The sequence below is a fragment of the Streptomyces sp. NPDC048257 genome (assembly GCF_043201855.1).
Lineage (GTDB): Bacteria > Actinomycetota > Actinomycetes > Streptomycetales > Streptomycetaceae > Streptomyces.
Genome location: NZ_JBICZI010000007.1, coordinates 1 through 111,389, shown reverse-complemented (window position 1 = coordinate 111,389; position 111,389 = coordinate 1). Strand labels below are relative to the sequence as shown.

Here is a 111,389-nt window from a genome sequence, read left to right as displayed (position 1 = left end):
CGCTGACGATGGCCAACGCGTACGCGACCTTCGCCAACCGCGGCGTCTTCTGCACCCCGGTCGCCATCGAGTCGATCACCGACGCGCACGGCAAGGCGCTCGCCGTCCCGAAGTCCAAGTGCGAGCGGGCGATGTCCACCGAGACGGCCGACACCATCAACACCCTGCTGCGCGGAGTGGTCGACTCCGGTACCGGTGAGCGGGCCGGTCTGAGCGATCGCGACAGCGCCGGCAAGACCGGTACGACGGACGAGCGCTACAACGCCTGGTTCGTCGGCTACACGCCGAACATCTCCGGCGCGGTGTGGGTCGGCTCGGGCGGCGCGAAGAAGATCACGATGGAGAACATCGTGATCGGCGGCAAGCCCTTCGACAAGGTCTTCGGTGGCGGTCTGCCCGGCCCGATCTGGAAGGACGCGATCAGCGGCGCGCTCTCCGGCCGCGAGTCGGCGAACTTCACCACGATCAGCATCCCGGAACCGAACGTCCCCGCGGGCGGCCCGCGTGGGAACAAGCCGCCCGCGAACAACCCGAGCCGGCCCGGCAAGCCGGGCGGCGACGGCAAGCCCGGCGGGCGTCCCGGCGGTCAGACCGCCGGAGCCACCGCCGGAGCCACCGGGGGTGCCACGGGCGGCGCCACGGGCGGCGTCGAACCGCAGCCCCCGTTCCCCGGGCTCACCGAAGGCGTGATCGGCGGCCCCGAGGACCACTAGCGGTCGCCGCACGGCACGACGTACGAGGGAGGGCCCCAGCCGAAACCGGCCGGGGCCCTCCCTCTGTCCGTACTCCTGCTCGCCCTGCGGTCCTACGCGAGCTGCTGCCTGACGACGGCGGCGACACGCCCGCCCTCCGCCAGCCCGGCGACCTTCGGGTTCACGATCTTCATGACGGCGCCCATGGCCCGCGGCCCCTCGGCACCCGCCGCCTTGGCCTCCGCGACGGCCTGCGCCACGATCGCGACGAGCTCGTCGTCGCTGAGCTGCTTGGGCAGGTACGTGTCGAGGAACTCGCCCTCCGCGGTCTCCCGCGCGGCCTGCTCGGGACGGCCGCCCTGGGCGAAGGCCTCCGCCGCCTCACGGCGCTTCTTCGCCTCCTTGGCGATCACCTTGAGGACTTCCTCGTCGGAGAGCACACGTGCCTCCTTGCCCGCGACCTCCTCCTTGGTGATGGCGGAAAGGGTCAGGCGCAGCGTGGACGAGTGCAGCTCGTCGCGCGCCCTGATGGCGGTCGTGAGGTCTTCCTGGAGCTTGGCCTTGAGCGTGGTCATGGATGTGAGTCTGCCAGGTGCGGGGCGAGTGGCGCTCACCTGTTTTCCCGGTCTGCGACGATGGGTCCATGCGTGCGCGTTACGGAGTACCCCTGAAGGCGGCTGCGGGAATCGCTGCGGTGGGGGCCGCGGGTGTGGCCTATGCCGCCGGTTTCGAGGCGCGGTCCTTCCGCCTGCGCCGGGTCACGGTGCCTGTCCTTCCCCGGGGGATGCGCCCGCTGCGCGTGCTCCAGGTGTCCGACATCCACATGGTCGGCGGGCAGCGCAAGAAACGCGCCTGGCTGCAGTCCCTGGCCGGCCTGCGCCCCGACTTCGTCGTGAACACCGGCGACAACCTCTCGGACACCGAGGGCATCCCCGAGCTGCTCGACTCCCTGGGCCCCCTGATGAACTTCCCGGGCGTGTACGTCTTCGGGTCGAACGACTACTACGGGCCGCGGCTGCGCAACCCCGGGCGCTACCTGATCGAGAAGACCCAGGGCCGGCACGGGCTGAACGGCAACAAGCCGGTCGTCGGCGCCGTCCACAACCCGTGGGAGGAGATGCGGGACGCCTTCGACGCGGCCGGCTGGCTGAACCTCACCAACACCCGGGCTCGGCTGAAGCTGGACGGCCTGGAGCTGGCCTTCACCGGGCTCGACGACCCGCACATCAAGCGGGACCGCTACGCGAAGGTCGCCGGCGGCCCGGAGGCGGACGCCGACTTCTCGATGGCCGTGGTGCACGCCCCGTACCTGCGCGTCCTGGAGTCCTTCACCGCCGACCGGTACCCGCTGATCCTCGCGGGCCACACCCACGGCGGGCAGCTGTGCATCCCCTTCTACGGGGCGCTCGTCACCAACTGCGACCTGGACACGAAGCGGGTGAAGGGGCTCTCCACGCACGAGGCGGGCGGCAACCGCGCGTACCTGCACGTCTCGGCCGGCTGCGGCACGAACCGGTTCACCCCGGTCCGCTTCGCCTGCCCGCCGGAGGCGACGCTCCTGACGCTGACCCCCAAGGCGTAAGGCACTGCCGGGATGACCCCACCGGCGCGCCTCGTCCCGGTGGTCTTCCGCGCCCTGATCTCGGCCGCGGCCGTGGTGGGGCTGGTCATCGACTGCGGGTACGGGAGCGTGCCCGTCGTCCTGAGCTACTTCACGATCTGGACGAACATCCTGGTCGCGGTCGTCCTCGGGCTGTCCGCGGCGCGCGCCCGGCAGCGCCGGCCGGACCTCGCTCCCCTCTACCGGGGCGGGGTGCTGCTCTTCATCCTGATCACCGGGCTCGTGTTCCACCTGGTCCTCGCCAACCCGTCGAGCCCCTTCAACGTGGTCCCGGAGCTGGACCGGCTGACCGGTGCCAGGGCCGTGGCCAACCAGCTCCTCCACACGGTCACCCCGCTCGGCGTCCTCCTGGACTTCCTCCTCCTGACGCCCCCGCGCACCCTGCGCCCGCGCCACGCCGCGCAGTGGCTCGCGTACCCGCTGGCGTACGTGACCTTCGCGCTGATCCGCGGCGCCCTGCTCGCCCCGGGCACCGCCCGGCGCTACCCGTACCCCTTCGTCGACGTGGCCCAGTACGGCTACGCCCGCGTTGCCGTGAACGCCCTGGTCCTGGGCCTCGCCTTCTTCGCCCTCGGCCTCGCCCTGGTCGCGGCGGACCGCTACCGCCCGCGGTCCCCCCTGGCCCCGCGACCACCCCGCGGAAACCGGATTTCGTCTCCGGCGAGAGGTCCGCTAAAGTAATCGATGTCGCCAGGGCAGCAAGCGCTGCAAGGCGGCGATCGGGGTGTAGCGCAGCTTGGCAGCGCGCTTCGTTCGGGACGAAGAGGTCGTGGGTTCAAATCCCGCCACCCCGACGCTGTAGTACCAGGTCAGAGCCGGTGTCTTGCAAAAGACACCGGCTCTACTTGTTTCTCCCCACCGTCTCGGGAGAATCCTGGGAGAAATCTCCGCCGAAACGGCTCCCCACTCGCTCCTACGGGCGGCCCCTCAGCAGCGCATCGAGGACGGCCACGGGCGACCCGGGGAGCCATCCGCCGGCGCGCGTCGAGCGACTCCTCCCACATGCCGGTCAGGCCGGCCAGGAGTTCGCGGCGCATCTCCGGCGTGATGTGGGAGTACCGCGCCTGAACCGAACCGTCCTCGTGCCCCATCCGCTCGTCCTTCAGCTTCGGCGGCGTCCGCAGCTCGTCCATCATCGTCTTGTGGCTGTGCCGCAGCCCGTGCGGCGTGAGCCCGCGCGCGATCGGCACCCACGATGCCTCCGCGCGGGCCGCTGCACCCCGGCCGCGAGCAGGGACACCCGGCCAGGGTTCCGCCCGGAGCGGCACCGGACGGGCCTCCTGCGGTGACTTCTTCGGATACCACCCTGTCGCTGCAGGCTGGAACAACCAGGTGGCGAAGCCATTCCGCCGCCAGTGCGCCGCGTTCTCACTCGACGACCAGGACCGGATGAACCCGAGGTCGGCCATGGCCTTCTCGACTGCGGCCCGCGTTGTCTCGGCGACCGCGGCAGGGCGGTTGAGCACGTTCGAGACCGTGCCGGTGGAGACTCCGGCGACGCGCGCCACGTCGGCCAGCTTGGCGCCGGGGCGGCTGGCCGCCCCGTTGGCGGCAGAATGCCCGCTGAACAGGTCGGGTATTTCGATGAGATCGCCGCGCGGATGCCCACACCGGACGAAGCCAGGCTGTTGGACATCGGGGCCGGCGTTCCGGTGCTTCTCTGGACTCGTACGGGCTACTCCGACGAGAAGCCAATCCGGTGCACGATCACCACGTTCCGCGGCGACCTGAACCGCATGAACTACGAGATCGGCACGCTGGACGGCCGCCAGGAGGATGAACCGCAGTGATCGTGGAGACCGCGACCTCCAAGGATCTCGGCAAACTGCTGGCTTTCAGGGACGAGGCGGCATCGTGGCTGGCTGCTCTTGGTACTGACCAGTGGCGCCGCCCGTACCCAGCAGACAAGCTGTTGGCCACCATTGAGTCGGGTGTCGTCTTCATCGTGCGGGACGGTACTGCGACGGCTGCCACCATCACCCTCACTCCTGAGGCCGAGGATGGACTCTGGTCCGATGGCGAGCCAGCTGAGCCGTCGATGTTCGTAAACAAGCTGACCGTGGCGCGAACGCACGCGGGCCAGGATCTCGGCGGCCGACTGCTCGACTGGGCAGGGGACCGGGCCTATCGCTCGGGTGCCGCATGGCTCCGGCTCGATGCTTGGACAACGAACCACGTCCTGCAGCGGTACTACCTGCGGCACGGCTTCGTCCACGTCCGCACTGTCACCGAGGGCGGGGCAGTGAAGGTGGCCCGCGTGTGTCCGGCTGGCTCGCTCAGCGACCGGCCCAACTCGCCGAAGCCCCCGGCCTGCGGGATTTGACACGGCCTGTCTCGGCGCCTTAGTTCACCGCCAGCCGTTTTAAAGAATCGCCATCAGCGTTGCGGGCACCCACTTCGACACCGCTGTAGTCCGGGATCCGGTTGGTCATACGATCCGCTCCAGAGCTCCCCTGAAAGCCAGCGGCCCCGCGAGTAGCTCAGCTCCAGAGGTAGAGCGGGCCCAGGTTGCGGTTGCCGACCACGTGGCCAGTGTGATCCGGGCAGTGAACTGGCCGGTACGCGGGTCGACTCCGCCTGCCACCGGGCTGGCGAAGTTCCCGGCCTGGGTGAAGAAACTCGGCGAACTCATGATGCGGACTCCCTGTGGAGGGGCCGGCACGCGGGGTACTACAAGGTGGGAGCTGATGGCCAAAACTGGGCTGCCGCGCGCACGCTGGGGCTGAGCGGGCTCAGCCGCCGCTGGCGAGCTCCCGGGCCCTGGCCACGACCTCGGGCGTCGCCGTGGCCAGGGAGCCGCTGTCGTACGGCGGCTGGGGGTCGTACTCGGTGAAAAGCTGAATGGCCCGGGCGGTGAGTTCGTCGCTCAGCAACGCGCACAGCCCCAGGGCCAGGTCGATACCGGCGGAGATCCCGGCCGAGGTGATGATCTTGTCGTGCCGGACGACCCGTTCCGCGGTGTAGGTGGCGCCGAACGTCTCCAGGTCGTCCATCGCCATCCAGTGGGTGGTCGCGGTCTGCCCGTTGAGCAGCCCCGCTGCCCCGAGGATGAGCGCGCCGGTACAGACCGAGGTGGTGAAGCGGGTCGTCTCGTGAATCCGGCGCACCCAGTCGATGAACTCCGTGTTGTTCAGCATCAGTCGCGCCCCCGCACCGCCCGGGACGAGCAGCACGTCACAGGACTCGACCTCCGTGTACCGGGTGGGCACGTCCACCCGCATGGCGCCCAGCACGTCGTCGATCCGCCCCGGTTCGGGCGCGACGAAGCGCACCCGGGCGTCGGGGACGTTCGCCAGGAGCTCGTACGGGCCGATGGCGTCGAGCGGCTCGAAGAGCCTGAAGAGCGGGATCACGATGTCCATGCCGGGGAGCCTATGCAGGCATCTGCGTGGCCTGAGGACGCATCTGCGGACACGCCCAGGCGTGCGCGGCAAGTTCACGAGAACGGGTGCCGGGCCGCCTCAGCCCGGCTCGACCAGCCAGCCGCCGTGCGGCCGTCGCCTGGTGCACGGCATCGGGGCATCCGGGAATGGCTGGACCGGTTTGCGCCGCCGCTGACACGGCGCATCTCCACAGATAAACCTGACTTCCCCTGCTACGGGCTGGGGGATTCGGGCCTTGCGGTCTGAATGAACGGAGAAACGATACTTCCCGGTGACTTTCGAGAGGAATGGCCAGTCGAGTCAATTCGCCTAAACAGAAGCACCTTTCAACAATTGACTTAGGTAACCAACTCCCAGGCGCGCGTACGGCAATTATTTGGGTCTTCCTGTGGGCAGTTCCCCCACTGTGACCAGCCTGTCTGTCGGTTGGCTGGCACATCTCCGACTGGATCGCCCGTGTCGATCATTCAGATACGCCCTGGTGTATCGCATACTTCTCGGCGACTACTACACCCCTTCGTCCATAATGCGTTCGGAGCCCAGCGGAGGAATCATGACCCCGACCGAGAACAGCCCGATGGCTGAACAAGTCATCGCAGCACCGACCTATCTGGCGGATATTCGATTCCTTTTCCGACCCAAAGACGTGGCACACATGGCCGCCAAGGGGATCGAACTCGGCACCTACGACGGACTGAAGAGCAACGCGCTCTCGGTGCACGCACAGACCGCTCCGCCGAACTCACTGATGCCCCCGGACGCGGAGGGGAAGTGGAGCGCCGCACGCTCGCAGACGTTCCGCAACTGGATCGTCAACGGATTCCCCCTCGGTACAGCCACGCCCGCAGAGCCACCGACGAACGGGCAGGCCCCGACCCGGCTGCGCAAAGACGTAACGACGTTGAGCGATGCCGAATTCGACCTCTTGACGACAGCGTTCAGGGGCCTCATGGACCGCGACCCCGAAGCTCCGGACAGCTACTTCGCCCTGGCCGGGCACCACGGCCTACCGAACAGTTGGTGCTTGCACCACCAAGACCGCTACAACCCCTGGCATCGCGAGTACCTGCGCGTGTTCGAAGATGCCCTGCGCTCCGTCCCAGGCTGCGAGGAGGTGACGATTCCCTACTGGGACATCTCGACGGCGCTACCGGAGCGGCTGCAGCAGCCGCCGTTCGATGAATACGTTCTCCCGGCCGACCCCGGCGCCGCCGTGACGCCGCCTGTGACCGGATTCTTCCCGTACACCACCCAACGCTTCCCGGTCGCCGACATTGCACAGAACGTGACGGAATTCGAGGTCCTGGAGGACATCGCCACGTCGTTGGCCCAGTCGCTGTGGGGCGCGTTCAACGTCAACGGCTACCAAGACTTCTCGATCCAGGCCCACGACAGTGGCCACGGATCGATCGGACCGACGATGGGCACACCTGAAGTCGCCTCCTACGACCCGGTGTTCTGGTTCTTCCACTGCAACCTCGACCGCCTCTGGCTGAGCTGGCAGACACGAGCCTCCGCGACCACGCTGACCGGCTTCCGATCCACCCTGGGGGAGAACACCGACTGGCTGACGACGCCGTTCAACGCACTGCCTCCGTACAGCACGACCGCCGACCAAACGATTGAAACCGAAGCCTCCTACGATCGACTGGAACTCCTCAGCCCCGTGGAGGGCCCGTTGGAGAATCTGTCCGGCCACATCGACGCCGCCCGCACCTTTGCGTTCCGGAGCGCCAGCCCCGTCTCGGTGCGGGTGAAGGGGATCCACCGGCTCAACATTCCCGGGTCGTTCGTCGTCAACCTGCTCGCCGACGGCGAGACGGTCGCGAAGCGCTTCTTCTTCCAACCGATTAATCCGCCAGGCTGCGCGAATTGCGTGGAGCACGGCATCGTCAACATCGACTTCAGGATGACGCGGGAGCAGCTTCTCGACCGGACGCTGTCCGTCCGTATCGACGTGCCCGGGCACGCTGAGGAGATCGGAACAGCCTTCCCGCTCGCGCAGGCCGGCAATCCCACGATCAACGTGCGGCTGCTGGTGGAAGAGGCATAGCCATCGTGGCGGGACCCACCACCACAGCCATCGGGCGCGGGGAGGCGTTCCAGCAGATGAGGCTCCAAGCCGCGAGTCGTGTGAACTGGAGGGAGGCGAAGCCGCCCCTGTTCCCGAGCCGAGCCTTGGAACGTCGGCGGGGCCGGTTGGGACGATCCGCCCCTCAGAGGAGCCCCCTACGGCCGTAGGGGTGTGTGGGCACACTCCTACTGGGTGGGAGTCACCCTTGACGCATACGCCAGCCTTTGACGGCAAGTCGTGAACACGATGCGCTGGGAGAAGCTGGGGAGAAAAGCGTGCCAACAACGACTCCAGGAACCTCTCCAAACCGACACCGACCGACGCTCTGACCTGCGCACATGCCTATCACGGTAGGTCGAGACACGGCGCGGACGTTCTTCGGGACGAAGAGGTCGTGGGTTCAAATCCCGCCACCCCGACTTCGTAAGACCAGGTCAAGGGCTTGATCCGCTTCGCGGGTCAGGCCCTTCCTGCGTTTCGGGGGTCCTTCAGTAGGGGCGGGGGGACATGATGTGCGGTTCGATGGCCGGGGCCTCGAAAATGCAGCGGGGGATGCCCGGGCCGGGGGTTGCGCGGACCGAGACGCGGGTCGGGGGGTCCGTCGGCAGCTCGACGTGGACGGTCACCGGGTGATCGTCGTACGTCGTGGCGTGTCCGGTCTCCTTGCCGTCGATCAGTACCTCCACGACGGCGGTGTGCCCGGTCTGGACCGTGGCGCTGACCGAGTGGCCGTGGTGGTCGATGTGGAAGTGATGGCGCCGACCCATGAGATCGCCTCCCGGCAGTACCCCCTCCAGCCAAGGGTAGCCACGCGAGCGCGGGACGGCCCTGTGCTGCGCGGCCGAGCTTCCTCACAGCTCGGCGAGTACGGACCGGGCCAGGGCGAGGTAGGCCGCGGAGGGCCGGGGCTCCACCGCGCGCGACTCGGCCAGGGCGTCGAGGTGTTCCAGGAACGCGCCGACCGTGGTGAAGGGGCCGACGGGGCGCAGCAGCCACAGGCGTCCCCGCGGGCGGGGCGGAAGGCCGAGCTCCGCGAGGGCCTCGTCGGCCTCCCGGTCGAGGTCCCGGAGGTCGGGCTCGGCCAGCGGGGCGCACTCCACGCCGGTGATGTGGCCGTGGCCGTCGAGGGAGGTGTCCACCGCCCAGTGGGTGGAGCGGTCCGGGATCCAGGCCCGGGACGCGGGGGGCCAGACGTACGGGAGGAACACCCATCGCAGGTCCTCGGGCGCCGGCTCCCAGCCGAGCACCTCCAGCTCCCGCATCTCGGGCAGCCGGTCCGGCTCCAGTTCGCTGCGGCCGGTGCGGCGCTGTGCGAGCGGGTGCGGCGTTCCGTCCTCGTCCCACGACATGCGCGCACGCTATCCGACCCGGTGACCGATATGCGTGACCCGCTGCGGCAGCGAAGCCCCCCGTGTGCGCCTACATCCGTTCCAGCGGGTTGGCCGCGATCCGGGTGGCCGCGCCCCCGGCGACGTACGCGGCGGCCGCGCAGTCGGGCTTGCGCCCGGCCTGGTCCTCGACCAGTGCGAGGAACGCGGCGCCGAAGTCGCCCCGCGGGTACGCGGCGAGCAGGTCGGCGGTGAAGGCCGGATCGAAGGCGGTGACGCGCAGGCCCGAGACGTCCGCGCTCGTGCCGACCTGCAGCAGGTGGCTCTCCACGTCCTCGGCCGCGCTCACGTCGTCCCGCATGTGCAGGACGACGATCTCCTCGGCGCGCGCCCGGCGGGCCGCCGGCCAGCCCAGCCCCGCCGTCAGGACGCGCGCGACATGGCCGCCCGCCTCCTCGAAGGGCAGCGTGTGGCTGTCGAAGGGCGCGGTCAGGCCCAGATCGTGCAGCAGGGCGCTGACGTAGAACAGTTCGGCGTCGTACGTCAGCCCGTGCTGCTCCGCGTACTGCGCCCCGAAGGCGTAGGAGCGCACCGAGTGGTTCAGGAGGGTCGTGTCCGCGTACTCCGAGGCGATCTCGTGAGCGGCGCGGGCCGATGCGGTGTCAAGCGTCCACGTCTTCATGGGGCGTCAGCGTAGGCGGCGGCCGAAGTCGACCTCGGAGGGGGGCTCACCCGGCCAGTTCAGCCGGGTGGGGGCGGGCGGGGTCTCGGCGAGGACGGTTCCGCGCGAGACGACGTACCGCGGGCGGACCTGGCGGCGGATCGCCTCTTCGGGCGAGGGGGCCGGGAGCAGCACGAAGGAGGCGGGTGCGCCGGCGGTGATGCCGTACTCGGTCCCCGCGAGGCCGAGCACCCGCGCCGCACGCTCCGTCACCATCTCGAAGGCCAGCGGGATTTCGTCCGCGCCGGTGAGGTGGGCGGCGTACAGCCCCACGAGGGCGGTCTGCAGCGGGTTGGCGGTGCCCAGCGGGTTCCAGGGGTCCATCACGTCGTCGTGGCCGAAGGCGACGTTGACCCCGGCGGCCAGCATCTCCTTGACCTGGGTGAGGCCGCGTCGCTTGGGGTAGGCGTCGAAGCGGCCCTGGAGGCCCAGGTTGGCGAAGGGGTTGGAGACGAGGTTGATGCCGGAGCGGGCGAGCAGCCGCTGGAGTTTGAAGCTGTACGCGCCGTTGTAGGAGCCCATGGCGGTCGTGTGCGAGGCCGTCGCGCGCTCGCGCAGCCCCGAGCGCAGGGCCAGCGCGGCCAGTACCTCCACGAAGCGCGACTGCTCGTCGTCGATCTCGTCGCAGTGCGCGTCCACCCGCAGGCCGTGTTCCTCGGCCAGTTCGAAGGCCGTACGCAGTGAGGCCACGCCGTCCTCGCGGGTGTCCTCGAAGTGCGGGATCGCTCCGACGACGTCGGCCCCGCGGGCGACGGCCTCGCGCAGCAGGCCCTCGCCCCCGGGGAAGGAGACGATGCCCTCCTGCGGGAAGGCCACGATCTGCAGGGTCATGAAGTCCCGCACCCGGTCGCGCACCTCCAGCAGCGCTTCGAGCGCGGTGAGGTCCGGGTCGGTGATGTCGCAGTGGGTCCGCACGTGCAGGACCCCGTGGGCGGCCTGCCAGCGCAGCACCTCGGTGGCGCGCGCGACGACGTCCTCGCGGGTCAGGGTCCGTTTGCGCTCGCTCCAGCAGGCGATGCCCTCCCAGAGGGTGCCGGAGGCGTTGGGGCGCGGCTCGCCGGCGGTCAGCGCCGTGTCCAGGTGGATGTGCGGCTCGACGAAGGGGGCGGTGAGCAGGCCGCCGTGGGCCTCGATGAGGATCCCGGTGGCCGGTGGTTCCTTCTGGTCGTCGTACGGGATCACCCGCGCGATACGGCCGTCCTCCGCGACCTCGACGTCGAACAGGCCGTGGGTGTGCAGCAGCCGGGCGCCCCGGACGATCATCCGCATGACGCCAGCCTAAGGGCTGCTGCCCCGCCGCCCCGGGCGGGCGCGAGATCGGTCTAGCCGCGCTTGGCCTGGGCCTTCTGCTGCATGCCGCGGGTCTTCGCGGCGGAGCTGTGGATGTCCCGGATCGCGGCCTTGGCACGGGCCTCGGCTGCCGTGTTCTTCGCCTGCGCGCGCTCGGAGTCCTGGTGGCTGTGGTGGCCGGTGTGGGCCTTCTTGGCCATGATCGTTCCTCCTCGGACGGGACGGCCGACGCGTTCCACTGTGCGCCCGTTCGGAGCAGTCGGCATCCGGGGGAGCGCTGCGGCCACAATGGAGCGCATGACCAGCGACAGTGAGATCACCCCCGGCATGCCCGACTGGGAGAAGCGGTTCCGGGCGCCGCGCGTCGGGCTCCCCGACTGGGCCGAGGACGCCCCGGACCGTTCGCTCTTCGTCTCCAACGCGACCGGAACCTTCGAGCTCTACGCCTGGGACCGCGCCACCGGCGCGCAGCGGCAGGCCACCGACCGCCCCAACGGCACCACCGACGGCACCCTCTCCCCCGACGGCGAGTGGATCTGGTGGTTCTCCGACACCGACGGCGACGAGTTCGGCACCTGGGTGCGCCAGCCCTTCGCGGGCGGCCCCGACACGCCGGCCACCCCGGGCCTGGACCCCTCGTACCCCGCCGGGCTGGCCATCGGGCGCGACGGGACGGCCGTCGTCGGACGCTCCACCGACGAGGACGGCTCCACCATCCACGTGGTCCGCCCGGACGGCTCCGCACCCACCGTGATCTACCGGCACCGGGAGTCGGCAGGCGTCGGCGACCTGTCCCGCGACGGGAGCCTCGTGGCCGTCGAGCACACCGAGCACGGCGACGCGATGCACTCCGCCCTGCGCGTCCTGACCCTCGACGGGACCACCGTCGCCGAGCTGGACGACTCCCGGGGCGGGGTGGCGGAGCTGGGCCTGGAGGTCCTCGGCTTCGCTCCGGTCGTGGGCGACACCCGGCTGCTCGTCGGCCACCAGCGGCGCGGCCGCTGGGAGCCGATGGTGTGGGACGTGGCCACCGGCGCCGAGCAGGAGCTCGCGATCGACCTGCCGGGCGACGTCAGCGCCGAGTGGTACCCGGACGGCAGCGCGCTGCTGGTCGCGCACAGCTTCGAGGCGCGCAGCGAGCTGTGGCGCTACGACCTGGCCGCGCGGGAGCTCGTACGGGTGGACACGCCGCCGGGGTCGGTGTCGGGGGCCACCGCGCGGCCCGACGGGACGGTGGAGTACCTGTGGTCCTCGGCCGCCGAGCCCTCGGCGGTACGGTCCACCGCGGGCGGGATCGTCCTGGACCCGCCCGGCTTCCGGGCGCCCGGCTCGCTGCCGGTGGAGGACGCGTGGGTCGAGGGGCCGGGCGGACGGATCCACGCGCTCGCGCAGCGGCCGGCGGGCCACGGCGAGGGCCCCTTCCCGACGATCTTCGAGATCCACGGCGGGCCGACCTGGCACGACAGCGACTCCTTCGCATCGGCCCCCGCGGCGTGGCTGGACCACGGCTTCGCCGTCGTGCGGGTCAACTACCGCGGCTCGACGGGCTACGGCCGGGAGTGGACCGACGCCCTCAAGCACCGGGTCGGGCTGATCGAGCTGGAGGACATCGCGGCGGTCCGGGAGTGGGCGGTCTCCTCCGGCCTCGCGGACCCGGCGCGCCTGGTGCTGTCGGGCGGCTCTTGGGGCGGGTACCTGACCCTGCTGGGCCTGGGCACGCAGCCCGGCGCCTGGGCCGTGGGCCTGGCCGCCGTACCGGTCGCGGACTACGTGACGGCTTACCACGACGAGATGGAGGCGCTGAAGTCCCTGGACCGCACCCTCTTCGGCGGTACGCCGGAGGAGGTCCCGGACCGCTTCGAGGCGTCCTCGCCGCTGACGTACGTGGACGCGGTGCAGGCGCCCGTCCACATCGCGGCGGGCGTGAACGACCCGCGCTGCCCGATCCGCCAGATCGACAACTACGTGGACCGGCTCGCCGCGCGCGGGGCGGTGCACGAGGTGTACCGGTACGACGCCGGGCACGGTTCGCTGGTCGTGGAGGAGCGGATCAAGCAGGTCCGGATGGAGCTGGAGTTCGCGCTGAAGCACCTGCCGCGCTGACCCTGCGGGAGGGCGACCGGTGCACCCCCCGTACGGTGGTGGGGTGCACCGGTTTCTCCTGACCCCGCGCTGGTGGGGGATCAACGTCTTCGTCGCGCTCGCCGTGCCCTTCTGCCTGTTCATGGGGTCCTGGCAGCTCGGCCGGTTCGAGGACCGCGTCGACAGCCACCGGGAAGCGAGCGCCGAGCGGCCCGCCGACCAGGTGGCCGCGCCCCTGGACTCGCTGCTTCCGGTCGACCGGACGACGTCCGGACAGCTGGCCGCAACGGCCGGGGAGTACGGCGACCAGCTGCTGGTGCCCGAGCGGCGGCTCGACGGTGAGTCCGGGTTCTACGTGCTGACGCTGCTGAAGACCGACTCCGGCAAGGCCGTCCCGGTCGTCCGGGGCTGGCTGCCGGGGGTGGCGGATCCCGCGAAGGCGCCGGCCCCGCCGACCGGCCGGGTCGAGGTCACCGGGGCCCTGCAGGCTTCGGAGAACTCCGGCACGAAGGGGGTCCACTCCCAGGGCGGGCTGCCGGCCGGGCAGCTCGGGGTGATCGGGGCGGCCTCGCTGGTCAACCTCGTCCCGTACGACCTGTACGACGCCTGGCTGACCGTGCAGAGCGCGTCGGACGGGATGGTTCCGGTGCCCGCGCAGGCGCCGTCCAACACCGGGCTCGACCTGAAGGCCTTCCAGAACCTCGGCTACACCGGCGAGTGGTTCGTCTTCGTCGCCTTCGTGCTCTTCATGTGGTTCCGGCTCTACCGCCGCGAGGTGGAGACCATCCGCGACGCCGAGGCGGGCTTGCTCGAAACCGCCGCCCAGGCCCAGGCCTAGCACTGGGCCTGGGGCTTTGGGCTTGGGCCGTCGGCTACTCGACCAGCGGGATCGCGCCCGTCCGGTACACCGTTCCGCCACAGGCTTCGGCGATCGTCGTCTGCGTGGTCACGGCCCCCGACTGCGGGGTGTGCGAGACGGCCACGCCGGCCGGGGCCACGGGGCCGCCACCCGCCCCGGGGTCGGAGGCCGCGTCGGTCCCCGCACCAGCCGAGGTGCCCGCGGAGTCGGTCTGGGGCGGCTTGCCGCCCCCGTCCGGGTTCGCGGGCGTACAGCTCTCGCCCGACGGCACCCACGCGAAGCGGACCTCGTAGGCCGTGTTCGGCGGGAGCACGAGCGCCTGGGCCGCCGCCGAGGGGTCGGGCAGCAGCCCGCTCGCCGGATCGCCGGCCGTGTGGCCGACCACGGCGACCGCGGAGCCCGAGCCGGTCCCGCTGCCGGACGCCGGGGCCGCCGTCACGGTGTCCTGGCCGCCGACGGAGCAGGCCTGCGCCGAGACGTTGGCGACCCGGAAGCTGCCGTACACCCTGCCGTCGGTCTCCGGGGGCCGGGCCGAGCCCACCACCCCGAGCTGGTCCGCGCCGCACCCGGGCACACCCGGCGCCGCCACCGGCGGCAGCGGTCCCGAGCCCACCGCCGAGCCGCCGGAACCACCGGATCCGGCGGAGGTGCCGGCGCCTGACGGGCCTGCCGTCAGACCGCCCGCCGGCGAACCGCCCGCCGGGGCGTTCGGCTGACCGGTGACCCCGCCCACGCCCGGGACGTCACCGAGGGAGTGCGGCGACCTCGACCGGTCGCCGAATCCGTTCAGATGGGGGTCGGAGGCCAGCCCGCTGGGCTTGTCACCCGCGGCTTCGCCGTGTCCGGCCATGGCCGGGTGGTCCGTGGCCGGGCCCCCGGCACCGGACAGGTGCACGGCGGCCGGGATCGCGGTCCCTGCGAGCAGTACGGCCGCGGCGGCGCCGACGAAGGCGGCCCGGCGGTTGCGGGTCCGGCGCGCGGGGACGGCGTCGCGCAGTCGCGCCAGCGCGCCCGCGGAGGGCTGCAGGCCCTCGACGGCCCCGCGCAGCAGGATCCGCAGCTCGTCCTCACCGCTCGCTCCGCCCGGCGGAGTGTGGTCGTCCATCATGACTGCGCAGCCTCCATCGCCACCCGCAGCGCGGCAATGCCCCGCGATCCGTACGCCTTCACCGAGCCGAGCGATATGCCGAGCGTCTCGGCGACCTGGGCCTCCGTCATGTCCGCGAAGTAGCGCAGTACCAGCACCTCGCGCTGGCGGCGCTGCAGTCCACGCATTGCCTTGATCAGATCGTCCCGCTCCAGCTGGTCGTACGCGCCCTCTTCGGCGCTCGCCATGTCCGGCATGGGCTTCGAGAGCAGCTTGAGGCCGAGGATGCGGCGGCGCAGGGCGGACCGCGAGAGGTTCACGACGGTCTGGCGCAGGTACGCCAGGGTCTTCTCCCGGTCGCGGACCCGGTTGCGGGCCGAGTGGACCCGGATGAAGGCCTCCTGGACCACGTCCTCGCAGGAGGCGATGTCGTCGAGGAGCAGTGCGGCAAGGCCCAGGAGCGAGCGGTAGTGCGCCTGGTAGGTCGCGGTGAGATGGTCGACGGTGGTACCGGCCACCACCTCGGCCGTCTCGCTCTTGGCCGCTCCGTCCGCCTCAGCGCTGTCGCGCGGCGCGGGCACGAGGCTGCCCCGGACCGGTACGGCAGTCCGTACGGGCGCCTCTGCCGGCCCCGTCGGCGGGACGGGCACGATCACGGGGAAACCGCCGCCGGGCACGCGGGAACCCCGGCGCGACGGGATGATCCCGATCTGCGCCGGCCGGACGGCTGGTTCGAGCAGTGCCTCTGCCACGCCTGTTGGACACGCGTCCCCCCGTCAGGGTTGTACGCGCCAGGCAGCCTCATCAGCACAATCCCTATTGCCCTCATGCGTACCCGCTCTTCCCGATTGCCCCGTCTTATCGAGACGGCAGTCGGGCCATCACCTTGATCAAGGGATCAGCACCGATCCTACAAAGCGAATTACGCAAATTCACCTGCGATCAGTTCCGCGATCTGTGTGGCATTCAGCGCCGCACCCTTGCGGAGATTGTCCGCGCACACGAAGAACTCCAGGGCGTAAGGGTCGTCGAGCGAGGCCCGCAGCCGCCCCACCCAGGCAGGATCCGTCCCGGCGGCGTCCACGGGGGTGGGGAACTCCCCGGCCGCGGGGTCGTCCACGAGCACCACGCCGGGCGCGGCTTCCAGGATCTCCCGGGCGTGCACGGCCTCCACCTCGCGCTCGAACCGGGCCCGCACGGTCAGCGAATGCCCGATCAGCACCGGCACCTGGACACAGGTCACCGACACCGGCAGCTGCTCCAGCTGCAGGATCCGGCGCGTCTCCCCCCGTACCGCCAGCTCGTGCGAGGACCAGCCGTCCTCGCGCAGCTCGCCGGACCAGGGCACGACGTTGAGGGCGAGCGGAGCCGCGAAGGGGCCGGTGTCCTCGCCCACGGCACGGCGTACGTCCCCGGGCTGCTCGCCCAGGGAGGTCCCGGCGACCAGCGACTGCTGGCGGCGCAGCGTCTCGGAGCCGGCCCGGCCGGCGGCGCTCGCGGCCTGGTACGAGGAGACGACCAGGTCGCACAGGGAGTACTCGGAGTGCAGCGCGCCCAGCGCCGCGATCATGGTGGCGGTCACGCAGTCCGGGCCGGCGACGATCCCGCGCGGCCGGATCCGTACGGCGTGCGCGTTGACCTCGGGGACCACGAGCGGGACCTCGGGGTCCTCCCGGAACGCGGCGGACAGGTCGATCACGACCGCACCGCGCGCGGTGACGACCGGGGCCCACCGGGCCGAGACGTCGGCCGGGGTGAGGAAGAGGGCGACATCGCCCGGTCCGAGGCCGTCGAAGGCGTCCTCGGTGAGGGCGATCACCTCGCTCTCCTCGGCGCGGACGGCCAGCATGCGGCCGGCCGAGCGCGCGGAGGCGATCAGGCGGATCTCACCCCAGACATCGGCCCGCTGGGACAGCATCTGGAGCAGGATCGAACCGACTGCTCCGGTCGCCCCGACCACGGCGAGTGCCGGGCCGGAGGACCGGGTGCGGGTCATCGTCCGGTGCCCCCGTAGACGACTGCTTCGTCACTGTCGGAGTCGAGGCCGAAGGCCGTGTGCACGGCACGGACGGCCTCGTTGACGTCGTCCTGGCGGGTGACGACCGAGATGCGGATCTCGGAGGTCGAGATCAGCTCGATGTTCACGCCCGCGTCGGACAGCGCCTGGAAGAAGGAGGCGGTGACGCCCGGGTTCGTCTTCATGCCCGCGCCGACCAGGGAGATCTTGCCGATCTGGTCGTCGTAGCGCAGGGAGTCGAAGCCGATCGCGCCCTTCGCCTTCTCCAGGGCGTCGATGGCCTTGTGGCCCTCGGCCTTGGGCAGGGTGAAGGAGATGTCCGTGAGGCCCGTGGAGGCCGCCGAGACGTTCTGCACGATCATGTCGATGTTGATCTCGGCGTCCGCGATGGCACGGAAGATCGCCGCGGCCTCGCCCGGCTTGTCCGGGACACCGACGACCGTGATCTTGGCTTCGGAGACGTCGTGAGCGACTCCGGAGATGATGGCGTGCTCCACCTTCGCGTCCCCTTGCGGATTCTCGTTGCTGACCCAGGTGCCCGGCAGTCCGGAGAAGGACGAACGGACGTGGATCGGGATGTTGTAGCGGCGCGCGTACTCGACGCAGCGGTGCAGCAGCACCTTGGAGCCGGAGGCCGCGAGCTCCAGCATGTCCTCGGAGGAGATCCAGTCGATCTTCCTGGCCTTCTTCACGACGCGGGGGTCCGCGGTGAAGACGCCGTCGACATCGGTGTAGATCTCGCAGACCTCGGCGTCCAGCGCCGCGGCGAGCGCGACGGCGGTGGTGTCCGAGCCGCCCCGGCCGAGGGTGGTGATGTCCTTGGAGTCCGCGGACACGCCCTGGAAGCCGGCGACGATGGCGATGTTGCCCTCGTCCAGCGCGGTGCGGATACGGCCCGGCGTGACATCGATGATGCGCGCCTTGTTGTGGACCGAGTCGGTGATCACGCCTGCCTGGCTACCGGTGAACGACTGGGCCTCGTGGCCCAGGTTTTTGATCGCCATGGCCAGCAGGGCCATGGAGATCCGCTCTCCGGCGGTCAGCAGCATGTCGAATTCGCGTCCGGCCGGCATCGGGGATACCTGCTCGGCGAGATCGATCAGCTCGTCCGTCGTGTCGCCCATCGCGGAAACCACGACGACCACCTGGTGGCCGTTCTTCTTGGCATCCACGATCCGCTTGGCGACGCGCTTGATGCCCTCGGCATCGGCTACGGAGGAGCCTCCGTACTTCTGCACGACAAGGCCCACGTGCGCTCCTCGCTCAGTCCGTCTCATTGCTGGTGCAGTCTAACGAGCGACCGGGATCCGACCGCCTCGTACCACATCATGAGACGAAAAGATCAGAGAATGAGTTCCCTGCCCGGCCGTCGGATCGCTCACGCGCGGCCGAGACCGCCGAGCTCCGCGGCCATCACGCGGCCGGCCTGCTCCGCGAGATCGTCTTCGGTCAGGTCCTCGTCCGTGTCCAGGCCGTCCAGGGCCTCCAGCGGCTGGTCCAGCCGGACGTGGGCCACCAGCGACTGCAGGGCGCGCAGGGTGGCCGAGGCCGTCGGACCCCAGTTGGTGAAGTACGAGAACTGCCACCACCACAGCGCCTCGGTGGTCCGGCCCGCCCGGTAGTGCGCCAGCCCGTGCCGCAGGTCCGCCACGACGTCGGCCAGGTCGTCGGAGATCCGGTGCGCGACGGGGGCCTTGCGCGGCTCGTAGGGGTCGAAGACCTCCGAGTACACGTCGACCGGCTCCAGCATGTACGCGAACCGCTCGCGCAGCTCGTCCACGTCCGGCTCCGGGCCGAGGTCGGGCTCGTAGCGCTCGTCGGGCAGCACGTCCTGGTACGCGCCCAGCCTGCCGCCCGCCAGCAGCAGCTGGGACACCTCCAGGAGGAGGAAGGGCACCGCGCTGTCCGGGTCCTCGCCCTTGGCCACCTCGGTGACCGCGACGATGAACGACTCGATCTGGTCCGCGATCGAGGCCGCGAAGTCGTCCGGGTCCTGTCCCAGGGCGTGCAGCGTTGCGTCAGACATCGAGAAGTCGCCTTCCTTCAAAGGCCCGCCCCAGCGTGACCTCGTCCGCGTACTCCAGATCTCCCCCGACGGGGAGCCCGCTGGCCAGGCGGGTGACCTTGAGGCCCATGGGCTTGATCATGCGGGCGAGGTAGGTGGCGGTCGCCTCGCCCTCCAGGTTCGGGTCGGTCGCCAGGATCAGCTCGGTGACCGTCCCGTCCGCGAGGCGCGCCAGCAGCTCACGGATGCGCAGGTCGTCCGGGCCGACGCCCTCGATCGGGCTGATCGCGCCGCCGAGGACGTGGTACCTGCCCCGGAACTCGCGCGTCCGCTCGATCGCGACGACGTCCTTCGGCTCCTCGACGACGCAGATGACCGTGGTGTCCCGGCGCGGATCGCGGCAGATGCCGCACCGCTCCTCCTGCGCCACGTTCCCGCACACCGCGCAGAACCGGACCTTGTCCTTGACCTCCAGCAGCGCGTGCGCGAGGCGGCGGACGTCGGTGGGCTCGGCCTGCAGGATGTGGAAGGCGATCCGCTGCGCGCTCTTGGGCCCGACGCCGGGCAGCCTGCCCAGTTCGTCGATCAGGTCCTGAACCACGCCTTCGTACAACGGACTGCCTTCTTTCGTCGGGTAGGGGCTAGGGGGCTAGAACGGGAGGCCGGGGATACCGCTGCCGCCGCCCAGGCCCTGGGCCAGCGGGCCCAGCTTCTGCTGCTGGAGCGCCTGCGCGTTCTCGTTGGCCGCCTGCACCGCGGCGACCACCAGGTCGGCGAGCGTCTCCGTGTCCTCGGGATCCACGGCCTTCGGGTCGATCACCAGGGCACACAGCTCACCGGAGCCGGTGACGGTCGCCCTCACCAGACCGCCGCCGGCCTGGCCCTCGACCTCGGTCTGTGCAAGCTCTTCCTGCGCGGCCGCGAGATCCTGCTGCATCTTCTGGGCCTGCTGGAGCAGCTGCTGCATGTTGGGCTGGCCACCACCGGGAATCACAGGGCACTCACTCCATACGTCGTACGTCGAGACCTTCGGAACGCTTGGTCAATCCGAGCCTACGTGCTCCCCGCGCGCTGCGCCCTACGCCGTGAGGACCAACTCTTTCGAGTGAGAGACGGGGCGTGCGCGTACCTGATGGAGACCTCCTTGCGGGCGGAAAACCCGGGAATCGTCGCCCATCGGCCGTCATTCGAAGGTAGGAAGAGCATGCGCATCATTGCGCACACGCGCACCACCACACGTCAGCGCAGGCAGAGGGAGTGCCGGGTGAGCCAGCCGGAGATGCAGCCCGAGGGGCCACCCCGGGATCCCCGGGAGGAAGGCGGCGGACCGATGGCGGCGGGCGATCTGACCGGCCGGCCGTTCCCCCTCGGGGACTGGGGCGAGCCCGCCGAGCGGCTCGACGAGCTCTACCGGCGGGTCGAGGCCGATGCGCTGCGCACCGCCGAGTGGTACCTGTCCGACCGGGCCTGGAAGCGGCGCGGTGCGCGCGTGCTGCGCGCCGGGGCGGCCGTGGGCGCCGTCACGGGTGCCTCGATGCCGCTGCTGGAGCTGACGGGCTCGATCCCGGGCGCCTCCACGTACGGCTACCTCGCCCTGCTGCTGGGCGCCGCCGCGCTGGCCTGCGACCGGTTCTTCGGGCTCACGTCCGGGTGGATGCGGGACGTGGCCACGGCCCAGGCGGTGCAGCGGCGGCTCCAGACCCTCCAGTTCGACTGGGCCTCGGAGAACGTGCGCGAGGTGCTCGGCCCCACCGAGGGCACGGCCAGCGAGGCCGCGGAACGGTGCCTGACCGTGTTGCGCCGCTTCTCGGAGGACATCACCGAGCTGGTGCGCTCGGAGACGGCGGACTGGATGGTGGAGTTCCGGGCCGGGCCCGCGCCGCTGGTGATGCAGTCGCTGGGGGCCTCCGGGGGGCGCGCGGACGTGAACGTCCCGCCGGCCCGCTTCCCGCTGCCGCCGGGCACCCGGCCGAACATGCCCCGGCAGCGGCCGCCGGAGCAGCCGCGCTGAGCCGGTTCAGGGGAACGGGCGGGGCTGCGGCGGGGCGGGGCGTTGGCGTGGCGTTCCCGGCAACGGGCGGGGCCGGAGATCCGCGCAGCGGACCCGTACCCCGCCCACCGGCCGTGGCTCAGCTGAAGATGATCATCGACCCCTGGCCGAGACTGCGCGTCGCGGCCGCGTGCAGTCCCAGCCACACGTGCCGCTCACGGGCGAAGGGGCTGTCGTCGTACGGAATCGGCCCCGCCGGCTCCTCCAGCAGCGTCGGGCGCCCCGGCGGCGCCGGCGCGGCGGGCGGGTTCCCCGGGTCTATCCCGATGGCGGGGGCCACGAACACCAGCTCCCGCAGCAGCCCCTGTACGGACCCCAGCGGCCCGCCCCCGGCCAGCAGCTCCTCGTTCGCCAGCGGAACCGGGAAGTCCACCGGGACGTAGGCCCCGGCGTGGTCGTAGTGCCACACCAGGTGCGACTGCTGCGCCGTGGGCTCGAACATCTCCAGCAGCTGCTCGTAGTCCCCGCCCAGCTCGTCCACCGGGGTCACCGGCAGCCCGCAGAGCTGGAGCAGGTACGCCCGCCTCAGGAAATGCAGGGCGTCGTAGTCGAAGCCGGCGACCGGGGCGACGTCCCCGCTCAGACCCGGCATGTACGCGAACACGGGCACGGACGGCAGTCCGGCCGCACCCAGCGCCTTGTCGTACGAGGCGATCTCTTCCGCGAAGGGGTTGTCGGGGCTGTGGCACAGCACGTCGACAAGGGGGACCAGCCACAGGTCACAGGCCACTCGGCCTCCGATCAGTCGTTGCCGCCGATCGGGCCAGCGTAGTGCGCCGGACACCCTCCGCGAAGGGGTGCGCAGAACCTCGGGCCTCAGAGGCCCGCGGCCCAGGCCAGCGCATGCTCGTTGTAACCCTGCACGATGCCGCGCACCGCGTCGGCGTCGGCCAGCGTCACCGCCTCCACCAGTTCGCTGTGACCGTTCCACAGCGCCGCCCGCAGTTGGGGCTCGCGCTGGAGGTGGGGGACGGCGAAGACCCAGCACTGCACGCGGATGCGGTGCAGAAACTCGGAGATGTAGGTGTTGGCGACCAGCCCGCTCAGCTCCCGCCAGAAGCGCAGGTCGTAGCCGATCAGCACTTCGAGCGAACCGCTCTGGGCGGCCCGCCGCGCCTCCTCGCCCCGGCGGCGCACCGACACCAGCAGCTCGCCGGCGCCGGGGGCGGTGCCGCGCTCGGCGAGGCGGCGGAATATCCCGTCCACGACGAGTGAGCGGGCCTCGATCATGCCGCGGAAGTCGTCGACGGAGAAGATCCGCACGCGGAAGCCGCGGTGCTGGACCAGTTCGAGCAGTCCCTGGGCCGAGAGGTCCACGAGCGCCTCGCGCACCGGGGTCGCGGAGACCTCGTACTGCTCGGCGATCTGCTTGACGGTGAACTCGGTCCCCGGAGGCAGGCGTCCCGCGAGCACCTCGTCACGCAGCGCGTCCGCGATCTGCTGGCGAAGTGTGTTGCGGGTGACAGCGCCGCTGCCTGGCATAGGGGTCCGTCTCCTGTCGTAGAGCTTCGGACACCATAGGCCAGACAGCGAGGCCGAAACCGATCGGTCGGTATCCGGTTTTCGGAATCCGCGCCCGCTGTGCGGATACGCGGCTCCGGACCGGCCCCGATCCCCGATTCCCCCGTCCGGTCCTCCGCCGGGCCGGAGCTAACCGGCGGTGGTGTGGCGGTCGGCGACCGTCAGCGCCTCGTCCAGCAGGGCCAGGCCCTCCTTCGCCTCCGCCTCCGTGACGTTGCACGGGGGGACCACGTGGGTGCGGTTCATGTTGACGAAGGGCCACAGTCCGGACGCCTTGCAGGCCGCTGCGAATTCGGCCATCGGGGCGTTGTCCGCTCCGGCCGCGTTGTACGGGACGAGCGGCTCGCGCGTCTGCTTGTCCCGTACGAGCTCCAGGGCCCAGAAGGCGCCGAGCCCGCGGACCTCCCCGACCGAGGGGTGGCGCTCGGCGATCTCGGCGAGCGCCGGGCCGATCACGTTCTCGCCGAGGTGGGCGGCGTGCTCGACGATGCCCTCCTCCTCCATGGTGGTGATCGTCGCGACGGCCGCGGCGCAGGCCAGGGGGTGGCCGGAGTACGTCAGTCCGCCCGGGTAGGGACGCGTGGCGAAGGTCTCGGCGACGGCGGCCGAGATGGCCACGCCGCCGAGCGGCACGTATCCGCTGTTCACGCCCTTGGCGAAGGTGATCAGGTCGGGGGTGACGCCCCAGTGGTCGGCGGCGAACCACTTGCCCGTGCGGCCGAAGCCCGACATGACCTCGTCCAGGATGAAGACGATGCCGTGGCGGTCGCAGAGCTCGCGCACGCCCGCGAGGTAGCCGGCCGGCGGGGTCATGATCCCGGCGGTGCCGGGCACGCTCTCCAGGATGATCGCGGCGATGGTCTGCGGGCCTTCGAAGGCGATGGTGTCGGCGAGGTGGGCGAGGGCGCGGGCGCACTCCTCGGCCTCGGTGGTGGCGTGGAAGGCGGAACGGTAGAGGTACGGGCCCCAGAAGTGCACGACGCCGGCGGCGGCCGTGTCGGAGGGCCAGCGGCGCGGGTCGCCGGTCAGGTTGATCGCGGCGGCGGTGGCCCCGTGGTACGAGCGGTAGGTGGAGAGCACCTTGGCGCGGCCCGTGTGCAGACGGGCCATGCGGACGGCGTTCTCGACGGCCTCGGCGCCGCCGTTGGTGAAGAAGATCTTGTTCAGGTCGCCCGGGGTCCGCTCGGCGATGAGGCGTGCGGCCTCGGAGCGGACGTCGACGGCGAAGCCGGGCGCGAGGGTGCAGAGCCGGGCGGCCTGCTCCTGGATCGCAGCGACGACCTTGGGGTGCTGGTGGCCGATGTTGGTGTTGACCAACTGGGAGGAGAAGTCGAGGAAACGCCTGCCTTCGTAGTCCCAGAAGTACGACCCCTCGGCCCCGGCGACGGCGAGGGGGTCGATCAGGGCCTGGGCGGACCAGGAGTGGAAGACGTGCTTCCGATCTGCGTCCTTCACGGCGGCAAGGATGTGCGGGGTGACATGAGGGGTCATGGCGTCACGCTAGAAGTGCGCAGGTCGGGCGGGATATCGGCGGACTGTATGGGGGTGGGGGGCCGCTCTCGGCAGTCTGTCTGCGCGGGGGCCCCAGACCCCTCGCGAGATTGACAGCATCCTGTCGTTATGACAGTCTATTGTCATAGAGCAGCAGTCCACGCTGGAGGCGAAGCACCATGAGCGAGACCCCGCGCAAGCCCGTCCACCTCGCGGTCTACGACACGTACGCGGACTGGGAGACCGGCCACACCACCGCGCACCTCACGCAGCGCGGTCACGTCGTGCGCACGGTCGGCCTCAGCGCCGCGCAGCCGGTGACCACCATGGGCGGCGTACGCATCCAGCCCGATCTGGCCCTGGCCGGCCTCCGGCCGGAGGACTCCTCGCTGCTGATCCTCACGGGCGCGTCCCTGTGGGACACGAGCGAGGACCTGGCGCCCTTCGCGGCGAAGGCGAGGGAGTTCCTGGCCGCCGGGGTGCCGGTCGCGGCGATCTGCGGAGCCACCGCCGGACTCGCCCGCGAAGGCCTGCTGGACGGCCGGACCCACACCAGCGGCGCCTCCTTCTACCTGGCCGAGCAGCCGGGCTACGGGGGCGCCGACGGCTACGTCGAGGCCGACGCGGTGACCGACGGCGACCTGATCACGGCGGGGCCGACGGAGCCGGTGGCTTTCGCCCGTGAGGTCTTCGCCCGCCTGGACGTCTACAAGCCGGACGTCCTGGACGCCTGGTACGGGCTCTTCCACGACTCGGACCCGGACGCGTACCCGGTCCTCATGGCGGCATCGGCGGCGGGCGATGCGTGAGGTGACGCAGGAAGCGCTGCCGGTGCAGGAGCCAGGGCCGGCGCCGGTGCACGAGCCGCTGTCGCTCGGCGGCGGCGGCCGCACCCAGCAGGACCTGCTGAGCCGTACCGCGCTCGGGGTGTTCCGGCTGAACGGCCAGTTCCTCGCCATCTCGGAGGAGCTGGCCAAGCCGGCCGGGCTGACCGCAGCCTGGTGGCAGGTACTGGGCGCGGTGCTGCGGGAGCCGCTGTCCGTCGCGGGCATCGCCCGGAGCATGGGCATCACCCGGCAGAGCGTCCAGCGCATCGCCGACCTGCTGGTGGCCAAGGGCCTGGCCGAATACGCCCCGAACCCCGCCCACCGCCGGGCGAAGCTGCTGCGGCCCACCGAGGAGGGGCTCGAGGCGGTGGACCGGATCGGCCCGGGCCACGCGGCCCTGGCGGCCCGCCTCGCGGCGGAACTGGGCGATGTGGCCTTCGCGGAGACGGTCCGCGCCCTGGAACGGCTGGCCTCGGCCATGGAGATGCTGTCCGCGCCTCCGGACGCGGGTGACCCGGGCGCTTCCTGAGCCCCGAACCGGTCCCGAACCGGCACTTGAGTAAGCTCACCCTGGCCACTACAGACCTGGGGGAGGTTCGCACATGGAACGACTGCGTCATGACGACCCTCCCCGAACCGGGCCCTACGTCACCCTGGGCCGCCTCGACGCAGAATCCGAACCGGCGCCCCCCGTACGCCGGTTCCTCGCCCGCGCCGCCGACGGAGACCACACGCTCCTCGTCTGCGTCCCGCGCCCCGGCGCCGATCCGGCCCGCTGGGCAGTCGAGGCGGAGGGCGCCCGCGCGCTCTGCGTCCCGGGGTTCCTGCCGGTCGCGGAGGTCGGCCACACCGCGGACGGCCTCCCCTGGTGCGCGAGCGCGTACGTCCCCGCCCTCCCCCTCCCCGCCGCCCTGCGGGCTCACGGCGGTCCGCTGCCCGAGCCGGTCGTACGGGATCTGGGCGCCGCCCTCGCCCAGGCGTTGGCCACCGCCCACGCCCGAGGCGTGACGCACGCGGGCCTGTCCCCCGCCGCCGTACTGCTCACCGCCGAAGGGCCGCGCCTGAGCTGCTTCGGGGCCGTGCGGGCCGCGGCACCCGACGGCGAGCAGCGCAGCGGCCTGCCCGGTCTGGAGTCCGGCAGCCTGGCCCCGGAGCAGGCGGCCGGCGAACGGCCGGGCCCGGCGGGCGACCTGTACGCCCTGGGGGCGGTACTCGCCTACGCGAGCACCGGCCACACCGTTCCCGAACGCAACGAACTGCCGCCCTCGCTGCGTGAATTCGTGACGGCGTGCCTCTCCCGCGAGCCGGCGCGGCGTCCGCAGGCGCACCAGGCGCTCGCCCAGCTCGTCCCGGCGCAGCCCGCCGCCCGTACGGCGACGCATCGGGCCACCTCGCTGGACGCGGCCGCCGCGATCCCCCTGCCGGCCCGCGTGGTCACGGCACTCGCCCGCCAGTCGGCGCACGTCCTCGCCGCCGAACTCCCGCCCCCCGCTGCCCCGGACCGAGACGGCTGATGTTCTCCCCCCTCACCCACGACGACCCGCACCGGCTCGGCACCTACCGCCTCATCGCCCGCCTGGGCAGCGGCGGCATGGGCACCGTCTACCTCGCCCGCTCGGCCGCCGGCCGCACGGCGGCGCTGAAGACGGTGCACACCCGCATCGCCGGTGACCCCGCCTTCCGTACCCGCTTCCGCCTCGAGGTGGACGCCGCCCGCGTCATCGGCCCCGTGCACGGCGCCCGGGTCTTCGACGCCGACCCGCTCGCCGAAATCCCCTGGCTGGCCACCGAGTACGTGATCGGCCCGCCCCTCGACGACGCCGTCGCCCTTGCGGGACCGCTCCCGGAGCCCGCGGTGCGCGCGCTGGGAACCCTGCTGTGCGCCGCGCTGGCCCAGCTGCACGCCTCGGACGTCGTCCACCGCGACCTGAAGCCCTCCAACATCGTGCTCACGGCGGACGGGCCCAAGGTCATCGACTTCGGCATCGCGCGGGCCCTCGGCGACGACCGCCTCACCCGTACCGGTGCCGCCGCGGGCACGCCCGCCTTCATGTCCCCCGAGCAGGCCACCGGCCAGGAGCACACCCCGGCGGGGGACGTCTTCGCCCTCGCGGGCGTCCTCACGTACGCCGCCACCGGCCACGGCCCCTTCGGCACGGGAGCCCCCGCCGACCTCCTCTACCGCGTCCGCTACGCCGACCCCGACCTCACGGGTGTCCCCGCGGACCTGCTCCCGGTGCTGGCCGGCTGCTTCAGCAAGAACCCGGCGGAGCGTCCCGGCACCGCAGCCCTCCGCGACCGGCTCCAGGGCGGGCACGGGCACTTCGCGGACTTCGCGGACCACCTCCCCGAACTGCTGCTCACCGACATCGTCCGTCGCGCCGGGGGCGTCTGGCGCGCGCAGCCCCATCGCCTCCCGGCCCCGCCGCCGCAGGACGCCCTCGCCGAAACCGCTCCGGGCACTCCCCTGTCCCGTCCTACCCCGCTGTCCCGCCGCAGGCTCCTCGCGTTCGGGGGAGGTTCCGTACTGGGAGTGGCAGCGGCCGGTGCCGGGGCCTGGGCCTGGCTGGGGCGCCCGGACGGTGCCCCCGACCCCAAGCCGCCGGCCGCCTCGCAGGATCCCAAGTGGGACCTGCTCTGGCAGGTGAAGACCAGCTACGCGGACCCCCGCCTTCCGCCCGCGCCGCTGGTCCTGGACGGACTGCTCCTCGTAGGGGAGTACGGCGTCCAGGGCCTGGACCCCGCCACCGGAAAGCCGAAGTGGTCGGACTCCGGCGCCTACTTCATGCGCCGCATGGCCACCGACGGCAAGCAGATCCATGCCGCCGACCACACCCTCGAGGAGAGCGATCCGCTCACCGTTTCGGTGGTCGATCCGGCCGGCGGGAAGCTCAACGCCCCCTTCGCCACGCTGGGGGACCTGAGAGCGATCCTCTACGGAACCCAGCTGCTCTGCTCCACGGCCGATGCCGTCTACCTGACGGGAGGCCGGGGGCCGCACAACCGGGACGGCTTCCACAAGGAGCAGGCGTGGTTCCTGCTGGGCCTCGACGTCCGCTCCGGCAAGAAGCTCTGGGAGGTACCGCTCCCCGCCCGGCCGGACGGATCCGAGCGGCTGCACTTCCTGTCCGCCCGGGCCGTGGGTGATTACCTGGTGCTCGTCCAGCAGTCCGCGGAGGGAGAACCGCGCCTCGTCGTACGCAACGCGCGGACCGGAAAGGCGCTGTGGGAACGGCCGCTCGACGGCAGGCAGCACGCCTTCGGCCGGGCCCATCTGGCCGTCGACGGCCGGCACGTGTACCCGTCGGCGGGCGAACTCCTCGCGCTCTCCCTGGCCGACGGCAAGGAAGCCTGGCGCTTCGGCAAGGGGACTCCGGGAGCGCAGTACAGCCCGCCGGCCGTCAAGGACGGGGTGGTCTACGCGGTGCAGGAGGGCGGCGGCCTCGTCGCGGTCGACGCCGGGACCGGCGCCCTGCGGTGGGCGGAGAAGGGGCGTGCGGCCACGGCCGCGGAGCTCGACACCCCGCCCGTGGTCGGCGTCGGCCACGTCTACGGCAAGGCCGCTGCGTCCGGGCGGCTGGTGGCCGCGGACATCCGTACCGGCGCCGTGTCCCGCACCTTCAAGGCGGCCGGGGCGAGGTACTTCGCCCATGAATCCGCCCGGCGGCTCATCGCCCTGGGCGAGGAGTACACCGCCGCGTACCCCCTCGACTGAACCCGACCGGACCGTCTGAGCCTGCCTGCACCCGACCGCACCCGCCTGAGCCCGCCTGAGCCGCCCGAACTCGCCTGATCCCGCCTGAGCCCGACTGAGAACCGAACTCGCAGAAAGCGTCGTCACTGGCCATGAAGCCCCTGGAAACCGGAGACCCGATCCGACTCGGTCCGTACCGCGTCCTCGCCGTGCTGGGCGAAGGGGGCATGGGCAAGGTCTACGTCGGCCAGGACGGCGCGGGGCAGGCGGCCGCCGTGAAGGTGCTGCACCCGCACCTCGCGCACGACCAGAACCTCGCGCAGCGGTTCGTCCGTGAGGCCCAGATGGCCCGTGCCGTCACCGGCGGGGCCGTGGCCCGCGTACTGGACTCCCGGACCGAGGGCGGACGCCCCTGGATCGCCACCGAGTTCCTCACCGGGCCGACGCTCGACGATGCCGTCCGCGCCCACGGCCCGCTCGACGAGCCGACGGTACGGGCCCTGGCGGCGACGCTGGCGCACGCGCTCCGGGACATCCACGCCGCCGGCCTCGTCCACCGGGACCTGAAGCCCGCCAACATCGTGCTCACCGCGACGGGCCCCCGCGTCATCGACTTCGGCATCGCCCGTCCGGAACACGGCCTCACGCTCACCACCACCGGTCAGGTCCCGGTCACCCCCGGGTACGGCGCGCCCGAGCAGGCCCTCGGCCGGCGCGTCGGTCCGGCCGCCGACGTCTTCTCCCTGGGTGCCGTCCTGGTGTACGCGGCGAGCGGGCAGCCCGCGTACGAGGGCGCGCACGTCGCCGCCGTGCAGTACGAGGTCGTCCACGGCGAGCCGCGGCTGGACCGCGTGCCGCCCGCGCTCCGGCCGCTGATCGGGCCGTGCCTGGCCAAGGATCCGGCGGCACGGCCGCTGCCCGGGCAGATCGCCGAGTTCTTCGCGCCTCCCCGGGACGCCGAACGGCTGTGGCGGGCGGGCCCGCTCGCCCAGGACATCACGACCCGGGAGCACAGCCTCCACCGGCTCACGACCATGGTTTCGGGCGGGGTGCCCGGCGCGGGCGCGCCGGCGTCGGTCTCCCGGCGGCGCCTGCTGACCGGCATGGCGGCGGGCGGGGCCCTGGTCGCCGTCGGCGGGGGCACCGCCGCGTGGTGGAACTGGCGGGGGGACCGCATCCGCCGCGACCCCTTCCACATCCCGGCGGCCGTGCAGACCCCGAAGGCCCGCATCCTGGAGCCGGGGAAGGGTGACTACGTCCTCGGCGAGACCCCCGAACCGCTGTGGAGCATCGCCTCGGCGGCCGGCGAGGACTCGCCCGCGCCCCTGCCCGTACGGGACGTCGTCATCGTCGGGGGCGCGAAGGGCGGCATCGCCGCGCACAGCGTCGTCGACGGCGCCCTGCGGTGGTCGGCGCCGGAGGCCGTGGCGGTGAACCGGTACCTGTCGCTCTCCGACGAGCTGGTCGCGGCCACCGACCGCAACGGCACCCTCGTGACCTTCGTCGCGTCGACGGGCGAACCCAAGTGGACCTCGGCTGCGGACGCCGCGTCCCTCCTCGCGGCGGACGACGATGCGGTGTACGTGATCACCAAGGACGGCCGGGTGCGCAGCATCGGGCGCTCCGATGGCAGGATCCGGTGGACCGTGAAGGTCGGGGCGGACCTCGGCACGAAGGCCGCGTCGCGCGGCCTGGCGGCGCAGGGCCGGCTGGTCGTCACCACGGCGGACGGGCACGTCGTCGCCGTCGACGCGGCCGACGGCCGCACGGTGTGGGAGCAGCGCGACCGGTCCGAGGGCGGCCGGGCCAAGGTCGCCCTGTCGGGGCGCACCCTCGTCGTGACCGGCAAGCGCCTCTCCGCTCTCGACGTCGTCGCCGGAAACGAACTGTGGGCCGCCCAGAACCTCGTTCCGACGAGCGGCGCCCCGGTCTTCTGGGGCCCTCCGACCATCCACGGCACGCATGTGTACGCCTCCATGCTCCAGTCCCCGCGCCGTTTGGGTCTCCAGGACGGAAGGGGGACGGACTGGGCGTACGAAATGCTCTTCGACTGCGATCCGCCCAGCCCGCTGGTCGTCCAGGGAAGCGGGTTCTGGTCGGTCACGGTCAACAAGACCGAAGGGGGGATCAACGTCATCGACCTCTCCTCCGAAGGCCGGCCGCCGTGGGTGTTCCGTGTCATCAAGAACCCCGACCGCTACTGGATCGAGGGCGACGGGAACCGCGTGTTCCTCATGGACGGCACGACACTCGGCGCCCTGCCCGTGTTCTGAACGGCCTCGGCGGGCGATTGTGTCGAAGTCAATAAGCCTGTAGGCAAAGCTTGTTACGTATAACGGGGCTGTCGGACACTGCGGCACATGGAGCCGTTGAAGGTAGTGGCACAACTGTGGGAGCGGATCGAGGCACGCGACTGGGACGGCGTGGCCGGGCTCATCGCCGAGGACGCGGTCATCGAATGGCCGGTGAGCGGTGAGCGCATCGTGGGGCGGGCCAACTTCGTAGCCGTGAACAGCGACGACGGCTACGCGGACGAGAGATCCGTGGAACTGCTGCGGATCCTGGCCGACGGGAACCTCGTCGTCACCGAGGTGGAGATACCTCAGGACCACGTCGTCTACCGGGCCGTCTCCCTGTGGACCGTGCGGGACGGGGAGATCGTGGGGGCGCGGGAGTACTGGACCAGCCCCGGCCAGGACCCGGCTCCCCGCTGGCGGGCGGGCTACGTCGAGCCCCTGGCGGCCGACTGAGCACCCGGGCTGCGGGTCCTGGGCGGTCGGGCTCAGGCCAGGTCGCTGCGGTACCAGTTCCAGGATCCGGTGGTCGCGTCGTCGTTGTGCCGGACCTTGACCGGGGCGTTGAAACCGCTGCCGGTGTCGGTGAAGGTTTACGGAGCCATCGACGATCTTGTTGCAGCGGTACGCCTTGTACCCGCTCGTCGGGTGGCCCGGTGCGCACACGTTCAGGAGGTGGCCGTCGACGGCTGCCCTGCCCTCTGCCCGGCGGCGGTGGAAGGGGCCTCGGCTGATCGGAACGGGCCTGGGCCACAAGCGTCCATTCACCGGGCCGTGCCTCTCAGGTCTCCCCCGTCATACCTGAGAGCTACGTGCGAACACGGCTCCATGGCGTGACGCCGACCACGGGCTCGGATTTCTAACTTCGGTGGTGGAGAAGGGCACTGATGGCTCTTCCGGGAAACCGAGGGAAGAGACCATGGCAACGGGGACGGCGGGGTCGGGGACGGCGATCGGGACGGAGATCGGCCCGGCGATCGGGACGGAGATCGGGCCGGCGGGAAGGGCCGACGGGGCGGACACGGCGCTGGCCACGGGGAGGTCGGGGTCCGGCGGTGGCCGGCTGCGCCGCACCCTGCTGGCCGCTCTGGTCGCCGCGGCCGTGGCGGTCCCCATATCCGCCGCGGCCTCCGCGAACGTCCCGGCCCCCGCGCCCGCCACGTTCGCCGAGGACACCCCGGCCCGCAGCCGGTACGCCGCCAACAGCGCCAATCTCGCGGAGGCGGTCCGCACGGCCGAGGACGCCGATCGTCCCGGGCGGGCGGCCAGGCTGCGCGCGATGGGGGCGGCAGGATCGGCGCAGTTCCTCACCTTCGACGGCCGCGGCAGGGGCCGGGCCGTCGAGGTGTTCGGCGATCTGGAGAGCGCCGACCGGATCGCCGTCCTGGTGCCCGGGTCCGACACCACGCTCGACACCTACGAGAGGTTCCGTGCCGGGGCCGTCTCCCTCCAGCAGCGCCTGCAGGCCGAGCATCCGCGCTCGGCCGTGGTCGCCTGGCTCGGGTACGACACCCCCGGCACGGTGAGCACCACCGTCCTGAGCGCCGGCCGGGCCGACGAGGCCGCTGCCGAACTGGCCCCCTTCCTGGACCGGTTGGGCGACCTGGCGGCGCCCGGCGCCCGACTCTCCCTCCTGTGCCACTCCTACGGTTCCGTGGTCTGCGCCCGGACCGGGACGGGGCCCGCGGTCAGCGACATGGTGCTGTTCGGCAGCCCGGGCACGGGGGCCGGATCCGCCAGGGAGCTGCCGACCGGCGCCCGGGTCTGGGCCGGGCGCGGCAGCGTCGACTGGATAGGCAAGGTGCCGCACGTCCGGATCGGCGGAATCGGCTTCGGCACCGACCCGGTCGACCCCGCCTTCGGGGCGCGGGCCTTCGATGCCGGCTCCGTCGGGCACAGCGACTACCTCAAGCCGGGCACCGCGTCCCTCGACAGCCTGGCCGCCGTCGTCCTCGGCAGCTCTTCTCCTGACCCGGAGGCCACCCATGCGTAAGGTGCGCGCCCGCTGGTCCGCCCTGGCGGCGGGCATCGACGCGGCCACCCCGGCCGGCCGCGACCGGACCGTGGACGCACTGCGGGCCTTCGCGATCCTCGGTGTGGTCCTCGGCCACTGGCTCGTCACCGCCCTGACCGCCCGCGACGGCGGCCTGGCCACCACCAGCCCGTTGCAGCACATGCCGTGGCTGGCCCCGGTGTCCTGGATCTTCCAGACGCTGTCCGTCTTCTTCCTGGTCGGCGGCCACGTCGCCGCCCGTGGGTACGGGTCGGCGCGCGAGCGGGGGGTCTCCTACGGCGCCTGGGTCGGGCAGCGGCTGGGGCGGCTCTTCCGTCCGGTCGCCGCGGTGCTCGTCCTCTGGGCGGTCGTCGCGGGCGGGATGCTCATCGGCGGGGCCGAGTTCGACACCGTCCGGTCGCTGGTCAAGCTGGTGCTGTCGCCGCTGTGGTTCCTGCTGGTGTTCGCCATGCTCACCGCCGCGACCCCGCTCGTGGCCCGGCTCAGCCCGCTGTGGCCGCTGGCCGTGGTGGCGGCCGTCGACGTGTGGCGGTTCGGGCTGGCCGGGCCCGAGTGGATCGGATGGGTCAATGTGGCCGCCGGCTGGCTCGTCCCCTTCACGCTGGGCGCCGCCTGGTCCCGCGGGGCCTTCGCCCGGCGCCGGCCCGCGCTGCTCCTGCTCGGCGCGGGCGTCGTGGCCACCGCCGCGCTGGTCCTGTGGGGCGGATACCCGGCCTCCATGGTGGGTGTCCCCGGCGCCTCGATATCGAACCTGAACCCGCCGACGCTGGCCGCGGCCGCCTTCGGGCTGGCCCAGTGCGCTCTGGCCCTGCTGGTGCGCGAGCCGCTGGCCCGGGCCATGCGACGGCCGGCGGCCTGGGCGAAGGTGGCCCTGGTGAATCTCTCCGCCATGACCGTCTTCCTGTGGCACCAGACCGCCATGATGGCCGTCACCGCCCTCGGGCTGCTGGTCTCGGCCGACCTGCCCGGGCTGCACACCGTGCCCGACTCGATGGGCTGGATAGAAGCACGGCTGTTGTGGCTGCCGGTGTTCGCCGCCGCGCTGACGGTCTGCTGGGCCGCGTTCCGTACGCACGAGCAGAGCGCCCGGCGTCCGAAGCCGCGCCGCCGTACTCCTGCCGTCGCCGTCCCCCGCCCCAGCACGGACCCCGCCAAGGAGATCAGCCATGTCTAGGGCCCCGCTTAGCCTGGACGGCGTGCACCAGCAGACCAAACCACCCGCCGCCGAAGACCGCACCACCCGCCTGCCGCGCGGCCTGGCGCGGGAGCTGTTCACCCTGAAGCGGGACCCGCTCCCTAAGATGTCGCGGCCGCGCTGGCTGGCCTGGCTGCCGCATGTGGTCCTCAGCTACGTGGCCATTCCCTGTGGTGTCCTCACGGGGATGCAGCTGAACGACCACTACGGGGTGTTCGGTTCGGCCGTGCTGGGGTTGTCACTGCTGACCTCCGGGTCCGTCGTGCTCAGCATGTTCCGGCCGATCGCCGCCTGGTGGCTCGGTCTCGTCACCGCGACCCTGATCGCCTGGGCCATCCACGACCACGTCGGCCACGGGCAGTCCTGGCCCCTGACGCCCGCCGGGTCGGTCACCCTCGCGCCCGTGATCCTGATGGTCGCCCTGCGGGTGCCGCCCCGGGTGACCGCCTCGGTCATCGGCATCACGCTCGCCCTCATCGGACTGGCCGAGCTCGCCCTCAGGCCGCCACAGAGCGGGACGACCATCGCTGGAGTGGCCCTCCTCCTCGGGTTCGTGGGGGTCCTGGGGTACGCGCTGCGGGCCACCCGCCTCGCCCGCGGCAAGCTCGTCGAGCAGGAGACCCTCACCGCGGAGGAGCGGGCCCGGCGCACCCTGCTGGAGGAGCGCAGCCGGATCGCCCGCGAACTGCACGACGTCGTCGCCCACCACATGTCGGTGATCTCCATCCAGGCGCAGGTCGCCCCGCACCTCGTGGAGAACCCGTCGGAGGAGCTCAAGGAGAACCTGGCGGGCATCCGGGGGAACGCACTGGAGGCGCTGACGGAGCTGCGGCGGGTCCTGGGCGTGCTGCGGTCCGAGCAGCCCGACGATCCCGCGAACCTGCAGCATCCGCAGCCCACCCTCGCCGAGCTGGACGGCCTCGTGGACAACGTGCGGGGCGCCGGGCTGGACGTCACGACCGAGACCGCGGGGATACGGCGGCCGCTGACCCCGGGCGTTGAGCTCACCGCGTACCGGATCGTGCAGGAGGCTCTCAGCAACTGCCTGCGCCATGCGCCCGGTTCACGGGTGGAGGTGGGCATCGCGTACGGGCCGCGCGATCTGCACCTGTGCATTGCGAACACCGCGCCGACCCGGTCGGCCCCGCCCTCGCCCGGAGCGGGGCACGGGCTGCTGGGGATGCGGGAACGGGCAGGCATGCTGGGGGGCGAACTGGCCGCCGGCCCGCGCCCCGACGGGGGGTACGAGGTGAGCGCCGTACTCCCGATGGATCCGCAGGACCGGCCCACGGTTCCCGAACCCAAGACGAAGAGGGCCTCATGAGCACCCCGATCAAGGTGATGATCGCCGACGACCAGATGATGGTCCGCCAGGGCTTCACCGTGCTTCTCAACGCGCAGCCCGACATAGAGGTCGTGGGGCAGGCGGTGGACGGGGCCGACGCGGTGGCGAAGGTCGCCGAGCTGGCCCCGGACGTGGTGCTGATGGACATCCGGATGCCGGGGATGGGCGGGATCGAGGCCACGTCCGTCATCACCGGCGTTCCGGACGCCGCCGTGAAGGTGCTGGTCCTGACGACCTTCGACCTCGACGAGTACGTGTACGAGGCGCTGCGGGCCGGGGCCTCCGGGTTCCTGCTCAAGGACGCGTCGGCCGACCAGCTCGCCGAGGCGGTGCGGGTGGTGGCGGCCGGCGAGGCGCTGCTCTCGCCGAACATCACCAAGCGGCTGATCACGGAGTTCTCCCGGCTGGGGGCGCCGCGGGCGCCGTCGCGGGCCCGGATCGAGGCGCTGACCGAGCGGGAGACCGAGGTGCTGTCGCTGATCGCCCAGGGCCTGTCGAACGCCGAGATCTCGGAGCACCTGGTCCTGGCCGAGCAGACGGTGAAGACGCACGTGAGCCGGATCCTGGTGAAGCTGGGTCTGCGGGACCGTACGCAGGCGGCGGTGTTCGCGTACGAGACGGGTCTGATCCGTCCGACGGGCTACTGAACGGACCCGCGTAGTACTTGAGGGGGACCCCGGGAAATCCCCTACAGCGGCGACGCGGACGAGGGCGGTACGGACCTACGGTTGTGTGTATGACCGAGACGACCACCGGGCGGACAGCCCGGACGCCTGAATTCCGACTGGCATCGGAGGTGATCGCGACCCTGCGCCAGGACCTCGTCACCGATGCCTTCGCCTACCGGCCGCTGCCGCTGGTGGAGAGCCCCGGGCGCTTCGTGCGGTGGCTTCCCGGGGTGCTGCGCCGGTACGCGCCGTGGCGGCAGTACGCGGCGGTGGCGGCTGTGGCCTTCCTCGTCATGCTGTTCACGGTCAACACGCACCCGGGGTACCTGGGGGATGCGGCCCAGCTCGCCACGGGGCTGATAGCCGCGACCCCGGTGCTCATGACGCTCGTGCGGCCGGTCGCCGCGTGGTGGGCGGCCGTCGCGATGTCGGTGGTGCTGGCCGCTCTCGGCGGCGCGGCCGACTGGCCCTGGCCCCCGGGCAGCTTCGTCTCCTACATCGCGGTCATGGTCCTCGTCACCCTGCGGACCCGGCCCCGGGTCGCGGCCTGGATGTGGACGCTCACCTTCGCGCTGGGTTTCGCGCTCACCGTGGTGTTCGGCAACCGCTGGGGGTCGAACCTGCCCGAGATGGCGGTGACCTCGGCCTTCGCTCTGGTGATCGCCGGCAGTATCCGGCTGCGCCGCGATGCCAGGGCGGAGGTGAGCGCGCAGCAGGAGGTCACGGCCGTCGAGCGGGACAAGCGGACGCTGCTGGAGGAGCGGACCACGATCGCGCGGGAGTTGCACGATGTGGTGGCCCACCACATGTCGGTGGTGGCGATCCAGGCGGAGGCCGCACCGTACCGGGTGAAGAATCCGCCGCCGGAGCTGGAGGCGGCCTTCGTCACCATACGGGAGAACGCGGTGGCGGCCCTGACGGAGCTGCGGCGGGTGCTGGGGGTGGTGCGCTCCGCGGACTACGAGGCCCCGGACGCCCCGCAGCCGACGCTGGCCTCGCTGGACGGGCTGCTGGCCAATGTGCGGGAGGCCGGGCTGAGCGTGGAGAAGACGATCACGGGCGCGGTGCGGGAGCTGCCGCAGGGCGTGGAGCTGTCGGCGTACCGGATCATCCAGGAGGCCCTGAGCAACACGCTGCGGCATGCGCCGGGAGCGGCGGCCGGGGTGGAGGTCTCGTACGTACTGGGCGGGATCGGGATACGGATCGTCAATGACGCGGCGACCGGGGATGTGCGGCCCTCGCCGGGGGCCGGGCACGGGATCACGGGGATGCGGGAGCGGGTGGCCATGCTGGAGGGGGAGATGACGGCCGGCCGGACGGCGGACGGCGGGTACGAGGTCGCGGTGTTCATACCCGTGCCCCACCGTGCGGAGCCGGTGCCGGAGCCGCAGGAGGGGACGGCATGACGATCAGGGTGCTGATCGTCGACGACCAGATGATGGTGCGCGAGGGGTTCTCCGTCCTGCTGAACGCGATGGACGGCATCGAGGTGGTCGGCGAGGCGGTCGACGGCCGGGAGGCCATCGCGCAGGTGGCGGCGCTGCGGCCGGACGTGGTCCTGATGGACATCCGGATGCCGCTGATGAACGGACTGGAGGCCACGCGGGAGATCGTGGCCGCCGACACGGACGCGAAGGTGCTGGTCCTGACGACCTTCGACCTCGACGAGTACGTGTACCAGGCGCTGCGGGCCGGGGCCTCCGGGTTCCTGCTCAAGGACGCGTCGGCCCGTCAGCTGGCGGACGGGGTAAGGGTGGTGGCCGCCGGGGAGGCCCTGCTGGCGCCCTCGGTGACCAAGCGGCTGATCGTGGAGTTCTCGAAGATCTCCGAGGGCCGCAAGTTCGCGGACCCGGCGGGCGTGGGGGAACTGACGGAGCGGGAGACGGAGGTGCTGGTGCTGATCGCGCAGGGGCTGTCCAATGCGGAGATAGCCGACCGGCTGGTCGTCGCGGAGTCCACCATCAAGACCCATGTGAGCCGGATCCTGGTGAAGCTGGGTCTGCGGGACCGGACCCAGGCGGCGGTGTACGCGTACGAGACCCGCTTGGTGACACCCGCCTGATCGGGCGCGCCCCCCGTTAGGGTGCGGGGATGGGCTTTGATCCGTGGGATGCCGCGTTCGTCGCCGATCCGTACCCGGCGTACCGGGAGTTGCGGGAGCAGGGGCGGGCGGTGTGGTGCGAGGCCACCGGCCAGTGGCTGGTGCCGCACTACGCCGATGTGAGTGCGCTGCTGCGGGACCGGCGGCTGGGGCGGACCTACCTCCACCGGTTCTCGCACGAGGAGTTCGGGCGGGAGGCGCCGCCGCCGGAGCACGAGCCCTTCCACGTGCTCAACGGCAACGGCCTGCTGGATCTGGAGGATCCGGCGCACGCGCGGGTGCGCAGGCTGGTGGCGAAGGCCTTCACCCCGCGGACGGTGGAGCGGCTCGTGCCCGCCGTGCAGCGGCTGGCCGGGGAGCTGGTGGGGCGGCTGCGCGCGGACGGGGGCGGGGATCTGCTCACCGTCGTCGCCGAGCCGCTGCCGGTGGCGGTGATCGCCGAGCTGCTGGGTGTGCCCGAGGCGGACCGGGGGCCGCTGCGGCCCTGGTCGGCGGACATCTGCGGGATGTTCGAGCTCCGGCCGGACGAGGAGACGGCGCGGCGTGCGGTGCGGGCGAGCGTCGAGTTCAGCGCGTACCTGCGCGGGCTGATCGCCGAGCGGCGCAGCCGCCCCGGTGAGGATTTGATCTCCGGGCTGATCGCCGCCCACGATGAGGAGGGTCGGCTCAGCGAGCAGGAGATGATCTCCACCTGTGTGCTGCTGCTGAACGCCGGGCACGAGGCCACCGTCAACACGACCGTCAACGGCTGGTGGGCGCTGTTCCGCAATCCCGAGCAGCTCGCCGCGCTCCGTGCGAGCCGCGATCCCGAAAAGTTGTCCACAGCTGTGGATGAACTCATGCGGTACGACACTCCCCTCCAGATGTTCGAGCGCTGGGTGCTCGACGACGTCCGGATCGGGGACACCGTCACCCCCCGCGGAGCCGAGGTCGCACTGTTGTTCGGGTCCGCGAACCGGGATCCTGCGCGCTTCGACGAGCCCGACACCCTGGACCTCGTACGGGCCGACAATCCGCACCTGACGTTCGGGGCGGGGATCCACTACTGCCTCGGGGCGCCGCTGGCGCGGCGGGAGCTGGAGGCCTCGTTCGGGGCGCTGCTGGCGGACGGAGTCCCGCCACTGCGGCTCGTCGAGGAGCCGCAGTGGCAGGACGGGTACGTCATCCGGGGGCTGAAGCAGCTGCTCGTGGAGTTCTAGGGGGTGTCTTGCCGGTCGGGCCTAAGCGATCATGTCGCGGCGGCGCAGGGCGGCCAGGCCCGCCGCCGTCAGCGCCGCCGCGAGGGCGGTCAGGGCCGTCAGCGGGGTCCAGTCCAGGGCCTGCCCGCCCGGCAGCCGGGGCAGGTGGGCGAAGGGCGAGAGGTCCAGGACGGCCTGCGGGAGGTTCAGCGCCGGGCCGATCCAGCCCAGGGCCAGCGCTCCCCCGGCCACCGCCCACGCGGCCGCCGCGTGACGGGGGACCGCGCCGTACAGCAGCGCCGCCAGCGCCCCGATCAGCCACACCGCCGGGAGCTGGGCGAGCGTGGCCCCGATCGCCGCGCCCGTCTCCCGGCCGTGCCCGAGACCGAGGCCGAGCCCCGCCAGCAGCAGGATCAGCGCCGAGCCGCCGAAGGCCACGGCCAGATGGCCGCCGGCCCAGCGCAGCCGGCCGACCGCGTTCGCCAGCAGCGGCTCCGCGCGCTGCCCCGACTCCTCGCCACCCAGGCGCAGTACCGCCGAGACGGCGTACAGGGCGGCGACCATGCCGAACATGCCGGCCATGGTGGAGAGGAAGGCGTCCGTGAGCGCGCCCGACCCGCCCTGCCCGCCCATCCGCTCGATGATCTCCCGGGTCCGGTCGTTGTCGCCGACCAGATCCGCGGCGCCGTCCGCCATCCCGCCGAAGACGACCCCGGCGATCAGAAAGCCCGCGCTCCAGCCCACTACGCTGCCGCGCTGCAGCCGCCAGGCCAGTGCGCCCGCCGTGCCGAGGCGCCCCTCGGCCGGCCCCGGCCGCGACGGCAGGAAGCTCATGCCCAGGTCACGGCGTCCCGCCAGGGCGTATGCGGCGCCCGCCTGCACCACGACGGCGGCGGCGAGCAGCAGGAGCACCCACCAGCGTTCGACTGCGAAGGCCCGCACGTTCTCCACCCAGCCGAGCGGCGAGGCCCAGGTCAGGGCCGACCGCCCGCCCCCCGCACCGGCGTCGCCCGCGGCCTTCAGGACGAAGGCGGCGCCGAGCACGGCGGCCGTCATCCCCTTGGCGGCGCGGGCACTCTCGGTCAGCTGGGCGGCGATGGCGGCCGTACAGGCGAAGAGCATGCCGGTGCCCGCGACGGCCAGGCCGAGCGCGACCGCGCCGGGGCCGCCCTGCCCGGCGAGACCGCCCGCGACGAGCAGGGCCACGCAGGCGTCGGCCACGAAGGCGGCGAGCAGGGCGGCGGTCAGCGGGGCCCGCCGCCCCACCATCGCTGCGCAGAGCAGCTCCTGACGGCCCGTCTCCTCCTCCTCGCGGGTGTGCCGGACGACGATGATCAGGCTCATCACGGCCGCGAGGACGGCGGCGTAGACACCGATCCGCCAGGCGGTCAGGCCGCCGAGGGAGTCGCCGAAGACCGGTCCGTACAGGGCGCGCATCGAGCTGTTGGCGTTCATCGAGGCGGCGGCCCGGGCGCGTTCGGCCGCGGTGGCGTACACACTGCCCAGCGAGCCGGGCATGCTCACCACCAGGAGCGCGGTGACCGCGATCCACACCGGCATCATCACGCGGTCGCGGCGCAGGGCGAGCCGCAGCAGCGCCCCGGTACCCGCCAGCTGGTTCGTCATCGGGACGCCTCTTCGGTGGTGTAGTGGCGCAGGAAGAGCTCTTCGAGGGTGGGCGGGGTGGAGGTCAGCGACCGCACCCCGGAGGCGGTGAGGGAACGCAGTACGGCGTCCAGCTTGTCGGTGTCGGCCTGGAGGCGGACCTTCAGCCCCTGCACCTCCACGTCGTACACGCCCGGCAGGTGGGCGAGGCCGTTCGGCGGGCCGGCGAGCTCGGCGCTGATGGACGTACGGGTGAGGTGGCGGAGTTCGGCGAGGGTGCCGGTCTCCACGGTGCGGCCCTTGCGGATGATGCTGACGCGGTCGCAGAGGGTCTCGACCTCGCTGAGGATGTGCGAGCTGAGCAGGATGGTGCGCCCGGCGGCGCGGGCCTCGGTGACGCAGTCCTGGAAGACCTCCTCCATCAGCGGGTCGAGGCCGGAGGTCGGTTCGTCGAGGACGAGCAGTTCGGCGTCGGAGGCGAAGGCGGCGACGAGGGCGACCTTCTGCCGGTTGCCCTTGGAGTACGTACGCCCCTTCTTGGTGGGGTCCAGCTCGAACCGCTCGACGAGCTCGGCGCGGCGGGTCCGGTCGAGGCCGCCGCGGAGGCGTCCGTAGAGGTCTATGACCTCGCCTCCGGAGAGGTCGCGCCACAGGGTGACGTCCCCGGGTACGTAGGCGATGCGGCGGTGGAGGGGGACCGCGTCGGCCCAGGGGTCGCCGCCGAGGAGTTCGGCGGTGCCGGAGTCGGCGCGCAGCAGGCCCAGCAGGACCCGGATGGTGGTGGACTTGCCGGCGCCGTTGGGGCCGAGGAAGCCGTGGACCTCGCCGGTGGTGACCGAGAGGTCGAGTCCGTCCAGTGCGCAGGTGCGGCCGAACGCCTTGTGAAGGCCGGCCACGCTGATTGCCTTGGTCATGCTTCCGAAGGTACGTTACTTTCACAATCTTGTGAAGATTGGGAATCTCAAGAATCGCGTAAAGTCGGGAGGGTGGCGGATGACATGGTGAACGAGGGCACGGGTACGCAGACCGGCGCACGCGACGGCGAGGCCGTCTCCCGCTTCGTCGAGCGGTTCGCCGCGCAGCTGACCGAGGCCGGCATGCAGCGGATGGCCGCGCGGGTCTTCGCCCAGCTGCTGGCCAGCGACGGGGCCGCGATGACCTCGGCGGAGCTCGGCGAGGCGCTGCGGATCAGCCCGGCCGCGGTGTCGGGCGCCGTGTCCTATCTGACCCAGGTCAACATGGTCAGCCGCGAACGCGAACCGGGCTCACGGCGCGACCGGTACGTCCTGCACAACGAGCTCTGGTACGAGACCTTCACACGCCGCGACCAGGTCCTGACCCTCTGGGAGAAGACCCTGAGCGAGGGCGCGGCCACCCTCGGCACCGACTCGCCCGCCGGGGCGCGCGTCGCGGAGACGGCGGCCTTCTTCGCGTTCATGCAGGGCGAGATGCTGGCGCTGATGGACCGCTGGCGGGCCCACAAGACCACCCTCGGCCTCGGCTGACCCGACCTGGCCGGGCGGGGCCGGGCCGGGCCGAGGCCGGGGCCGGGGCCGGGGCCGGATCCCGCCAAGCCCGCCGATCTCGACGAGCCCGCCGATCCCGCCGATCCCGAAGAGCGGATCCGGAAGCGCCGATACCCGCAGACGCGACAGCGCCCGCATGCCATGCTGGAACGCATGAACCTGGAGGACCTGGTACGGCTGCGCCGCGCCCGGGACATGATGGACCGCGAGTACGCGGAACCGCTGGACGTTCAGGCGCTCGCGAACGTCGCCCTCATGTCGGCCGGACACTTCTCCCGCAGCTTCCGCGCCGCCTTCGGGGAAACCCCGTACAGCTACCTCATGACCCGCCGCGTCGAGCGCGCGAAGGCGCTGCTGCGCCGCGGCGACCTGAGCGTCACGGACGTCTGCTTCGCCGTCGGATGTACCTCGCTGGGGTCCTTCAGCTCGCGCTTCACCGAGCTCGTCGGCGAGACCCCCAGCGCCTACCGGGCCCGCAGCCACGACGACGGCGCGCAGATCCCGGCGTGCGTCGCCAAGGTCTTCACGCGACCGGTCAGGATCGGAGAAGCGAAATCCGCGCCCTCCTCGTAGCGTCGACGTCATGGACATCAACCTCTCTCAGTGCTTCATCGCAGTCGACGACCACGACAAGGCGCTCGCGTTCTACCGCGACGTCCTCGGCCTGGAGGTACGCAACGACGTCGGGTTCGAGGGGATGCGCTGGGTGACCGTCGGCTCGCCCGCGCAGCCGGACGTGGAGATCGTCCTCGAGCCGCCGCTCGCCGACCCCAATGCCTCGCCGGCCGACCGTCAGGCGGTGGCGGAGCTGCTGGCCAAGGGCATGCTGCGCGGCGTGATCTTCTCCACCGACGACGTCGACGCCACCTTCGAGCGCATCCGGGCCGCCGGCGGGGAGGTGCTGCAGGAGCCGGTCGACCAGCCGTACGGCGTCCGCGACTGCGCCTTCCGCGACCCGGCCGGCAACATGCTCCGCTTCAACCAGCCCCGCAAGCACTGAGGACCGACTGCCGCAGGAGTCCGCGCAGGCGGCCCGCCCGAGAGATGGAGACACGATGAGCAGGGCCGCCAAGCCGGACCCCCGGTCGCCCGCACCGAACGCGTCGAGCGCCTCGAACGCGTCGAGCGCCTCGAACGCGTCCGTGCCGCACGCTGCCGACAGCCACGGTCTGATCCGCGTGCACGGCGCACGCGTGAACAACCTCAAGGACGTCAGCATCGAGCTCCCCAAGCGCCGGCTGACGGTGTTCACCGGAGTCTCCGGTTCGGGCAAGAGCTCGCTGGTGTTCGACACGATCGCCGCAGAATCCCAGCGGATGATCAACGAGACCTACAGCACCTTCGTCCAGGGCTTCATGCCGACGCTGGCCCGCCCCGAGGTCGACGTACTGGACGGGCTGACCACCGCGATCACCGTCGACCAGCAGCGTATGGGCGGCGACCCCCGCTCCACCGTCGGCACCGCCACCGACGCCAACGCGATGCTCCGCATCCTCTTCAGCCGCCTCGGCAAGCCCCACATCGGCCCGCCCAGCGCGTACTCCTTCAACGTCGCCTCGGTCCGGGGGAGCGGCGGAATCACGGTCGAGCGCGGCGCCGACAAGACCAGGACGGTCAAGGCGACCTTCTCCCGCACCGGCGGCATGTGCGTGCGCTGCGAAGGCCGGGGCTCGGTCTCCGACATCGACCTCACCCAGCTCTACGACGACTCCAAGTCGCTCGCCGAGGGCGCGTTCACCATCCCCGGCTGGAAGTCCGACAGCTTCTGGACCGTGCGGGTCTACGCCGAGTCGGGCTTCCTCGACCCGGACAAGCCGATCCGCAAGTTCACCAAGAAGGAGATGCAGGACTTCCTCTACCGGGAGCCCACCAAGGTGAAGGTCGAGGGCGTCAACCTCACCTACGAGGGCCTCATCCCCAAGATCCAGAAGTCCTTCCTGTCCAAGGACAAGGAGGCGATGCAGCCCCACATCCGGGCCTTCGTGGAACGGGCGGTCACCTTCACCGTCTGCCCCGAGTGCGAGGGCAGCCGCCTCAGCGAGGGCGCCCGGTCGTCGAAGATCAAGAAGATCAGCATCGCCGACGCCTGCACGATGCAGATCAGCGACCTGGCCGAGTGGGTCCGCGGCCTCACCGAGCCCTCGGTGGCCCCGCTGCTCGCCGCGCTCCGGCTCACCCTCGACTCCTTCGTCGAGATCGGCCTCGGCTACCTCTCCCTCGACCGGGCCTCGGGCACGCTGTCGGGCGGCGAGGCGCAGCGCGTCAAGATGATCCGCCACCTCGGCTCCTCGCTCACCGATGTCACCTACGTCTTCGACGAGCCCACCATCGGCCTGCACCCGCACGACATCCAGCGCATGAACGACCTCCTGCTGCGGCTGCGCGACAAGGGCAACACGGTGCTCGTCGTGGAGCACAAGCCGGAGACCATCGCGATCGCCGACCACGTCGTCGACATCGGCCCCGGCGCGGGCACCGCGGGCGGCACCGTCTGCTACGAGGGCACCGTCGAGGGGCTGCGCTCCGCCGGCACCATCACGGGCCGCCACCTCGACGACCGGGCCAAGCTCAAGGCGTCGGTCCGCGAGTCCACCGGCGCGCTGGAGATCCGCGGGGCGAGTGCGAACAACCTGCGCGACGTCGACGTCGACATCCCGCTCGGCGTGCTCACGGTCGTCACCGGCGTCGCCGGTTCCGGCAAGAGCTCCCTGCTGCACAAGTCGCTCTCCCCCGACGCGGACGTGGTCTCGATCGACCAGGCCGCGATCCGCGGCTCGCGGCGCAGCAACCCGGCGACGTACACCGGACTGCTCGACCCGATCCGCAAGGCGTTCGCCAAGGTCAACGGGGTGAAGCCGGCACTGTTCAGCGCCAACTCCGAGGGTGCCTGCCCCAACTGCAACGGCGCCGGCGTCATCTTCACCGACCTGGCGATGATGGCCGGGGTCACGACCACCTGCGAGGAGTGCGAGGGCAAGCGGTTCGAGGCGTCGGTCCTGGAGTACCACCTCGGCGGCCGCGACATCAGCGAGGTACTCGCGATGTCGGTGACCGAGGCCGAGGAGTTCTTCGGCGCGGGCGAGGCGCACACGCCGGCCGCGCACCGCATCCTCACCCGGCTCGCCGACGTCGGGCTCGGCTACCTCAGCCTCGGCCAGCCGCTCACCACGCTCTCCGGCGGCGAGCGGCAGCGGCTCAAGCTGGCCACGCACATGGCGGAGAAGGGCGGCGTCTACGTGCTCGACGAGCCGACCACCGGCCTGCACCTCGCCGACGTGGAACAGCTCCTCGGCCTGCTCGACCGGCTGGTCGACTCCGGGAAGTCGGTCATCGTCATCGAGCACCACCAGGCCGTCATGGCGCACGCCGACTGGATCATCGACCTCGGTCCCGGCGCCGGTCACGACGGCGGCCGGATCGTCTTCGAGGGCACCCCCGCCGACCTCGTGGCGGACCGTTCCACCCTCACGGGCGAGCACCTCGCGGCGTACGTCGGCGCCTGACCGCCGTCGCCCGGCGCGCGGGCCGCGCGTAGCCCAGCCGGCCGGAGTAGGGGACCCACAGGGCCCCGCCCGCGGCCGGGTCGCCCGCGAGCCGCACCACCTGCGCGTCCGGGGCGGTGGCCGTACGGGGCCACGGCCGCGGCGGCAGTGCCCGCCGGCCCAGCGGGCCCAGGGTCAGTACGTGCCGCCCGCCGGCCAGCACCAGCACCGGCGGGCGCCACCCGGCACGGACCACCACGGCCTCGTACGGGGTCCAGCGCACGGCGGGGTCCCGCAGCACGCGCCGGACCCGCCGGGCGGCGAGCAGTTCCCGCGCTCCGAGCAGCGCCGGGCCCAGCACCGCGCCCAGGGTCGCCACCGGCACCGGCACCGGCGGCCGGCCGGGACCGAGGACGGCCGCGACCACCACCGGCCAGCAGAACACCGGGAGCAGGCACAGCAGCAGCGCGTCGCGCCGCCAGTCGCCCAGCGCGTCCCGCAGCGCCGGGGCCTCCGGCCGCCCCGGGTCACCCGGTGTGGTCACCGGGGCACGGTCAGCGTCCATGCCCCGGGACGGAGGGTCCACGTACGGCGGCGGACCGGTCCGGTCATCGCCGCATCGGCGCGGTAGCGGAAATCCGCGCCCGACACCGTCACCGTCTTCGCCCGGACCGTCACCGTCGCATCGGCGGAACCGCCGCCCGTCCGGACCACGACCTCCGCCGGACCGCCGTCGTCCCGGGTGCGAACCGCAACGTCCTGCACCGGCTGGTCCACGTCCGCCAGCAGCACCCCGTCGGCCTCGACCCGCAGCCGGTGCCGGGCCGTGCCCGCACCGCCGGCCGCCGCCACCGGGCGGACCAGCGTCCGGACCAGCGAGCGGTACGCGCTCCACACCGACGGCCCGGCGGGCCGCGCGACCCCGTGCACCGGCGGGATCCGCAGCGCGCCGAGCACCACCCCGTCGCTGTCGTCGACGAGCAGGTCGCAGCTCCGCACCGCCCCGTCGAGCACCGCCCGGGCCGCCGGAACGGCCGAAAGCGGCACGCCGAGGGACCTGGCCAGGCCCAGCGACCCCACCGGACCCACCGGCACCAGCGCCAGGGGGCCCTCCGCGAGCCCCCGCTCCCGGTGCAGCAGCCCCACGGTGCGCACCAGGGCCCGGTCGTCACCGACGATCACCAGCCGCCGATGACCGCGGCGGGCAAGAGCCCGCGCAAATTCCTCCTGCGAATCCGGGAGGCAGATTTTCGCTGCCGCGCCCGCTGACAACACATCCTTCGCGATCCGCACGGACTCGCCGTCAAGACGGCGGGCGACCGGGTCGACGAGCACGAGCAGGCCGCCTACCGGCGCGCCCGCATGGCTCATGGTGGGCTCTGGAGCCGACACCTCGGTCCTTCCTCGGGTAGCATCTTTGTGCAAGAGGCCCTTGCGCTATTGCGCCAGGGCCTTCGTCTATTCCGGGGTACCGGTCCGACGGCTCAGCCTGCGGTGTACATCGTCGTACGCCCCCTGACCTTGGACATGCCCCATCCGGAAGAGGTGTACGCCTGTGCCCGCTCTTGTGCTGCTCGGAGCTCAGTGGGGTGACGAGGGCAAGGGAAAGGCCACCGACCTGCTCGGTGGATCCGTTGACTATGTAGTGCGCTACCAGGGCGGCAACAATGCCGGCCACACGGTCGTCGTAGGCGACCAGAAGTACGCGCTGCACCTTCTCCCTTCCGGCATCCTCTCCCCCGGATGCACCCCGGTCATCGGTAACGGCGTCGTCGTCGACCCGGCCGTCCTGCTCTCCGAGCTGCGCGGCCTGAACGAGCGCGGCATCGACACCTCCAAGCTGCTCCTCAGCGGCAACGCGCACCTGATCACGCCGTACAACGTGACGCTCGACAAGGTCGGCGAGCGTTTCCTCGGCAAGCGCAAGATCGGTACGACCGGTCGCGGCATCGGCCCGACGTACGCGGACAAGATCAACCGCATCGGCATCCGCGTCCAGGACCTCTACGACGAGTCGATCCTCATCCAGAAGGTGGAGGCGGCGCTGGAGGGCAAGAACCAGCTCCTCGCGAAGCTCTACAACCGCCGCGCGATCGACGCCGCCCAGATCGTCGAGGAGATGCTCCAGTACGCGGAGCAGATCAAGCCGTACGTCGCCGACACCACCCTGATCCTCAACAACGCGCTGGACGAGGACAAGGTCGTGCTGTTCGAGGGCGGACAGGGCACCCTGCTCGACGTCGACCACGGCACCTATCCCTTCGTCACCTCGTCGAACCCGACCGCCGGCGGCGCCTGCACCGGCACCGGCGTGGGCCCGACGAAGATCAGCCGTGTCATCGGCATCCTCAAGGCCTACACGACCCGCGTCGGCGCGGGCCCGTTCCCGACCGAGCTGTTCGACCAGGACGGCGAGGACCTGCGCCGCATCGGCGGCGAGCGCGGCGTGACCACCGGACGTGACCGCCGCTGCGGCTGGTTCGACGCGCCGATCGCACGTTACGCCACCCGTGTGAACGGCCTCACCGACTTCTTCCTGACGAAGCTGGACGTACTGACCGGCTGGGAGCAGATCCCGGTCTGCGTCGCGTACGAGATCGACGGCAAGCGCGTCGAGGAGCTGCCGTACTCGCAGACGGACTTCCACCACGCGAAGCCGATCTACGAATACCTCCCCGGCTGGTCCGAGGACATCACCAAGGCCAAGACCTTCGACGAGCTCCCGGCGAACGCCCGGGCGTACGTCAAGGCCCTGGAGGAGATGTCGGGCGCCCCGATCTCCGCGATCGGCGTCGGCCCCGGCCGTACCGAGACGATCGAGATCAACTCGTTCCTCTAGGCCACGGGCCCGAAGGGGCGGCAGGCGCCACCGCGCCCGCCGCCCCTTCGGCGTTCCCGGCTGAGGGCACCGTCTCGGGGGGCGGGTTCCGGGTGGGCGGAAATATGATGTGCACGGGCTGTGCGCGCAGCGGAAGCAGGGACGGATGGATGCACCTCGGAGCGTTCCGTGAGTCCTCGCCGTGCCCCGCGCGTGGCCAGCGCCGACCTGCTCAGCACACTCGGGCGGCTCGCCGACCAGGCGCGTCGCGGGGTGGAGCTGCAGCAGGCCCGGGTGGACCTGGCCGAGGCGCTGCAGAGCGAGATGCTGCCCGCCTCGCTGCCCGCCCTGCCGGGCCTGCGGACCGCCGCCCGGTACGCGCCCGCCCGGCACGGCCTGGACATCGGCGGCGACTGGTACGACGGCTTCCGGCTGCCCGGGGGCGCGCTCGCCTTCTGCATCGGTGACGTCCAGGGGCACGACGTGGAGGCGGCCGCCTTCATGGGGCAGGTGCGGATCTGTCTGCGCGCCGTGGCCGCCGTCGTCGTCGATCCGGGCGAGGTGCTGAGCCGGGCCAACGAGGTGCTGCTCTCCATGGACCGCGATCTCTTCGCGACCTGCAGTCTGCTCCGCTTCGATCCGCAGACTCGGGAGCTGGAGACGGCCCGGGCCGGCCACGTCCCGGCGATCTGGGCGACCGTCGACGGCGAGTACGGCATAGCCGAGGACGACGGCGGCCTGCCGCTGAACCTGATGCCGGGGGCGGGGTACGCGGTGACCCGGCGCCGGCTGACGAAGGCGGGCTCGATCGTCCTGCTCACCGACGGCGTGGTCGAGGGCCCGAAGTTCCCGATCGAGGTGGGGCTGGAGCGGGTGGCCAAGGTCGTCCGGGAGGCGGCGGGCGCCGATCCGGGCGAGCTGGCCGCCGAGGTGATGAAGGTGGCCGACTCCACCGGCCACGCCGACGACGCCGCCGTGCTCGTCCTGAGTCACGACGCCGCGGGACCCCGGTAGCGCGTGTCACGGCCCGCCCCGGGGCCGGGCTGTTGTCTGATGCTGTGGTGCGCACCGAGGGATGGCGACGTCTGCCCGCAGCTCTTCCACCGATCCTCGCCGTCGCGCTCGCCTACTACGCGGGCGGACGGATCGGCCTCCTCCAGCGCGTGGTCGTCGACGGCGCCGAGGTCACGCCGCTGTGGCTGCCGACCGGCATCGCACTGGCTTCCCTGCTCTGGCTGGGCCTGCGGGTGTGGCCGGGGATCGCGCTCGGTACGTACCTGGCCATCGAGCGGATCAGCGATTTCGAGCTGTCCGGCCTCGGGATCGTCGCGGGGAACACCCTCGCGATGGTGTGCGCGTACCTGCTGCTGCGATGGGCCGGCTTCCGTACCGAGCTGGACCGGCTGCGGGACGCGCTCGCGCTGGTCTTCCTGGGCGGTCTGCTGCCGATGCTGATCAGCGCGACGATCGGGACCTGGACGCTGGTGCTCACCGGGAAGCTGCCGACGGCGCAGTTCTGGCCGGTCTGGGCGGCCTGGTGGGCCGGGGACGCGATGGGCGTGATCGTGGTGACACCGCTGCTGCTCGTCCTGCGCCGGGTCGTGGCGGTCCGGCGGCACCGGGACGGCTACCGGGCGGTGGAGGCGGTGGCCCTGCTGGTCTGCGCCGTCGCCGTCACCCTCGTGGCCACCAGGACCCCGCTCTCGCTGCTGTTCCTGGTCTTCCCGCTGATCATCTGGGCGGCCGTACGCTTCCAGCTCGCCGGGAGCGCTCCGTGCACCCTGCTGGTGTCGGTCCTGACGATCTCGGCGGCGATCGACCGCGAAGGGCCGTTCGCCGACCGCAGCCTGCTCGAGATCATGATCAATCTCCAGGCCCTCAACGGCGCGGCGGCCCTGACCGGGCTGCTGCTGTCGGCCCTGGTCACCGAGCAGAACAACGTCCGCCTGAAGATCGAGCAGGTCTGCGAGGACCTCGCAGACCTGGTGGACCACCTGGCCCCGGGCAAACCGGACCGCCGGACCGAACCGGACGGATAGCCGGACGGACGGCGGACGGCTGACCGGACGGACGGCGGACGCCCCGGAAGCGGATCCCGGGGCGTCCGACGCGCACTAGTTGGTCTCGTAGTAGCCGAAGACGTCGACGACCAGGTCGGTGGTCGCCCACTCCTCCCAGCTCTGGTTGAAGAAGTCGACGATGCCGTTCTCGCCGGAGCTGGCCTGGACCAGGTTCGCGACGGTCCGGCCCTTGCCCAGCCAGTTCAGGGTGGAGGAACCGGGAGCTTCGGCCGGCTCGGCCGTGCCGTTGTTGTAGTCGTCCAGCGAGTTCGGGTCCGGGGCCACCGAGAGGAATCCGGTGTTGCCGGTGTTGGTGACCGTGGCGTTCAGCACGTAGCCCGAGACACCGTCGTCCTCGGGCCGGGGGGAGAACACGACGGGCTTGTAGTAACCGCCGGGGATCACACCGTGGTACGGGTCCTGGGCCTCACGGGTGTCCAGCCGGCGGAAGGGGGCGACCGGGACGAACGCACCCTTGCTGTCCGGGCTGTAGTAGCCGACCACGTCGACGACGACGTCCGCCCCGGCGTAGGCACCGTTGCGGAAGCTGATCTTGCCGTCCTTGCCGACGGGCACGATCACCGAGTTGGCGATGGTCTGACCGGCACCGAAGTTCAGGCTGGAGGTGTCCGGCGCCGTCTGCCCGCTCGGGAAGACGGTCAGGTGACCGTAGCGCCCGGGGTTGGTGACGGTGACGTTCAGCGCGACGGCGGTGGTGCCCTGGGGCACGCCGCGCAGGCCGCTGATCTGCGTGCTGAAGGTCGCCTGGCCGCCCAGCTGGCCCCTGGAGGTGCCGAGGCCCTCGCGGGTGTCGACGAAGCGGGCCGGGGTCATCGGGGTGTAACCGCTGGACGCCTTCGGCGTGAAGTAGCCGCTGACGTCGGCGATCAGGTGGGTGCGCGAGCCCCAGCTGGCGTTGTACAGGTCGACGTAGCCGTTCTTGCCGACCGGCACGATCACCTGGTTCGGGACGGTCTGACCGGCCTCCCAGTTGACGTTCGACGTCTTCGGGCGCTCCCCGCCCTCCGGGAAGGCGGTGACGAACCCGGAGTTGTTGGTTTCGGTGGCGGTCACGTTGAGGACGACCGCGGTGACCCCCTCCGGGATGCCGGCGTTGCCGCCGACCTTCACCCGGGCGGTGCCGGACGGCAGCACGTAGCCCGAGGGTCCACCGATCCCGGACCGGGTGTCCAGCAGACGCGTGGGCGCGACCGGGGTGAACTCCGAACCCGCGGTGCCGTACGGGAGTTCGTTGACGACCTGGACCCCGTTAGCGGCGTCCGTCACCGTGACCTTGACGTCGTACTCGCCGAGCTCGGCGTACGCGTGCCTGTGCGTCAGCTCGCCGGCCCCCGAGGCGGCGACGACGTCCTTCTTCCCGTCGCCCCACTCGACGGTGACGCTCAGCGACGCGGTCTCGCTGATCAGGTCGGTCACCAGCTCCAGCCCGTGGGCGCTGGTGCTCGTGGCCGTCAGGACCATGTTCAGGTCCGGGTTACCCGCAGCGGCGGCAGCCTTCCCCTTGGCTGCCGGCAGGGTCTTGCGGACCGACTTCTCGGCCGGGCTCTTGAAGGTCTTGAAGTTCGACGCTGCGGACTTGCCGAGGTCGAGGTTCGGCGCCGCGGCGGGCGGCGGCGAGACGGGCTCGGCCGCCTGGGCCATACCCGGAACGAGACCGATCGTGGCCGCGATGACGGCAACGGAAATTACGAGACGGCGACTGCGCACCGGCCCCCCCATTTTTGAACGTGCTCAGTATTGAGGCTCCAGAGTACACAGATCCTCATCGAACGATCAGCGAATTTCCGCACGAACACCGGGAGTTGGCGTGATTCTGTCCGACAGTGCGCCCAATGCCCCTTCAGAGCCGGCACCGCAACAGGAGAAAAAGGAGAAAGCGGAGGAGCAGGAGGGGCGGCTCGCTATGGCCTGCCGCCCCGCCGCCCCTCCCCGCTCACTCGACCTTGTTCCTGCCGGTGGGCTGCTCCTTGCGCACCGTACGGTCGGCAGGGCTGCCGACCGTACGGACCGCGGACGCCTCGGCCTTCGCCACGACGGGCGGGCTTGCGGGCTCGGCCGGTCCCTCGGCGGCCGAAGCCGTGCCCGGCATGACACCGAGACCGGCCGCCACGAGGGCAGCGGTCATTACGAGTCGGCGATTGCGCACCGGCCCCCCATTTTTTTCTGTTTTTGAACGCGATCAGAGTGAAACGTGATCAGCGTACACAGGGATCCGGCCACCCCTGACATGCTTTTGGGGCCGCCGTGCCCTACCAGGCCAGCTGCGAGATCTCCTCGGCCACCACCGCGCACGCGTCCGCCGCCGGGTCGATCAGCGGGAAGTGACCGACCGCGTCGAGCAGCGTCAGCCCGACCGTCTCCCCCGCCTTCGCGGCCGCCGCCACATACGCCTCGGCCACCTGCTGCGGGACCACGATGTCGTCCCGGCCCTGGACCACCGCCGTGGCGATCCCCGTCGGCAGCAGCGCCGCCGGATCGGCGTACGGCAGCCGCTCGTCCCAGTGGTCGGCCCCGCCCAGCAGCTGCGCGCTCGCGCCGCCGCACACGCCCAGCTCCTGCGCCACCGCGAAGTCCGCGATCGGGGCCAGCGCCACCACACCACGCAGCATCGGCGGGGACTGCAGCCGCCACGGGGAGCCGGCCGGGAGCACGTGCCGGGCCGCGGCCCACAGCGCGAGGTGGCCGCCCGCGGAGTGCCCGGTGACCACCGTGCGGCGGACGTCCGCCTGCGGGAGCGCGGTCGCGGCGAGGTCCGGGAGGGCGTCCATCGCGGCGGCGACGTCGTCGAAGGTCTCCGGCCAGCGCCCGGCGACCGGTCCCCCGGCGTTCTGGTGCGGCAGGGAACTGCCGCGCCGGTACTCGACGTTGGCGACGGCGAAACCCCGCCGGGCCAGGAAGTCCGCGATCGGCGTGACGTGCTGCCGGTCGTACGGGGCCCGCCAGGCGCCCCCGTGCAGCAGCACCACGAGCGGGGCCGGGCCCCGGGCCTCGCCGCGCGGGGCGTAGAAGTCGACGACGTGGTCGGGGTGTTCCCCGTACGTGGCGGTCGCGTCCGGCGCGACGGACGGGTGGGCGAAGGCCGAGGCGGCCTCGGCGGCGTCCCGTTCCACTGCGGCGGGGTCCGTCATCGGCTCAACCTCTCGGTAACGCGTGGGACAGCGGGGACAGGTGTTCCGGTGTTCCGGGCAGAGCGGGACCGTATCAGTCTGGAACAGGAGGTTCCGTGCGGTGCCCGGAATATGACCGGGCGGACGGAGCCGTAGCCCCGCCCGCCCGGTGATGTGACGTTTCGCTAGTGGGTCACCCGAAAATGTGACCCAGTGTGCGTGCGGCACGCTCGGCGTCGGCGAAACCGACGTAGAGCGGGGTGAAGCCGAAGCGCAGGACGTCGGGCGCCCGGAAGTCGCCGATGACGCCCCGGGAGATGAGCTCCCCCATGACCTCACGGGCGTTCTCGGTGCGCAGCGAGATCTGGCTGCCGCGGTGCTCGTGCCCGGCCGGAGTGACCGACTCGACCCGGCCCTGCGGGACGTACGCCGCCACGCATGCGAGGAAGAAGTCCGTCAGGGCGAGGGACTTGGCCCGTACGGCGTCGACGGACACCCCGTCCCAGGCGTCGAGCGCCGACTCCAGCGCCAGCATGGACAGGATGTCCGGGGTGCCGACGCGCCCGCGGGTCGCGCCCTCGGCCGCCTCGAAGCCCGGGGTCATCGCGAAGGGATCCGCATGGCCGTTCCAGCCCGGGAGCGGGGAGTCGAAGCCGGCCTGGTGGCGGGCCGCGATGTACAGGTACGCGGGCGAGCCGGGGCCGCCGTTGAGGTACTTGTACGTGCAGCCGACCGCCAGGTCGACGGCGTGCGCGTCGAGGCCGACGGGGAGGGCCCCGGCGGAGTGGCAGAGGTCCCAGACCGTGATCGCCCCGGCGGCGCGGGCCGCCGTGGTGAGGGCGGGCAGGTCGTGGAGCCGGCCGCTGCGGTAGTCGACGTGGTTGAGGAGCACCACGGCGGTGTCCGCGTCCATGGCCTCGGCCGCGTGCGAGGGGTCCACCGGAACGACGGTCAGGCCCGTCATCCGGGCCGCCGACTCCGCGATGTAGCCGTCGGTGGGGAAGGTGGCGGCGTCGACCAGCATCCGGGTCCGGCCGGGGGCGGCGAGGCGTGCGGCGCCGACCAGGGCCTTGAAGAGGTTGACGCTGGTGGAGTCACCGACGACCACCTGGCCGGGGGCCGCGCCGATGAGCGGGGCGAGCTTGTCGCCTATTCGCTCGGGCGCGGTCCACCAGCCGCTCTCGTCCCAGGACCGGATGAGGAGCTCGCCCCACTGCCTGGCGACGACGTCGGCGGTGGTGTCCGCGACACCGGCCGGCAGGGCGCCGAGGGAGTTCCCGTCCAGGTAGACGACCCCGTCGGGGAGGACGAAGCGCTCGCGGAGCTTCGCGAGCCCGTCGGCGGCGTCCAGTTCGGCCGCGCGGTTCTTCAGGTCGGTGTCCGCGGTGATGTCAGACATGACTGCGGGCCGTCCAGAGCTCCGGGAAGACGTTCTTCGTCGCGCGCTTCTCCAGCCAGGTCACACCGGCCGAGCCGCCCGTGCCCGTCTTCGCTCCCATCGCGCGGCGGGTGGCGACCAGGTGGTCGTTGCGCCAGCGCCAGACGAGTTCGGCGACATCGGTGAGGACCTCGCCGAGGCGGTGCAGATCCAGGGTCTCGCTGTCGTCCGGGGCGGCGTACAGGCCGGTCCACACGGCCTCGACCTCGGCCGAGGGCTCGTAGCGCAGCGAGAGGTCGCGGTTCAGGACGGCGTCCGGGACCGGGAGCCCGCGGCGGGCGAGCAGGCGCAGCACCTCGTCGTAGAGGCTGGGCTCGTGCAGGGCCTTCTCCAGCTCCGCGTGGACGCGCGGGGCGCCCCGGTGCGGGACCAGCATGGAGGAGGACTTCTCGCCGAGCAGGAACTCCATCCGGCGGTACATCGCCGACTGGAAACCGGAACCTTCGCCGAGGGCGGACCGGTAGGCGTTGAACTGCCCCGGGGTGAGCTGGGCGAGCGGGCGCCAGGAGGCGTTGAGGGCCTCCAGTTCGCGGAGGGAACGTTTCAGCGCATCCATCGCGACCGGGATGCGGTCCTCGCGCAGGGCCTTCGCGGCGGTTTCCCACTCGTGGACGATGACCGTGAACCACAGCTCCATGACCTGGGTCGTGACCAGGAAGACCATCTCGCCCGGGTCGTCCGAGCGCAGGTGCTGGAGATGGGTGAGAACGTCCGCCTGGACGTAGTCCTCGTACGGGGTCGTGCCGTCGAAGTCGAGGTTCGGGGTGTCCGACCCGCCGACTCCGGAGGCATCAAGGGTGTTCGACATCGCTGTCTCCTCGACACGTGCTTCCGGGTAGCGGTCCGCCCCTTCCGTGAGGTGAGTGGAGCCCCGGTCCCCTGCTCGCATCATAGGACCCCGTCGCGCCGGCGCTCCAGCGGGGAGTGACACAGACCACACAATTTCGGTGCGTGTCACTCCCCGCCGTACGGCCTCAGGCGCTCAGCGTGTCCGCCGCCGTCGGGGACGAGTCGCGCAGGAAGGTCGAGCAGCGCTCGTACTCCTCCTTCTCGCCGATCTCCCCGGCCGCGCGGGCCAGGGCGTGCAGGGCGCGCAGGAAGCCGCGGTTCGGCTCGTGCTCCCACGGCACCGGGCCGTGGCCCTTCCATCCGGCGCGGCGCAGGGCGTCGAGGCCGCGGTGGTAGCCCGTACGGGCGTAGGCGTACGACTCGACCGTGCTGCCGGCGGCGAAGGCCTCGTCGGCGAGGATCGCCCAGGCGAGGGACGACGTGGGGTGCGCGGCCGCCACCTCGACGGCGGGGGTGCCGGCGGCGATGGCCTCGCGGCCGGGCTCGTCGGGCAGGTGGGTGGGGGCGGGGCCCCCGAGCAGGTTCTGGTGAATGGACATGCCCCCAGTCTGCCGGGCCGCTGCCGCCGGGCCGAGCGGTGGTGCGTCGCGATCCGGTACGCGGGGGTGGACGGCCCCCTTCGGGGGGAACCGGAGGGGCCCCGGCCGGCCGGGATCAGCCGACGGCGACCGGCTCTGCGGGCGCCGGGGCGGACGGGCCGGAGGGGCCGGAGGGGCCGGACGGGCCGGACGGGCCGGAGGGGGTCGAGCAGTCGCACCGGTGGGCCTCGTTCCCGCCGTGCAGCACCCTGGCGCCGCGACCCGGGGCGGTGTCGAGCCGGTCCGCCACGGCCGGGACCACCACGCTCGGCATCACGCTCGTGTACAGCGCCGAGACCTCCCGGTCCAGTTCGAGCCCGAGGGTCTGCGCCAGCACGTTGAGCCCGGCGAAGGCCCCGACCACCAGCCGCGACGGCCCCGACGGGTCCACGTGCGGGAGCAGTTCGCCGCGCGCCTTCGCCTCCACCATCAACGCGGTGTGCAGGTCGATCCACCCCTGGTACGGCGCCGCCCGGTCCAGTTCCCGGCCGTTCTGCTCCAGGGTGAGCCGGGCGCTGCCGCGCATCAGCACGTCGTGCAGGAGGCGGTGCGAGAAGACCATGCCGACGTCGACGAACTCCTGTGCCTTGAACTCCTGCGGGGTGACCGGCACGTGCATGCTGACCTGGGCATCGATCACGGCCTGCGCCAGGTCCTCCTTCGAGTCGAAGTGGAAGTAGAGCGCACCCTTGGTGACGTTGGCGAGCTTGACGATCTCCGTCAGCTTGGCCGCGCCGTACCCCCGGTTCTCGAACACCACGGCGGCGGCTTCCAGGATCGCCCGGCGGGTCCGAACCGCGCGGTCCTGCATCACCTGTGGTCGTTCGCCCCTCATCTGCATCCGTCCCCCTCCGCTCCCCCGGTCGGTCGGCCGTACGTGCCCCCGGCACCTACCGCCGTGTGCAGTTCACACCATCGTGGAGCCACCGTCCACCGGCGTCTTCACCCCTGCCGGCGGAAACGCCGAAGGGCCCGGCCTCCGTCGTGGGACGGGGGCCGGGCCCTTCGGTACGGCTCGCCGAAGGCGACTACTTCAGCTTCGTGCCGGTGGAGCGCAGGTCCGCGCACGCGAGCGCAACGCGCGAGGCCATGCCCGCCTCGGCGGCCTTGCCCCAGGTGCGGGGGTCGTACTTGGACTTCGTGCCGACCTCGCCGTCGACCTTCAGGACACCGGCGTAGTTGCTGAACATGTGGTCCACGACCGGGCGGGTGAAGGCGTACTGGGTGTCGGTGTCGAGGTTCATCTTCACGACGCCGTTCTCCAGCGCGGTGGCGATCTCCTCGGCCGTGGAGCCCGAGCCGCCGTGGAAGACGAAGTCGAACGGCGAGGCCTTGCCGTACTTCTCGGCGACACCGGCCTGGAGGTCCTTGAGGAGCTCGGGGCGCAGGACGACGTTGCCCGGCTTGTAGACGCCGTGGACGTTGCCGAAGGACGCGGCCAGCAGGTAGCGGCCCTTCTCGCCCAGGCCGAGGGCCTCGGCGGTACGGATCGCGTCGTCGACGGTGGTGTACAGCTCGTCGTTGATCTCGTGGCTGACGCCGTCCTCCTCGCCGCCGGTCGGGGTGATCTCGACCTCAAGGATGATCTTGGCGGCGACGGCCTTGGCGAGCAGCTCCTGGCCGATGGCCAGGTTGTCGGCCAGGGTCTCGGCGGAGCCGTCCCACATGTGCGACTGGAAGAGCGGGTTCAGGCCGCGGGCCACGCGCTCGGCGGAGATGTCGAGCAGCGGACGTACGTAACCGTCCAGCTTGTCCTTGGGGCAGTGGTCCGTGTGCAGGGCGACCGTGATGTCGTACTTGGCGGCCACGATGTGCGCGAACTCGGCCAGGGCGACCGCGCCGGTGACCATGTCCTTGTTGTGCTGGCCACCCAGGAACTCCGCACCACCGGTGGAGATCTGGATGATGCCGTCGCTCTCGGCCTCCGCGAAGCCGCGCAGGGCAGCGTGCAGGGTCTGGGAGGAGGTCACGTTGATGGCCGGGTAGGCGAACTTGCCTGCCTTCGCCCGGTCGAGCATCTCGTTGTAGACCTCGGGGGTTGCGATGGGCATCTGTCCGCTCCTTGGATGTGCGGGGAGTGTGCTTATTACGGGCCCTGACCTGGGGGCGACGTCATCGTCGCGCCTATCTTTCCAGACTCGGCGCGGGGGTCCAGACCGCCGGTCTCACGGGAAGGGCGAACGGCCCGGGACGTTTCACGTGAAACATCCCGGGCGCCCGGAAAAGGGCAGGTCAGGGCGCGCTGGGCCGCCCTAGGACAGGCCGAGGTCCTCAAGGAGGTATCCGGTGAGGTAGGGCAGGCCGGCCTCGGCGATCGCGTCGGCCGCACCACGGTCGACGATCGTGGCGACGGCGACGACCTCGCCGCCGGCCTCGCGGACCGCCTCGACGGCGGTCAGCGGGGAGCCGCCGGTGGTCGAGGTGTCCTCGACCACCAGGCAGCGCTTGCCCTTCACGTCGGTGCCCTCGATACGGCGCTGCATGCCGTGGGCCTTCTGCGCCTTGCGGACGACGAAGGCGTCCAGGCGCTGACCGCGCGCCGCGGAGGCGTGCAGCATCGACGTGGCGACCGGGTCGGCGCCCAGGGTCAGACCGCCGACGCAGTCGAATTCGAGCTCGGCGGTCAGGTCCAGCATGACCTGACCGACCAGCGGGGCCGCCTCGCCGTCGAGGGTGATCCGGCGGAGGTCGATGTAGTAGTCGGCCTCGCGGCCGGAGGAGAGGATCACCTTGCCGTGCACGACGGCCTTGTCCTTGATCTGCTGCAGAAGCGCATCGCGTACGTCACTCATGCGTCTGAGCTTAGAGGCGGCCCGGGCGAGACCTCGACGACAGGGCCCGGGCGCCTCCCGGGGGGTGTCCTGTCGATCAGGGCGGATCAGGGAGCGGTGCCTGGTGCGTGCGGTCGCAAGGCCGGGGAGGGAGCCGAAGCGGAGCGTCGGCGGCCGACGAGAACGCGGCGGGCGTGCGTGCCGGGTGACGCGAGCCCGGCCTGACCGGCACGACACCCCCTAACCGAGCCGCCGCCACGTCCAGGTCGTGGAGACCTCCAGCGGATCCACCGGGGTGACCAGGCGCGGGAGGGTGGTCAGGCCGTTCGGCGGGCCCGACTGCGGCTCCACGCAGACGGCCTCGGACTCCTCGTCGTAGATGACCACCCATTCGGCGCGGCTGGTGACCCGTACTTCGAGGGCCCCGGGCCAGGTGAGGGTGACGTCGACGCCGTGCGGCATGCCGAAGCAGTCGTCCCAGGGGCCGGGCTTGGGGTCGATGCGGTTGCCGGTGGGGAGGTGGTCGGCGCCGCGCTCTTCCTGCCACTCGGGGTCGAAGGCGACCTCCACGTCCGGGCCGCCGGCCCCGAGGTTGCGCAGGAACCAGGGGTGCCAGCCGGCCTGGGCCGGGAAGGAGTCCCCGTACGTCTCGACGCCCATGGTCAGGGTCAGCGAGTCCTCGGCGAGCGTGACGACCTGGGTCACCCGGCCGGGGTACGGCCACGGGTCGGTGAGGTCGTAGGTGAAGGCGGCCTCGGTGGTGGTGGCTCCGGCCGGGCGCCAGGGCGCGTCGCGGGCAAGGCCGTGGAGCGCGTGCGGCGGGTGGTTGAGCGGCATCTGGTGGACGGTCGCGCCGTCGCGGAACTGCCCGTTCGCGATCCGGCCGCACCAGGGCACCATCGGGAAGGCCCCGAACCTCGGCCCTTGGCGCAGCAGCTCCGTCCCGTCGATGCGCAGGCTGCTGATCCGGCAGCCGTTCACCTGGTCGACCGTCACCTCGGCGCCGCCGGCGCTCAGTTGCGTACTCATGCGGTCGACCCTAATGCGGCCGGGCCCGCAGGTCAGCGACGGCGGCGCAGGGCCCGGCCGATGACGACGGCGGAGGCCAGTGCGAGGGCGGCGGCCGGGGCGATCCAGCGCAGGCTGTCACCGGCGGTGGCGGAGGCGGGCGCGGGGACCGGGGCGTACCGGCCGCGCGGCGGCGCGTGGTCGACCTCCTCCGCACTGCGGCCGATCATGGTGCGGCGGGCGTGGGCGGCTTCGGCCGGGGGCCGGGGGGCTCCGTCGGTGCTCTCGAAGCGGCCGGCGAGGAAGGGATCCAGGGACGGCTGCGGCACGTCGGTCTCGAACAGCGATGCGGTGACCTCGGTGGCGTCGTCCTGTTCGCCCGCAGCCTCCTCGGCCTCGGCCACCGGGTCGCGCAAGGCCTCACCGGCCACCTCGTCGCCGGTCACCTCGTCCTCGGGCGCGGACCCGATGGTCAGCTGTCCGGCGGCCCGGTCCAGCAGCCGCGCCACGGCGGTGGCCGCGGCCTCGGGCGGGAAGCCGGCGGCGCGCCCGTCGGCGCTGGCCCCGGCGGTGAAGTCCAGCCGGGTCCCGTCCGGGGCCGGTGTCAGCCGCAGTTCGACGGCGAACTTCACGGTGCCGCTGCCGCGGACCTCGGTGCCCTCACCGTCGAAGGTGAAGTGGCCGGGGTCCCGCTCGGTGACGGTCAGGGCCCCCCGGTAGGTCACGGTGCTGCCTCCGACCCGGACCTTGAGCCGGCCCGAGACCGGCCCGGCCTCGGTGTCGGCATCCTGCTGGAGTCCCGGCACGCACCGGGCCACCCTGGCGGGGTCGCGCAGCACGGCGCGGAGATCGTCGGCCGGTACCGGGACGAACACCTGATGCTCCATGCGGTCGAGCCTACCGACGAGACCGCACCGGGTCACGAATACCGCGGGTGCGGCAGGGTCGACGGCGGAAGTCCCGGCACCCGGGTGCGTTCCGCGTCGCGTGCGGCGTCCTGCAGGGAGCGGGTCGACAGGGAGCGCAGCGCGGGCGTGTCGCGGTCCACGCGCAGGGGCGGGTCCTGGTCCCGGGCGGCCAGGACGAAGCCCCAGTCCTGCGGCGGTGCGTCGGTCACTCCGAGGGGGCTGCGGTCGGGTCCCGCGGCGAAGCCCGTGAGGCGGCCGCCCGCGCTGTAGGGGGCGGTGCGCAGTCCGGCCGCGCGGAGGGTGGAGTCGACGGTCCAGTACGTACGCGGGCGCGTGGCCAGCGGTCCGGCGTGCACGGCGATCCGGCCCCCGGGGCGCAGGGCCCGCGCGGCCAGCCCGTAGAACTCCTGCGAGTACAGCTTGGTGCTGGAGGTGATGCCCGGGTCGGGGAGGTCGGAGACGATGACGTCGAAGCGGTCCGCGGCGGCCGACCCCCGCAGCCAGCGGAAGGCGTCCTGTGTGACGACGGCCAGCCGAGGGTCCTCGTACACCCGGGCGTTGAGCGCGGAGAGCATCGGATCGGTGCGGGCCAGACGGACCACGCCGGGGTCGAGCTCGACGACGGTGACGGAGGAGACGTCCCGATAGCGGAGCACCTCGCGGGCGGCGAGCCCGTCGCCACCGCCGAGGACCAGGACGCGGGCGTGCGGGCCGGTCATCGCGGGGTGCACCAGGGCCTCGTGGTAGCGGTACTCGTCGTAGCCGCTGACCCGCAGCCGTCCGTCGAGGTAGAGGTCGAGGGAGCGCGGGGAGCCGGTGGGGGGCCCGGTGAGCACCAGCTCCTGCACCCCGGTCCGGACGGCGACCCGTACCTCCCCGCCGTAGACGGCGCGCCGGGCGGTCCGTTCGAAGTCGTCGGCGAGGACGGTCGCGGAGGCCAGCACGGCCAGCACGGCCACGTTCGCGGCGATCAGCAGCCAGCGGCAGCGTCTGCTCAGGTCCCGGCGGAACAGCCACAGGACCAGTCCGCCGCCGACGATCACGTTGACGGTGCCGGTGAGCATGGCGCCGGTGAGCTGGCCGAGCATCGGGAGCAGCAGGAACGGGAAGGCGAGGCCGCCGACGAGGGCGCCCACGTAGTCGGCGGCGAACAGGTCGGCGACGGCCCCGCCCGCGTCCTGTCTGCGGATGCGCTGGATGAGGACCATCAGCAGCGGGATCTCGGCGCCGATGAGCACCCCGATGGCGAAGGAGAAGGCGACGAGCGCCGGGCGGGACTCCCCCAGCCAGGCGAAACTCGCGTACAGCGCTATGGCCGAGAGCCCGCCGAGGAGGGCGAGCCCGGCCTCGATGGCGCCGAAGCCGAAGGCGGGCCGGTGGCGGAAGCGCTTGGCGAGCAGGGAGCCGACGCCCATGGCGAAGACCATGACGGACAGCACGACCGACGCCTGGGTGACGGAGTCGCCGATGAGGTAGGTGCCGAGCGCGAGCAGCTCCAGCTCGTACACGAGCCCGCAGGCGGCGCAGATGAACACGGTGGCCAGGACGAGGAGCCGGCCGGTCCGGGGCCGTACGGGCAGGGCGGCCGGGACGGTCGCGACGCCCCGCGGCTCCGGAGCCGGGAGCACCCGGCGCGGGACGGAACGGTCGATCATGAAGCGAACCGTACGTCACCGCTCACCTGCATCCGGTCACCCACATGGGTGCAAGTGGCTTACTGGTCCCGCCAGTTGGCGTAACCGTGCGGGGAAAACAGCGCCCCGGCGCCTACAGCAGCGCGGGCGATTCCAGGGCCGCCGTCGCGGGAGCCCCCATCCGTACGCCCACCCGTGTCCGGGTGGCCACCAGCTGGCCCTCCTGCGGGTACGCGTGCCAGGTCCGCCAGCGCACCTGGCCCTCGTAGCGCTGCGCGAGCATCGCGGTGAAGGCGTGCGGACTGCCCGGGAACGTGCCCGCTAGTCCGTTCGGGTGGTCCGCCACCAGTGCGAGCAGCTCCTGGGCCCGTCCGGCGAAGGATCCGCGGGAGAGGGTCTCGACCCGCGCGGCGAACTCGTACTCCCAGTCGCCCACGCGCTTGGCCACGCCGAGCGGCAGCGGCGTACTGCTGCCGGGCATACAGGCGACCGTCTCCGAGCAGAGCACCTCCCCCTCCTCCAGGAGCACCTGATGGGAAGCCCCGAGCAGGCGCAACTCCACCTTCGCCCCCGCAAGTTCGAGGTTCAGTACGGCCAGGGCGGGCAGCCGGTCCCGACCCAGGGCCCAGGCGAGATCGGCGGCACGCGTGTCGGTGTATGAGGTCTGGAGGGTCGTGAGCATGAGTCGGCTCCGCAAACGCGCGAGGGAGATGGGCCGGGGCCCGCCAGCGGTAGCAAGCACGGGTGGGGGAAAACCGGCACGGGTCCACAGGAAGTCCAGGGAGGTCCGAGGACTGGTCTACTCAACCGAGGGAATCATGAAAGGCACGGCACTCACAGCGCTTTTACCCAACTTGACGGGGTTTACATCCCCCCGGGGGCTTCGCAGTTCACGTGTTCAACAAGTTGCGTCCCGCGCGTCGTCATGCATCGGCGACAAGAGGGCGCCCGACGGCAATCGGACCGTCGAACGCCCTCGTCAAACACGGTGCCGGGCGGTGCCCGCCGCATGTGTCAGCCGCCCGTGCCAGCTGCCCCGTGCCGGCCGGCCCATGCCGGCCGGCCCGTGTCAGCTGGAACCGCACCCGCCGCCACCGCACGAGGAGGACGACCCCCCGCACGACGAGGAGGAGCCGCACCCCGAAGAGGAGGAGCCGCAGCCCGAGCCCGAAGAGGAGCCGCCGTCCACCCACCAACTGCTGCGGCGGCTACGGCTACGGCTACGGGACGCGGCCCGTCCCGTGGACGACCGGACCAGCTTGGTCACGAAGAAGGCCGCAAAGAAGAGCAAGATCACTACGAAGACGAACCCCATGTCCGCCACCTCTCTCACACCCCGGTCTTCCCGGGGGAGCAGGATCCCCGCGTCCCGCGTGAGGGGGGAATGCCCGCAGGCCGCGCGGCCCAAAGCACACTTGAGGAAGTCCAGAGGTTCCCCGCAGGATGGCGCCCATGAGCGCACCCGTGAGCAGCGACCGCCCCTTCCTGAACCGCCGCCTGGCGGCCTTCGGCACGACGATCTTCGCGGAGATGTCGGCGCTGGCCACCCGCACCGGATCGATCAACCTCGGCCAGGGCTTCCCCGACACCGACGGCCCGGCCGAGATCGCCGAGGCGGCCTCCCGCGCGGTCCTCACGGGACTCGGCAACCAGTACCCGCCGGGGCCCGGCGTCCCCGAGCTGCGCACCGCCATCGCCGCGCACCAGCAGCGCTTCTACGGCTTCGGCTACGACCCCGACACCGAGGTCCTCGTCACGGCGGGCGCCACGGAGGCCATCGCCGCCGCCCTCCTCGCCCTCCTGGAACCGGGTGACGAGGTCATCGCCCTGGAGCCGTACTACGACTCGTACGCGGCCTGCATCGCCATGGCCGGCGCGGTACGCGTCCCCGTCACCCTGCGCCCGCACGCCGGGGCCTTCGCCCTCGACCTCGACGAACTGCGCGCCGCCGTCACCCCGCGCACCCGTCTGCTGCTCCTGAACACCCCGCACAATCCGACGGGCACCGTCCTGACGCCGGCCGAGCTCACGGCGATCGCCGAGCTGGCGGTCGAGCGCGACCTGCTCGTCGTCACGGACGAGGTGTACGAGCACCTGGTCTTCGAGGGCGCCCACACCCCCCTGGCGGGCCTGCCGGGCATGCGCGAGCGCACGGTCACCATCTCCTCGGCCGGCAAGACGTTCTCGTTCACCGGCTGGAAGGTCGGCTGGCTGACGGCTCCCCCGGCGCTGGTCTCGGCGGTCCGCTCGGCGAAGCAGTTCCTCACGTACGTCTCCTCTGGCCCCTTCCAGTACGCGATCGCGCAGGCCCTGGCCCTGCCCGACACCTACTACGAGGGCTTCCGCGCCGACCTGGCCGCCAAGCGCGACATCCTCGCGGACGGCCTCGCGGCGGCCGGCTTCGAGGTCTTCCGCCCGCAGGGCACGTACTTCATCACCACGGACATCACCCCCCTCGGCGAGAAGGACGGCCTCGCCTTCTGCCGCGCCCTCCCGGAGCGCTGCGGCGTGGTCGCCATCCCGAACCAGGTCTTCTACGACGACAAGTCGGCCGGTGCCACCCAGGTCCGCTGGGCCTTCTGCAAGCGCGAGGACGTCCTGCGGGAGGCCGCCGAGCGGCTGCGGCGGCTGTAGCTCCGGGCGCGGGGACCCCTGGGCGACGACTTTCGGACCGGGTGTTCCGGAACCGGCCATCGGGCGTCCTTGCGGGGTTGTGGGGCCGGTGTGAAGCTGTGCGTCGTGCAAGTGCCCGAAGCCCTCGCCCCCGGGTGAGCGGACCCAACCGCGAGCTGGAGAGTCGGGATTCATGGCAACGGGCAGAGCCGGCGCGTCCGCGTCGGCGCTGGAGATGCGCGCGGTCCGGGCCGTGCGGTCGGCGGCGCCGGCCACCGTGATCGCGCTCGGGGTGTTCGCCGCCGTCCGCGGGGGCGGGGTGCTGGTGCTCAGCCTCGGGGCCTGGTGGGCCGGGCGGGATCCGTTCAAGGTCCTCGGGCGGTCCTGGGACTCGGACTGGTACCTGCGGATCGCCGCCCACGGCTACGGGCGGACCCTGATGTGGCCCGAGGCCGCCACCGGGACCGGGCCCGTGCAGAGCGACTCCGCCTTCTTCCCGCTCTACCCCACGCTCATACGGCTCGTCTCCGGGATACTGCCCGGCGGGACGGCCCCCGCCGCCCTCCTCGTCGCCTGGGTCTCCGCCGCCGTGGCCGCCCTCGGGATCTACCGGGTCGGGGAGCGCGTGACAGGCCCGCGTGCCGGGCTGCTGCTCGTGGGACTGTGGGCGGCGCTGCCGCACGCGGTGGTCCTGACCCTCGCCTACACCGAGGCCCTGCTCACCGCCTGCGCCGCCTGGGCGCTGTACGCCCTGCTGCGCGACCGCTGGCGCTGGGCCGCCGGCCTCGCCGTACTGGCCGGGCTGACCCGGCCCACCGGGCTGGCCGTCGCGGCCGCCGTCTCGGCCATGGCCCTCCACGCCGTCGTCGTACGAAGATCCCGGGCGCCCGAGGTGTGGCTGGCCGCTCTGGTGGCACCGGCGGGCTGGGCGGCGTACGTCCTGGCCGTCGGGGTGAAGGTGGACGACCCCTTCGGCGGCTACTTCGCCGTCCAGGCGGCCTGGGGCTCCCGCTTCGACTTCGGCATCGGGGCGCTGCGCTCCGCGGAGCGGGTGCTGACCGGCGGGCACGTACCGCTCGCCACCACCGTGACGGTGGTCCTGCTGGCCATGGCCGGGCTGCTGGCCGTCCTGCTGCTGCTGGACCGGGCCCCGCTGCCGCTGCTCGTCTACACCGCCGTGCTCTTGGCCATGGCCTTCGGCGGCGCCGGCTTCTTCGAGTCCAAGCCCCGCTTCCTGCTGCCGGCCTTCCCGCTGCTCCTGCCGATGGCCGCCGTCATGGCGAAAGCCCGGCCCCGCACCGCGGTCATGGTGACCGCGGTGGTGGCCGGGCTCGGTTACGGCTACGGGCTGTACCTGCTGCTGATCGCCCGCGTGCCGCTGTAACGGCTAGTTGCTGGCGTCGCCGTTGCTGTCGTCGTCGCCGTCGGTGGAGTCGATGTCCTGCTCCAGGCCGAGCTGCTCGACGAGCCACTTGTCGAACTCGATGGACGCGCGGACCCAGCTGACCGTGGAGGACACGAAGTGCTCCAGGTTGACGCCGGTGCCGATCAGCATCTGCGCCTCACCGATCAGGCGGACCGAGCCGTCGTCGTGGGTGTGGCTGTAGACCTTCGGCCACAGGGTGCGGCGGTTCCAGTCGTCGATCGACTCGAGAAGCTGGGGCTTCTCGTCGATCTTGTGCGGACGGTCGTAGAAGGTCCGCACCGAGAAAACCTGCTGCTCGTCCTCGCCGCGGAACATGAAGTACGTGCGGAACTCCTCCCACGGCGCCGCGAGGTCACCCTCGTCGTCGACGACGTACTTGAGCTCCATCTGCTCCAGCAGCTGCTTGACCAGATCCTGGTCGGGGACGACGGGGCCCGCCGGTCCTGTGGCCTGCGGATCGGGCTGCTGCCCTCCGAAGTTCGGAATCGAGGCCGGGTCGATGCTCACCGTGTACTTCCCTTCGTGCGGATACCTGCATCCTCCCCCATGTCGCCCACCCTGTGTCCAGCCCCGCACGCCCGATCCGCTCCGGGCGGAAACGCGTCCCGCCCGGAGCCGGTCCGGAGCCCGCACGGAGCCCGTCCGCGGGCGGGCCGCAGACCGCTCCGGGCCGCCTTCCGAGCAGCTCAGAGCAGCTCAGAGCACCTTGCCGACCAGCAGGTCCTCGCCCGCCACGTCGACCCGGACGGTGTCGCCGTCCCGGACCTCGCCGGAGAGGATCTCCTTCGCCAGGCGGTCGCCGATCGCCGTCTGGATCAGGCGGCGCAGCGGCCGTGCACCGTACGCCGGGTCGTTGCCCTTGTCCGCCAGCCAGGCCAGCGCCTCGGGGGTGACGTCCAGGGTCAGGCGCCGGTCGGCCAGGCGCTTGGCCAGGCGGCCGATCTGGAGTTCGGCGATGTGCGCCAGCTCGTCCTCGGTGAGGGCGGAGAAGACGACGAGGTCGTCCAGCCGGTTGAGGAACTCCGGCTTGAAGGAGGCGCGCACCACGTCCAGCACCCGGGCCTTCTTGTCCTCCGCCGAGATGGCCGGGTCCACCAGGAACTGGCTGCCCAGGTTCGAGGTCAGCACCAGGATGGCGTTACGGAAGTCCACCGTCCGCCCCTGGCCGTCCGTGAGGCGGCCGTCGTCCAGGACCTGGAGCAGGACGTCGAAGACCTCGGGATGGGCCTTCTCCACCTCGTCCAGGAGCACCACGCTGTACGGGCGGCGGCGCACGGCCTCGGTCAGCTGGCCGCCCTCCTCGTAGCCGACGTAGCCGGGCGGGGCGCCGACGAGGCGGGCCACGCTGTGCTTCTCGCCGTACTCCGACATGTCGATGCGGACCATGGCCCGCTCGTCGTCGAAGAGGAAGTCGGCGAGGGCCTTGGCCAGCTCCGTCTTGCCCACGCCCGTCGGGCCGAGGAAGAGGAAGGAGCCGGTCGGGCGGTCCGGGTCGGCGATGCCGGCCCGGGTGCGGCGCACGGCGTCCGAGACGGCCCGTACGGCCTCGCCCTGGCCGATCAGGCGGCGGCCCAGCTCGTCCTCCATGCGGAGCAGCTTCTGGGTCTCGCCCTCCAGCAGGCGGCCCGCCGGGATGCCGGTCCAGGCGCCCACCACGTCGGCGATGTCGTCGGGGCCGACCTCGTCCTTGACCATCGTCCCCTTGGACGCCTCGGCCTCGGCCTCCGTGGCCTCCGCCAGCTCGCGCTCCAGGGTCGGGATCTCCCCGTAGAGCAGCTTGGAGGCGGTGTCGAAGTCGCCGTCGCGCTGGGCGCGCTCGGCCTGGCCGTGCAGGTCGTCCACGCGCTCCTTGAGCTCGCCGACCCGGTTGAGGGACTGCTTCTCCTTCTCCCAGCGGGCGGTCAGGCCGCGCAGCTCCTCCTCCCGGTCCGCGAGGTCCTTGCGGATCTTCTCCAGGCGCTCGATGGAGGCCGGGTCGGACTCGTTCTTCAGCGCCAGCTCCTCCATCCGCAGGCGGTCCACGGAGCGCTGGAGCTCGTCGATCTCCAGCGGCGAGGAGTCGATCTCCATGCGCAGCCGGGACGCGGCCTCGTCGACGAGGTCGATGGCCTTGTCGGGGAGGAAGCGGGAGGTGATGTACCGGTCGGAGAGGGTGGCTGCGGCCACCAGCGCGCTGTCGTTGATGACGACCTTGTGGTGGGCCTCGTAGCGGCCCTTGAGCCCGCGCAGAATCGCGATGGTGTCCTCGACGGACGGCTCGGCGACCAGCACCTGCTGGAAGCGCCGCTCCAGCGCCGGGTCCTTCTCGATGCGCTCGCGGTACTCGTCGAGGGTGGTCGCGCCGACCATGCGCAGCTCGCCGCGGGCCAGCATGGGTTTGAGCATGTTGCCCGCGTCCATGGCGGAGTCGCCGCCGGCGCCCGCTCCGACGACCGTGTGCAGCTCGTCGATGAAGGTGATGATCTGACCGTCGCTCGACTTGATCTCGGCGAGGACGGTCTTCAGCCGCTCCTCGAACTCGCCGCGGTACTTGGCGCCGGCGACCATGGCGCCGAGGTCCAGGGCGACGAGCCGCTTGTTCTTCAGGGACTCCGGGACGTCGCCCTTGACGATGCGCTGGGCCAGGCCCTCGACGACGGCGGTCTTGCCGACGCCGGGTTCTCCGATGAGCACGGGGTTGTTCTTCGTACGGCGCGAGAGCACCTGCACGACGCGCCGGATCTCCTGGTCACGGCCGATGACCGGGTCGAGCTTGCCCTCACGCGCGGCTGCCGTGAAGTCGGTGCCGAACTTCTCCAGGGCCTTGTACTGGCCCTCGGGATCGGGGGTGGTCACCCGCCGTCCTCCTCGTGCGTTCTCGAAGGCGTCGAGCAGCTTCTTCGCCGTCGCGCCCTGGGTGGAAAGGACCTCGCCGGCCGCGCCGCCCTTGGCGGCGAGGGCGATGAGGAGGTGTTCGGTGGAGAGGTAGTCGTCGCCGAGCCTGCCGGCCTGCGCGTCGGCCTCGGCGAGTACGGCGAGCAGGTCGCGGGTGGGCTGCGGGGGCGCGACCGTGGAGCCGGTGACGCTGGGCAGGGCGGCGAGCAGCCGCTCGGCGCCGGCCCGTACGGCGGCCTGGTCGGCGTCGGTGGCGACCAGCAGGTCGATGACGTTCTCGTTGTCCTCGCCGGCGAGCAGGGCCAGCAGCAGGTGCGCGGGGGTCAGATCGGCGTGGCCGTCCTTGACGGCCCTGCTGGTTGCCGCGTTCAGCGCGTCCCGGCTCTTGTTGGTCAGCTCGGCGTCCACTGCGTCTTCTCCTCTCCGAGGGGTAACAACACTGACAGAGTCAGCGTATGCAAAGTTGAGTCTATTCCACTCAAGGCAGCTGGGAACACCGTCGGACCGTACTCTTCGGCCCATGTCCCATGACGTACTCAACCCGACGCCCGAGTACCTCGCCTTCTGGCGGGAGCGGCACGTCTGCACCCTGACCACCCCGCGCCCCGACGGGACCCCGCACGTGGTGCCGGTCGGCGTGACGTACGACCCGGAGGCCGGCCTGGCCCGGGTGATCAGCAACCGGCACAGCAAGAAGGTGCGCAACATCCTGGCGGCGCAGGCCGCCCGCCCGGGAGGGCCGCAGCCGGAGGGGCCGCAGCCGGAGGGCGTGCGGGTCGCGGTCTGCCAGATGGAAGGGCGCCGCTGGGCCACCCTGGAGGGCCGCGCGGTGATCCGCACGGACGAGGCGTCGGTCGCCGACGCGGTGGCGCGCTACGCGGAGCGCTACGGGCGCACGCCGTCGCCCAATCCCGACCGGGTCGTCATGGAGATCACCCTGGACCGGGCCATGGGGCGCGCCTGAGACGTTGAGTCTTCATCTTGTCCGGTTCAGGCACTGGACGCGGACATCACAACGGCGCCATCGTGGTCAGGTCCACGATGGCGCCGTTGTGTGGGGGTAGCGCCTGAGCGATCTGGAACGACGGGGGAATCGCTTCAGGCACTGCGGGGGGTGGCGGTGGTGATATCGGGTTCGAAGAGCTGGTGGTCCCGCTGATCGAGATTGACGAAGACCATTCCGTAGCGCACCTCGCAGCGGACGGGCTGCGGCGCGCCCCGCGGGCGGCGCAGGCACCGGTAGGCACGTACGTCCTCGTCCTCCTCGCGCACGACGACGATCGGTTGACCGAACAGGGTGACCATCAACGAGTCGCCGGGGTGGGGGATGGCCGTGGCGAGATCGATGAACTGCCAGCCCGAGCGGTAGGCGGAGGCCATCTCGCGGCGGAAGCCGCGGTCGTCGGGGGTCACGCCGACACCGTCACAGGGGTCTCGGTCCAGCCCGTATCGTCCTTACCCCCACCGGACAGGCGGCCGCTGGTCCAGCCGGTGTCCGCGTACTTACCCACGGGTGCCGTGGTCCAGCCGGTGTCGTCCGTGCTCGTCAGGCTCGTGCCCTGACCGTCCCTAGCGCTCCCCGCGTCACTTTCGACGGCGCTGACTGCCCCAAAAACCGCAACGGCGGAGAAAACTATGGCAAGCACCGAGCGAAGCATTCTCTTGTACATGGTCGGCTTCGTCCTCACTTGATGGAATCCTCTCCCCCGCGTGACAGACGATGGCTCATTCAGGCACGTCAATGCCACAGGGACGATGCATCATGTTCTTGCATGTTCAGGACCCTGGGGGGTGGAGATTTGACGCGGATCGACACAAAAGCGACACATCCCCACCCCGTCACGTCCATGTGCGCCGAGGGGACGCGGCTCTACGCGACCGCACTGAGCACCGGCCGTATCGCCCGGGGCGAGATCCAGAACGCCCCCTGCCTGCTTGAATTCGCTCTTCTGCAGCCCGACCCGGATGACGCGAACCAACTGCGTCCGGTTCCCCCGTCCGTCGCATTGGCTCAACGGCTTCATCCGATTGAACGCGAGATCCAGGACCGCCGACGCAGCGCTGTAGATCTCACCGACACTTTCGAGCCTTTCCTGGCCATCAGCGCACAGAGCCCGGCCAATACCCATGCCATCACGGTGCTGGAGGGTTTCGAGCAAATCAACGCCGCGCTGAACCTCGCGACGGCCGAATGTCATACCGAGGTGCTGACGGTCCAGCCGGGCGGGGCGCGGCCGTCCCTGGCCCTCACCCAGGCCCTGGAGCGCGACCAGCCGCTGATCGACCGCGGGGTCAGCATACGGACCCTGTACCAGCACACCGCACGGCACAGCCAGGGCACGCTCGCCTACGTCGAGCGCATATCGACGGGCAAGGTGGAGATCCGCACGCTCGAAGAGCTGATCGAACGCCTGATCATCTTCGACCGCACGGTCGCCTTCATCCCGGTGAGCGACGACCGCCGGGTCGCCCTGGAACTGCGCCACCCGGGCCTGGTCGACTACCTCATCAAGGTGTTCGAGCAGCTCTGGCACCGCGCCGTGCCCCTCCAGGAGGAAGTGACGTACCGCAGCACCCCCGGCGGGATCTCCGGCGTGCAGCGGACCATCGCGCAGCTCCTGATCGAGGGACACGTCGACGAGGCCATCGCGCGCCGCCTGGGCATGAACGTCCGCACCTGCCGGGCGCACATCGCCAAGCTGGCCACCACCCTCGGCAGCGGCAGCCGTGCGCAGCTCGGCTACCTCATCGCCCGGTCCGGCATCCTGGGCCGGCCCGGTGGCCCCGAACAGGACTGCGACGGGCATCCGGAGCACGAGGACCACGAGCCGGACGAGGAAGGGCTCTGACAGCCCTCAGGCCCCGCCCTGGAGGGGCGGGGCCTGAGGGTGTGCGGGCAAGGGGCCCGGGTACGGGACCCGGGGCCGGGCTGCGCAGGCCCCGGTCAGTCCAGCGGCCGCTTGGGGCTGGGCCGCCAGACCACGAGGGCACTGCCCGGCTGCGGAGGCTGGTACGGGACCAGGTCGCGCCGGTACGAGGCGTGCACCTGGGCCTCGCGGGCCTGCAGCGTGGCCGCCGCGCCGTCCACGGCCGCGGAGAGCTCGGCGACGCGCTGCTGGAGCGCGGCGACCTGGTTCTCCAGTTCGATGATCCGCTTGATGCCCGCCAGATTGATGCCCTCGTCCTGCGACAACGCCTGCACCGTACGGAGCAGTTCGATGTCACGGGCCGAGTAGCGCCGGCCGCGGCCGGCCGTACGGTCCGGGGAGACCAGGCCGAGACGGTCGTACTGGCGGAGGGTCTGCGGATGCAGACCCGAGAGCTGGGCGGCCACCGAGATCACGTAGACCGGGGTCTCGTCGGTGAGTTGGTAGGCACCGTTTCCCAGACGGGACTGTCGTCGGCGGCCGTCCATGTCATGCTCCCTTCGCGGACTCGAACAGCGCGGAGCGCGGGTCCTGCGACTCCGTCGCCTCGCGGTACATCTCCAGGGCCTCACGGGCCTTGTCCGACAGCTCGGTCGGGACCGCGACCTCCACCGTGACCAGCAGGTCGCCGCGGGTGCCGTCCTTGCGGACCGCTCCCTTGCCGCGGGCCCGCATGGTGCGCCCGTTGGGAGTGCCCGGCGGCAGCTTCAGCGTCACCGAGGGGCCGTTCAGCGTCGGGACCTTGATGTCGGCTCCCAGTGCCGCCTCCGCGAACGTCACGGGCACGGTCACCGTCAGGTTGTCGTCCTTGCGGCCGAAGACCGGGTGGGAGTCCACGTGCACGACCACGTAGAGGTCACCGCCGGGACCGCCGCGCTCGCCGGGCGCTCCCTTGCCGCGCAGCCGGATCCGCTGGCCGTCGGAGACGCCCGCCGGGATCCTGACCTGCATGGTGCGGGAGCTGCGGGCGCGCCCGCTGCCCTTGCAGACCTCGCAGGGCGTCTCCGCGATCAGGCCGCGGCCCTTGCAGTCCGCGCAGGGGTCGGTCAGCGAGAAGCCGCCGCCGCTGCCCCGCGAGACCTGGCCGGTGCCGACGCAGGTCGGGCACACCCTGGGGGTGCCGTTCTTGTCGCCGGTGCCCGAACAGGCCTTGCAGGGGGCCTGGGAGGACATCCGGAGCGGGACCGTGGCCCCGTCCACCGCCTCCGTGAAGGAGAGGGTGACCTCCGACTCGATGTCCTGGCCGCGGCGCGGCTGGGTACGGGTACCCGTACCGGGGCCGGCGCCGCGGTTGAAGAGGCCGCCGAAGACGTCGCCCAGGCCGCCGCCGAAGCCGCCGGCCTGGCCGGCGCCCTGCTGCTGACCCCCGAAGAGGTCGCCGAGGTCGAAGTTGAACGAGCCCCCGCCCGGCCCGGGGCGGAAGCCACCGTTGCCGAACAGGGCACGCGCCTCGTCGTACTCCTTGCGCTTCTTGGCGTCGCCGAGGATGTCGTTCGCCTCGGAGATCTCCTTGAAGCGCTCCTCGGCGGAGGCGTCGCCCTTGTTGGCGTCCGGGTGGAACTCGCGTGCGAGCTTCCGGTACGCCTTCTTGATCTCGGCCTCGGTGGCGTCCTTCGGGACACCGAGGACCTTGTAGTAGTCCTTCTCGACGAAGTCCTTCGTGTTCATCCTCGGTGTCCCTCCTCCCGTGCTCCTACGTGTGGTGCATCAGCCCTTGTCGGGGGCATCCGTGTCCAAGCCCTCCGGCGCTTCGCCTTCCGCGACCGCCGAGTCGGACCCTGCGGACTTGGGGGCCGCGCCCGGCTGGGGCTCGGCCACCGCGACCCGTGCGGGACGGATCGTACGCTCGCCGATCCGGTAACCCGGCTGCAGGATCGCCACGCAGGTGTCCTCCGTGATGTCCGGCGCGTACGAGTGCATCAGGGCCTCGTGGATCGTCGGGTCGAAGGGCTCGCCCTCCTTGCCGAACTGCTGCAGGCCCATCTTGGCGGCGACCGTCTCCAGCGATTCGGCCACCGACTTGAAGCCGCCGACCAGCTCGCCATGTTCCCGCGCCCGGCCGATGTCGTCCAGGGTCGGGAGCAGTTCCGTCAGGAGGGACGCGACCGCGATCTCCTTGACGGTGATCCGGTCCCGCTCCACCCGGCGGCGGTAGTTCTGGTACTCCGCCTGGAGCCGCTGAAGGTCCGCGGTGCGCTCGGAGAGCGCGGTACGGGCCTGGTCCAGCTGCGCCAGCAGCGCCACGTCCTGGCTTGCGTCCCCGGCCGGGGCCGCCGCCGCCTCCTCCGAGGCGGAGTCGGCGGCCTGCGGCTCGGCGTCGTTCTGACCGGCGTCGGGGACTTCGGGCTTCTCGTCGAAACCCGGGGTCTCCTCCGACATCAGGCAGCGCCGCCCTTCGGCTTCTCGTCGTCGACGATCTCGGCGTCGACGACGTCGTCGTCGGCCTTGGCCTGGCCCGCGTCACCGGCGGCGCCGGCCGCACCCTGGGCGGCCTGGGCGTCGGCGTAGATCGCCTGGCCGAGCTTCTGGCTGACCGCGGCGAGCTTCTCCGTCGCCGTGCGGATCTCGGCCGTGTCCTCGCCCTTGAGCGTCTCCTTCAGCTCGGAGACGGCCGCCTCGACCTCGGTCTTGACGTCGGCCGGGACCTTGTCCTCGTTGTCCTTGACGAACTTCTCCGTCTGGTAGACGAGCTGCTCGCCCTGGTTGCGGGACTCGGCCGCCTCCTTGCGGCGCAGGTCCTCGTCCGCGTACTGCTCCGCCTCCTGGCGCATGCGGTCGACCTCGTCCTTGCCGAGCGAAGAGCCGCCGGTGACGGTCATCTTCTGCTCCTTGCCCGTGCCGAGGTCCTTGGCCGTGACGTGCATGATGCCGTTCGCGTCGATGTCGAAGGAGACCTCGATCTGCGGAACGCCACGCGGGGCCGGGGGCAGGCCCGTCAGCTCGAACATGCCGAGCTTCTTGTTGTACGCCGCGATCTCGCGCTCGCCCTGGTAGACCTGGATCTGCACGGACGGCTGGTTGTCCTCGGCCGTCGTGAAGATCTCGGAGCGCTTCGTCGGGATCGTGGTGTTGCGCTCGATCAGCTTGGTCATGATGCCGCCCTTGGTCTCGATACCGAGGGACAGCGGGGTCACGTCGAGGAGCAGGACGTCCTTGACCTCACCCTTGAGCACACCGGCCTGGAGGGTGGCGCCGATGGCGACGACCTCGTCCGGGTTGACGCCCTTGTTGGCGTCCTGACCACCGGTGAGCTCCTTGACGAGCTCGGCGACGGCCGGCATGCGGGTGGAGCCGCCGACCAGGACCACGTGGTCGATCTCGGACAGCTGGATGCCGGCGTCCTTGATGACGTTGTGGAACGGGGTCTTGCAGCGGTCCAGGAGGTCCGAGGTGAGCTGCTGGAACTGGGCGCGCGTGAGCTTCTCGTCCAGGTGCAGCGGGCCCTCGGCGGAAGCCGTGATGTAGGGCAGGTTGATCGTGGTCTCCGTGGAGGAGGACAGCTCGATCTTCGCCTTCTCGGCGGCCTCGCGCAGACGCTGGAGCGCCATCTTGTCCTTGGCCAGGTCCACGCCGTGGCCGTTCTGGAACTGCTTCACGAGGTAGTCGACGACGCGCTGGTCCCAGTCGTCGCCACCGAGGTGGTTGTCACCGTTGGTGGCCTTGACCTCGACGACACCGTCGCCGATCTCCAGGAGCGACACGTCGAAGGTGCCGCCACCGAGGTCGAAGACGAGAATGGTCTGGTCGTCCTTGTCGAGGCCGTAGGCCAGGGCGGCGGCCGTCGGCTCGTTGACGATGCGCAGGACGTTCAGGCCCGCGATCTCGCCGGCCTCCTTCGTCGCCTGACGCTCGGAGTCGTTGAAGTAGGCCGGGACGGTGATGACCGCGTCCGTGACCTTCTCGCCCAGGTACGCCTCGGCGTCGCGCTTCAGCTTCTGCAGGATGAAGGCGCTCATCTGCTGCGGGTTGAAGTCCTTGCCATCCAGGTTGATCTTCCAGTCAGTGCCCATGTGGCGCTTGACGGAGCGGATGGTCCGGTCCACGTTGGTGACCGCCTGGCGCTTGGCCACCTCGCCGACGAGGACCTCGCCGTTCTTGGCGAAGGCGACGACGGACGGCGTGGTCCTGGCGCCCTCGGCGTTGGTGATGACGGTGGGCTCGCCGCCTTCCAGAACGCTGACGACGGAGTTAGTGGTGCCCAGGTCGATGCCGACCGCACGTGCCATTTCGATTCCTCCAGCTGACTTGAGTGGAACAGACTCAACCATGCCGCATCGCCGCGCTTGCGTCAACAGAGCTGAGTCGAGTCGACTCAACCTTTAGGCTCCCCTTACGCGCAACCACCTGAACCCTCAGCCCCGCCGGCGTGTGGGCCGCAGGGGTCCGGGGGCAGCACCCCCGGCAGCGGAGGGACGGCCGAACGGGTCACGACAGCCGCGCGGCACCGCAAGACCGCCGAAGGCATGCGGCAGCGTGCTGGCATGCCCCTCCTGCTGTCCCACACCGCCCGGCCAGGGCAACGGCCGGCCAGGCCGCCGGCCAAGCGGGTGCTCGACCTCGTCGGGGCAGTCGCCCTGCTGGCCCTGTGCGCCGCACCCCTCGCGCTGATCGCCGCACTCCTCTACGCGACCCGGACCGCGCCCGTCCTCGTACGGGAGCCGGCCGCCGGCCTCGCGGGGCGCCCGTTCCGCACCTGGCGCTTCCGCACCGACGACGGCGCCGGCCGGATCGGCGCGGCCCTGGACCGCTGCGCCCTCGACTGCCTCCCCCAACTGCTGAACGTGGTCCGCGGCGAGATGTCGCTGGTCGGGCCGCGCCCGGAGGCCCGTACGGACCGCCCCGAGCGGCTCCTCGTACGCCCCGGAATGACCGGCTTGTGGCAGGTGAGCGCGCGCTCGGACCTCCCCTGGGAGGAGATGACCCTGCTCGACCGGCATTATGTGGAGAACCACTGGCTCGGGATGGACCTCGCGATCCTGGCGCAAACCCCGCGTGCGGCCTACCGGCAAAGGGTCGCCTGAGCGACACAGATCACCGCACGCTCGGCTACATTGCGGCGTCGGGAATGGGTAACCTCAAGCCTTGACTTCATAAGTTACCGCTTAGTAAGTGCCGCCCGAGGAGCCCTTCCATGCAACTCGCCGCGATCATCGTGTCGCTGGTCATCACGGTGGTGGCCGTCGCGCTGTTCGGCCGTGCCACCGCGCAGATCTACCGCTTCGTGCGGCTCGGCCAGCCAGTGCCCGCGGGCACGCGCACCGGCGATCCCACGCAGCGCACCATCACCCTGGTCAAGGAGTTCCTCGGCCACACCCGCATGAACCGCTGGGGCATCGTCGGCGTCGCGCACTGGTTCGTGGCAGTGGGCTTCTTCTCGCTGCTGCTGACGATCGTCAACGCCTTCGGCCAGCTCTTCCAGGCCGACTGGCTGATCCCGATCATCGGCGACTGGCTGCCGTACGAGATCTTCACCGAGTTCCTCGGCCTGATGACCGTCCTCGGCATCCTGACCCTGATCGTGATCCGGCAGCTCAGCCGGCCGAGCGCGGCGGGCCGCAAGTCCCGCTTCACGGGCTCCAAGACGGGCCAGGCGTACTTCGTCGAGAGCGTCATCCTGATCGTCGGCGTCTGCATCATGACGCTGCGCGCGCTCGAGGGCGCCCAGCACGGCGTCGACGGCTGGGAGCCGGGCTTCTTCGCCTCGTACCCGATGATCGCCGCCTTCGACGGGCTGAGCCTGAGCACGCTCCAGTACCTCACCTACTTCTTCGCGGCGCTCAAGATCGTCACGTCCTTCACCTGGATGATCACGGTCTCGCTCAACACCAACATGGGTGTCGCCTGGCACCGCTTCCTCGGCTTCCCGAACATCTGGTTCAAGCGGAACGCGGACGGCTCCACGGCCCTCGGCGCCCTGCAGCCGATGACCTCGGGCGGCAAGGAGATCGACTTCGAGGACCCGGGCGAGGACGACTCCTTCGGCGTCTCCCAGGTCGAGCAGTTCTCCTGGAAGGGCATCCTCGACTTCTCCACGTGTACGGAGTGCGGTCGCTGCCAGTCGCAGTGCCCGGCCTGGAACACGGGCAAGCCGCTGTCCCCGAAGCTGCTCATCATGTCGCTGCGCGACCACGCGCACGCCAAGGCCCCGTACCTGCTGGCCGGTGGCGGCAAGGACATGGAGGGCAACGAGAAGGCCACGGCGGAGCAGCTCGCCGGTGTCCCGGCCGCCGCTCTCGCGGAGGCCGAGCGCCCGCTCATCGGCACCGCCGAGGAGAACGGCGTCATCGACCCGGACGTGCTGTGGTCCTGCACGACCTGCGGTGCGTGCGTGGAGCAGTGCCCGGTCGACATCGAGCACATCGACCACATCGTCGACATGCGCCGCTACCAGGTGATGATCGAGAGCGCGTTCCCGTCGGAGGCGGGCACGATGCTCAAGAACCTGGAGAAGAAGGGCAACCCCTGGGGCCTGGCGAAGAAGCAGCGCGTCGAGTGGACCAAGGAGGTGGACTTCGAGGTCCCGATCATCGGCAAGGACGCGGAGGACCTCTCCGAGTTCGACTACCTCTACTGGGTCGGCTGCGCCGGCGCCCTGGAGGACCGGGCCAAGAAGACCACGAAGGCCTTCGCGGAGCTGCTGAACATCGCGGGCGTCAAGTTCGCGATCATGGGCGGCGACGAGAAGTGCACCGGTGACTCGCCGCGCCGCCTGGGCAACGAGCCGCTGTTCCAGCAGCTGGGCCAGGAGAACGTGGCCATGCTGAACATGGCCTTCGGCGAGGACGACGAGGACCCGTCGACGAAGAAGCCGAAGTCGGCGAAGCGGATCGTCTCGACCTGTCCGCACTGCTTCAACACCATCGCGAACGAGTACCCGCAGCTGGGCGGCGAGTACGAGGTCATCCACCACACGCAGCTGCTCCAGCACCTGATCGACGAGGGCCGCCTCACGCCGGTCACGCCGGTCGACGGTCTGATCACGTACCACGACCCGTGCTACCTGGGCCGGCACAACAAGGTCTACACGCCGCCGCGCGAGATCATGTCGGCCGTGCCGGGGCTGCGGCAGCAGGAGATGCACCGCCACAAGGAGCGGGGCTTCTGCTGTGGCGCCGGTGGCGCGCGGATGTGGATGGAGGAGCGGATCGGCAAGCGCATCAACAACGAGCGCGTCGACGAGGCCCTGTCCCTGAACCCGGACATCGTCTCCACCGCCTGCCCCTTCTGCCTCGTGATGCTCACCGACTCGGTGAACGGCAAGAAGAACGACGGCCAGGCGAAGGAACACGTCCAGGTCGTCGACGTGGCGCAGCTGCTGCTGGACTCGGTGAAGACCCCGGGTCCGACGGAGGCCGAACTGGCCGCGCTGGCGGCGGAGGCCGAGGCGGAAGCGAAGGCCGAGGCCGAGGCGGCTGCCGCGAAGGCGGCGGCGGAAGCCGAGGCGAAGGCGGCCGCGAAGGCGGAAGCCGAGGCGAAGGCGAAGGCAGAAGCCGAGGCAGCGGCGGAGGCCGAGACGGAGGCTGCGGCGGAAGCCGAGGCCGACACCGAGGCCGAGCCGGAAGCAGAGCCGAAGCAGGCCGCTGAGCCGGAGGCCGCCGCTGAGCCGGAGGCCGAGGCCGAGGCGAAGCCCGAGGCCGAGACCAAGTAGGCCGAGCTCGGACACCCGCACCACCGGAACGGCCGGTCCCCACTCGGGGGACCGGCCGTTCCGGCATGCGGGGACGGCTCAGCGCCGAGGGCTCAGCGCTGACGGCGCAGCATGGCGAAGCCCAGTCCGGCCGCACCCGCCGCGGCCATGCCGCCGCCCGGGGCGACCAGCATCGGGGTGTCGGACCCCGCCGGGGCGACCCCCTCCGCACCGGCCTTCACGCCGCCCTTCGGGACGACCTGCACGGCCTTCCTCGTACCGGACCCGGGCCCCGCCGCGTCGACCGTGCACTTCTCGATCAGCTTTCCGTGGAAGTCGTACACCCAGCTGTTGCCGCCGCCCTTGCCGTCGATGACGACGAACTTCACGAGCTTGCGGTCCTGGACGAGCTTGTACGTCCATCCGTCGTTCTGCGTGCTCGGACGCTTCAGGTCGATCGCGGCGAGGGCGTGGCCGTTCGGCATGGAGATCTCGACGCGCTTGCCGCCGGCGCCGTCCACGAGCTTGGCGATCCGCCCGTCGGGCATGGTGATCCGCGCCGAGCTCTCCTTCTTGGCCTCGGGCTTCGGCTTCGGCTTCGGCTCGGGCTTCGGCGCGCCCTCCATCCAGGAGGTGACGGTGCCGTTCGGCTGGAGCACGACGTGCAGGCCGTTGTTCTGCCCGTAGGCTGCCGCCCCGCCCTTGCTGACCAGCGTGTCCAGCTTCGTGGAGCCGGCGAGGATGTCCGCCTCGAAGTGACTCCTGCCGATCTTGTAGACCTTGGCGACGGACCCGTCCGCCAGCTTCACGGTGGTGACGTACGCCCGGACGCTCGGCGTCGGCTTGACCGACGGGGTCGGCTCGACCGGCGGGGTGGTGGGCGGTACGGACGGGTCCACCGACGGCTGCTCGATCCCCGGCAGCACCTCCGGCTCCGGTACGGCCGGCGAATCCGCGAACGCGGACCCGGCCGGGAGGGCCAGGACGGTGGCCGCGCCGGCGAGGGCGGCGTCGGTACGGAGGGTGCTACGGCGGGTGTTGCGCATGATCTGGGCTCTTCTCGTGCTCGTTCGTGCTCATTCGTGTTCGGGCTGCGTGACGGCGACGAGTACGAAGCTACGGATCCGGTATGTGCGTATTCAGTCGGGAACGTAACGGAAAGCCGCAGAACGCAACGCAACCTCGTAAATCGGACACGCGATTCGGCCGGGCGCGGGGTGGGGCCAGCCCCTCGGGGATCCCCTAAGGGATGTCACAGGTCAGCCGCAAAGGGTGGCTGTTCCGGCCGCCCGGCCACCGGCGCTCGCCGGACCAGGTACGTTCGATCACGTGGCTGGATTCAGGATCGGACGCGGCCGGGACAACAACCGCTCTCCGCAACAACCCCCGCAGCAGCAGCAGTCGTACGGCAGGCAGCAACCACCGCCGCCGTACGGCCAGCAGCCCTACCCTCCCGTCGGCGGCCCGCCACCGCAGCAGCAGTGGCCGCAGCCGGGCGCCGGAGGCCAGGGCGAGCCGGAGTACTTCGACCCGTACGGGCAGCAGCAGCCGCACGCGCAGCAGCCCCCGTACGGCCACGGAGGCCACGGCGGCGGTGGGGGCTACACGAACGACAACCCGGGGCACACCCAGGTCTTCGCCGTCGGCGAGGACCCGTACGGCCAGGGCGCGACCTACCAGGCGGGCTCGGCCGCGGCGGCGCCGTCCGGGCCCCGGCTGCCGTGGAAGGAACTGCTCCGCGGCATCGTGACGCGGCCGGGGCAGACCTTCCTCCAGATGCGCGACTACGCCGTCTGGGGCCCCGCACTGATCGTGACCTTCCTCTACGGTCTCCTCGCGGTCTTCGGCCTCGACGACGCCCGCGAGGACGCGATCAACGCGACGCTGGCGAAGGCCGTCCCGATCGTCCTGTCCGCCGGCGTGGCCTTCGTCATCTGCGGCCTGATCCTGGGCGCGGTCACGCACACGCTGGCCCGCCAGCTGGGCGGTGACGGCACGTGGCAGCCGACCGTCGGCCTGTCGATGCTGGTGATGTCCATCACGGACGCGCCGCGCCTGCTGTTCGCCGTGTTCCTCGGCGGCGACAACATGGTCGTCCAGGTCCTGGGCTGGGCCACCTGGGTGGCCGCCGGAGCCCTCTTCACCTCGCTGATCAGCAAGTCGCACGACCTGCCGTGGCCGAAGGCCCTGGGCGCGTCCTCGATCCAGCTGGTCGCCCTGCTGTCGATCATCAAACTGGGCACCATCTAGCCCCGCCGCCGCATACGGGAGGGCCCGCCGCGCAACGTCTGCGCGGCGGGCCCTCCCGTATGCGTGTCGGTACCGTCTAGGCGTCGAGGACCTGGCCCTCACGCTTCACGACGGGCGGTTCGACGGACCAGGGGAAGTTGATCCACTCGTCGGTCTTCTTCCACACGTACTCGCACTTCACGAGCGAGTGGGACTTCTCGTAGACGACGGCGGAACGCACCTCGGCGACATGGCCCAGGCAGAAGTCGTGGACGAGCTTCAGCGTCTTGCCGGTGTCGGCCACGTCATCGGCGATGAGGACCTTCTTGTCGGTGAAGTCGATCGCCTCGGGCACGGGCGCCAGCATCACGGGCATTTCAAGAGTGGTACCCACACCTGTGTAGAACTCCACGTTCACCAGGTGGATGTTCTTGCAGTCGAGGGCGTACGCCAGCCCGCCGGCGACGAACACGCCCCCGCGGGCGATGCTCAGGATGATGTCGGGCTCGTAGCCGTCGTCGGCGATCGTCTGCGCCAGCTCGCGCACGGCGCGCCCGAAGCCGTCGTAGGTCAGGTTCTCGCGTACGTCGCTCATGCCTCGTGCCTCACCTGGGTGCGGTGGAAGTTCTGGAAGGAGCGCGAGGCGGTCGGCCCGCGCTGCCCCTGGTACCGGGACCCGTAGCGCTCGCTCCCGTACGGGAACTCGGCGGGCGAGCTGAGCCGGAACATGCACAGCTGCCCGATCTTCATGCCCGGCCAGAGCTTGATCGGCAGGGTGGCGAGGTTCGACAGCTCCAGGGTCACGTGGCCCGAGAACCCGGGGTCGATGAACCCGGCGGTCGAGTGCGTCACCAGGCCGAGGCGGCCCAGACTGGACTTCCCCTCCAGTCTGGAGGCGATGTCGTCGGGCAGCGAGATGACCTCGTAGGTCGAGGCGAGGACGAACTCACCGGGGTGGAGGATGAACGCCTCGTCACCCTCCGGCTCGACCATCCTGGTCAGGTCGGTCTGCTCGACCGCCGGATCGATGTGGGCGTAGCGGTGATTCTCGAACACCCGGAAAAACCGGTCGAGACGTACATCGATGCTGGAGGGCTGCACCATCGATTCCTCGAACGGGTCGATGCGAACCCGTCCGCTGTCGATCTCGGCCCGGATGTCTTTGTCAGAGAGAAGCACGTCCCGAGGATACGCAGAGCGCGCGGGCCACCCCCAATCGAGAGGGGCTGCCCGCGCGCCCGGCCCAGCGTCCAGCGCCCGGCGCTGTCTCCTACCGCTTCGCGCCGCCCACGGGCACGGCGTGGCGCAACCGCGCGCACCGCGGACACCGCAGCAGCCGCCCGGGCCCGATCCGGCCGGCACCGAGGTGCTGCAGCGGGAAGGAGGCGGTACTGAAAACGTGCCCTTCGGCACAACGGACGACGGTGTGCTCCATCGAGTCCCTTTCCCCAACGAGCCGTACTGCGACGAATCGCCACATTAGGGGATGTTCGGTACCCGCTCCAGCCGCCGCTCCGCACGCACACGGTACGCCCCAACTCCCGCACGCACACGCCTCGGTGCACATCACACACGACAACGACCCCGCGGCAAATTCACCGGGGGTCGATCATGAGGTAGAGTGAGCAAAACCAGGGATCCAGGCAACTGGCCCGCTGTGCGGATGTAGTTTAATGGTAGAACATGAGCTTCCCAAGCTTATAGCGCGGGTTCGATTCCCGTCATCCGCTCTTACAAGAAGGCCCAGTTCAGCGCCCTGGGCCTTCTTCGTTGTCTAGATCTCTCAGCCCTCGCCGTGCCCTCCGCGTGCCCCAAGTCCCTCGCATGCCTTTGCCAGATGGCCATCCGCTCACGAGCTGAAGCCCGGAACGGCCCGAGGTGCGAGCCTCGACCTCATGGCCGGCGTCACTCCTGCGCCTGCCGCCCGCCTCATCGCCACCGCAAAGGGCATCCGTGCGTGGGACCCAACGCGGTAGGAAAGCGGTCGCCGCTCAAACCGCCAAACGCCTCACTCTCGATGCCGCCCCTGGCTAGCGTGTGACCTCATGACCGATGCCACACCTGGCGGGGTGGACCTGCTGTCGTGCCTGGACCGTCTGCAGTTGCGTTTTGATTCCGCAGCCCCTCTGGTCGCGACGGACGCCCATGATGATCCGGCGGTCCTGGAATGGAGCTGCCGTGCTGTCCTACCTCTGTGGGACCCGGACGATGACGAGGCCGTAGCCGAGAACTCACGATTGCTGGCCCCAGGCGTTTCGCTCGCAGACAAGAACGAGGGTGACGGCCGGGAGCTGACGATCTTGGCCATGTCCGGCATCACACTGGATCTTTGGCACATCGGCCGCATCTACGACTCGCTGGACTCGCGCAACGCCGACTACGAGCACTTCGCACCGCTCTTCGACAAGTCCGGCGACCTTGGCCTCCATCTCGATCTGGAGGAGTGCCTGGTCAACGGCACCCACGTCGTCATCATCGATCGGGCCCGGATCGCGCCGGCGTGGCGTGGCCTGGGTGGCGTAGGGCGGCTGCTGATCAGCCGCCTGCTCCGCTGGGTCGCCGGTCGGGCCGCGATCGTGGCAACACACCCCTACCCGATCGACATCCCCATCGACGAACGGGATGACGAGGCCAGGGAGGCGCGCGAGAAGGTGCTTGTCCAGCGCTGCTGGCAGTCCTTGGGTTTCGAGCCGTTTCGCGAAGACGTGTGGGTGATGCAGCCGCACCTTCGCGCACACGAAGACGCGGTCAAGCGCCTCGAAGCGACGTTCTCCCCATACCTCTGAGCCCAGGCCTATCCAGCCGTAATGCCGATGAGAGGCGATCAGTACGCGATGAATGAATTCACGAACTACAAGGCGCAGCAGCGGCTGGGCGTACTGCAAGTCCTGCACTTGGAGACCCTGGACTTCTCGGGCATGAACCCCGAGGCAACCCTCGCTGACTTCGAGCGCCATCTACGGGAGCGCGTAGATGCTCTCGATGCCGAGCTGGAGGCCAACGAACAAGCGGCCAGGGCAGCCGTGACGACCAAGCCTCTGTCAGGTCCGCTAGCTGATCCCGAGCGCCTGCGAGCATTCCTCGAAGACCAAGGGTCGGAGCCACCGCGTGGTTCGGCCAACAGCGATGTCTGGTGGGATCGGCGAAGAGCCGTACTCGCCGAAATCAAGGCACAGGGACTACAGGATGCTCTGGACTGGGAGTGCCGGAGCTGCGGCTCCGCTGCCGGCATCGCCTGCCGTACAGCAGGAGGCAGGACGCGAGAGCCTCATTTCCTGCGAGCCACCGATGCCGAGCTGCCCTATCGGCAGGCTTACGGCTTGGGGTGAGCGCAGGGCCCCCGCCCAGGAGGCCGGTCGGCGAAAGGCCAGGGCAGCTAGCACAGCGCCCTGGCCCCACACGTGTCCTCAGGCTTCCCGCGGCAGCCGAGGAACGACGATCATCTTCTGCCTGGCCGCGCGGACCCGCGCGTCGATACCTCCGGCGACCTCCAGCTGACGCTCGTCGTCGGAGTGCTGATAGATCATCGCGGCCTTCTCCGAGGACTGGCCGGCGCGGACCATCGTGTCCTTGAGCGTGGCCCCCGACTGCGTCGACAGGGTGTGTCCCGTGTGGCGCAGGTCGTAGAAGCGGAAGTCCTTCGGGAGGCCTGCCTTCGCGCGGGCCTTGGCCCACTTGCGGCCGAAGGACGTGCGCCGGAACGGCGCTCCCTTCTCCCCCACGAACAGCAGCCCGTCGGGCTCCTTCTCCGCGAACCAGTCCAGGTGCCGCTTGACCTCCATGTAGAGGAAGGCCGGCAGGTGGACGGTGCGGACGCCCGCCGCCGACTTGGTGTCGCCCTCGACGCGGCGGCCGGTGTTCAGCTCCGGGGCCGCCTCGGTGATCCGTACGGCGAGGGGGTCGAGGGTGACCGAGGTCCGGCGCAGGGCCGCCTGCTCCTCCGGGCGCATCGGGCCGTATGCGCAGAAGTAGACCATCAGCCGCCAGCGCGGACCCATGGCCTCGGCGAGTTCGTCGACCTGGGCGACGGTCGCGGTCGAGCGCTCCTTGGCCTGCTCGCTTCCCGCGCCCCTGATTCGGCACGGGTTGCGGCGGATCAGCTCGTCGTCGGTCGCCGTCTCCATGATGGCCTTAAGCAGCCGGTAGGACTTGGCCACGGTCGTGGCGCCGGTGACGGTCAGGCGCTCGGCCCGCCAGGTGCGTACGAGCGGCGGGGTGATCTCGTCCAGGTCGAGGTCGCCGAAGCCGGGGAGGACGTGCAGGCGCAGCAGGCGGCGGTACAGCTCATCCGTGGTGGCGGCGAGGCCCCGCTCGTCGACCCACTTGAGCGCGTAGGCCTCGAAGTTGACCTTGCCCACGTCCGGGTCGGTCCAGTGATTGCGCTGGATGTCCGCCTTGGTGAGGGTGAGCCAGTCCTGCGCGTCGGTCTTCGTCGCAAAGGTCTCCGGGGCCGTGCGGCGGCTGCCGTCGGGGGCCCAGTAGCGCGCCTGCCAACGGCCGGACGGGAGCTGGCGGGTGGTGCCGAATTCGCGCCGCCGCTGCGGCTTGCGGGCCGCCATCAGGCCGCCTTCCCGAAGCGGGAACGGGCGTCGCGGAGGGTGGGGACGGTGCTCGCGTCGATGTACGCGGCGAGAACGCTGTCGGCGATGCGGACGTGCTTGCCGAACTTGGCGTAGCCGATGCGGCGTTCCTGGATGAGGCGCCGGATGAAGCGCACGCCGGTGCCGAGGCGTTCGGCGGCCTGCTCCACGGTGAGGAAGGTGTCGGGGGTGGTCACCTCCTTCGCGGTGCGCGGGCGCTGGGTGGAGGTGTGGGGTATCGCCTGGTGGCGCAAGCAGTGCTCCGGTTTCTGGCCGGGTTGGCGGGGGCGGCAACCCCCTGAGCCGGCCGTGTGTCGTTCAAGGATGGGATGGGCGGTACTGCGGCTGCGAGCTGGGGGTTTGCAGGCCCAGGGCAGCGGGGTGAGGTGGGGTGCGGCTACGCGCCGGGAGGCTGTCCGTACCGCTCTGTGTTGATCTTCATCGCCTCGGCGGCGATGGCGTTGGAGACCATCGCGTCGGCCTCGGTGGCGATCTCAGGGTGGTCGGCCAGGTAGGCCGCGAGGTCGTCCCGCGCCTGGGTGGCTTCGGCGCCGGCGCGGAAGGAGGCCCGATAGGTGGCGACCACGTTGTCGATGAGCTCCATGGCGCGACCCATAGCCGCCAGGCTCGGCGGCCCGACGAAGTTGCTGAGGGGGACGCCGAAGATCTCGGCGAAACCGATGGCCTCGTCGAGGTTGATCCGGCGCTTGCGGTTCTCGATGCGCCAGACCGCGGACGGGTTCATGTCGAAGCCCGCCTCGTTGAGCAAGTCGGACAGCGCGGTGGTGCTCCAACCGCGCTTCTCCCGCTCCAGCTTGATCCGCACGGCGGCGTTCTCCTCGCCGCTGAGCAGCACCCCCTCGGGGGCGTCGCTCTCGTCCTCCGGCATCACCCCTCCCTTCTGTCGCTGCGTCGGCCACGGTTTTGCGGCATGCCAAAACCATACATCATCTTCTGCGGTTCGCATAGATCTCTGCCAACCGCATAATGTGTGGTACGGTTCGATCACCCCCCAGAAGACCGCAGCGATCCCCTGGAGTCCGCGACCCTTACCCAGACATGCAAAAAGCCCCCCGGTGGTCCAACACCGAGGGGCCCAAAGCGCAAACCTCACGCCGCCCATCCCTGAACGACTGACCTGCGAGGCCGGGATTGCCGTCCCATGTGGCCCGCACGTAGAGGAGCTTCTTGTCCAGTATGGACGACCCCCTGCCGAACCCGCCACACCTCGCCGTGACCGACATGACCGCCGTGCCGCCGTACGACGCGGACGCGGAGGCCGCCGTCCTGGGCTCCTGCATGTTCAGCGCCGACATCGTCGACGCGGTCCGCAACCTCCTTGAGGGGCCGGACTTCTACCGCCCCGCGCACGAGACCGTGTGGCGGGCGATCCTGGCCCTGCGCAGCGAGGACAAGCCGACCGACCCGATCGTGCTCAGCGACCGGCTGGGCGAGCAGGGCGACCTGGACCGCGTCGGCGGCGTGGCCTACATCCACCGGCTCGCCGACGCCACTCCCTCAGTCAGCGGGGCGGTCCACTATGCCGGGATCGTGCGGAGGAAGGCTGACCTGCGGCGCCTGCGCGCTTCCGGCATGCGCACCGTGCAGCGGGCCATGGAGCCGGGTGCCGACCCCGATGCGATCCGCAGCGAGGTCGCGGCCGAGGTACGCGCCGAGGGCGAGCGCGCCCTGGCGTCGGGGCAGGGGCGGCTGTCCCGGTTCATCACCGACGGGTGGAGCTTCGTCACCGAATCCGGTGCCGACACCGACCCGTTGTGGGGCACCCGCGAGCAGACCGCCTGGGCCTCCGGGGTGAGTCTGATGCTCGTCGGCGCTCCCGGCGTCGGCAAGACGACCCTCGCGCACCAGGTGGTCTTCGCCCGTCTGGGCCTGGCCAACAGCGTCCTGGGCATGCCCGTCGCACCGGGCAAGCGGGTGCTGTACCTGGCCCTGGACAGGTACAAGCAGATCGCCCGCGCCCTGGCCCGCCGGATCCAGCCCGAGCACCAGGCGAGGCTGCGCGACGGACTGGCCGTCTGGCAGGGCCCGCTGCCCGCGACGCTCGACAAGGAGCCCGACCTCCTGCTCGACCTCGCCAAGGCCCACGGGGCCGACACGATCGTGATCGACAGCCTGAAGGACGCGGTGAGCACCCTGGTCGACGACGCCCTCGGCGTCGCCTACAACAACGCCCGCCAGCGAGCCATGCGCGACGGAGTCGAGGTCATCGAGCTGCACCACCAGCGCAAGGCCGGCGAGGGCACACCGCGCGCCCAGAAGCCCACGCTGGACCGGGTCTACGGCTCCACGCACATCGTCTCCGGCGCGGGCAGCGTCCTGTACGTGGGCGGAGAGGCCGGCGACCTCGCCGTCACGCTCCACCACCTCAAGACGCCCACGGGAGAGATCGGCCCGCTCCAGGTCATCCACGACCACGAGCGCGGCATCAGCATGGTCGATCCCGCGCTGGATCCCGTCGAGATCCTCCGGGGGCGCCCCGACGGACTGACCGTCCGCGAACTCGCCCGCATCGAGAGCGGCGAGAACATCCCCGACCGCGCCGCCACCGAGAAGGCCCGACGCACGCTGGACCGCATGGTGAAGACCGGACTCGCGGTCAAGGCCGAGGGCGCCGCAGGCGGCAGCGGAGGCGGCCAGCAGGCCCGCTACCGCGCCTCGGCCAGGCACATCAGCGCCGTCTCGTAGCGCTACCTCCGGGGTCCGCGAACCGTGCACGGGGGCGTACACGCGCCCTTGGGGCACGCCCCCGTCCACACGGTCTCGCCGACGTACACGCTTCACACAAAACCGCAGTTCAGACGATCACGCACCCGTACACGCCGTACACGTGCCAGAGCGTTCACGCGCGAGCCCCCCTTTAGAAGGGGGCTCGCGTGTACGCCCCCTCCGTGAACGCCGTGATCGCCTCCACAAAACCCACTTGGAGCACCCTTCTGAGCACCAGCCCCACACCCCGGACCGCCCCTACGGAGGCGGTCGGGCGCTACGTCCTCGCCGCGGCCGGCGCCGTGATCATCGCCCTGACCGCCGCCGGGTTCTGGCTCTCGTACGCGCACCTGGCCGAGGTCGCCGGAGCCCACGGCCTGGCCGCCTCCCCCATCCGGCAGTGGGCATGGCCGGCGACCCTGGACGCCTTCGTCGTCATCGGCGAACTCCTGATGCTGCACGCCGGTCTTCGCCGGGAGCCCGACGGGTGGGCCATCACGCTGACCGCCACCGGCTCGGTCGGCTCCATCGTGCTCAACGTGGCCGGGGTCAGCGGCACCGGGGACGCCCCGGTCCCCGTCCTCGACTACGTGGTCGCCGCCGTCCCGCCGACGGCTGCCCTACTCGCCTTCGGCGTGCTCATGCGGCAGATCCACCGCCTCGTCGCCACGCCCGCCCCTGAGCCGAACGCCACGGTGGCAAAGGCCGAGGAGCCTCATTCGGTAGATCCGAAGACTGTGGCCAGCCACAACCACGCCCAGCCTGATCGAAGCGCCACACCAGCGCCCGAGGCGCTCGTCACCGCACCCACTCGGAACCGCCCCGCCCACCGCCCAGCAATGAGCACGGCGCCCACGGACGAAGTGGTGGGCGGCAGCAAGGAGGTGACCTCACCCACGAAGTCGGCCAAGCAGGCCGGCGGTCCGCTACCCAAAGCGGCGATGGAGGAGGTTCTCGACATCGGCCGCACGGCCAAGCTGGGGCCGAAGGGCCGAGCCTCCCGCCGCCACATCGAGGCGGCCGTCCGGACCAAGGGCTTCTCCATCAGCCGGGTCCGAGCGCAGGACGCCCAGCGCATTCTGCAGGCCGAACTCGACGGGACCAGCGAGACCACGTCCTGATCAGCCGTATTCGCGATACCCCACCCCGCACCGACTCACCCCACACAGGAGCACCACATGCATGACCAGCAGGACCCTTCGCCCCACAATCCGGAGGAGACCATCGCAGCTTCAGGCGCAGCAAGTTGGAGGTTCGGACACTCCCCCGTCGGGGGCGCGTCCGAACCGGATCCCGCCCCGGGGGTGGCGGGCTCCGTCCCGCGCCAGGGGGCACGGGACGGAAAGGCTGCGGCCGAGGGCGGACCGCAGCCTGCGAAGCGCCGGGGCAAGCCCCGTGCCCGCGCCAAGCAGCGGCGCCCCGCACTCAGCGTCCGTCTCAGCGAAGCCGAGCGCGCACTCGTCTCCACCGGCGCCGATGCCGTCGACATGAGCGAGGCCGGCTTCGTCGCGCACAGCGCACTCGCTGCGGCCCGCGACCTGAACCGCACCGCTGCCGTCATCGCCACCGAGCAGGACGTCCTCATCACCCTGTTCACCCTGCGCCGCCAACTCGGCTTCGCCAACAACAACCTCAACCAGGCGGCCAAGGCCCTGCACCTGGGCATCGCCCCCGAAGGACTCGACGACACCATCGCCGCCGTCCGCCGCGCCGCCGAGAACATCCACCGCGTCACCGCCCGCATGACCGACCCCGAAGGAACCCAGACCGCTTGATCCCCTCCATCCACAAACAGGGCGCCCGCACCGCCGGTCTGATCGCCTACCTCTTCGGCGCCGGCCGGAGCGAAGAGCACGTCGACCCCCACCTGGTCGCCTCCTTCGACGGCCTCGCCCCCGACCCCGGCCGTGACCTCGGCGCCACCGAAGAGGATCTCCAGCAGCTCCTCGACGAACCCCTCCACCTCCTCTCCGAGGACACCCGACCGGACAAGCACGTCTGGCACGCCTCGGTCCGTGCCGCCCCCGGCGACCGCACGCTCAGCGACGACGAGTGGGCGGACATCGCCCGCCGCGTCATCGCCGCCACCGGCATCGACCCCGGCGACGGTGCGGGCTGCCGCTGGGCGGCCGTCCGCCATGCCGACGACCACATCCACCTCATCGCCACCCTCGTACGCGAAGACGGCCGCAAGCCCGACCACCACCGCTCCGGCAAACGTGCCCAGGCAGAATGCCGTCGCATCGAGGCCGACTACGACCTCTATCGTGTGGCGCCCGGGGACGGGACCGCGGCCAAGCGCCCCACCAGCGCCGAACGCCACAAAGCCCAGCGACAGGGCCGGGACCGTACCGCCCGCGAGGAACTGCGCGAGACCGTCCGACGCGCCGCCGCGGGTACCGGCTCGGAGGCGGAGTTCTTCGACCGCCTCGCCTCCGCCGGCCTCCTCGTCAAGCGCCGGATCGCCCCCTCCGGTGACACCCTCGGCTACACCGTCGCCCTGCCCGAGGACCACAACAAGGGCGGGGCGCCCGTCCACTACTCGGGGTCCAAGCTCGCGCCCGACCTCTCCCTGACCCGCCTCCGCGAACGCTGGACCGGTGCACCGACCCGGCCGACGCCCGCCCTCGCCAGCCGTCCCGCATCCGCTCGTCGCCGCGCCACGGGAGCCGTCTGGCAGGCGGTGCTCCTCATCGATCACGGTGCCGACGGGACCGTGGCCGCCCAGCTCGCCGCCGCCGGCGAAGTCCTCGACGCCCTCGCCAAGACCTCCGCCTCCCATACCCGCACCCAGCTGCGGCAAGCGGCCACGGCCTTCGAGCGGGCGGCCCGCTCCCACGTGCGCGCCGAACGCGGCCAGGACCAGGCCCTGCGCCAAGCTGCCCGCGATCTCGTGCACAGCGGTCCGGCCCTGGGGCGGGGCGAAGACGGTGCCACGGCCGCGATGCTGATCGACATGGCGTTCTTCCTCGCCGTAGCGGCGTCCGCCTGGCACGCCAAGAAGAACCACGCACAGCAGGCCGTCGCCGCCCTCCAGGCAGCCGACCATCTCCGGGCCGCCTACGGGGCCGCCGCGGCCCAGCCCATGGCCCTCCTCCAGCAGCGGGGTCGACGCATGTCCCGGCCCCTGCAAGACCGGCAAGCAGCGGCCCTGCGCCACGCCATCCCCGACCTGGCGGAACAGATCCTGGCCGAACCCGGCTGGCCCGGCCTGGCGGCCACCCTCGCCAACGCCCAGGCCGCCGGCCACAGCCCCGCCGACCTGCTCGCCGAAGCAGCCCAGCGGAGGGAGTTGGGCAGCGCCACCTCTATCAGCGAAGTCCTCGTCTGGCGGCTTCGGCACCTTGCGCAGCTACCCGCCGACCCCGTCACCGCGCCCTCCGGCATCGCGCGCACTGGCAGCGTCCAGGCCCCGCCGTCCACCACACGGACGACCGTCAAGGCCGCCAGCGACAACGCCCGCCGTCGCTGAGCCGACTCATCGCGGCGCCGCCTATATCCGACGATCCAGGATTATCGAATTCCCGGATCCTGCGGAGCATTGAAGGCACCACCAGCAATCGCCCCGCAAGGAATCCCCGTATGCCCAAACCAAATTCCGACCCGGAATCATCGTGCCCGAAGCGCGGCACGAGGACCCAGGCTCACCCCGCTCCTCCCACCTGGCCTCTCGGCACAGGGCGCCCGACCGCCCAGGCTGCACGCCGCTGCCGTCACCGCTGACCGGAGCGCGCGGCGCAACATAGCCGACGATCCCCGGTCAGCCAAACCGGGGAATCTCCAGACACTTAAAACAACGCCCTTCCCGCACACTTTCGAGGAACACTCGCATGCCTGAAACCGAAACCCGACCCGCCGTCGTCGCCCTCCTCTGCGACTCGGACTTCAAATACCGGCGCGACACCAAAACCTGGTCCCACATAGACGGCCGCCCCTTCACCAAGGAGGAGCAGACCACCGCCTTGAACGCCACCCGCGACGAGTTCGAAGAGTTCGCCGCGCAGCACACTCGCTACATGGAGTACCTGCGGACGACGGAGGAAGCCCCGGAAGCCCTCCAGCGGTTCCTCGCCCCGTTCATGGATCAACTCACGAAGAAGACCCTCGGCAACGCCGTCGAGCTCATGGATGAGGCCGAAAGGGCCCAGCTGGACCAGCTGCTTGGCCGCATGACCGAGCCCCCTCGCCGCTTCACCGCGTACACCTTCTGACCAACACCACCCACCGGGGCCAACGCGATTCCGCGTTGGCCCCGGTGGCATGTCCGCATGGCGTACGGCTAGGCCGCGACCCCGGCTCCGAGCGTGCCGGCGCCGATGGCGCCCCGTAGGACGCGGGCGATCTCCTCGGGCTTGAGGTCGATGCCGTCGAGCCCCTCCACGGTCAGCGGGATCTCCTCCAGCGCGTACTCGCCACGGCCCTCTGCGCTGAACTCGGGGCCGGTGCGGTCCTCGAAGGACCACGTCGCGATGTGGGCGAGGTAGAAGAGCTGACGCTCTTCATCGGACTCCATCGTGTGCAGGAGGCGGACGATGTCGGCCTTCCCCGCGATCTCTTCGTGGATCTCCCGGTGAAGGGCGGCCTCCCGGGACTCGTCGCTCTCCTCGACGCCGCCGCCGGGCAGCACCCAGTACACGGGGATTCCGGGCTTGGTGCGGCGGATGACCAGCATCGTGTCGTCCGCGGTGACGAGGACGGCTCGGACTCGTTCGATCATGTTGGTCTGTCTCCTTGGTTGTTGACGCTCAGCGAGGAAGGATGCCCGTCACTTCCTCCGCGCGCCGGCGCAACAGTGGAGCCAGCTCCCTGTACCAACCCCGGCCGACGGCCTGGAGCATTTCGGCGAGAGCGACCTGTTCGCCAATCCGGCCGGCGGGGGTGTCGAGGACGTCGGCGAACTCGGTGCGGATGCGTGTGGCCACGGCGGGGACGCGGAGGCTGTTGACGTAGAGCATGGCCGGGTCGTAGCCGACGGGGACGGCGCCCCAGCGTTCCCAGTCGAGGATGACGAGGGGGTGGTGGGTGAGGTTGGCCCACTGGAGGTCGGCGTGGCCGGTGATGCGTTCGGTGATGGTCGGCGCGGGGATGCCGAGGAACTCGGGGAACACGCGGTCCGCCCAGGACTGACGGATGGTCTCGCGGGGCGGCTCGGCGGCGCTGAGGGCGTCCAGGCTCTCCCGCAGCGTCGCCCACCAGGAGTCCGGGAGACCTGGGTCCTCCGTGAGGTCGGGGGTGTCCGGGGAGATGACTGGCTGGGCGACGTAGTCGATCAGCTCGGCCTCGAAGACGTGCTCCCCGCCCTCCCATCGGTACAGGTCGTGGAGGTGGGGGCGGGACACCTTGTCCGAGACCCGTTCCTCGGCGAGCGCGATGCCCTCGTTCCGGGTGGTGGGGGTCTTGGCAGCTTCACCGCAGTGGACGCGGAGCCAGTGGCCGCCTTCGGTACGGGAGCCGATCGTCCGGCCGAGCCATCCCCACGACAGCGGGCCCGTCGGAGCGGTGGCCAGGTGTGAGGACGCGGTGGCGAGGGCGTCCTCCATGCGGGCCCTGGTGGTCTCATCCTTGGGCGAGTACATCCGTGATCCTCCTGAGCTGGTCCGGTTCGAGCGGGGAGGCGATGGCCTCTTTGGCGGCCTTCCAGTGCTGCGGCGTACTGGCGGACAGCAGTACCACGTCCAGGCTCGGGCAGGACGCCGCAGCCAGGAGGCAGGCGGCGGCCGTGCCGGTGCCTCGTCGGATGAACTCGGCGAGTTCGGGTGTGGCCAAGTCGAGGAGTTCGCCGCCGTGCAGGGGTGAGGAGCCGAAGGTGAGCAGGCCTGCGGCGCGAGCCTGGACGAGCGGACCCCGCCCACCGAGGGCGAGCGCGATCGGGCGGACCATGACGAGGCTGACCGGCTGCTGGATCGCGCCGAGGTGGTGTTCACCCGATCCGGCGGCCTCTTTGGCCAGGCCGAGGAGTTCGGGGACGGTGAATGCCTCGTGCTGAAAGCCGGACCAGGTGGCCACTCCGTACCCGGCGATGCGGCCTTCGGCGGCGTACTGCTCCAGCTCGCAGAACACGTCGCGCAGCCGCGCGTGCAGCACCCCACGGTCCTGGTGGGCGTGCTCGGGGTTGTGGACGAACACGATGTCGGCACGGCCCAGGGTCGCAAGGGAGCGATCGGTCTGCCAGCGGGCGAAGCCGGGGTGGAGGCTGTGGCCGACGGCGGCTTCCTCGGATGGGAGGACTCCGGCCGCCACTGCAGCCTCGCCTTCCTGCTGGGTGAAGAAGCCAGTCTTCGTCGCGATCATGGCGCGGGGGTGGTCGGCGATGACCGGGCCGAGTGTCTGGTGGGCAGTGGCGTAGTTGGGTGCGGTGTCCAGCCACACCAGACCGTCGGAGCAAGCGGTGCGCGCCGGCTCCTCGACAGCGCGCACCCGGTACGTCCCGAGGCCGAGGGCGGCGGTCACCTGGGTGCCTCGATCACGGCGGCGGCCTGTCCACCGACCAAGGCCGAAACGATCTCGGCGCTCTGGGCGACGGTGAGGCCGGATGCGGTGGCGAGCTCCCCGAGTGTGACCGGGGGCCCGTCGGCCAGGCGGTGCAGCAGCGGTGCGGCGGGCAGTGCGAAGGTCCATTCGCGCCCGGCGCCGGAGAAGGTCACCGCCTCGGCGTCCTGGTCCACCCGGGCGCGGGGCACGGTGACCTGGACGGTGATCCCGGGCTCGGGCGGAACCGTCGCCAGGTGCGGCAGGGAAAGGCGTGGCTGACCTGGGTGCGTGGTGTCCAGCGACCTCTCCCACCGGTCCAGAATCGCCGGGTCATCCAGAGCGGCCAGCACTTTCTTGCGTACGGCGCCCAGGTAGTCGGCCCGCTCTTCGGAGGTGCTGAAGCGAGGGACGTCGGAGCGGACGGTTGCGCTGGTCCGGAGGTCGTCGCACAGCCATCCGAGGAACTCGGCACCGGTCTGCGTGGCCAGGCCGAAGGTGAGGTGGAGCGAGGCGGTGCCCTGGTCGGCGCTCACCGCGTGCCACCAGCCGCGCGGCAGGTAGAGGAGATCGCCGGGCGTCAGGACGATGTCCGCGATCGGCTCGCCCGTCGGGGCCTCGGGAGCTTCGACGTCGCGCCAGGCGGGGGCCTGCCGGGTGGGTCCGTAGATCTTCCACCTCTTGGAGCCTTCGAGTTGGAGGACCACGACGTCGTGGTCGTCCCAGTGGGTACCGAAGCCCTCTTCGGACGTCCAGGAGGCGTACGCGTTGGCCTGGACGGGGGTCCGGAAGAACCGTTCGAGGCCGGCGGCAGCCTCGCGGACGGGCGGGTGGATCTGGTCGATCGCGTCGATGACAAGGGACGCGCCCTCGGCGAGGCGCGCGTGGAACTCGGCGGGCTGGGGCTGGTACCAGGACACCCCGCGCCGGTTCGTGCGCAGGACGGAGTACGCCGTTGCGGGGACGGCCTCCCCCGCGCGGGAGAGTCGCATGCGGGGCGGCTCCAGCCGGTGCGCGGCGACGATCTCGTTGATGTCGTCCCAGGTCAACAGGGTGGGAACGGCGGCGCCGGCTGAACGGATCACTGCGTGGGCGCGGAAACACGTCTGGGCGAGGAACGTGTCCCCGCCCAGACGCTGCGCCCACGATGCGGAATCAATCACCGTGGGTCTCCTCGGTCGATCAGGTGTCGTTCATGTCCGACTTGCCACCGGTGTTGTCCGAAGCCTCTTCGGCGCGCGACCGCGCCGCGTTGATCCGGCGGACACCGATCAGCAGGCCGCTGGCCTGCTCGGTGGGAGCGTTCTCGTTCATCCCGTACTCCTTCCTGATCCTTGATGTGGCCCGCAGGGGTTCCTGCGGGAAATCTGGGGGCGGGGATGGTGCTGCGCGTGTACCTGCGGGGTCAGCGCCCCGTATCGCCGGCCAGGGCGAGAGTGACCACCAGGACGCAGGTGGTTGCGATGTAGATCAGGACCGCGAGCTGCTGGCGCCATCCCCGCAGGGCCCTGCGGTTCAGCCCCGCTCCAGGCTGGAGGGGTCCTTGACGATCCACTCCGAACCTCCGCCCTCGGGCCTGGCGAAGACTGCGTTCGCGTAGGAGACACGGGTGGCCGGGTCTTCGTACTCGCCGATGAACTGGACGATTCCCCGCCGGTTCTCCAGCGGGTCGAAGACCGGCGTTCCTTCGCTGACCCAGCCGGGCACGGTCTGAAGCTGGCGCGGACGGATCTGAGGGGCCACGGCTCTCTCCTTGGGCTCGGGCTGGCTCTTCGCTCCGGGGGACGCAGCGGGCCGCAGGTGCGACATGGGGTACGGACTTGCGGCCCGCTGCGAGGGGGAGGCCGCCTTTCCCGGGCGGCTGTGACCAGTCAACTGCCGTACGCGTTTGGATGGATGGGCCAGAAGGCATGGCCATTCCGGGGACATGGCCAGGTTTTATGGCCAGGCTGGGATCAGGGCTCTGCCGACGGTCGGGGGATGGCGATGATGACCACGAACGAGGGCGACGGCGTGGAGCCGATCGGGCCGCTGCTGCGGCGCCTACGCATGGCTGGCGGACGCACACAGGAGGGCCTGGCGGCCGATCTCTCCGCACGGCGGGGGTACCCGCTGGAGCAGGGCGCGGTCTCCAGGTGGGAGACCCACGAGCGGCTCCCGGACCCGGCTTCACGGGCGCTTTTGGCCGCGGAGTTCGGCGTACCGGAGGAGGAGCTCCGCCGGGCCGTCGCTCTCGCCCGGCGCCTGCGCCGACAGGAGCAGAAGGACCAGACCGACCAGGAGAACGAAGTGTTCGACCGCCGCGGATTCATGACGGCTTCGGCCGGCGCCGGGATCGCCGTCATACAACCCTCTTCCCTGCTCTCATCAGGACGGAGGATCGGAGTAGACGTTCCACGGCAGTTGAGCCAGCGCACCGCCCGGCTCCGGCGCCTCGACGACTTCGTGGGCGGTGGCGACACGTACCAGATGTACGTCCGCGAGCTGGCGGCCACGACCCGGCTGGCCGACGAGGGGGTCTACAGCGAGGCGACCGGCAGGGCCCTTCGCGGGATCATCGCCGAACAGGCCCAACTCGCCGGCTGGGCGGCATACGACGCGGGCCAGTACGAGGAGGCCCGCGGGCACTACATGACCGCCTTGGCCGCATCACGCACGGCCGAGGACAGTTCTCTGGAAGGCAACTCGCTGGCCTTCCTCGCGTACCTGGAATGGACCGTGGGCGGCGACTCCGGGATCCGCTTCGCCACGGCAGCGTACGAGGCGCTGGGTTCGGGGACGGCGCCCGTCGTGCGTGCGCTGCTGGCCGACCGACTGGCCTGGCAGCACGCGACCTCCGGGAACGCCCGGGAAGCGGACTACGCCCTGGGCCTCGCCGAGGAGGCGATCCACGAGCCCGGCGACGAGCCGGGCCCCGACTGGGCGTACTGGGTGGACCGCGACGAGATCGCAATCATGACGGGCAGGTGCTGGTCGGAGCTGCACCGGCCCCTGCGGGCGATCCCGGCTCTGGAGGACGCCCTGGGCCGGTACGACGACTCCCGGTCCCGAGACAAGGCGCTCTACCTGTCGTGGCTCGCGGCGGCCTACCTGGACGCCGGCGAGATCGAGCACGCGACCGCGATCACGACCCGGGTGTTCGACCTCTCCGAGGGCCTCGCGTCGGTCCGGCCGATGGTGCGGGCCCGCCTGATGGTCAAGCGACTGGAGCCCCACCGGTCCCTCGCCCCGGTCGGAGCGCTGCTGGAACGGGCCAAGGGTTAGCGGGTGGCCCGCGTGATCCAGTCCAGGTACTCAGCTCGGCCGGCGTCGATGGTGAAGGCGATGACCTCGGGCGAGTCGTAAGGATGGTTGTCCACCAGGTGCTTCTCCAGCGCTTCGCGCCGGTCACCGGCAGTACGGAAGGTCACCTGGAACTCGGTGCCTTCGGAGACCTCTCCGAGGTGCCGGTACGTCGTCTCGATGGGTCCGGTCACCTGCCCGGAAGCGGCCAGATTCGCCTCCACTGCCGAGCGCGACAGCTTCCGCGCGGCGTCCTGATTGTCCACGGTCGTGATCACGATCAAGAAGTCAGCCATGTGGGCAACGTACCTGCCACCGCCATGCACCTGGGAGGGAACGATGTGGTCCGCCGGAACTTCATCGTCGCGTCCGGCGGAGACGCGCCATCCGCACTCGGCCTGCCCTACAGGGACAGCATCACCAGCCGGCCATGACCGCCCTTACCAGCGCCGTCCGCGTCGGCCATGGCGAGGTCGCCGCAGTACGCCGTGTGGTGAAGTTCCTCGGCGACTCGGGCATGGTCCTCTCCCGCCTCGACGACCTAGACGCCGCCGAAGAGCACCTTCACCTCGCCCTGGACATCCACGGCCTCGACTGCCGGACATGCGCGTTCGCCTGCGCCGGTACAGCGGAGTCCCGGAGGCCCAAAAGCTTCGCGAGCGGGCAGCTCGCCGCGCCGCCTGACTCCGCCCTGCATGCCCTGGTCCTGCCTGGCCGCCTATCCCTCGCCTCACCTCCCCCTACGAGCAGACAGACCCCTTCGGTGAATAGTTCGCGGAATAATTGACAGCAGATAGTTAAGTCCGTCAGGATCTCCCTGTGACCGAACCTCTCAGTGCAGTAGAGGCCGAGTTGGTCCTGTCGCCGCATCTCCAGAAGATCGGCGGCTGCATCGAACTCGGATGGCGGCGTTGGCTCGGACTACTGAAGCAGGACAGCGAACTCGGCATCATCATCAGCACTCGTTCACGAGCCAATCTCGTGTACGACTTCATCCGATACGAAGCCGTCAACGCATTCGACGGCTGCGAGGGCGTCAAGGTCGGGGACAGCCGAGGATTCCTCCTCCTGACGTTCGAAGAGAAGATCGTCCTGCGGTTCAAGAAGTTCAGGGATCGCAAGTACCGGACCAGCGGCATACCCACGCAGCAGCGGCGTGAGTACGCCAACCAGGTGCTGCCCGGCATGGAAGCCCTTACCCACCTGGTCGCCGGCTACCTCCCCGACAAGGAGGGGCTCGGCCTGGAACGGATGGCCATAGCGTGCAGTCTCGACGATGACCGGCTCTGGGTTCTGGAGTTGGATCTCGGCCTCGGCGAGACTGGTATTGCGGCGCCTGTCACCCCGATGCCGACGGTCCCCACGCGGGATACGATCGTGCGGCCCAAGCGGCGCGAAATCGCAGATCAGACCGGTACAGAAGAGAGGTAGCCACCCCATGAACCCGCGCCTACTGCAACTCGCGCGGGAGTCTCGTGGCTTGTCCCAGTCCAAGCTGGCTGGACTCGCAGGCATCTCGCAGGCAGCCCTGTCCAAGGCGGAGAACGGCGTCGGAACGCTGACTCCCGAACGTGTGCAAGCGGTGGCGGAAGCCCTCGGCTATCCCAGAGAGCTGCTCGACTGGCCGGATGAGCCGGTCGGGCTGGGTCCGTCTGGCTTCTACCACCGCAAGCAGTCCGGCCTCGGCAAGACGGCGCTCCAGCGCATCGAAGCCGAGGTCAACCTGCTCCTCATGCAGCTCCGCCGACTCGAGGCGAGCGTGGATATCGAGCCGATCTACCGGCTCCCCGTCCTCGACGCCGACGAGCACACCCCGGAACGGGCCGCAGCAAAGATCCGAGCGAGCTGGCACCTGCCCGACGGCCCCGTGCACGATGTGATCCGGACAGTCGAGAGGGCCGGCATCGTCGTAGTCCGACGCAACCTGGAGTCCCCCAAGATCTCCGGCCTCAGCGTCCGACCGCCGAACAGCCTGCCCTTGATCATCCTGAACGAAGGCATGCCGCCGGCGCGGGAGCGGTTCACCGTCTTCCACGAGCTGGGGCACCTTGTGATGCACCAACTACCGAGCGACAACGGCGAGCGGGAAGCGGACGTATTCGCCTCTGAGCTGCTGATGCCAGGCCCTCTCATCGGCCCCCACCTTTCCGGCCTAACGCTCCAGCGGGCAATCCAGCTGAAGCAGCACTGGAAGGCATCCATGGCTGCAGTGATCCAGGCCGCAAAGCGCCTGGACCGCATCGACGAGAGCCGGTACAAAAGTCTGCAGGTCCAGCTGTCACAGCACGGCTACCGCAGGAACGAGCCCGCTGAGCCCGACCGCGAGGAACCGAGCATCCTGACCAGCATCCTGGAAACACATCGATCGGATCATGGGTACTCGGACAAGGAACTAGCCACCGTGGTCGGACTCCAGCTCCGAGAGTTCCGGTCCGAGTACGGGAGCACCTTGACGCTCCACGCGGTCTGATCCGACAGTGTCATCAACCGCAGCACGTCACAGTGCCGTGCCCGATCCCACTGATCCGGTCGCGGCACCTCGACGTGTGGACTGGTCAGCTGACAGTCTCGGCCGTGTGCAGGGACCCGACAGTGCAATGCAGGACGCCGAGGACGAATCTGAAGCGCTCTGCGTCGGCCCACCGCTGGACAGCGCCGACGTTCAACGCCAGCATCTCCGCGGCGTGACCCATGATGAGGGACTCCTTGGGCCCACCTAGTAATGAGTGACGCCGGCTTCCGGGCCCAGTGATCTTCGCCCGACCTTGGTACCCGGCGGGTCGACCGAGCATGGGCCCGGGGCTTGAGGCAGCCCCGGGCCCACACCCGACGAAGTCAACTCACTTGCTGCCGGCCGACGAGAGTGAGCCAGTTGGTGGACGGCGGCCAGGTGCGCTGCGGCATCCGGGTACGCAGGTCCAACGCATCGGCGGCCCAGCCTTCGGCCGCCTCCAAGGCGGGACGGGAGATCTGGTCGTAGGCGGGAGCGACCCAGACCCGGTGGAAGACGGCGCGCTTCCACGGTTCGACCAGGTGCGTCCTAATCCGCCCGGTCACGCCCTGGTCGCCGGCCGCCATGCCGAGCCAGACGATGCGACCCTTCAGGTCGACCACGATGTAGAGGCCCGGGGAGAACGCCTCGACGGTGTCAACCTGCGACCAGTACGGGTCGCTGCTGCTATAGCCACCCAGGGCGCGGGCGAGAAGCGGGACGTACGCCGGCAGGAGGACCGGGCCTGGCGGCGGCGGTGTGGGGTCCTGCGGTGTACGCGCCTCCGGCAGGATGCCGCTCACTCACCCTCCCCCGTCCCAAAGGCGAAGTTGTCGATGCCGCCGGTCGTCGCGTCGGCATCGGCCGGCCGGTAGCGCAGCTTCCCCAGGTGCTTGCCGGCCTTCTCCACGATGGAATCCAGCTTGTCGAGTTCGTCCTGCCAGCCCTCCCGCTCGTCGGCGGTCATCTCCCTGCCAGGTCCCACCAGGGAGTGCATCGCCTCGAAGTGCTTGGCGAGGAGGGTCAGGGCCTTCTTCCCGGCACCTACCAGACCGGTGGTGTCCTTGAGCTTCTCCGTCCACTGCTCGCTGAGGGAGAGGTCGGACGACGTGCCCGCCCCGCCGCCCGAGTCGTCGCTCTCCACCGGCCAGTGGCTGGTGAACCACTCCGAGTCGGCCGGCTTGGCCGCGTTGGTGGTGACGACGGCCCCGTCGGACACTCGGCGGAGACGGCCAGGCGACGCCCCCGGCCGGGGCGGAGCCTCACGGCCGGCGCGGAGCTGCATCACCTCGGCGAAGGCGGCGATCGCCTCGATGAACAGCCGGACCCCGTCGTCGGTAATCCGGGCTGCCGCAAGCTTGGTGGACACCGCCCGGCGGTCAACGGTCGAGCCGTACGAGCCGAGCAGCACCTTGCCGTTGACCAGACCGGGAACCGCCAGGTGCGCCAGCTCGGTGCGGGCGGCGTCTCGGCCGTCGCTCGCCACAGCGTCCCTCGCCGCGGCGAAGAGCTCGGCGGCGGAGAGCCCAGTGGTGACAATGCCGTTGCGCACCACCTTCTGGTGGGGCGTGTCCATGGCGGCTGCGGGAAGGTCGACACCGCCGACGGCGGCGGTGAGCATCGCGCTGCGGATCTCGCCCCTATTCGCCGCGTGCTTGGCCGTCAGCTGCGACGGTGACGGCTCGACCAGGACCTTCGTGGTCCTGCGCAGGCTGGGGATGTCGCTCGGGAAGACCACCCGGTCGACCAGTCGGACGAGCTCGATGGCTGCCTCGCACGGGTCGTCGTGCAGCTCTGCGGCCGGAGTCGCGCCGGTGAGGACCGCGTGCTCCACCTCCGTGATCGCATTGTCGGCGAAAGCGCGGTCGACCAGCTTCCGTCCTGAGGCCATGGCCTGGTTACTGCCGGAGAAATCGAGCGGGCCGTGCAGGTGGGTGCGCAGGTTGGTCGATGCCAGTGCCGCATCGAAGTCCGGGCGGGTGCCCTCGGCCGGCACGTAGCCGATGACGAAGGCCGCGTCGGTGACCGCGACCTGCAGCGCGGCGGCCGCCAGTTCCGCCCAGCGGCGGTCCTCCAGGGCCTCCTTGGCCTTCTCTGGGTCGTCCTCCGGGATCTCGATGTCCTCAGGGTCGATGTCGGCGAACTTGTTGAGCTGGGCGGTGTAACGGTCCCGCCAGTCGGCCGGGTTACGCCAGCGCTGGCCGGCGGGTCCACCGAGAGCCTGCTGGGGCAGGCCGAGCAGGCCAACTGCGGGCTGGAGTCCGAACAGGTCGTGGCGGTGCCGGGTGCGGTTTGACCCGGCCGTGGCCCCGGTGGTGCACCACGCCTCGCCACCGACGCGGTAGCTCACGATGTGGTAGGTGGCCCGCTCGGACTGACCCGAGACCGACAGGTCGGCCTTCAGGTCGTACTTCCTGGCCTTCTCCGCTGCACTCAACCTGCCTTCAATGAAGGTCAGGTGCTCTAGCAGCGGCTTCTCGGACTCGAACTCAACCTCCAGCGCCGCCTGCTGACCGCCGCCTGGCGCCTTGACCGGGACTACCCTCGGGGTAGGCACCGTGGCGCTCTGGGCCACGTCGAAGGCGAAGCGGATGTTGAACTGGTTGATCGCACTGGCCAGGCCGGGCTGCTTGACCCTCAGCTCGTAGAGGGTGCCGTGCTCAGTGTCCACCGTGCGCACGGCCGAGTCCTTGAAGCCGGTGACGACAACGCCGGTGCTCTTGCTGCCGCTCGTCGCGATCAGGGGCTTGAGGTTGATGGCATCGATGGCCATGCGCTCCAGGGCGCTGCGGTCGAGGTTGCACCGGGGGTCGGCCAGGCCAGCCTCGACGAACTGGAGCCGGTACTCAGGATCGTCGAGGTAGGGGAAGGGCCCGGACGGGCGGTTGGGACGACGCGGCGACATACCGCACCTCTGCTTTCGTGCACCGGGGACGGCGGGCTCTCGCCGCAGCCCCTGAACGGATGGGGACGCGAAGTGGGTCCGCCTCCGTGTGTGCAGAGGACGGTGCCGCCGCCGTACCGCCTCCCCGCTACTGCGGGGCACTGGGCCGTTGCGACCACCTTGACAGATCACCATCGCCCGACCACCGCTGGCTCCTCAGGGGAACCGCCGCATTGGCCACCCCGGACCGGGTTGGTCCATTAAGGGCTGGCGCAGATCACCGACATCGATGCGCTCCAGTGCCCAATATAGCTCGCACTAGCCATAATTGTCTGTCCGTCAGATACAGGAGTGCCCGATCCGCAGGCCATGGTCATCGACGAGAAAGCGGCCTCGGGTGCGGACACCACGCACCCGACTACTGGGATACGGGTTTTCGTCTCCCCCGGGGAGACGCTGACGTCGAACCCGTCCTTCCGATTCGCGACGACAGCAGGCAGATCAACCCGGGCCTGACCATGAAAGTCGCCCCTTGCGCCCACCTGACCGCTTGCGAGTGCAACCCCCCCTAGGCTGGTGACCTACCGGCAACGGCACCACACTGACGATCCGGGCGACTCCCACCCCTACGGGGGGCTCAACGCAAGGGACGTGCCCCAAGCGTGCCCTTAAGGACGGTCAGGAGCGGTCACAACCGGTTCAAGATGGGGTCCAGAAAGTCACCCCGCAGAGCCTATCTGTGCAGGTCATAGCGCATGTGAGCGCGCCCTGGGCAGTAGATTCCCAAGCTTATAGCGCGGGTTCGATTCCCGTCATCCGCTCCATAGCAAAGCCCCAGGTCAGCGACCTGGGGCTTTGTCGTTGTCTAGACCTCTCAGAGCCCGCGTGCCGTTCGCGTGCCATAAGTCCCCTCACGGGGCGTCAGATTGATCGCTGACCCACCACGGCTCGCGACAGGACGCCTACGTCGCACGCTGGGGCGTCACCTCCTCCGAGCGGCCCCACCGGGACCCGGAAATCGTGGCACCAGCGTGTGGACGGTGGCTGCCATGCTTCCGCCCGCCTGCCGGTCCGGTTGCGTGCGCTGGCGGCGGACGTCGGCGTCGATGTTGTCGGCGAGCGTGCGCTGGTGCGCCTTGGTGGAGTGCTGATAGATCAGCTGGGCGCGCTCGGACGACTGTCCCGCGCGGACCATGAGGTCCGGACTTTCCGTCGCCCAGCTGGCTCATGAACTGGCCTGGACGAGCAAGAGGGTGCGGGACCTGCTGGGCGTCCAGGAACAGAGGCCGGTGCTCCGGCTGGTCCAGTAGCGGTCGCCGCTCGACCTCGGAAGCCGCGGGCTAGGTGTATTGCCTCGTTAGGTTGGGGACGCGGCTTGCGGGTGGTTTGCCTGCCGGGAATCGGATCGCCATCAACGGGGTTGGTGGGGGATGAGCCGTTATTGGAGGGCCATGCGAGCGATTCAGGTGTACGAAGTGGGCGGTCCCGAGGTGCTGCAGGAGGCCGAGGTGGACCAGCCGCGGCCGGGTCCGGGCGAGGCGATCGTGGAGGTCGCCGCATCCGGGGTCAACTTCCTCGACGTCTACCACCGCGAGGGCCGGTACAGCCTCCCGCTGCCCTTCACCCCGGGCGCTGAGGGCGCCGGCACGGTCGTCGAAGTTGGACCCGGCGTCGCTGACGTCGCAGTCGGGGACCGGGTCGGTTGGGTGGAGATTCCCGGCACGTACGCCGAGCGGGCCGTCGTGGACTCCTCCCGGCTGGTGCCGCTGCCCGACGATATCGACTTCGAGGCCGCCGCCGCCGTGCTCCTGCAAGGTATGACCGCGCACTATCTCGTCAAGGACGCCTACCCGGTTCAGGGGGGCGACACGGTGCTCGTGCATGCGGCTGCTGGTGGCATGGGGCTGCTTTTGACCCAGCTCATCACCCATCTCGGCGGCAGGGTGATCGGCACGACGTCGACCACGGCGAAGGCCGAGCTGGCGAAGCGTGCCGGGGCCGCTGAGGTCATCCTTTCCTCCGCAGTCGACGATCTCGCAGCCGAGGTGAGGCGGCTCAACGGCGGTCAGGGACTGCCGGTTGTCTTCGACGGCGTCGGCGCGCACACCTTCGATGCGAGCCTCGCCAGCCTGCGAACCCGCGGCCATCTCGTGCTCTTCGGCGCGGCAAGTGGTGCCGTGCCGCCGTTTGATCCGATTCGGCTCGCCCACGGCGGTTCGCTGACCCTGATCCGGCCCAGCCTCGGGGACTTCATCGCCGATCGGTCCGAACTGCTCCGACGGGCCGCCGATGTGTTCGAGTGGGTGCGCTCCAAGGCGCTTGAGGTCACCGTAACGGGCCGCTACGCATTGTCCGAGGCCGCCCAGGCCCACAGCGATCTGGAGGCTCGGCGTACCACCGGCAAGCTGCTCGTCGTACCCGATGCGGCCGCTATTGGACGCCGCGAGGAGACGCAGAGCTGATCGCGGGTGACGAGGTCGGGGATCTTGGAGACTGAGATGTCGAGGGCATGGCCGACCGTCATCGCCAAGATCCCCGACAGCGTCAGGCACTCAGCAGGCCAAGATCAAGTTCAGGCGGGTTTCTGGCGCATCTGGGTCACACCCCTTCAAGATCCCTCAGCCGAGACCTGGCTCACCCGTCCACAACCTCCCGGGACAGAACAGGCCGCGCAACGCACGGGCATGCCGCCAGGGCCGGCTCATCTCAGTGCCGGCCCCAGCGATGTGTTGACGTGTCGAGGGATCAGCGCGTTGCCTCGTCTCCGAGGCTTCCGGAGCTGATGGCGCCCCGCAGGACATGAGCGATCTCCTCGGGCTTGAGGTCGATGCTGTCGACCCCCTCCACAGTCAGCGGGATCTCCTCCAAGGCGTATTCGCCGCGTCCGTCGGCACTGAACTCGGGGCCGGTGCGGTCCTCGAAGGACCACGTCGTGATGCGGGCGAGGTAGAAGAGCTGACGCTCGGTGTCGGACTCCATCGTGTGCAGGAGTCGGACGATGTCGGCCTTCCCCGCGATCTCCTCGTGGATCTCCCGGTGAAGGGCTGCCTCCCAGGACTCGTCGCTCTCCTCGACCCCGCCGCCGGGCAGCACCCAGTACAGGGGGATTCCGGGCTTGGTGCGGCGGATGACCAGCATCGTGTCGTCCGCGGTGACGAGGACGGCTCGGACTCGTTCGATCATTTCGCTCTGTCTCCTTGCTTGTTGACTGTCTCAGTGCAGCAGCCAGCCGCCGTCGACGTGGACGGATTGCCCAGTGATGAACGATGCGGACGGGCCGACGGGGAACGCCACCAGGGCTGCCACGCCTTCGGGTCGTCCGCGTCGCGGGACGCACTGACGGTTGATCTGGTCTTCCGGGCGGGCCCGGTGGTGGGCCGGGATGGCGGTTTCGGCTTGCACCTCGATGGCGCCGGGCAGGACGGTGTTGACGCAGATGCCGTACGGGCCGAGTTCGCGGGCCAGGGAACGGGTCAGGCCCAGGAGGCCGGCCTTGGCGGTGCTGTAGGCGACGAGGTTGGTGCGGCCGGCGCGGGCGTTGACGCTGCCGATGTTCACGATCCGGCCCCAGCGGCGTTCGATCATGCCGGGGGTCAGGGCGTGGCAAGTGCGGTAATGGGCGGTGAGGTTCACGTCGAGGGAGTAGTTCCAGGCGGCTTCGTCGGTGTGCTGCCAGGGGACCCGGGGGTAGGAGCCGACGTTGTTGACGAGGATGTCGACGGGGCCGATCTCTCCTCGCCTCCTTCGAACGCGACGGCAGCCCCGGCATCGCCGTGAATGCCGACCTGACCGACCCAGCGGCGACCGCGGACTGCCCCGCGGGCACGGCCTGGTCGGCATGCGGGAGCGGGCGATGGTGCACGGCGGGACGTTCAGCGCGGGCCCTCGCCCCGAGGGGGGCTTCGCGGTCTCCGCCCGCCTGCCGCAGGACGGCACGAGGAGGAAGGAGTGACCGTCACGACCCGCGTACTCATCGTCGACGACCGGGTGTTGCTCCGGGGCTCGTTCCGGATCCTCGTCGACAACGAGCCCGGTCTCACCGCCGTCGGAGAGGCGGGCGACGGGGCCGAAGCCGTGGAACTGGCCCGCCTGCACCGACCGGACGTGGTCCTGATGGACGTCAGGATGCCCATCATGGACGGCATCGAGGCGACCCGACAGATCTGCGGCTCCCCGGAGACCGCGGGAGTACGGGTACTGATCCTGACCACGTTCGACCTCGATGAGTACGTCTACGCGGCCCTACGGGCCGGTGCGGCGGGCTTCCTCCTCAAGGACGCCCCGCCGGCGGAGGTGCTGGCCGCGATCCGGGTCGTCGCCACGGGCGACTCCCTGCTGGCTCCGTCGGTGACCCGCCGCCTGATCGAGGACTTCACCCGCCGCCCCGACCCGGCCCCCGGCCGGGGCCCGGTCCCGCTGACGGGGGTGACGGAGCGGGAGCGCGAGGTCCTCGAGCTGATCGCGCGGGGCCTGTCGAACAACGAGATCACGGCGCGTCTGCACCTGAGCATGGGCACGGTGAAGACCCACATCGGCCGTCTCCTGGCCAAACTGGCCGCCCGCGACCGCGCCCAGCTGGTGATCGCGGCGTACGAGTCCGGAGTCGTGTCGGCCTCCGACGGCGGCCTGGGAGCGCGCTGAGAAACGGCCCTGCCCCAGGACAGGTACCGGGATGCTGCCCTTGAACATCACCGGGCGGGCAGGACCAGAACACTGCGGTCCACCGTGCAAGCCGGCCCGTGCCCCATCCGCGCCCTTCCGAGTGGTGAACAGCGGTCATCACGGGTGCGGGCAGCTCCTCACAGAAGGCCGTTTGGCGGGCCATTTGCACAGGTCAGACCCCATACGAGCGCCTTGCGCGCCATAGATTCCCAAGCTTCTAGCGCGGGTTCGATTCCCGGGGAGCCGAGATACTGACGAAACGCTGCACTCGGGGTGAATCAATATCTGTCCCGGCGGTCTGAGGCTTTAATGAACCTGGCAGGAAGAGTTTTGACCGCACCGCACGGGGTGGAAATATTCAACGTACGCAGGCCACATCAGCATGCTACTGTCGATCTCGGTTGCAGTTGTGGTACCCAAAAACTTCAAGCGTCTCCGGGCCATAGGGAAGCGCTTCATATTTCCCGGGCAATTTTCCGGGCGGGGCATCATCGCGGCGACACGGCATCTGCACAGTGCGGACGCTGGTGTACTGCCCCGAAGGAGATATGACATGACTGTCGGCACCGTCAAGTGGTTCAACGCGGCAAAGGGTTTCGGCTTCATCGAGCAGGACGGTGGCGGCGACGACGTCTTCGCCCACTTCTCGAACATCGCCGCCCAGGGCTTCCGTGAGCTGATCGAGGGCCAGAAGGTCACCTTCGACATCGCGCAGGGCCAGAAGGGCCCGACGGCCGAGAACATCGTTCCCGCCTGACGCCGACGCGCGTCTTGCAGCTGGGGCCCGCATCCCTCGGGGTGCGGGCCCCAGCTGCACGCATTTCCCCCGGTGCGTTCACCTGGGGGACGAAGCACGGAGGGACGCAGCCTCCTCAAGCGCTGCACCCGAATACATTTTCCGGATTTTGCGTCGGTACGACGCTCCCCATTCCAGCGCCTGCGCACCTGCATTTTCCCTGCAGGCCAGCTCCGCTTTCGTATTCCATTCGGCCCGTTCTTGCGGTTCCCTGCGCTGCTCTTCTGCTGCGGGAATTCCTTGGTACGTGCCGTATCAAGGAAGGTCCTGAATGAACCCCACCCGTACGAACGACCGCTCCGCCCGCACCCGCAGCCGCACCGGCGGCCCCGCTTTCGGCTCCCGCGCCGGCTCGGAGCGGGGCGGCCGCTTCGGCTCGCCCGCCCCCAGCCGTTCCAGTGGTCCGAGCCGCTCGGGCGGTTACGGTCGCCGGCCCGCCGCGGTCCAGGGTGAGTTCGCCC

Annotated in this window: 106 protein-coding genes, 2 tRNA genes and 5 pseudogenes (1 of these 113 running past the window's edge); 53 read left to right on the top strand and 60 right to left on the bottom strand. The window is 70.9% G+C overall.

Annotation, left to right across the window (positions count from 1 at the left end; genetic code table 11):
* Positions 1-713 carry the end of a transglycosylase domain-containing protein gene (locus ACGFZK_RS17345; protein ID WP_393849714.1) on the top strand. Its footprint begins 1,594 nt before the window's first position, so only the last 713 of its 2,307 coding nucleotides appear in the window; its start codon lies beyond the left edge, outside the window; its stop codon occupies positions 711-713.
* Between the two features lie 92 nt (positions 714-805).
* Here the strand turns inward: ACGFZK_RS17345 and ACGFZK_RS17340 are convergent, their stop codons facing one another.
* Positions 806-1,267, bottom strand: coding sequence for a GatB/YqeY domain-containing protein (locus ACGFZK_RS17340; RefSeq protein ID WP_393849713.1), 462 nt, complete (start codon positions 1,265-1,267; stop codon positions 806-808).
* Positions 1,268-1,335: 68 nt separating this feature from the next.
* Between ACGFZK_RS17340 and ACGFZK_RS17335 the strand changes: the two genes are divergently transcribed.
* The 3 genes from ACGFZK_RS17335 (at position 1,336) to ACGFZK_RS17325 (ending at position 3,107) form a co-directional block, all read left to right on the top strand.
* Positions 1,336-2,274, top strand: coding sequence for a metallophosphoesterase (locus ACGFZK_RS17335; protein ID WP_393849712.1), 939 nt, complete (start codon positions 1,336-1,338; stop codon positions 2,272-2,274).
* 12 nt (positions 2,275-2,286) lie between these two features.
* Complete coding sequence (locus ACGFZK_RS17330; protein WP_393849711.1) at positions 2,287-2,994, top strand: Pr6Pr family membrane protein; 708 nt, start codon at positions 2,287-2,289, stop codon at positions 2,992-2,994.
* A gap of 39 nt (positions 2,995-3,033) precedes the next feature.
* Positions 3,034-3,107 (top strand) — tRNA-Pro (locus ACGFZK_RS17325).
* Between the two features lie 119 nt (positions 3,108-3,226).
* Here ACGFZK_RS17325 and ACGFZK_RS17320 read toward each other — a convergent pair.
* Positions 3,227-3,884: pseudogene (locus tag ACGFZK_RS17320) on the bottom strand (LacI family DNA-binding transcriptional regulator); the annotation flags it as partial.
* On the opposite strand from ACGFZK_RS17320, the pseudogene ACGFZK_RS17315 reads away from it, so the two are divergent.
* Together ACGFZK_RS17315 and ACGFZK_RS17310 are read left to right on the top strand one after the other, a co-directional pair.
* Positions 3,879-4,103 (top strand): annotated as a pseudogene (locus ACGFZK_RS17315) (UTRA domain-containing protein); the annotation flags it as partial. The pseudogenes ACGFZK_RS17320 and ACGFZK_RS17315 sit on opposite strands and share 6 nt — an antisense overlap.
* Positions 4,100-4,659: pseudogene (locus tag ACGFZK_RS17310) on the top strand (GNAT family N-acetyltransferase). The pseudogenes ACGFZK_RS17315 and ACGFZK_RS17310, both read left to right, overlap by 4 nt.
* Positions 4,660-5,045: 386 nt before the next feature.
* On the opposite strand, the gene ACGFZK_RS17305 reads toward ACGFZK_RS17310, so the two are convergent.
* Positions 5,046-5,675: a DJ-1/PfpI family protein gene (locus tag ACGFZK_RS17305; RefSeq protein WP_393849710.1), complete on the bottom strand. Its 630-nt coding sequence runs from the start codon at positions 5,673-5,675 to the stop codon at positions 5,046-5,048.
* 574 nt (positions 5,676-6,249) lie between these two features.
* On the opposite strand from ACGFZK_RS17305, the gene ACGFZK_RS17300 reads away from it, so the two are divergent.
* The gene (locus ACGFZK_RS17300) at positions 6,250-7,749 is read left to right on the top strand and encodes a tyrosinase family protein (protein WP_393849709.1); all 1,500 of its coding nucleotides are present in this window, start codon (positions 6,250-6,252) and stop codon (positions 7,747-7,749) included.
* Between the two features lie 509 nt (positions 7,750-8,258).
* Here ACGFZK_RS17300 and ACGFZK_RS17295 read toward each other — a convergent pair.
* The 5 genes from ACGFZK_RS17295 to ACGFZK_RS17275 form a co-directional block, all read right to left on the bottom strand.
* Positions 8,259-8,537: a hypothetical protein gene (locus tag ACGFZK_RS17295; protein ID WP_393849708.1), complete on the bottom strand. Its 279-nt coding sequence runs from the start codon at positions 8,535-8,537 to the stop codon at positions 8,259-8,261.
* Between the two features lie 84 nt (positions 8,538-8,621).
* Positions 8,622-9,119, bottom strand: a complete 498-nt coding sequence (locus ACGFZK_RS17290) for a DUF5956 family protein (RefSeq protein ID WP_393849707.1) — start codon at positions 9,117-9,119, stop codon at positions 8,622-8,624.
* 70 nt (positions 9,120-9,189) lie between these two features.
* Complete coding sequence (locus ACGFZK_RS17285; RefSeq protein ID WP_393849706.1) at positions 9,190-9,780, bottom strand: HD domain-containing protein; 591 nt, start codon at positions 9,778-9,780, stop codon at positions 9,190-9,192.
* 6 nt (positions 9,781-9,786) lie between these two features.
* On the bottom strand, positions 9,787-11,088 hold the full coding sequence (gene codA, locus ACGFZK_RS17280) for a cytosine deaminase (protein WP_393849705.1): 1,302 nt from the start codon (positions 11,086-11,088) through the stop codon (positions 9,787-9,789).
* Between the two features lie 53 nt (positions 11,089-11,141).
* Positions 11,142-11,309, bottom strand: coding sequence for a hypothetical protein (locus tag ACGFZK_RS17275; RefSeq protein ID WP_393849704.1), 168 nt, complete (start codon positions 11,307-11,309; stop codon positions 11,142-11,144).
* A gap of 97 nt (positions 11,310-11,406) precedes the next feature.
* Between ACGFZK_RS17275 and ACGFZK_RS17270 the strand changes: the two genes are divergently transcribed.
* Positions 11,407-13,212, top strand: coding sequence for a prolyl oligopeptidase family serine peptidase (locus ACGFZK_RS17270; RefSeq protein WP_393849703.1), 1,806 nt, complete (start codon positions 11,407-11,409; stop codon positions 13,210-13,212).
* 43 nt (positions 13,213-13,255) lie between these two features.
* The gene (locus ACGFZK_RS17265) at positions 13,256-14,029 is read left to right on the top strand and encodes an SURF1 family protein (RefSeq protein ID WP_393849702.1); all 774 of its coding nucleotides are present in this window, start codon (positions 13,256-13,258) and stop codon (positions 14,027-14,029) included.
* A gap of 34 nt (positions 14,030-14,063) precedes the next feature.
* On the opposite strand, the gene ACGFZK_RS17260 is transcribed toward ACGFZK_RS17265, so the two are convergent.
* The 7 genes from ACGFZK_RS17260 to ACGFZK_RS17230 all read right to left on the bottom strand — a co-directional run bounded on the left by ACGFZK_RS17260 (position 14,064) and on the right by ACGFZK_RS17230 (position 20,153).
* On the bottom strand, positions 14,064-15,158 hold the full coding sequence (locus tag ACGFZK_RS17260; RefSeq protein ID WP_393849701.1) for a hypothetical protein: 1,095 nt from the start codon (positions 15,156-15,158) through the stop codon (positions 14,064-14,066).
* On the bottom strand, positions 15,155-15,889 hold the full coding sequence (locus ACGFZK_RS17255) for a SigE family RNA polymerase sigma factor (protein ID WP_393849700.1): 735 nt from the start codon (positions 15,887-15,889) through the stop codon (positions 15,155-15,157). The genes ACGFZK_RS17260 and ACGFZK_RS17255 overlap by 4 nt, the downstream gene beginning before the upstream one ends.
* Positions 15,890-16,059: 170 nt before the next feature.
* Complete coding sequence (locus ACGFZK_RS17250) at positions 16,060-17,133, bottom strand: aspartate-semialdehyde dehydrogenase (RefSeq protein WP_393849699.1); 1,074 nt, start codon at positions 17,131-17,133, stop codon at positions 16,060-16,062.
* Positions 17,130-18,404, bottom strand: a complete 1,275-nt coding sequence (locus tag ACGFZK_RS17245; protein WP_393849698.1) for an aspartate kinase — start codon at positions 18,402-18,404, stop codon at positions 17,130-17,132. The genes ACGFZK_RS17250 and ACGFZK_RS17245 overlap by 4 nt, the downstream gene beginning before the upstream one ends.
* 128 nt (positions 18,405-18,532) lie before the next feature.
* Positions 18,533-19,180 carry a DUF5063 domain-containing protein gene (locus ACGFZK_RS17240; protein WP_393849697.1) on the bottom strand — a complete coding sequence of 216 codons (648 nt, stop codon included), beginning with the start codon at positions 19,178-19,180 and terminating at the stop codon, positions 18,533-18,535.
* Complete coding sequence (gene recR, locus ACGFZK_RS17235; RefSeq protein WP_266576601.1) at positions 19,173-19,772, bottom strand: recombination mediator RecR; 600 nt, start codon at positions 19,770-19,772, stop codon at positions 19,173-19,175. Before recR ends, ACGFZK_RS17240 begins: the two co-directional genes overlap by 8 nt.
* Before the next feature lie 36 nt (positions 19,773-19,808).
* On the bottom strand, positions 19,809-20,153 hold the full coding sequence (locus ACGFZK_RS17230; RefSeq protein WP_393849696.1) for a YbaB/EbfC family nucleoid-associated protein: 345 nt from the start codon (positions 20,151-20,153) through the stop codon (positions 19,809-19,811).
* A gap of 270 nt (positions 20,154-20,423) precedes the next feature.
* Here ACGFZK_RS17230 and ACGFZK_RS17225 point away from each other — a divergent pair, with 270 nt between their 5' ends.
* Positions 20,424-21,170 (top strand): SLATT domain-containing protein, encoded by a 747-nt coding sequence (locus tag ACGFZK_RS17225; RefSeq protein ID WP_393849695.1) that lies wholly within the window; start codon positions 20,424-20,426, stop codon positions 21,168-21,170.
* A 118-nt stretch (positions 21,171-21,288) separates the two neighbouring features.
* On the opposite strand, the gene ACGFZK_RS17220 is transcribed toward ACGFZK_RS17225, so the two are convergent.
* From ACGFZK_RS17220 to ACGFZK_RS17210, 3 genes are all read right to left on the bottom strand, one after another.
* Entirely contained in the window at positions 21,289-21,939 is a 651-nt protein-coding gene (locus ACGFZK_RS17220; RefSeq protein WP_393849694.1) for a hypothetical protein, read from the bottom strand.
* 86 nt (positions 21,940-22,025) lie between these two features.
* A complete protein-coding gene (locus tag ACGFZK_RS17215) occupies positions 22,026-22,691 on the bottom strand; it encodes a GntR family transcriptional regulator (RefSeq protein ID WP_393849693.1) in 666 nt (221 codons plus the stop codon).
* A gap of 168 nt (positions 22,692-22,859) precedes the next feature.
* The gene (locus ACGFZK_RS17210) at positions 22,860-24,221 is read right to left on the bottom strand and encodes an aspartate aminotransferase family protein (RefSeq protein ID WP_393849692.1); all 1,362 of its coding nucleotides are present in this window, start codon (positions 24,219-24,221) and stop codon (positions 22,860-22,862) included.
* Positions 24,222-24,400: 179 nt separating this feature from the next.
* Here ACGFZK_RS17210 and ACGFZK_RS17205 point away from each other — a divergent pair, with 179 nt between their 5' ends.
* From ACGFZK_RS17205 to ACGFZK_RS17145, 13 genes are all read left to right on the top strand, one after another.
* The gene (locus ACGFZK_RS17205; RefSeq protein WP_393849691.1) at positions 24,401-25,030 is read left to right on the top strand and encodes a DJ-1/PfpI family protein; all 630 of its coding nucleotides are present in this window, start codon (positions 24,401-24,403) and stop codon (positions 25,028-25,030) included.
* Positions 25,023-25,577, top strand: a complete 555-nt coding sequence (locus ACGFZK_RS17200) for a MarR family winged helix-turn-helix transcriptional regulator (protein WP_393849690.1) — start codon at positions 25,023-25,025, stop codon at positions 25,575-25,577. Before ACGFZK_RS17205 ends, ACGFZK_RS17200 begins: the two co-directional genes overlap by 8 nt.
* A 73-nt stretch (positions 25,578-25,650) precedes the next feature.
* Positions 25,651-26,562, top strand: a complete 912-nt coding sequence (locus tag ACGFZK_RS17195; protein ID WP_393849689.1) for a serine/threonine protein kinase — start codon at positions 25,651-25,653, stop codon at positions 26,560-26,562.
* Positions 26,562-28,763 (top strand): PQQ-binding-like beta-propeller repeat protein, encoded by a 2,202-nt coding sequence (locus ACGFZK_RS17190; RefSeq protein ID WP_393849688.1) that lies wholly within the window; start codon positions 26,562-26,564, stop codon positions 28,761-28,763. The genes ACGFZK_RS17195 and ACGFZK_RS17190 overlap by 1 nt, the downstream gene beginning before the upstream one ends.
* A 131-nt stretch (positions 28,764-28,894) precedes the next feature.
* Positions 28,895-31,015, top strand: coding sequence for a protein kinase (locus tag ACGFZK_RS17185; protein ID WP_393849687.1), 2,121 nt, complete (start codon positions 28,895-28,897; stop codon positions 31,013-31,015).
* Between the two features lie 87 nt (positions 31,016-31,102).
* Complete coding sequence (locus ACGFZK_RS17180; RefSeq protein ID WP_393849686.1) at positions 31,103-31,492, top strand: nuclear transport factor 2 family protein; 390 nt, start codon at positions 31,103-31,105, stop codon at positions 31,490-31,492.
* Positions 31,493-31,955: 463 nt separating this feature from the next.
* Positions 31,956-33,029, top strand: coding sequence for an alpha/beta hydrolase (locus tag ACGFZK_RS17175; RefSeq protein ID WP_393849685.1), 1,074 nt, complete (start codon positions 31,956-31,958; stop codon positions 33,027-33,029).
* Positions 33,022-34,224 carry an acyltransferase gene (locus tag ACGFZK_RS17170; RefSeq protein WP_393849684.1) on the top strand — a complete coding sequence of 401 codons (1,203 nt, stop codon included), beginning with the start codon at positions 33,022-33,024 and terminating at the stop codon, positions 34,222-34,224. The genes ACGFZK_RS17175 and ACGFZK_RS17170 overlap by 8 nt, the downstream gene beginning before the upstream one ends.
* Positions 34,217-35,569: a histidine kinase gene (locus ACGFZK_RS17165; protein WP_393849683.1), complete on the top strand. Its 1,353-nt coding sequence runs from the start codon at positions 34,217-34,219 to the stop codon at positions 35,567-35,569. Before ACGFZK_RS17170 ends, ACGFZK_RS17165 begins: the two co-directional genes overlap by 8 nt.
* Complete coding sequence (locus ACGFZK_RS17160) at positions 35,566-36,237, top strand: response regulator transcription factor (protein WP_327263635.1); 672 nt, start codon at positions 35,566-35,568, stop codon at positions 36,235-36,237. The genes ACGFZK_RS17165 and ACGFZK_RS17160 overlap by 4 nt, the downstream gene beginning before the upstream one ends.
* A gap of 89 nt (positions 36,238-36,326) precedes the next feature.
* A complete protein-coding gene (locus ACGFZK_RS17155) occupies positions 36,327-37,664 on the top strand; it encodes a sensor histidine kinase (protein WP_393849682.1) in 1,338 nt (445 codons plus the stop codon).
* Entirely contained in the window at positions 37,661-38,320 is a 660-nt protein-coding gene (locus ACGFZK_RS17150) for a response regulator (protein ID WP_393849681.1), read from the top strand. The genes ACGFZK_RS17155 and ACGFZK_RS17150 overlap by 4 nt, the downstream gene beginning before the upstream one ends.
* A gap of 29 nt (positions 38,321-38,349) precedes the next feature.
* Positions 38,350-39,558 (top strand): cytochrome P450, encoded by a 1,209-nt coding sequence (locus tag ACGFZK_RS17145; RefSeq protein WP_393849680.1) that lies wholly within the window; start codon positions 38,350-38,352, stop codon positions 39,556-39,558.
* 21 nt (positions 39,559-39,579) lie between these two features.
* Here ACGFZK_RS17145 and ACGFZK_RS17140 read toward each other — a convergent pair whose 3' ends face one another.
* Both ACGFZK_RS17140 and ACGFZK_RS17135 read right to left on the bottom strand, forming a co-directional pair.
* Positions 39,580-41,163: an ABC transporter permease gene (locus ACGFZK_RS17140; RefSeq protein WP_393849679.1), complete on the bottom strand. Its 1,584-nt coding sequence runs from the start codon at positions 41,161-41,163 to the stop codon at positions 39,580-39,582.
* Positions 41,160-42,056 carry an ATP-binding cassette domain-containing protein gene (locus ACGFZK_RS17135; protein ID WP_393849678.1) on the bottom strand — a complete coding sequence of 299 codons (897 nt, stop codon included), beginning with the start codon at positions 42,054-42,056 and terminating at the stop codon, positions 41,160-41,162. The genes ACGFZK_RS17140 and ACGFZK_RS17135 overlap by 4 nt, the downstream gene beginning before the upstream one ends.
* 84 nt (positions 42,057-42,140) lie before the next feature.
* Here ACGFZK_RS17135 and ACGFZK_RS17130 point away from each other — a divergent pair, with 84 nt between their 5' ends.
* The 4 genes from ACGFZK_RS17130 to ACGFZK_RS17115 all read left to right on the top strand — a co-directional run bounded on the left by ACGFZK_RS17130 (position 42,141) and on the right by ACGFZK_RS17115 (position 46,171).
* On the top strand, positions 42,141-42,647 hold the full coding sequence (locus tag ACGFZK_RS17130) for a GbsR/MarR family transcriptional regulator (RefSeq protein ID WP_393849837.1): 507 nt from the start codon (positions 42,141-42,143) through the stop codon (positions 42,645-42,647).
* A 174-nt stretch (positions 42,648-42,821) separates the two neighbouring features.
* The gene (locus tag ACGFZK_RS17125; RefSeq protein ID WP_393849677.1) at positions 42,822-43,241 is read left to right on the top strand and encodes a helix-turn-helix domain-containing protein; all 420 of its coding nucleotides are present in this window, start codon (positions 42,822-42,824) and stop codon (positions 43,239-43,241) included.
* A gap of 10 nt (positions 43,242-43,251) precedes the next feature.
* Positions 43,252-43,668 (top strand): VOC family protein, encoded by a 417-nt coding sequence (locus ACGFZK_RS17120; RefSeq protein WP_393849676.1) that lies wholly within the window; start codon positions 43,252-43,254, stop codon positions 43,666-43,668.
* A 55-nt stretch (positions 43,669-43,723) separates the two neighbouring features.
* Entirely contained in the window at positions 43,724-46,171 is a 2,448-nt protein-coding gene (locus ACGFZK_RS17115) for an ATP-binding cassette domain-containing protein (protein WP_393849675.1), read from the top strand.
* On the opposite strand, the gene ACGFZK_RS17110 is transcribed toward ACGFZK_RS17115, so the two are convergent.
* Together ACGFZK_RS17110 and ACGFZK_RS17105 are read right to left on the bottom strand one after the other, a co-directional pair.
* Positions 46,134-46,694 (bottom strand): hypothetical protein, encoded by a 561-nt coding sequence (locus ACGFZK_RS17110; protein WP_393849674.1) that lies wholly within the window; start codon positions 46,692-46,694, stop codon positions 46,134-46,136. The genes ACGFZK_RS17115 and ACGFZK_RS17110 overlap by 38 nt on opposite strands.
* Entirely contained in the window at positions 46,691-47,521 is an 831-nt protein-coding gene (locus ACGFZK_RS17105; protein ID WP_393849836.1) for a diacylglycerol kinase, read from the bottom strand. The genes ACGFZK_RS17110 and ACGFZK_RS17105 overlap by 4 nt, the downstream gene beginning before the upstream one ends.
* A 184-nt stretch (positions 47,522-47,705) precedes the next feature.
* Here ACGFZK_RS17105 and ACGFZK_RS17100 point away from each other — a divergent pair, with 184 nt between their 5' ends.
* From ACGFZK_RS17100 to ACGFZK_RS17090, 3 genes are all read left to right on the top strand, one after another.
* A complete protein-coding gene (locus ACGFZK_RS17100; protein WP_393849673.1) occupies positions 47,706-48,989 on the top strand; it encodes an adenylosuccinate synthase in 1,284 nt (427 codons plus the stop codon).
* 168 nt (positions 48,990-49,157) lie between these two features.
* Positions 49,158-49,982, top strand: a complete 825-nt coding sequence (locus ACGFZK_RS17095; protein WP_393849672.1) for a PP2C family protein-serine/threonine phosphatase — start codon at positions 49,158-49,160, stop codon at positions 49,980-49,982.
* Positions 49,983-50,026: 44 nt separating this feature from the next.
* Complete coding sequence (locus ACGFZK_RS17090) at positions 50,027-51,007, top strand: MASE1 domain-containing protein (protein ID WP_393849671.1); 981 nt, start codon at positions 50,027-50,029, stop codon at positions 51,005-51,007.
* Between the two features lie 75 nt (positions 51,008-51,082).
* Here ACGFZK_RS17090 and ACGFZK_RS17085 read toward each other — a convergent pair whose 3' ends face one another.
* From ACGFZK_RS17085 to ACGFZK_RS17025, 13 genes are all read right to left on the bottom strand, one after another.
* On the bottom strand, positions 51,083-52,690 hold the full coding sequence (locus ACGFZK_RS17085; protein WP_393849670.1) for a hypothetical protein: 1,608 nt from the start codon (positions 52,688-52,690) through the stop codon (positions 51,083-51,085).
* A 292-nt stretch (positions 52,691-52,982) separates the two neighbouring features.
* Positions 52,983-53,174 carry a hypothetical protein gene (locus tag ACGFZK_RS17080; RefSeq protein WP_393849669.1) on the bottom strand — a complete coding sequence of 64 codons (192 nt, stop codon included), beginning with the start codon at positions 53,172-53,174 and terminating at the stop codon, positions 52,983-52,985.
* A gap of 124 nt (positions 53,175-53,298) precedes the next feature.
* The gene (locus tag ACGFZK_RS17075) at positions 53,299-54,177 is read right to left on the bottom strand and encodes an alpha/beta hydrolase (protein WP_393849668.1); all 879 of its coding nucleotides are present in this window, start codon (positions 54,175-54,177) and stop codon (positions 53,299-53,301) included.
* A 172-nt stretch (positions 54,178-54,349) separates the two neighbouring features.
* Positions 54,350-55,555, bottom strand: coding sequence for a kynureninase (kynU, locus tag ACGFZK_RS17070; protein WP_393849667.1), 1,206 nt, complete (start codon positions 55,553-55,555; stop codon positions 54,350-54,352).
* Entirely contained in the window at positions 55,548-56,402 is an 855-nt protein-coding gene (locus ACGFZK_RS17065; protein ID WP_393849666.1) for a tryptophan 2,3-dioxygenase family protein, read from the bottom strand. The genes kynU and ACGFZK_RS17065 overlap by 8 nt, the downstream gene beginning before the upstream one ends.
* Positions 56,403-56,568: 166 nt before the next feature.
* A complete protein-coding gene (locus ACGFZK_RS17060) occupies positions 56,569-56,982 on the bottom strand; it encodes a DUF3151 domain-containing protein (RefSeq protein ID WP_393849665.1) in 414 nt (137 codons plus the stop codon).
* 115 nt (positions 56,983-57,097) lie between these two features.
* Entirely contained in the window at positions 57,098-57,856 is a 759-nt protein-coding gene (locus ACGFZK_RS17055) for a ScbR family autoregulator-binding transcription factor (protein ID WP_393849664.1), read from the bottom strand.
* Positions 57,857-58,049: 193 nt separating this feature from the next.
* Entirely contained in the window at positions 58,050-59,072 is a 1,023-nt protein-coding gene (fbaA, locus tag ACGFZK_RS17050; protein ID WP_393849663.1) for a class II fructose-bisphosphate aldolase, read from the bottom strand.
* A 201-nt stretch (positions 59,073-59,273) separates the two neighbouring features.
* Entirely contained in the window at positions 59,274-59,813 is a 540-nt protein-coding gene (pyrE, locus tag ACGFZK_RS17045) for an orotate phosphoribosyltransferase (RefSeq protein WP_393849662.1), read from the bottom strand.
* Between the two features lie 219 nt (positions 59,814-60,032).
* Positions 60,033-60,821, bottom strand: coding sequence for an aldose 1-epimerase (locus tag ACGFZK_RS17040; RefSeq protein WP_393849661.1), 789 nt, complete (start codon positions 60,819-60,821; stop codon positions 60,033-60,035).
* A 32-nt stretch (positions 60,822-60,853) separates the two neighbouring features.
* Positions 60,854-61,687, bottom strand: coding sequence for an SRPBCC family protein (locus ACGFZK_RS17035; protein ID WP_393849660.1), 834 nt, complete (start codon positions 61,685-61,687; stop codon positions 60,854-60,856).
* A 32-nt stretch (positions 61,688-61,719) separates the two neighbouring features.
* Positions 61,720-63,363, bottom strand: coding sequence for a polyamine aminopropyltransferase (locus ACGFZK_RS17030; protein ID WP_393849659.1), 1,644 nt, complete (start codon positions 63,361-63,363; stop codon positions 61,720-61,722).
* A gap of 112 nt (positions 63,364-63,475) precedes the next feature.
* Positions 63,476-64,024 carry a DUF2617 family protein gene (locus ACGFZK_RS17025; protein ID WP_393849658.1) on the bottom strand — a complete coding sequence of 183 codons (549 nt, stop codon included), beginning with the start codon at positions 64,022-64,024 and terminating at the stop codon, positions 63,476-63,478.
* A gap of 761 nt (positions 64,025-64,785) precedes the next feature.
* On the opposite strand from ACGFZK_RS17025, the gene ACGFZK_RS17020 reads away from it, so the two are divergent.
* Together ACGFZK_RS17020 and ACGFZK_RS17015 are read left to right on the top strand one after the other, a co-directional pair.
* Complete coding sequence (locus ACGFZK_RS17020) at positions 64,786-65,976, top strand: pyridoxal phosphate-dependent aminotransferase (RefSeq protein WP_393849657.1); 1,191 nt, start codon at positions 64,786-64,788, stop codon at positions 65,974-65,976.
* Positions 65,977-66,148: 172 nt separating this feature from the next.
* On the top strand, positions 66,149-67,339 hold the full coding sequence (locus tag ACGFZK_RS17015) for a glycosyltransferase family 39 protein (RefSeq protein ID WP_393849656.1): 1,191 nt from the start codon (positions 66,149-66,151) through the stop codon (positions 67,337-67,339).
* Positions 67,340-67,342: 3 nt separating this feature from the next.
* Here ACGFZK_RS17015 and ACGFZK_RS17010 read toward each other — a convergent pair whose 3' ends face one another.
* Positions 67,343-67,888: a YbjN domain-containing protein gene (locus tag ACGFZK_RS17010; protein WP_393849655.1), complete on the bottom strand. Its 546-nt coding sequence runs from the start codon at positions 67,886-67,888 to the stop codon at positions 67,343-67,345.
* Between the two features lie 189 nt (positions 67,889-68,077).
* A complete protein-coding gene (gene clpB / locus ACGFZK_RS17005) occupies positions 68,078-70,663 on the bottom strand; it encodes an ATP-dependent chaperone ClpB (RefSeq protein ID WP_393849654.1) in 2,586 nt (861 codons plus the stop codon).
* A gap of 112 nt (positions 70,664-70,775) precedes the next feature.
* Here clpB and ACGFZK_RS17000 point away from each other — a divergent pair, with 112 nt between their 5' ends.
* The gene (locus ACGFZK_RS17000; RefSeq protein WP_393849653.1) at positions 70,776-71,219 is read left to right on the top strand and encodes a pyridoxamine 5'-phosphate oxidase family protein; all 444 of its coding nucleotides are present in this window, start codon (positions 70,776-70,778) and stop codon (positions 71,217-71,219) included.
* Between the two features lie 134 nt (positions 71,220-71,353).
* Here the strand turns inward: ACGFZK_RS17000 and ACGFZK_RS16995 are convergent, their stop codons facing one another.
* Positions 71,354-71,635 (bottom strand): (2Fe-2S)-binding protein, encoded by a 282-nt coding sequence (locus tag ACGFZK_RS16995; RefSeq protein ID WP_051762453.1) that lies wholly within the window; start codon positions 71,633-71,635, stop codon positions 71,354-71,356.
* Positions 71,636-72,027: 392 nt separating this feature from the next.
* On the opposite strand from ACGFZK_RS16995, the gene ACGFZK_RS16990 reads away from it, so the two are divergent.
* Positions 72,028-73,104 carry a helix-turn-helix transcriptional regulator gene (locus tag ACGFZK_RS16990; protein WP_393849652.1) on the top strand — a complete coding sequence of 359 codons (1,077 nt, stop codon included), beginning with the start codon at positions 72,028-72,030 and terminating at the stop codon, positions 73,102-73,104.
* Positions 73,105-73,199: 95 nt separating this feature from the next.
* Here the strand turns inward: ACGFZK_RS16990 and ACGFZK_RS16985 are convergent, their stop codons facing one another.
* The 4 genes from ACGFZK_RS16985 to dnaK are packed head-to-tail and all read right to left on the bottom strand — an operon-like array spanning position 73,200 to position 77,408.
* Positions 73,200-73,670, bottom strand: a complete 471-nt coding sequence (locus ACGFZK_RS16985; protein WP_393849651.1) for a heat shock protein transcriptional repressor HspR — start codon at positions 73,668-73,670, stop codon at positions 73,200-73,202.
* A gap of 1 nt (position 73,671) precedes the next feature.
* Positions 73,672-74,850, bottom strand: a complete 1,179-nt coding sequence (gene dnaJ / locus ACGFZK_RS16980; RefSeq protein WP_393849650.1) for a molecular chaperone DnaJ — start codon at positions 74,848-74,850, stop codon at positions 73,672-73,674.
* A gap of 39 nt (positions 74,851-74,889) precedes the next feature.
* Positions 74,890-75,561, bottom strand: a complete 672-nt coding sequence (grpE, locus tag ACGFZK_RS16975) for a nucleotide exchange factor GrpE (RefSeq protein WP_393849649.1) — start codon at positions 75,559-75,561, stop codon at positions 74,890-74,892.
* The gene (dnaK, locus tag ACGFZK_RS16970) at positions 75,561-77,408 is read right to left on the bottom strand and encodes a molecular chaperone DnaK (protein ID WP_393849648.1); all 1,848 of its coding nucleotides are present in this window, start codon (positions 77,406-77,408) and stop codon (positions 75,561-75,563) included. Before dnaK ends, grpE begins: the two co-directional genes overlap by 1 nt.
* Before the next feature lie 255 nt (positions 77,409-77,663).
* On the opposite strand from dnaK, the gene ACGFZK_RS16965 reads away from it, so the two are divergent.
* On the top strand, positions 77,664-78,203 hold the full coding sequence (locus ACGFZK_RS16965) for a sugar transferase (protein WP_393849647.1): 540 nt from the start codon (positions 77,664-77,666) through the stop codon (positions 78,201-78,203).
* 110 nt (positions 78,204-78,313) lie between these two features.
* Positions 78,314-80,830 carry a (Fe-S)-binding protein gene (locus tag ACGFZK_RS16960; protein WP_393849646.1) on the top strand — a complete coding sequence of 839 codons (2,517 nt, stop codon included), beginning with the start codon at positions 78,314-78,316 and terminating at the stop codon, positions 80,828-80,830.
* Between the two features lie 92 nt (positions 80,831-80,922).
* Here ACGFZK_RS16960 and ACGFZK_RS16955 read toward each other — a convergent pair whose 3' ends face one another.
* Positions 80,923-81,855 (bottom strand): hypothetical protein, encoded by a 933-nt coding sequence (locus ACGFZK_RS16955; RefSeq protein WP_393849645.1) that lies wholly within the window; start codon positions 81,853-81,855, stop codon positions 80,923-80,925.
* A gap of 283 nt (positions 81,856-82,138) precedes the next feature.
* Between ACGFZK_RS16955 and ACGFZK_RS16950 the strand changes: the two genes are divergently transcribed.
* On the top strand, positions 82,139-83,059 hold the full coding sequence (locus ACGFZK_RS16950) for a Yip1 family protein (RefSeq protein WP_393849644.1): 921 nt from the start codon (positions 82,139-82,141) through the stop codon (positions 83,057-83,059).
* 76 nt (positions 83,060-83,135) lie between these two features.
* Here ACGFZK_RS16950 and ACGFZK_RS16945 read toward each other — a convergent pair whose 3' ends face one another.
* Positions 83,136-83,633: a phosphoribosyltransferase gene (locus ACGFZK_RS16945; protein WP_030009869.1), complete on the bottom strand. Its 498-nt coding sequence runs from the start codon at positions 83,631-83,633 to the stop codon at positions 83,136-83,138.
* Positions 83,630-84,217, bottom strand: coding sequence for a dCTP deaminase (gene dcd, locus ACGFZK_RS16940; protein ID WP_362389302.1), 588 nt, complete (start codon positions 84,215-84,217; stop codon positions 83,630-83,632). The genes ACGFZK_RS16945 and dcd overlap by 4 nt, the downstream gene beginning before the upstream one ends.
* A 480-nt stretch (positions 84,218-84,697) precedes the next feature.
* On the opposite strand from dcd, the gene ACGFZK_RS16935 reads away from it, so the two are divergent.
* The 3 genes from ACGFZK_RS16935 (at position 84,698) to ACGFZK_RS16925 (ending at position 86,367) form a co-directional block, all read left to right on the top strand.
* A tRNA-Gly gene (locus ACGFZK_RS16935) sits at positions 84,698-84,768 on the top strand.
* Between the two features lie 315 nt (positions 84,769-85,083).
* Positions 85,084-85,824, top strand: a complete 741-nt coding sequence (locus ACGFZK_RS16930; protein WP_393849643.1) for a hypothetical protein — start codon at positions 85,084-85,086, stop codon at positions 85,822-85,824.
* A 48-nt stretch (positions 85,825-85,872) separates the two neighbouring features.
* On the top strand, positions 85,873-86,367 hold the full coding sequence (locus tag ACGFZK_RS16925; RefSeq protein ID WP_393849642.1) for a hypothetical protein: 495 nt from the start codon (positions 85,873-85,875) through the stop codon (positions 86,365-86,367).
* A gap of 78 nt (positions 86,368-86,445) precedes the next feature.
* Here the strand turns inward: ACGFZK_RS16925 and ACGFZK_RS16920 are convergent, their stop codons facing one another.
* The 3 genes from ACGFZK_RS16920 to ACGFZK_RS16910 form a co-directional block, all read right to left on the bottom strand.
* The gene (locus tag ACGFZK_RS16920) at positions 86,446-87,597 is read right to left on the bottom strand and encodes a tyrosine-type recombinase/integrase (protein WP_393849641.1); all 1,152 of its coding nucleotides are present in this window, start codon (positions 87,595-87,597) and stop codon (positions 86,446-86,448) included.
* Complete coding sequence (locus ACGFZK_RS16915) at positions 87,597-87,872, bottom strand: excisionase family DNA-binding protein (RefSeq protein ID WP_385257910.1); 276 nt, start codon at positions 87,870-87,872, stop codon at positions 87,597-87,599. The genes ACGFZK_RS16920 and ACGFZK_RS16915 overlap by 1 nt, the downstream gene beginning before the upstream one ends.
* A 143-nt stretch (positions 87,873-88,015) precedes the next feature.
* Entirely contained in the window at positions 88,016-88,507 is a 492-nt protein-coding gene (locus tag ACGFZK_RS16910) for a helix-turn-helix domain-containing protein (protein WP_393849640.1), read from the bottom strand.
* 308 nt (positions 88,508-88,815) lie between these two features.
* Between ACGFZK_RS16910 and ACGFZK_RS16905 the strand changes: the two genes are divergently transcribed.
* The 5 genes from ACGFZK_RS16905 to ACGFZK_RS16885 all read left to right on the top strand — a co-directional run bounded on the left by ACGFZK_RS16905 (position 88,816) and on the right by ACGFZK_RS16885 (position 94,556).
* Positions 88,816-90,324 (top strand): DnaB-like helicase N-terminal domain-containing protein, encoded by a 1,509-nt coding sequence (locus ACGFZK_RS16905; protein WP_393849835.1) that lies wholly within the window; start codon positions 88,816-88,818, stop codon positions 90,322-90,324.
* 188 nt (positions 90,325-90,512) lie between these two features.
* Entirely contained in the window at positions 90,513-91,466 is a 954-nt protein-coding gene (locus ACGFZK_RS16900) for a DUF2637 domain-containing protein (protein ID WP_393849639.1), read from the top strand.
* A 57-nt stretch (positions 91,467-91,523) separates the two neighbouring features.
* Positions 91,524-92,120, top strand: a complete 597-nt coding sequence (locus ACGFZK_RS16895; RefSeq protein WP_393849638.1) for a plasmid mobilization relaxosome protein MobC — start codon at positions 91,524-91,526, stop codon at positions 92,118-92,120.
* The gene (locus tag ACGFZK_RS16890) at positions 92,117-93,817 is read left to right on the top strand and encodes a relaxase/mobilization nuclease domain-containing protein (RefSeq protein WP_393849637.1); all 1,701 of its coding nucleotides are present in this window, start codon (positions 92,117-92,119) and stop codon (positions 93,815-93,817) included. The genes ACGFZK_RS16895 and ACGFZK_RS16890 overlap by 4 nt, the downstream gene beginning before the upstream one ends.
* Positions 93,818-94,175: 358 nt before the next feature.
* A complete protein-coding gene (locus ACGFZK_RS16885) occupies positions 94,176-94,556 on the top strand; it encodes a hypothetical protein (RefSeq protein WP_393849636.1) in 381 nt (126 codons plus the stop codon).
* A 68-nt stretch (positions 94,557-94,624) separates the two neighbouring features.
* Here the strand turns inward: ACGFZK_RS16885 and ACGFZK_RS16880 are convergent, their stop codons facing one another.
* From ACGFZK_RS16880 to ACGFZK_RS16855, 6 genes are all read right to left on the bottom strand, one after another.
* Positions 94,625-95,062 (bottom strand): NUDIX domain-containing protein, encoded by a 438-nt coding sequence (locus ACGFZK_RS16880; protein WP_393849635.1) that lies wholly within the window; start codon positions 95,060-95,062, stop codon positions 94,625-94,627.
* A 28-nt stretch (positions 95,063-95,090) separates the two neighbouring features.
* A complete protein-coding gene (locus ACGFZK_RS16875) occupies positions 95,091-95,921 on the bottom strand; it encodes a hypothetical protein (protein ID WP_393849634.1) in 831 nt (276 codons plus the stop codon).
* Positions 95,902-96,795, bottom strand: coding sequence for an aldo/keto reductase (locus tag ACGFZK_RS16870; RefSeq protein ID WP_393849633.1), 894 nt, complete (start codon positions 96,793-96,795; stop codon positions 95,902-95,904). Before ACGFZK_RS16870 ends, ACGFZK_RS16875 begins: the two co-directional genes overlap by 20 nt.
* Entirely contained in the window at positions 96,792-97,976 is a 1,185-nt protein-coding gene (locus tag ACGFZK_RS16865; protein ID WP_393849632.1) for a cupin domain-containing protein, read from the bottom strand. The genes ACGFZK_RS16870 and ACGFZK_RS16865 overlap by 4 nt, the downstream gene beginning before the upstream one ends.
* A 19-nt stretch (positions 97,977-97,995) precedes the next feature.
* On the bottom strand, positions 97,996-98,127 hold the full coding sequence (locus ACGFZK_RS16860; RefSeq protein WP_258054030.1) for a hypothetical protein: 132 nt from the start codon (positions 98,125-98,127) through the stop codon (positions 97,996-97,998).
* Between the two features lie 201 nt (positions 98,128-98,328).
* Positions 98,329-98,556, bottom strand: coding sequence for a hypothetical protein (locus ACGFZK_RS16855; protein WP_393849631.1), 228 nt, complete (start codon positions 98,554-98,556; stop codon positions 98,329-98,331).
* A 237-nt stretch (positions 98,557-98,793) separates the two neighbouring features.
* Between ACGFZK_RS16855 and ACGFZK_RS16850 the strand changes: the two genes are divergently transcribed.
* On the top strand, positions 98,794-100,077 hold the full coding sequence (locus ACGFZK_RS16850) for a helix-turn-helix domain-containing protein (protein WP_393849630.1): 1,284 nt from the start codon (positions 98,794-98,796) through the stop codon (positions 100,075-100,077).
* Here ACGFZK_RS16850 and cutA read toward each other — a convergent pair.
* On the bottom strand, positions 100,074-100,391 hold the full coding sequence (cutA, locus tag ACGFZK_RS16845; RefSeq protein ID WP_390796354.1) for a divalent-cation tolerance protein CutA: 318 nt from the start codon (positions 100,389-100,391) through the stop codon (positions 100,074-100,076). The genes ACGFZK_RS16850 and cutA overlap by 4 nt on opposite strands.
* Positions 100,392-100,914: 523 nt before the next feature.
* Between cutA and ACGFZK_RS16840 the strand changes: the two genes are divergently transcribed.
* Both ACGFZK_RS16840 and ACGFZK_RS16835 read left to right on the top strand, forming a co-directional pair.
* The gene (locus ACGFZK_RS16840) at positions 100,915-101,526 is read left to right on the top strand and encodes a hypothetical protein (RefSeq protein WP_393849629.1); all 612 of its coding nucleotides are present in this window, start codon (positions 100,915-100,917) and stop codon (positions 101,524-101,526) included.
* A 7-nt stretch (positions 101,527-101,533) separates the two neighbouring features.
* Positions 101,534-102,565: a helix-turn-helix domain-containing protein gene (locus ACGFZK_RS16835; protein ID WP_393849628.1), complete on the top strand. Its 1,032-nt coding sequence runs from the start codon at positions 101,534-101,536 to the stop codon at positions 102,563-102,565.
* Positions 102,566-102,930: 365 nt separating this feature from the next.
* Here the strand turns inward: ACGFZK_RS16835 and ACGFZK_RS16830 are convergent, their stop codons facing one another.
* From ACGFZK_RS16830 to ACGFZK_RS16820, 3 genes are all read right to left on the bottom strand, one after another.
* The gene (locus ACGFZK_RS16830) at positions 102,931-103,389 is read right to left on the bottom strand and encodes a hypothetical protein (protein ID WP_393849627.1); all 459 of its coding nucleotides are present in this window, start codon (positions 103,387-103,389) and stop codon (positions 102,931-102,933) included.
* The gene (locus tag ACGFZK_RS16825; RefSeq protein WP_393849626.1) at positions 103,386-105,491 is read right to left on the bottom strand and encodes a hypothetical protein; all 2,106 of its coding nucleotides are present in this window, start codon (positions 105,489-105,491) and stop codon (positions 103,386-103,388) included. Before ACGFZK_RS16825 ends, ACGFZK_RS16830 begins: the two co-directional genes overlap by 4 nt.
* Before the next feature lie 961 nt (positions 105,492-106,452).
* A complete protein-coding gene (locus tag ACGFZK_RS16820) occupies positions 106,453-106,665 on the bottom strand; it encodes a hypothetical protein (RefSeq protein WP_393849625.1) in 213 nt (70 codons plus the stop codon).
* Positions 106,666-106,921: 256 nt separating this feature from the next.
* Between ACGFZK_RS16820 and ACGFZK_RS16815 the strand changes: the two genes are divergently transcribed.
* Positions 106,922-107,932, top strand: coding sequence for a quinone oxidoreductase family protein (locus tag ACGFZK_RS16815; protein WP_393849624.1), 1,011 nt, complete (start codon positions 106,922-106,924; stop codon positions 107,930-107,932).
* Between the two features lie 283 nt (positions 107,933-108,215).
* On the opposite strand, the gene ACGFZK_RS16810 is transcribed toward ACGFZK_RS16815, so the two are convergent.
* Both ACGFZK_RS16810 and ACGFZK_RS16805 read right to left on the bottom strand, forming a co-directional pair.
* Positions 108,216-108,653: an NUDIX domain-containing protein gene (locus tag ACGFZK_RS16810; protein WP_393849623.1), complete on the bottom strand. Its 438-nt coding sequence runs from the start codon at positions 108,651-108,653 to the stop codon at positions 108,216-108,218.
* A 30-nt stretch (positions 108,654-108,683) separates the two neighbouring features.
* Positions 108,684-109,310 carry an SDR family NAD(P)-dependent oxidoreductase gene (locus ACGFZK_RS16805; protein WP_393849622.1) on the bottom strand — a complete coding sequence of 209 codons (627 nt, stop codon included), beginning with the start codon at positions 109,308-109,310 and terminating at the stop codon, positions 108,684-108,686.
* Between ACGFZK_RS16805 and ACGFZK_RS16800 the strand changes: the two are divergent.
* The 4 genes and pseudogenes from ACGFZK_RS16800 to ACGFZK_RS16785 form a co-directional block, all read left to right on the top strand.
* A pseudogene (locus tag ACGFZK_RS16800) lies at positions 109,285-109,422 on the top strand (sensor histidine kinase); the annotation flags it as partial. The gene ACGFZK_RS16805 and the pseudogene ACGFZK_RS16800 sit on opposite strands and share 26 nt — an antisense overlap.
* Positions 109,419-110,111: a response regulator gene (locus tag ACGFZK_RS16795; protein WP_393849621.1), complete on the top strand. Its 693-nt coding sequence runs from the start codon at positions 109,419-109,421 to the stop codon at positions 110,109-110,111. The pseudogene ACGFZK_RS16800 and the gene ACGFZK_RS16795, both read left to right, overlap by 4 nt.
* Positions 110,112-110,685: 574 nt before the next feature.
* Positions 110,686-110,889: a cold-shock protein gene (locus tag ACGFZK_RS16790; RefSeq protein ID WP_386531996.1), complete on the top strand. Its 204-nt coding sequence runs from the start codon at positions 110,686-110,688 to the stop codon at positions 110,887-110,889.
* 310 nt (positions 110,890-111,199) lie between these two features.
* Positions 111,200-111,389, top strand: a pseudogene (locus ACGFZK_RS16785) (ATP-dependent helicase); the annotation flags it as partial.

Excerpts from the sequence above, each read along its gene's own strand:
- ACGFZK_RS17340 (WP_393849713.1), bottom strand. The coding sequence starts at position 1,267 with ATGACCACGCTCAAGGCCAAGCTCCAGGAAGACCTCACGACCGCCATC.
- ACGFZK_RS17335 (WP_393849712.1), top strand. The coding sequence starts at position 1,336 with ATGCGTGCGCGTTACGGAGTACCCCTGAAGGCGGCTGCGGGAATCGCT.
- ACGFZK_RS17330 (WP_393849711.1), top strand. The coding sequence starts at position 2,287 with ATGACCCCACCGGCGCGCCTCGTCCCGGTGGTCTTCCGCGCCCTGATC.
- ACGFZK_RS17305 (WP_393849710.1), bottom strand. The coding sequence starts at position 5,675 with ATGGACATCGTGATCCCGCTCTTCAGGCTCTTCGAGCCGCTCGACGCC.
- ACGFZK_RS17300 (WP_393849709.1), top strand. The coding sequence starts at position 6,250 with ATGACCCCGACCGAGAACAGCCCGATGGCTGAACAAGTCATCGCAGCA.
- ACGFZK_RS17295 (WP_393849708.1), bottom strand. The coding sequence starts at position 8,537 with ATGGGTCGGCGCCATCACTTCCACATCGACCACCACGGCCACTCGGTC.
- ACGFZK_RS17290 (WP_393849707.1), bottom strand. The coding sequence starts at position 9,119 with ATGTCGTGGGACGAGGACGGAACGCCGCACCCGCTCGCACAGCGCCGC.
- ACGFZK_RS17285 (WP_393849706.1), bottom strand. The coding sequence starts at position 9,780 with ATGAAGACGTGGACGCTTGACACCGCATCGGCCCGCGCCGCTCACGAG.
- codA (WP_393849705.1), bottom strand. The coding sequence starts at position 11,088 with ATGCGGATGATCGTCCGGGGCGCCCGGCTGCTGCACACCCACGGCCTG.
- ACGFZK_RS17275 (WP_393849704.1), bottom strand. The coding sequence starts at position 11,309 with ATGGCCAAGAAGGCCCACACCGGCCACCACAGCCACCAGGACTCCGAG.
- ACGFZK_RS17270 (WP_393849703.1), top strand. The coding sequence starts at position 11,407 with ATGACCAGCGACAGTGAGATCACCCCCGGCATGCCCGACTGGGAGAAG.
- ACGFZK_RS17260 (WP_393849701.1), bottom strand. The coding sequence starts at position 15,158 with ATGATGGACGACCACACTCCGCCGGGCGGAGCGAGCGGTGAGGACGAG.
- ACGFZK_RS17250 (WP_393849699.1), bottom strand. The coding sequence starts at position 17,133 with ATGACCCGCACCCGGTCCTCCGGCCCGGCACTCGCCGTGGTCGGGGCG.
- ACGFZK_RS17240 (WP_393849697.1), bottom strand. The coding sequence starts at position 19,180 with ATGTCTGACGCAACGCTGCACGCCCTGGGACAGGACCCGGACGACTTC.
- ACGFZK_RS17215 (WP_393849693.1), bottom strand. The coding sequence starts at position 22,691 with ATGCCAGGCAGCGGCGCTGTCACCCGCAACACACTTCGCCAGCAGATC.
- ACGFZK_RS17210 (WP_393849692.1), bottom strand. The coding sequence starts at position 24,221 with ATGACCCCTCATGTCACCCCGCACATCCTTGCCGCCGTGAAGGACGCA.
- ACGFZK_RS17205 (WP_393849691.1), top strand. The coding sequence starts at position 24,401 with ATGAGCGAGACCCCGCGCAAGCCCGTCCACCTCGCGGTCTACGACACG.
- ACGFZK_RS17200 (WP_393849690.1), top strand. The coding sequence starts at position 25,023 with ATGCGTGAGGTGACGCAGGAAGCGCTGCCGGTGCAGGAGCCAGGGCCG.
- ACGFZK_RS17195 (WP_393849689.1), top strand. The coding sequence starts at position 25,651 with ATGGAACGACTGCGTCATGACGACCCTCCCCGAACCGGGCCCTACGTC.
- ACGFZK_RS17190 (WP_393849688.1), top strand. The coding sequence starts at position 26,562 with ATGTTCTCCCCCCTCACCCACGACGACCCGCACCGGCTCGGCACCTAC.
- ACGFZK_RS17185 (WP_393849687.1), top strand. The coding sequence starts at position 28,895 with ATGAAGCCCCTGGAAACCGGAGACCCGATCCGACTCGGTCCGTACCGC.
- ACGFZK_RS17180 (WP_393849686.1), top strand. The coding sequence starts at position 31,103 with ATGGAGCCGTTGAAGGTAGTGGCACAACTGTGGGAGCGGATCGAGGCA.
- ACGFZK_RS17175 (WP_393849685.1), top strand. The coding sequence starts at position 31,956 with ATGGCAACGGGGACGGCGGGGTCGGGGACGGCGATCGGGACGGAGATC.
- ACGFZK_RS17170 (WP_393849684.1), top strand. The coding sequence starts at position 33,022 with ATGCGTAAGGTGCGCGCCCGCTGGTCCGCCCTGGCGGCGGGCATCGAC.
- ACGFZK_RS17165 (WP_393849683.1), top strand. The coding sequence starts at position 34,217 with ATGTCTAGGGCCCCGCTTAGCCTGGACGGCGTGCACCAGCAGACCAAA.
- ACGFZK_RS17160 (WP_327263635.1), top strand. The coding sequence starts at position 35,566 with ATGAGCACCCCGATCAAGGTGATGATCGCCGACGACCAGATGATGGTC.
- ACGFZK_RS17155 (WP_393849682.1), top strand. The coding sequence starts at position 36,327 with ATGACCGAGACGACCACCGGGCGGACAGCCCGGACGCCTGAATTCCGA.
- ACGFZK_RS17150 (WP_393849681.1), top strand. The coding sequence starts at position 37,661 with ATGACGATCAGGGTGCTGATCGTCGACGACCAGATGATGGTGCGCGAG.
- ACGFZK_RS17145 (WP_393849680.1), top strand. The coding sequence starts at position 38,350 with ATGGGCTTTGATCCGTGGGATGCCGCGTTCGTCGCCGATCCGTACCCG.
- ACGFZK_RS17140 (WP_393849679.1), bottom strand. The coding sequence starts at position 41,163 with ATGACGAACCAGCTGGCGGGTACCGGGGCGCTGCTGCGGCTCGCCCTG.
- ACGFZK_RS17135 (WP_393849678.1), bottom strand. The coding sequence starts at position 42,056 with ATGACCAAGGCAATCAGCGTGGCCGGCCTTCACAAGGCGTTCGGCCGC.
- ACGFZK_RS17130 (WP_393849837.1), top strand. The coding sequence starts at position 42,141 with ATGGTGAACGAGGGCACGGGTACGCAGACCGGCGCACGCGACGGCGAG.
- ACGFZK_RS17125 (WP_393849677.1), top strand. The coding sequence starts at position 42,822 with ATGAACCTGGAGGACCTGGTACGGCTGCGCCGCGCCCGGGACATGATG.
- ACGFZK_RS17120 (WP_393849676.1), top strand. The coding sequence starts at position 43,252 with ATGGACATCAACCTCTCTCAGTGCTTCATCGCAGTCGACGACCACGAC.
- ACGFZK_RS17115 (WP_393849675.1), top strand. The coding sequence starts at position 43,724 with ATGAGCAGGGCCGCCAAGCCGGACCCCCGGTCGCCCGCACCGAACGCG.
- ACGFZK_RS17105 (WP_393849836.1), bottom strand. The coding sequence starts at position 47,521 with ATGAGCCATGCGGGCGCGCCGGTAGGCGGCCTGCTCGTGCTCGTCGAC.
- ACGFZK_RS17085 (WP_393849670.1), bottom strand. The coding sequence starts at position 52,690 with ATGGCCCAGGCGGCCGAGCCCGTCTCGCCGCCGCCCGCCGCGGCGCCG.
- ACGFZK_RS17080 (WP_393849669.1), bottom strand. The coding sequence starts at position 53,174 with ATGACCGCTGCCCTCGTGGCGGCCGGTCTCGGTGTCATGCCGGGCACG.
- ACGFZK_RS17075 (WP_393849668.1), bottom strand. The coding sequence starts at position 54,177 with ATGACGGACCCCGCCGCAGTGGAACGGGACGCCGCCGAGGCCGCCTCG.
- kynU (WP_393849667.1), bottom strand. The coding sequence starts at position 55,555 with ATGTCTGACATCACCGCGGACACCGACCTGAAGAACCGCGCGGCCGAA.
- ACGFZK_RS17065 (WP_393849666.1), bottom strand. The coding sequence starts at position 56,402 with ATGTCGAACACCCTTGATGCCTCCGGAGTCGGCGGGTCGGACACCCCG.
- ACGFZK_RS17060 (WP_393849665.1), bottom strand. The coding sequence starts at position 56,982 with ATGTCCATTCACCAGAACCTGCTCGGGGGCCCCGCCCCCACCCACCTG.
- ACGFZK_RS17055 (WP_393849664.1), bottom strand. The coding sequence starts at position 57,856 with ATGAGGGGCGAACGACCACAGGTGATGCAGGACCGCGCGGTTCGGACC.
- fbaA (WP_393849663.1), bottom strand. The coding sequence starts at position 59,072 with ATGCCCATCGCAACCCCCGAGGTCTACAACGAGATGCTCGACCGGGCG.
- pyrE (WP_393849662.1), bottom strand. The coding sequence starts at position 59,813 with ATGAGTGACGTACGCGATGCGCTTCTGCAGCAGATCAAGGACAAGGCC.
- ACGFZK_RS17040 (WP_393849661.1), bottom strand. The coding sequence starts at position 60,821 with ATGAGTACGCAACTGAGCGCCGGCGGCGCCGAGGTGACGGTCGACCAG.
- ACGFZK_RS17035 (WP_393849660.1), bottom strand. The coding sequence starts at position 61,687 with ATGGAGCATCAGGTGTTCGTCCCGGTACCGGCCGACGATCTCCGCGCC.
- ACGFZK_RS17030 (WP_393849659.1), bottom strand. The coding sequence starts at position 63,363 with ATGATCGACCGTTCCGTCCCGCGCCGGGTGCTCCCGGCTCCGGAGCCG.
- ACGFZK_RS17025 (WP_393849658.1), bottom strand. The coding sequence starts at position 64,024 with ATGCTCACGACCCTCCAGACCTCATACACCGACACGCGTGCCGCCGAT.
- ACGFZK_RS17020 (WP_393849657.1), top strand. The coding sequence starts at position 64,786 with ATGGCGCCCATGAGCGCACCCGTGAGCAGCGACCGCCCCTTCCTGAAC.
- ACGFZK_RS17015 (WP_393849656.1), top strand. The coding sequence starts at position 66,149 with ATGGCAACGGGCAGAGCCGGCGCGTCCGCGTCGGCGCTGGAGATGCGC.
- ACGFZK_RS17000 (WP_393849653.1), top strand. The coding sequence starts at position 70,776 with ATGTCCCATGACGTACTCAACCCGACGCCCGAGTACCTCGCCTTCTGG.
- ACGFZK_RS16995 (WP_051762453.1), bottom strand. The coding sequence starts at position 71,635 with ATGGCCTCCGCCTACCGCTCGGGCTGGCAGTTCATCGATCTCGCCACG.
- ACGFZK_RS16990 (WP_393849652.1), top strand. The coding sequence starts at position 72,028 with ATGTTCAGGACCCTGGGGGGTGGAGATTTGACGCGGATCGACACAAAA.
- ACGFZK_RS16985 (WP_393849651.1), bottom strand. The coding sequence starts at position 73,670 with ATGGACGGCCGCCGACGACAGTCCCGTCTGGGAAACGGTGCCTACCAA.
- dnaJ (WP_393849650.1), bottom strand. The coding sequence starts at position 74,850 with ATGAACACGAAGGACTTCGTCGAGAAGGACTACTACAAGGTCCTCGGT.
- grpE (WP_393849649.1), bottom strand. The coding sequence starts at position 75,561 with ATGTCGGAGGAGACCCCGGGTTTCGACGAGAAGCCCGAAGTCCCCGAC.
- dnaK (WP_393849648.1), bottom strand. The coding sequence starts at position 77,408 with ATGGCACGTGCGGTCGGCATCGACCTGGGCACCACTAACTCCGTCGTC.
- ACGFZK_RS16965 (WP_393849647.1), top strand. The coding sequence starts at position 77,664 with ATGCCCCTCCTGCTGTCCCACACCGCCCGGCCAGGGCAACGGCCGGCC.
- ACGFZK_RS16960 (WP_393849646.1), top strand. The coding sequence starts at position 78,314 with ATGCAACTCGCCGCGATCATCGTGTCGCTGGTCATCACGGTGGTGGCC.
- ACGFZK_RS16955 (WP_393849645.1), bottom strand. The coding sequence starts at position 81,855 with ATGCGCAACACCCGCCGTAGCACCCTCCGTACCGACGCCGCCCTCGCC.
- ACGFZK_RS16945 (WP_030009869.1), bottom strand. The coding sequence starts at position 83,633 with ATGAGCGACGTACGCGAGAACCTGACCTACGACGGCTTCGGGCGCGCC.
- ACGFZK_RS16930 (WP_393849643.1), top strand. The coding sequence starts at position 85,084 with ATGACCGATGCCACACCTGGCGGGGTGGACCTGCTGTCGTGCCTGGAC.
- ACGFZK_RS16925 (WP_393849642.1), top strand. The coding sequence starts at position 85,873 with ATGAATGAATTCACGAACTACAAGGCGCAGCAGCGGCTGGGCGTACTG.
- ACGFZK_RS16920 (WP_393849641.1), bottom strand. The coding sequence starts at position 87,597 with ATGGCGGCCCGCAAGCCGCAGCGGCGGCGCGAATTCGGCACCACCCGC.
- ACGFZK_RS16910 (WP_393849640.1), bottom strand. The coding sequence starts at position 88,507 with ATGCCGGAGGACGAGAGCGACGCCCCCGAGGGGGTGCTGCTCAGCGGC.
- ACGFZK_RS16905 (WP_393849835.1), top strand. The coding sequence starts at position 88,816 with ATGGACGACCCCCTGCCGAACCCGCCACACCTCGCCGTGACCGACATG.
- ACGFZK_RS16895 (WP_393849638.1), top strand. The coding sequence starts at position 91,524 with ATGCATGACCAGCAGGACCCTTCGCCCCACAATCCGGAGGAGACCATC.
- ACGFZK_RS16885 (WP_393849636.1), top strand. The coding sequence starts at position 94,176 with ATGCCTGAAACCGAAACCCGACCCGCCGTCGTCGCCCTCCTCTGCGAC.
- ACGFZK_RS16880 (WP_393849635.1), bottom strand. The coding sequence starts at position 95,062 with ATGATCGAACGAGTCCGAGCCGTCCTCGTCACCGCGGACGACACGATG.
- ACGFZK_RS16875 (WP_393849634.1), bottom strand. The coding sequence starts at position 95,921 with ATGTACTCGCCCAAGGATGAGACCACCAGGGCCCGCATGGAGGACGCC.
- ACGFZK_RS16860 (WP_258054030.1), bottom strand. The coding sequence starts at position 98,127 with ATGAACGAGAACGCTCCCACCGAGCAGGCCAGCGGCCTGCTGATCGGT.
- ACGFZK_RS16850 (WP_393849630.1), top strand. The coding sequence starts at position 98,794 with ATGGCGATGATGACCACGAACGAGGGCGACGGCGTGGAGCCGATCGGG.
- cutA (WP_390796354.1), bottom strand. The coding sequence starts at position 100,391 with ATGGCTGACTTCTTGATCGTGATCACGACCGTGGACAATCAGGACGCC.
- ACGFZK_RS16835 (WP_393849628.1), top strand. The coding sequence starts at position 101,534 with ATGAACCCGCGCCTACTGCAACTCGCGCGGGAGTCTCGTGGCTTGTCC.
- ACGFZK_RS16825 (WP_393849626.1), bottom strand. The coding sequence starts at position 105,491 with ATGTCGCCGCGTCGTCCCAACCGCCCGTCCGGGCCCTTCCCCTACCTC.
- ACGFZK_RS16820 (WP_393849625.1), bottom strand. The coding sequence starts at position 106,665 with ATGGTCCGCGCGGGACAGTCGTCCGAGCGCGCCCAGCTGATCTATCAG.
- ACGFZK_RS16815 (WP_393849624.1), top strand. The coding sequence starts at position 106,922 with ATGCGAGCGATTCAGGTGTACGAAGTGGGCGGTCCCGAGGTGCTGCAG.
- ACGFZK_RS16810 (WP_393849623.1), bottom strand. The coding sequence starts at position 108,653 with ATGATCGAACGAGTCCGAGCCGTCCTCGTCACCGCGGACGACACGATG.
- ACGFZK_RS16805 (WP_393849622.1), bottom strand. The coding sequence starts at position 109,310 with ATGCCGACCAGGCCGTGCCCGCGGGGCAGTCCGCGGTCGCCGCTGGGT.
- ACGFZK_RS16790 (WP_386531996.1), top strand. The coding sequence starts at position 110,686 with ATGACTGTCGGCACCGTCAAGTGGTTCAACGCGGCAAAGGGTTTCGGC.